Raw genomic sequence first — 91803 nt, 5'->3', positions numbered from 1 at the left:
TTGCTAAAAATGCTTCAGCAATTGAAGCACTAGATGCAACTGAGACAGACAGCGATGTATTTACAATGACTGTAACAGATGGTGATGGTGCATTAGTCACCAAAACATATACAGTGAATGTAACAGGTGCAGATGACAGACCTGTTGCGGTAGATGATGTAGGTGAAGTAGATGATGATGCAACTCTAATAGTTACAAAAGCTAATGGTGTTATAGATAACAATGACTATGATGTAGACGGAGATACTTTAACAGTAACTGCAATAAGAACAGGTTCAGAAACCGGATCTGGAACGTCAGGTACAGTAGGTTTAGCACTTGTAGGAACATACGGTACTTTAACTTTAAATGCAGATGGTTCTTATACTTATGTAGCTGATCAGGCTGCTGCAGATGCATTAGCAGCAGGAGTTACCGGAGATGATATATTTACATATACTATTAGTGATGGTGACATACCTACTGACAGTGCTGAGATAGTTATTACTGTTACAGGTGGAAATGATGCTCCTTCGATTATTGATAATACTATATACACTACAGAAGATGTTTTATATGCATTAAGTATTAGTGACTTCCCAGGATTTAGTGATCCAGATAGTGATAGTATGGTAGATATAAGAATCGATTCACTACCTGCAAATGGTACACTTTATATAGATGGTGTAGCGTTGACATTAGCAGATATTGGAACTGCAACAGCGATTATCTCTGCGACAGATCTTGCAGGAGGTAGTTTGACTTTTGGCTACTTAAATGCAGATGGTGCAGCTGATGATACTTCATTTACATTTAGTGCAAGTGATGGTTCATTATGGAGTGCTACTCAAACCATGAGCATAGATATTACACCGGTAGCCGATCCTTTAGACGTTTCTCCTGGATTAGCTGAGATAGGTGACCCTTTATTTAACTTAGCAGAGTTTAGTTTAGGTGATGACCCAGGATTTATAAACGGAGTATCTACAACATATACTTCAAATGGACTTGTTGTAACAGGTACTTCTCCTCTTAACTTTAACCCTGGACATGGTTTAGGTGTTGATACGGATGATAATATAGATCACACTTCAAGTGAAGCTATCAACATAGATGGTAGATATGGAGAGTCACTAGACATTGAGCTTCCTGCATCTGTATTCTCATTATATATTGATGTAAAAGGTACAGATGGCGATCTAATCGAGATAAAACTATATGATGGAGCTACTGAAATTACATCAGGTTTTAGATTTGAAGACGGTAGCGGTAACGACCTTGTCCTAGTGGGTGGTTTTATAGATGGTGGTGACTTAAGTAACGGTGGTGACACTATTAGAATTATAAGTAATACAGCTTTTGATGGAATGTTCATATCAGATGCTGATGTGTCATCTAGCCAAGATGGCTTTACATTGGCAAATATATATGATCCATCTTCTATCTCAGGTTTTTACAATTATGCTTATAACATGAACTTAGTATTAGGTGATTTAGATGGTAGTGAAGAGATTAGCAGTGTTACACTAAGTGGTTTTGACCCTTCTATTACTACAAAGTTAGTATTTACTTATACTGACGGTATTACTCCAACAGAAGAGATTTCTTCGACATTAGGAGTTATACAAGTTATCGATACTGATCTATTAGCAGATGTAGTTGATGGTCTAGCAACTGTTACTTTGGCATCTGAGACTCAGATTGCTACAGATTTTCAACCTGCTTTTGACGCAGTTACTACTGAAATAGGTGCTGGAGTGTTTGACTCTCATACTATTCTAGGTGGAACAGCAGATGAAACCTTGACGGGTGGAGACGGTAATGACTACATAGACGGTCGTATTGGAATCGATACCGTTGATGGGGGTGCAGGAGATGACACTCTTATCTTTGATGCTGCAGATACATTAATAGACGGCGGTACAGGTAATGATATTCTTGTAGTTAGTAGTACTATTAACTTGTCAAATGTTGATAATATTGAGACAGTTCAGTTAAATGGAGGAGCAACTGTTATAGGCAGTGATCCATTGTTGGGAATTACAGCTGCAGATGTATTAGGTGCTGTAGAGTCTGATACCTTAATCATTCAATCTTCTGATGGAAATGCATATGATCAGGTAGATGTTCATAGTTCATTTGGAACTGCTTCAGCTGTAGTAATTGATGGACAAGATTATGCTCAATATGTTGATTCAGGAGCGACTTTACTAATTGCGATAGAAGATCCATCTGATATCGTATAAACTTTTTTAAAAAAGTCCCCACACATCCCTTGTGTGTGGACTTTTAAGGCACATTTCATTTACCTTTTTTACCTCACTTTATTTACAAATAGTAATAAATAATATTTAAAATCATAATAATTATACGATAACTAATACTAAAGTACTATGCACAAATAAAATTTATGTCAAGTCAATACTAAAGTACTATTTTAATCATAAAAAATGAATGTTACTATATAAATACACTAAATTATGGAGGTGTGAGATGGCTACTGGAAAAGTGATAGGGAGAGTTGAAGTCTCCGTTGGTAATGTTAGGTTTGTTGATACAGAGGGTAATCTTCGTGACTCGGGTTATGAAGGACTCATGTATGAGGGTGAACAGATATATAGCGATGATCCAGACGCGCTATTTCAGATTAAGTATGTAGAACTCCCGGAATCCACCGCATACGATGGCATATTTAGAGTTCTCGCTGATGGTTCAGTGATATCGGGACTTGATGGAAATGAAAACATGTTTGGTGATGACATCGACTTTATGGAAACAGCAGCAGGTGATGCAGGACCTGAAGGGAGTTCTGCTTTCTTAGAAGAAGTTGGAACGGATGAGTTTGACTTACTAGGATTTGGTAGAGGTGCAGATGAGGCCGGACTTCTTGGAGGTGCTACTGGCGCTGGTGAACAAAGTGATGCTGACCCATTTAACGACCAGCCTGATGTAGCTGATATAACTGTCGGTGATGGTGATGATGTTGTATATGAATCCATTGATGCCAATGGAGAAGATGGTACACAAGATGATGTAGAGACAACATTGACTGGTACTTTGAGTGCAATAGACGGTAATGTTGATGACACTCATGTGTTTGATACAAGTTCTTTAATCGTTACTTCGGATGATATAGACCCTGCTGCGATATCAATCACTAGTTTTGTTCTAACTAATAATGAACATGGTGATGATACTCCAAACTCAGCAGATTTTGAAATTGTAGGTAACTTTAATGCATTAGGAGCAGGAGAGACTGCTACTTTGACATTTACATATACTGCAACAGATGATAATCCACTTACTATTCAACCAAATGAATCAGATCCCGGAACTTATACTATAGTAGTTACTGGTACAAATGACCAGCCTGTTATTACAGATATAAATCATAACGGTGAAGCTGAAAACCCATCATGGTTAATTGGAGCTTCTAGCGAACCAAGTGGAGAAGACTCTGGAGGAAAAGATTCAGGAGAACCTGAACCAGGAGCAGACTATTCTGATATAGATGGTGCTTCAAAAGAAGATATCAATGCACTGTTTTATGTTGGTGAAGGTTCTGTAGAGGTTGATGATTTAGATCCTCCAAGTGGTGAAGACTATAATCCAACTGATGGTGCAGCTCTAAAAATTACAATGGATGTAGAAGCTGGTGAAACAGTAACCTTTAACTGGACCTTTAACGATGCAGAAGGCTATAATACAGATGAAGATAGCTCAGCCTTTGACCCAGCTACGAATAGCGGTTATAGAGATTTCTCATTTGTTGTTATAGATGGAGTAGTAATCAATCTTTTAGCAGACACTTTTGATGAGGGAGATACCAATAGCGGTGTCTTTACGTATACGTTTGCAGATGCCGGAGTTCATGAGATTACATTTGGCGTTATGAATGATGATGACGAAGTGGTTGATTCAAGTCTAGAAGTAACTTATGTATCTGGCGGTACTATAGTCAGTACTGAAAGTGTTGGTCATGTTGAAGCACTAAATGGGTCTGTTATAGAAGGACTTGATACCTTTGACATAACAGATAGTCTTTCTCCACCTTTAGGTGAAGACTATGAAGGTGCTACTGAATATGGTCAAGTATTTATTGCTGAACACGGTATACTAAATACGCTTGAGTTAGAAATATTTGCAGGTGAAGACGGACCTCCACCGCCACCTCCTCCTCCAGGTGAAGATGGACCAAGCAATATCCAACCACCTCCAGGTGAAGATGGAGATTCAGTTGTTATTGTTCATATTAGAGAGTTAGTAGCTCAAGATGGAAACGATATAACACTTGGAGAGACTATTTATAGCTCTGGTGAGATTACTTTGGATGAAATCGGCGGTGATATACTATCTATTACAAATATGGGGTTGGAACTTGAAGTAGGTCAAAAATATGTAATTATGATCGAGTCATTGGATGGTACATATCAATGGGAATATAACTTTAATAGTGATGCTCTAGATGGAGCAGGGATGATAGCTACTGGTACTAATGATAGTTCATCAGATGCTGCTCCTAGTCTAGCTGATGATATAGATCTAGATGATGCTTATGTATTCTCAGATGGTGATTTCTCAGTAAGACTTACATATGGAAATGGACAACAAGTTATCTATGAATCTCACGATTCTGAAGATATTCCAGGTGAGATTGATACGCAAGCTGATGAGACTATGGTTTTTACAGGTGTAATAGATACAGTAACAGATGATGATGTTAACGATACACATGCATATGAACTAGTTGATGGAACTGTGAGAATTAACGGTGAACTTGTAGACCAATCAATGGTTACGGTCTCTTTCAATGAAGAGAGCGGAAACTGGGAATACAGAATTGAAGGCGATTTTAACTTTATAGATAAAGGCGAAACTGCAACAATCACATTTGATTATGTCGCTATTGATGACAGTGATGACAATATTGCCGGAGATAGAGAAGATCTTGATATCCCTCATGAGTCAGACACATCAGAAGCAGCAACGGTTACATTGACACTTACTGGTACAAACGATCAGCCTATAGTTACTGATGAGACAAATATAGTATCTGAAGAGTCATTACTTGAAGTAGTGATTGGAAAAGATGAGGGTGGAAAAGAGTCTAAAGATGGTCCTTCACTAGAAGGTAAAGAGCTTGAAGACGCTAGATATGTTGGTAGCGTAGCTGATAATGTAAGTGATGATGATAATAATGACGGTGGAGAGAATACTCATACCTTCGCTATAGATGAAGGAACATTGACACTATCTCTTACAACAGCAAATCAAGCTTTCTTGTCTCTATTTGATGTCAACAATTTAGAGTCGTTTGAACAGTTTGTAGAAGGGTTTACTCAAGGTAACCTTGATATGAGTATCTTAAATATTGACGCAGATGCAGATGTGGCAGACTCTGTTACCCTAGCAACTACAGTTGATATTCCTCAACATTTTATTGAAGTGCTGCAAGAATATGGCATACTAAATATAGCTATGGCTGAAGATGGTACTTACAGTATTCAAAGTCCACTATTTAACTTACTTGGTGCAAGTGACAGTTTAACTATAGGATTTGACTATAGAGCAACTGATAATGCTGGAGTGGGTGAAGACAATGGACTTGATGAGTTATCTGAGAGTGAAGCAGCAACTGTTACTTTAACTATCTTAGGTACAAACGATCAACCTGTAGCTTACGAAGCTGACTATAGTGCGTTAGAATCAGAGTTGACAGATACAGCTGTTGGCGGAATCAATGCAACATTCACAGCTAGCTTGCCTGGTGCGGATAGTGGAAGTGTATTACATGACATTTTATCAAGAAGCGGACTTATCGGTGAAGATATGGACGAAGATCTGCTTGATGCAGCTACTCTTACTTTCCATCTTGCAGATGTAGATGTAACTACAGATGTAGAGGAAAGAGAACCTGGTGATGGTATAGATGTAGTAGATGCAACGCAAACTGTAGTAGTGGTAAATGAAGATGGTACTTTTAGCGTAACAAACCCAACTTTTGACAATCTTGCTACTGGAGAGACAGCTACTATAACTTTTCAATACTATATAGATGATGAGAGTGGTGCTGTCGCAACTACTGATAATGCTCATGAAAGTACACAGAGTGATCCGGTTGAAGTAACCGTTACTATCACAGGTACAAATGACCAACCAGTCATCCAAAATGTTGGCTTTACTGCCAATGAGTCTCATGATGACACATTCTATCAAAATGGAGAAGATGATACTCAAGGTGACAGTCCTGTTTTATTATCTAGATTAGATGGAATACTCAGTGCAGCTGATGATGATGTTAATAATACACATGTATTTGGTGTCAAAGATTACACAGCTAGTCAATACTATGGACATGGAAATGGTGGTCCTGGACAAAATGGAGATGAAGGTGATATCAGATTTGATATGGTTGACTTCTACAAAAAAGGTTCTGGCGGCGGTAGTCAAGATGACTCTGGTCCAATGCCTAGTCCTGGTGAAGACAGTGGTGGGAATGAACCTGTAGGTGTTAAAATGATGATCGCATCAGAAGATGTAGACGTTCATAACCTAGATGTAACTAAACTTACATTCTTTAACAATAACGGTGCAGATAGTCAGATTAACTTCGAGCTAGAAGGTGACTTCAACGCATTAGGTGTTGGCGAAACAGCTACAATCACGTTTAAATATTTTGCTAATGACAAAGAAGGTTTCGGAGGTCATGGCGGTGGCGGTAGCGGTAGTGACGGCAGTGGAAGCGGCAGTGGCGGTGGAGAAGACATTGCTCCTTTAGATTCTCCTGATGGAGGTCGTGACGAAGGCCCGATGACTGATGAAAATTCCCACTCTGAACCAAAACTTGTAACTATCACTATTATGGGTACAAATGATCAGCCTATAATTGAGAATATTGAGACAAGAAATGCCCTTGAAACTGATTTAACAGCGGTAACTTATGGTGCAGATGTTGATGTATTATTGACAGATATAGCTTCAGATACAGCAGAAGGTTCAGCACTTAAAGTTGTTCTTGATACAGCTGCTGGTGAAACGGTATCGTTTGATTGGACATTTGACTTAAGAGACTGGGACTATATGCAAGATGCAGCATTTGTTGTTGTAGATGGTGTGGTTACTACTCTAGCTGATGGCAGTATAGATGCGAATGGTACATTCAGTTATGAATTTGCTACTGCTGGTGAACATACAATAGTAGTAGGTGTTCTTAATAATCATGACAACCAAGGCTATGGGGGTAGTTCACTCTTAGCTATATCTAATACTAATGGCGGAGAATTGATTTCTGAGGAAACATTTGGTGCAGTGATTAGTAATCCTGATGGTAGTTACGGTATGTCTGCAAACTCAGATCTTCCTGTAGAAGATTTAGAAGCATTTATCGATACACAAGCTGTTACTTACGAAAATGCAGTTCTAACTGGAAATATTGATGATATGGTTGATGTAACTGATGACGATGATAATGATGGTTATAACTATATAGCATTCGATGATTTACTTGTAGATGGAATGAATATTTCAGAGTCTCATGATGATCATTCAGATATTGACCTTATTACAACTCCGGTTAGAGTTAGTCTTGATGCAAATGGTAACTACACTCTAGTTAGTTCAAGCTTTGACAAACTTGGTGAAGGCGACAGTGTAGAAGTGACTTTCATTGTTCAAGTTCAAGACGATAGTGGTGTGGGAACTGGTACTGATAATGATGAAAGTTCATTCTCTGAAATCAAAACTGTAACTATTGTGATTAACGGAACAAATGATAGTCCTGTACTTAACTCTATAACTACAGATACTAATATTATGGAAACTGATTTAACTGGTTCACCATGGGGCAATACTGATAAACCAGAAAACTCTTTCCTTACAGGTACTTTGGTAGCTGATATTAGTGATGAAGATGTTAATGATTCACATGAATTTGTAGCATTTGGACCAATGAATGCACTAGTTGTTGATAATAATGGTGTAATTACCGGCAATACAAAAGTTGCTTTAGATTCTGATGGTAACTATTCAGTATTTAATCCATCATTTAATAAACTAGCTGATGGTGAAGAGGTTACAGTCAGCTTTAATGTACAAGTTACAGATGGAACTACGGGTGCAGACAGTGGTGAGAGTGCAATCTCAAATATGCAAACTGTAACACTTACAATAACTGGTACAAATGATCAACCTCATGTTAAAAATGTATGGATGAGAGTAAGTGAAGAATCACTAGATCCTGATATTGGCTCTAATGAAAATGCAGTCTTTGAAGGAACTCTAACTTCAACTGATGAAGACACTAACAATACAAATCCACATTATAAAATTGTTGGAGATGTTGAAGTTTCACAAAATGCGGTTGGCATTACAGCAGCAGATATAAGTGTTGCTTTAGCAAATGCTGGCAACAATGGTTGGAACACAAGCGGAGACTACACAATCTCTAGTGATAAATTTAACAGTTTAAGAGAGGGTGAAGTTTTAACAGTCTCTTTTGATTACAAAGCATCTGACTGGGAAGGTTTTGGAACGACAGGAGATGGAGATAATGAAGCATCTCACAGTAATGTTAAAACAGTAACTCTTACAATTATAGGAACTAATGATGTTGCAATAATTAGTCCTATTATTGCTACTGGAAATGTAGTTGAAGATTTACCTTTTACTGCACAAGGTTTTTTAGCTATAACTGATGAGGATTATGGACAGGCAGCATTTGATACAGAATATGTAGCAAATAGCTCAACTGCTTATGGTACATTTACTATGTTTGAAACTGGACATTGGACTTATGTTCTAGACCCGGTTGCATCTCAAGCAGTTGGAGCAGGAGGGGCGGTTGAAACATTTACTGTTTCTTCAGTAGATGGAAGTGCATCTCAACTTATTACTATCAATATTTATGGTAATAATGATGCTCCGGTAGCAATTGGTGAGACTATTACAGTTCTTTCAGATTCTTATAGTGCAGCTATTGCTCCTAATGGTGTTTATGACGGTATGGGTCCTAATTATCATGTTGTACAAGATTCTAATGGAGACTATGGTATCAATCAAAATGGTCTAGATTGGTTAGTTGTACCTATTGATAGTAGTAGTGAAATTGACAGCTTAGGTCAAAATGAACAAATAATATTTACTTTTGCTCATGATGTTACTTCTGCTAGAATCTCATATACTAACTTTGATTCAGATGATAATGCGTCATATAGATTATACTTAGATGGACAACCAGTTAGTGGAAAAATCTACAATCAACCTAATGGTACTATATTAATCAATCATGGAATCGTGTTTGATGCAATATTTATATATGCAGAGCAGGCAGATGGAGACAACGCTTTCCATTGGACAGATTTCCAAGTATCTAATGTAGTTGGATATTATGGATATGAAACAGTTACTCCATTTGTTATAGAAGAAGAGACACTATTAGCAAACGATACAGATGTTGAAGGTGATACTCTAGAGCTTGGTCTTGTAGATGGTAACTTATACTCTGCAGAGAATGGAAGTGTTGTTGGTAGCGTAACAATTGATGGAAATGGGGATGTATATGTTAATCCAGATTCAGGAGCAGAGTTTGGTAATTCTGTAAATGAGTTTGCCACATTTGATTACACTGTTGATGATGGTAACGGTGGAACTGCAACTGCAACAGCAACAGTAAATGTAAGAATAGGTACTTTAGCAGAAGGTGTTGCATATGAAAATGTTGACAATGCTCTAATTGTTGATAATTATGATACTTTAGATTTATCTAATGTTTCAAATATCAGTGTTATTCAATTAGGTGAAGATTCAACTGTTGTAGGTGAGGATTCTATAAATATTACAGCAGCTGATGTCTTAGACGCTTCTGATGATGGTATGTTAGTAATCAACTCATTAGACGGTGACGCTTCTGATCAAGTTAATGTAGATAGCTCATTAACTCAGGTAGATAATCATGTAGGTGCAGATGGAACTCTATATGCTCAATACACTGGTGAAGGTGCTACGTTATTAATTGAGATTGAAGATACAATCACAACTGATATCTAGTTATATCGTTTTATTCCCACGCTTTACTTGCGTGGGAATCTATCTTAAGTCTTATTCAATGATTGAAAATGTACTATTTATAGATTGGAGATTTTTATGGATAATGATTTGACTAAATGGATAGAGGATAATCGTGGTTTTATTCACCCTGATATATACATAGCTACTAAAAATATTGACGGTGTAAATTATCGCTCCGTATATTGTAAAAACAGTATAGAAATTCCAAAAGACACAAGACTAACCAAGATACCCTATAAGTTAATAATCTCAGATAAATTATTTGATAATATTCCAAATATAGACAAATGCTCAGACTATATAAAAGATGAAAATTCTAACTTTAAACTAATCATGGTCTTGTTGTATGAGACTATTAAAGGTGAAGATAGTTTTTATTATCCATATATTAAGACACTGCCAAAATATAACACATTTAAAAATCATCCTGTATGTATTCATTATAAAGATAGTGAAGCTTTTAAATCATTGGAGCTGCTCTCAGTAAAGTTTACAGAGCTTGTTGAGTCTAAATCTAAAGAGCTAAAAAGGTTTATAGATTTGATTTTATTGTGTCAGAAGAAGCATAAGATATTCTCTAAAAATATCTCTGTGGAAGATTTAAAAAAGATGATAACATGGAGCTACTTAATCAAAATAACCAGAACCTGGGGAAATAAACTTATACCTTTTAACGATTCCTTTAATCATAACAATAATTCAAATATATTTTTAAAAACTATAGAAGATGATGAGAAATATTATGGATTTAAATCTGATAGACAATTTTTAAAAAAGCATGAGTATGAGTATGAGATATTTGTTAACTATGGACATTTTGATATGATGACTACACAGGCAGAGTATGACTTTATAGCGCCAAGTAAAGTAAACTATCTTCGTGTACCTTTGACATTTGCTTCAAAAGATAGTTTTGAGAAGTTAAAAATAGAAGAAATTAATAAATGTGACTTTAACCCAAGAAGAATATTACTCTCAAATGCAGGACCTTCAAAAAATCTCTCGGCTATCATGAGAATCTTATCACTAGAAAAAGAGGAGTATGAAGAAGTCATTAAAAAAGACGATGAAAACAAATATCAAGCTGTTATAAATAATAACAATGAATTGAGAAGTACAACAATGTTGTTAAAAGTAATTTTGGCGTTGAAAAAAAATATGTATACTCTTGATATTATGAATAGATCATATATGCTTTTAAATACTTTCGAAGCTAAAAAATCATTATCTCCATCTGATATTATTATTAAAAATATTTGCCTTGTTAAAGCAAGAGAATACAAACTAGTAGATGATAGTCTAAACTGGCTAAGTAATAGATTATCTAAGCTTATAAAGGAACAGAAGCTGCTTTAATAATATTAATTATCAGTAATACTAAAGTACTATATACAATGGTAGTAACTTTGGCTAATATACGCGAAAATAAGAAGGTGTCAGATGCAGAATGAAGAAGCCATAGGCAGAGTTCAAGTTATGTTGGGTACAACTAGGATAATTGATATAAATGGTAATTCTCGTGAAGTTAGCGATGCTGATTCTATATATCACGGTGAACAACTTTGTAGTGAAGATGAAGATGCTCTACTGCAGATTAAATACGAAGCACTTTCTGACACTACTACATATAATGGTGTTTTTAATATACTTGTTGACGATTCTGTTATCTTAGATCTTAATGGTCATGAAAATATTTTTAGAGCAGATTTTGATCTTACAACTCTTAGCTTTAATGAAGAAGATATTCTATCTTCTAGTACTACATTAGATCTATCAAATGTAGCAGAGATTAGTAGTATGGAAGTTGAAGAAACTTTAGAAGCTATTAACGGGTCAAACCTCCTAAGCAATTCAGAGGAGCTTCAAATAGTATATGAAGGTGATCACAGTGATATTAGTGGTATATATACTTCTGTAGAACAGATTACTCATGTTGAAACTACTACTGATATACAAGTTAGTATTGATTCAACACTACTAGTTGACATACCAACTATTATAGATGATATTATAAGTGAGTCTTGATAATTTTACTATCTAAATTGTAGAGCAAGAGAGATTCTATCTGACACACCGGCTTTTTCAAATATATGGCGTATATGCCCTTTAACAGTTGATAGAGCGATCTTTTGCTTTTTGGCTATCTCTTTGTTAGAGTAACCATCTGCGATCATAAGAGCTATGTCTTTTTCTTTTTGAGTAAGTAGATGCAAAAACTCTGGTTCTCTCTTATCAATGGTCTGAACATACTTATTGATTACAAAGTTAGTTAAGTCCGTAAATAGCCAACGATACCCATTTTCTATACCTTTTAGCATAGTAAGTAGATTCTCTTTTGCTATATAAGAATTTTCGTAACCTTTTATACCTTGTTTTAAAAGTTGAGCAGCATGGTGAACTTCAGGTAGAGAATGAAATATTAAAATGGTAGCGTTATGGTAAGGTTCTAGTTTTAAGAGTGAATCATCAATATCTGATACACTTAATTCATCAAGCATAATGATGATATCTTCCTCTGTAGCTTTTAGATAGTTGGTAAGTGCGTCAAAACTATCTATAGAAACGGTAAGATACTTGCCAAATAAGGCATTTTGCCAATGTTTTTTTATAGAGGTCATGTTAGTAAATAAAATAATTTTCTTCATCTTATCTCTCGCTTAATACATTTTCTCTAGCACGTAGGATAGGTTTTAAGATATAGTCAAGTACTGTTTTTTTACCAGTAATAATATCTACATCTGCAGTCATCCCAACGATAACATGTAACTTCTTTTCCTCACTTCCTAAATAATTTTTGTCTGTTTTTATTCGAACCAGATAGTAACTTTGCTTGTCAATCTCATCGATAATTGTTCCGGCACTAATATGTGTCAAAGTTCCTTGAAGCGAACCATAAATGGCAAAATCATAAGCTGAAAACTTTACAATAGCCCGCTGTCCAGGATATAAAAACGCAATATCTGCAGGTCTGATTTTAGCTTCAACCAACAAGTTGTCTTGAGTTGGTACTATTTCTATTATATCCATCCCAGGCTTAACAACACCACCAACAGTATTTACCAAGAGCTGCTTAATAGTTCCAGTTACTGGGGATCTAACAAAAGTTCTTTGTACTTTATCTTCTCTGGCAATATTTGTTCTTTTTATTCTTGTCATCTCTGCTTTTGCTTCATTATATGCTTCTTTTGCAGCATTATGAAACTCAAGCTCTACTTCTCTAATATTATCTTTTTGCTCTTCAAGAATAGAAATAAGACGAGGAATAGAAAGCTCAATAGCACCCATCTCTCCTTGAATTGTACTTTGCTGTCTTTGAAGTTGTAAATATTCAACTTCTGATACAATTCCTTTTTTAACAAGAGGCTTATTTAATGCAACTTCTCTTGAAATTAGTTCATAATTTTTTGTCAATTGAATCAGTTTTGCCTGAGCTTCTTTTAGCTCATTTCTTTTTTGATTTAAACGACGTTTATAAATCATAATATTGTTGTTTAACTGCTCTTTATTTGTTTTGTACAGAGAAAATTCATGTTTAATAAGTTCTGGAGAGGTTTCTCTGATTTCTTTTGTTGCTGAAAATGCATTGCCTGTTGATTCAGCTAAGAGACGAATAGTTTTTGCCTGAAGTTCATTGTATCTAAGTTGAGATTCTATAAACATACTGGCAAAATTTGTATCATCTATCTTTACAAGAATATCTCCTTTTTTTACCTGATCACCTTCTTTTATGAGAATTTCGCTGACAATACCACCTTCAAGGTTTTGAATGACTTGTATTTTGTTAGATGGAATTATTTTTCCTTGGCCACGTGTAAGGGCATCTATCTTTGCATTATAAGCCCAAGCTATAAGCCAGATGATTACAAACATACCTATCCAAAGCAGAAGCTTTGTTTTTAGGTTGTTTTGCATAAGCATCGCAGAACTTACTGAGCTCATATATTCTAAATCATCTTCATCTTTCACTTTAAATTTTTTGATGTCACTTCTATCGTAGGAATAATCTACAAATTTATCTTTGAGGCTCATGATACAGCCTTTTTAGGTTTGCTTAGTTGATCTATAACATTGGCTCTTGTATCATCTAAAATAACTTTTCCCTGAGCCAATAGTATTAGTCTATCAGTAAGCGGAAGCAGATTATTTTTATGAGATATAAGTATCATTGTTTTATTAAGCTTGTAATGCTTCATAGCTCTTATAAAGTGACCTTCATGTGTGCTGTCCATAGAGTTTGTCGGCTCATCAAGTAAGATAATAGGAGAAGGATGTATAAAAGCTCTAGCTATAGATATAGACTGTTTTTGACCACCAGAGAGACCATCTCCTCTCTCTCCAACAGGCATGTCAAATCCCATAGGGTGTATATTTACAAAGTGATCAAGTCCACTTAGTTTTGCCACACGTAGTATCTCTTGATCGTTAGCATCTGGAGCACGCAGGATAATATTGTCTTTTAGTGTTCCTCTAAATAGAACTACATCTTGTGGAACATAGGATATGTTTTCTCTTAAATCTGCAGGGTCAATCTGCATAATATCTATTCCATCAATTAAAATAGAACCTTCTGTTGGTTCATATAATCCAAGGATGAGTTTTTCAATGCTAGTCTTTCCTGAACCGTTTGTACCAATAATACCGACAGATTCACCAGGATTTATAGTAAAGCTGACATCATCTAATACTTTTTTATCTGTATTTGGATAAATTAAACTTACATGTTGAAACTCAATTTTACCTTTAAAAGATGGACGTTGAACAAACTTTTTAGCATCTTCGCGTTCAACATCAAGATTCATAATTCCATCAATTGCATCATAGGCAGTTTTAGTCTGTTGTAGATTTGCTATTAGTGAAGCTACTTGACCTAAAGGTGCCAGCATTCTAGAAGAGAGCATTACAACAGCAATCAAACCACCCATACTTAGTGATTTATCACCGATTGCATATACCCCGCCTATAATGATTGATACTGTATTCATCTGGACTATAAAGTTTACAAATGTAGAGATAGAGTTAGATAAGATTTTAGATTTTAATCCTTTTTGAGCAACTCCACCTGCAGCTTCTTCCCATTTCCATTGAGATTGTCCACTGATTCCCAATGCCTTAATGGTCTCTAATGCTGATAATGATTCAATAAGAACAGCATTTTTAAGTGCAGAAGCTTCATAAGTACTCTCAACTGAGCGTCTCATAGGTCTTTCGACAATTAGACTATATATAACAATTATAAGTCCACTAACCATAGGGATTACTACAAGCCAACCACCAATAACATAGACTATAAATAAAAATATAATACTAAATGGCAAGTCAATAAGAGCTGCGATAGAAGAGGCTGTAAAAAAACCGCGTATAGAGTCAAAGTCTTTTAGGTTGCTGGCAAATGAACCTACAGAAGCTGGTTTAGAAGCAATTTTAAGATTTAAAACTCTTTCAAATATAATAGATGACATAATAATATCACTCTTTTTAGCGGCATTTTCAAGAAAATAAGAGCGTAAAAATTTAAGAATCATATCAAAAATATAGATTACTATAATCCCTGTGGCAAATACCCACATAGTATCAAGAGCATTATTAGGTACAACTCTGTCGTATATGTTAAGGGTAAATATTGGGCTAGCCATTACAAATATATTAATTAAAAATGATGCGATTATTACATCTGAATAAACGCCTTTAGAATAACCAAGTGTTCCCCAAAACCAATGATGTTTTTCATGTTTTAGTATGCGTTTATGTGCATCTTTATAGCTATGATCTGGTTTAATTAAAAAAGCAAAGTTTATATATTCTTCTTCTAATGCCTCTACTTCAACCCAATTTTCGCCTTCATCAAGCTCAGGAAGTATGATTTTAGCATGTTTTCTATCTGGGCTTATTTCTGTGAGTATACAAGCATTTTCACCTTGTTTATCACCTTTTAAAATTAATATTACGGGAAGAAGAAGTGGGGATATATCTTTAAATGAGTAGTTTACTAACTTAGAGCTAAATCCGGCACGTTTAGCTGCTCGAAAAAAAGCAGATTTGGCCTCTCTTGAATCTAGTGAAAAGAGCTTTGGTATAGACCTCCCTGGTTCAACAGGGAGGTCTGCTACCAAAGCTTCAGCACTAAAAGGCCTATTGTAGAGTTTGGTGAAAATCACCAAACACTCTAGTATAGGATCTTTAAAATCTCTATTTAATGACGACATTCATCTCTTCTAACATTTTACCAGTGTGTGATAAAATCTCATAGTAGGCACTCAAATTGTCATACACTGCATTAACTTTACGGTTTTTTGCATTGTTGTATTCTAACTCGATGTTTAGAAGATCAATGATACTTCTTCTGCCTAATTCATTTTCTTGTTGATAGTCAGAAACTGTTTGAGCACTCGCTTTGATGTTTTTATCAATATAAACTAACTGTTTTTTAGTCATTTCATATGTTACCCAAGCAATTTTTGTGTTTGCTTTGATATAAAGTTTTGCATCTGCAAGTGTAGAATTTTGTTGAAGTAGAATGTGTTGATTCGCTTGTTTGTTCGCTGAATCTGATAGACCGTTGAAGATGTTATAGTTAAGAACTATCATTCCGCTATAACCAGAATCTTCACTTTCTAAATCATTTTCATTTGTAACAGTATTATAACCAACGCCATGTACACTGTCATTCCAATAGCCTCTAATTACAACATCCGCCGATGGATAGTATGGTGCATTTGCACGACTAACCGCAGACTTCGCTGCCTCAATGTCATTTTTTGAAACAGTAATAGTAGGGTTTTCCTTCATCGCAATGTCAACAAGTCCTTCTACTGTATCAGCTGGGATAGCACCAGGAACAGGTTTTTCTAAATCTGCCGGAGCAATACCAGGTAAAATACGCTCAAAGCTGTAAGCAGCAATAAAGTGATTCTGTTCTGCTAAGTACTCAGCAGTTTTTGCATTTTCGTAACGAGATAGTGTTTGCTCATAGTCAGAGCTTCTAGCTATTCCGGCATCCACTTTCTCTTTTATCTGTTTAAGATACTTATCATGTACCTTTACATTTTCTTTAGCTATGTTGTAAAGTTCAAGAGTTTTTAATACATCTAGATAGGCAGTAGTTGCTTCAAGTGCTAAAGAGTTTGCACTTTCAACTACAGTAGAGCTAGCAGATAGTATTAATGACTCTTGTTCTTTCATACCATACATAGTGTTTAGACCGGCAAATACATTTTGTGTTAATGTAGCAGATGCTTCTTGTCTAGTCATCTTAGCTTCTTCTCTTAGGTTCGCTGGTGTTTTAGTTCTCTCAGGACCAACTGAATAAGAAAGATCGACAGATGGCATGTAACCAGCTCTGACTTGTGTCAATCTTTGCTTGTTAACATTAACCGACTCTTTTTTTACCTGAATTTGTGGATGCGTTTGGATCGTATTCTGCACAACTTCAGTGATGGATATTGCACTTAAAAGTGCTGGCAATAGGCTTAGTGTAAGTAATGGAAAGCGTTTCATCTTGTATCCTTTCAGTGTATATACTACAAGTATACTAAGATATTTATATTAGTTTTCTTAAACCAAACAAAAACATAGTTTTTTTGTGTTATGTTTGTTTATGTTATGGACTTTAATTATTGTTGTGATAACTTTTGAATAGTAGTTACGCAGTTTCTACCATTTTCTTTTGAAATATAAAGTGCCTTGTCTGCGCTATCGATAAGTGTTTCAACACTCATTCCTCTCTCAAATGTAGAAACGCCAAAACTTGCTGTTTTGTGTTTTACTGTTGAGAAATTATATTCAAAAATAATTTTTTGTAATTTATTAGAAAGCTGCATCGCTTGATTTAAATTTGTATGAGGTAGAATTATTAAGAATTCTTCACCTCCCCATCTACCAAGAATATCACCTTCTCTAATTGATGATTGAAGAAGCTTAGCAAATTCTATAAGGACACTGTCTCCTACTAAGTGGCCATAATTATCATTTACATTCTTAAAGAAGTCAATGTCAAGTAGAATAATACTGGTAATCTCATTATCTCTATAGAAACGATAGTATTGATTTTGTAGGACATCATCTACATGCATTCTGTTGCACGCTTTAGTCAGTTGATCTGTTCTAGAGAGTTTTTGCAGTTTTAGTTCACTGTTTTTCAGTGCTGATATATCTGTTAGATAACCAACAAAGTTTATAATCTTGGCATCTTCATCTCTAACAATTACTGTAGAATCTAAAATCCACTTTATATCACCACTTTTTGTCACTACGCGATATGGTTTGTGTTTGAAGAAATAAACCTTATCTTGTATGGCTTCTGCTACTTCTTGAATCACCTGCTTTTTATCATCATGGTGTATACAGCTGATATATGTAATCGCACCGGTTAGAAAATCATCTTGAGTATGTCCAAGAAGTTTATTAACACTTAGTGATACAGAATTTACATTCCAATACTCATCATTATTCCACTTAAATAAAACAGCATCACTCAAATCAAAGAGTGATAGAAGAATGTCTTGATCCTTTTTTTGTTCATCGGACTGTTCTTTAAGTCTGGCTGGTGTTATTGAGAAAAAATATGAAAAAGGAACAGAGATTAAAATTATACCAAGCATAATCCAAATTAGTTGATTTAGATTTTTGCTAAGCTCTCTTTGAATATAGTTAGTCTTTGGTTTGATGACCATGTGAAGGTTTTCACTATTATTGAGTGATATTTTATTTGAGTAGAAGTTTTCTCCAAAATACTCTTTATTATATTGAATATGTTTTGCTTCTTTGCCAAAGTAAGAAAATATTGTTTTATCTTTTTCTATATATTTATTCCAACAGTGAGAATGAATAGAATCAACAAGTATATCTCCATCGTTATCAAATAGGAAGATATCATATAAAGGAGTATTTACAAGCTCATACAAAAAGTTCTTCATAAATATATTTATTATTAAAACACCGGCTTGTTTTCCATCTCGATAAACTGGTGTTCCAACACGTAAAACAGGTTTTATAGGAATCTCTATCTTCCCATGTTCCATATTTAAATCAAGTTTAGAATACCAAAAAACATTTTGAGCAGTTTTTAATATATCTTTAAAGTAGTATCTATCGCTTTTATCTTGAAGTTTATCTTGTTCAATAAGATATGTTGGAGAAGCGAAATCATCTCTATCAACACGGATTAACTCCATACCAGTTTTGTCTATATACCTTAGTTGCATTATATTATCTGAAGTACTTGCTATATCTACAAATAGTGAGTTTACAAGCTCTATGCTTTTTGGATTTTTTAAATATTTGTCAAATATGTCTGATGTTATTATTGATGATAGTTTGAGGTTTGTATCTTTTATATATGATTTAAATACTTCATTTCTATCTTGAAATGTTTCAGATGCTTTTTTTATACTTGCAGATTTAAGACTTATTTCTTCAATTTTAAAAACTGCTAGTTGAGTTAGGAGGACTAAAGTTAATCCATAACCTATAAAAGCAAAAAATAATTTCAATTTAAATGAAAATCTCATTTATTAAACCTTCTTAAACACATACATATTGTATTATAACACAGTGAAATTAAAAGGAGTGACATTTGGAAATAAACCAAGAAGAACTAATATATATACTCAATATCTTAGATGCTGAAATAAATCAGTACAAAGAGAGTGACACAAGTGTACACCCTTACGATATCGCAGAACAACTACTTAAACTTAGAGAGTTAAGCAGTGAAGAGTATGAAAAAATCATCAAAAAGATGTCTCATGAACTCTTTGCAGAGGTTTTATCTGAACTACCAGACTATGTTCAAGAAGAGACAGCTGACATCTTCAGTGTTAAGAAACTTGCTAACATCGCTTCTCTTATGGATACAGATGACGCGGCTACGCTTATTCAAAATATTAGTGAAGAGCATGAGGAAATTTCTCAAAACATCTTAGGGCACTTTGATGATGAAGATAAAGAGCTAATGGAACAACTTATCTCTTATGAATGGGATGAAGCTGGTTCTTATATGCAAACTGAACTTTTTAGTGCAAAAATAGATGAAAATATTGGTGTAGCATTAGAGAGACTTAAAGCATTAAAAATAAGTGGTGAAGTTGATAATATCTGGCATGTTCATCTTGTCAACGAAAGAGATAAATATTTAGGTTCAGTAGGGCTTGAAGATTTAATTATCTTTGATCATTCTCTAAACTTTGAAGATATTCCATATGATAAACATAAAAACTACTCTGTAAATCATAAAGAGAATATTAAAGATGTTGTAGAAAAAGTAACTAACTACAACCTGAACGCTATCGCTGTTGTAGATAATAAAAACAGACTTATCGGTAGAATCACGTCTGATGATATTTACGATATCATTGAAGAAACCGCTACGGAGCAAATCTTTAACCTAGCAGGTGTTAATGACGAAGCTGAGCAAGATGAAGATATGTTTCAAATTGGTAAAACTCGGGCTATATGGCTTGGGCTTAATCTTTTAACGGCTATTGCTGCATCTTTGGTAATAGGTATATTTGACGCAACAATTCAATCTTTAGTTGCATTAGCTATTTTAATGCCAATAGTAGCTTCTATGGGTGGAAATGCAGGGACACAAACACTTACGGTAACTGTACGTCAAATGGCACTTGGTGATATTGAGGGCGAAGATGCAAAAAAAACAATTTATAAAGAAGTTGTAATCTCTCTAGTCAATGGAACTATTTTTGCCATTGTCATTGGTATTATCGCTTACTTTTGGTTTAACATGCCGATGCTAGGTGTCGTTATAGGTTTATCAATGATCATCAACCTCCTTGGAGCTGGTTTTTTTGGAAGTGTTATACCATTGGTTCTTCAAAGAGCTGGAGTTGATCCGGCTATAGGAAGTACAGTTTTGCTTACTACAGTAACAGATATAGTAGGTTTTTTTAGCTTTCTAGGCTTAGCCAGTATTATACTTTTATAAGGAGCGTTAGTTGGAAATAGGTATAGAGAAACAAGATAAAAAATTAAAATATTTTATTGAAGATTATTGGGATATATTTTTAGGAATAAGTAGCATTATGGTTGCCTTTTATTTTCATAAGATGGGACAAGGTGGCGCAGCTACCCTTTTTGCAGCTATCGGTATTGGTTCACTTTCATTAAGTGTTTCCGAAGTTGCAGAGATATTATCAGAGAGACTTCAAGAGCCGTATGGTAGTTTTGTACTAACTTTAAGTGCTGTTGTAGTTGAAATTATACTTTTATATATTATTCTACTTCAAGCAGTTACTGATCCTACTGTTGTAGATACGGTTAAGGGTGGTATTATTTCCGCAGTTATTGTTGATATGAATGTTCTTTTAGGGCTTGCAGTATTTCTAGGTGGTCTAAAATTTACAGAACAAGAGCACAATAAAGAGACCTCTAGTGCGTATACAACGATTTTATTTGTAACAGCCGCGGCTTTACTTGTTCCAAGTGTATTAAGCCTAGGTAAGCATTCAGCTGAAGTAATAGAAGATGCTTCAATGTGGATTTCCGTACTGTTGATGGTATTTTATATCATAATCTTAGTCTTTCAAACGAGAACGCATACACACTTCTTTAAAAGTACCACAAGAAGTAGAATTTTTAGACTGAAAAGAAAAATGGCTGAAAAAGATTCAGGAGATGAGGAAGAAGATGATTATATCTTTGAAAAATTTAATATGCTTGGTCTTATTGCTTCTATATTTGTCTTTATAGCAATAATTGCCTTCGGTGCTGAAGTCTTTGCAAATGATGGGATTAAACTTGCTAAAGAGTATGGTATATCTGTTGGTATATCAGGTTTAATTATTGCTATTGTTGCAGTATCTCCTGAAATAGTAACAGCAATTAAAGCTGCAAAAAATGATGAGATACAAAGAGTTGTAAATATCGCGATGGGTGCATCTACTGTTTCTATTTTATTGACAGTTCCTATTTTGATGGGCTTAGCATATCTTAGTGGAATACGTTTTACACTTGATTTCAATCCACTGGAAATTGGTGCTTTAATACTCACAGTAATTTTAGCATGGAAAACAACAGATGAAGGGCAAACTAATTATTTTGAAGGAATGTCACATTTGATGTTCTTCTTTGCGTTCGCAATTATTGCAATTTATTATTAAGAAATAAAGACATACAATGTTTAGTCTGAACTATATAAAAAAAAGGAGAAAAAAGGTGAAAATAAGAGTCTATTATGAAGATACAGATACAGGAGGGGTTGTTTATCATTCTAATTATTTAAATTTTTGTGAGAGAGCCAGAAGTGATTCTTTTTTTAAAAAAGGAATGACACCTGTTTTGGAAAATGGACATTTTGTAGCAAGAAAGCTAGAGGCTGATTACATTACTAGTGCCAAACTTGGAGATGAATTAGAAGTTACTACAGAACTTACTCAGATGAAAACTGCTTCATTTATACTTTCTCAAACAATATTTAAAGATTCAAAAAAGATATTTGGTTTATCCATAACATTAGCCTACATTACCTTTGAGGGAAGACCTCAAAAGATAGATGCACAGACAAAAGAACTTATATTATCACTCTTTGATAGTTGATATATGCTTAATAAACCTGTATCTTGCCGGGTTTAGAAGTTCTATTGGGTAAATCATTTGATTGTCCTCTAGGGCTATGTTGTACTCTCTGTCTTCTCTTGTAGCAAGATTAAAGAAGTAATCAACACCTACAGTAGTTGTGTAGTTAATCCAATCATAAACAATATCATTACCTAAAAGGGAGTTCGTCTCGATAAGTATATTGTTATTTTGAGTAATAGAATTTGCTATGATCATATTTTTTCTATCTTCATATTGAGTCATAGATAGAATAAGTGGATCATAGTTAATCTGAGTAGATAAAACATTTGTAGCATTTGTATCATAAAGTGTAAGCTGAGACATAATCATCCCAGTCTTAACGATAGGTGTATTTATAAAGAAAGAGCCCTCAACAATATCTACATTCTCAAATAGCTGCTTCTCTAGATTTGTAGTTCTTTTAGGGATAGAAAATTTAACTACAGTTTTGTTTGCATCTACTATTTGAGCTTCAATCTCTTGAGTACTAAGATTCTGGTCAATTCCATCATATATAAACTTTTCTTCCTCGTATAGGCTCAGTTTTTTACCTATAGTAGATTTGTCATAAAAGATAACTAGCGGAGATACAGCTTCTTTTAAAAGCATGTCACTTTGTGCATGATAGTCTATCCCACCATAAACTAAATATGATGAAGTCGAAGTAATATCTTTTTTATTAATTGTTGGAAAAAAGATATTCATATCAGGATTTATTTCACCTACAGCATCTGCACCTTTTTGTGTAAGAGGTGCTATGACGTAGTAGAAACCATCTTGAGAGATCTTTTGTAGTGCTTTTTGAATGTCTTCTATACTCTCACTTTCTATCTTATAACTCTTCAACTCAAAAGAGTGGTTTTTAGCTATTAGATATGCAAAAGAAGCATTTGTCGTAGATGAAGCATATCTACCTATAACTTTATAGGGCAGGAGTAGGGCTATTCGTAGTTTTTCAGTTAGTACAGATGAGCCAAGATTTAAGATAGATATACTCATTTTTCTAACTTCATCCTGCTCTTTGTTTTCAAGCTTTGTGTCAGCGTGAGAGAGAAACGAAAATATCATATCATTATCAAGGTACTCTTGTCTACATTTATCATTACATGGGTATGGGTCCAAGTTTTGAATATAAGTTTTTGGAAGTGGAATATTTGATATAAGATAACTCTGTGCAAATATAATTACCGGAAATATCAGTGTTAAAAAATATAGTTTTTTCATAGACAACTCTTTATAGTTTTTTGTAAATATACGATAAAGACCTATGTATAGTACTTTTGAAGTATATTTAATCCCTACTATTTTATAATTATTTAGTTTAGAGTAGGGATTTATTTAGTATACTTATTATATCGGATTGAATTTAATAAAAGTATAAATAGCCTAGACTATTAAAAAGTATTTTAAAATTATCATATTAGGAAGTGTTCAAAACTTTGTGTCAGACCGATAGAATATTAAATTCTAAAGGATTGACTTATGAAACAACAGTTCAATATGGACGAGGCACTTGAACTCGTAAAACAAGGTGCCAGAATTGATGGCAAAGATGGAGTACTTGCTCCACTGATTAAACAACTTACTGAAGCAGTTCTCGAAGCTGAAATTGAATCTCATTTATCTACAGAGATTAATAATCGTAAAAATGGCAAGTCTTCAAAGACTATGAAAAATAGTGTTGGTACATTTGATTTAGATGTACCACGTGAATAGTAAAAAAACATCAGACTCATATATCAGAACAATTAGAGCAGAAGATATTATCATTATATGCTTTAGGCAATAGCTATAGTCAAATATCTGAACATATTGATGAAATGTACAGTGTGGAGTTTTCCAAAGCCACAATCAGCTCTATAACGGATAAAATTATACCACTGCTTAAAGAGTGGTAACAACGTCCACTTGAAAGCATATATCCATTTGTGTGGCTTGATGCCATCCACTATAAAATTAAAGAGAACGGGAAGTATATCTCTAAAGCAGTATATACCATACTTGGTGTTGAACTAAGTGGTAAAAAAGAGATACTTGGATTATACCTATCTGAAAATGAAGGTGCTAACTTTTGGTTACAAGTTTTAACAGACTTAAATAATCGAGGAATACAAGATATACTCATAGCCTCGGTTGATGGCTTAAAAGGCTTTCCTGAAGCCATAAAAGCAATTTTTCCAAAAACAGAAGTTCAACTATGCATTGTACATCAAATTAGAAATTCCATACGATATGTTGCTTCTAAAAACCAAAAAGAGTTTATGAAAGACCTTAAGCTTATCTATCGAGCTATCTCCAAAGAGGCTGCTGAAATTGAATTGGATATTCTTGAAGAAAAATGGGGCTCTAAATATCCTATAGTCATTCAATCATGGCGTAATAAGTGGGATAATCTCTCTGTATATTTTAAATATCCAGAAGATATACGCAGAGTTATTTACACTACAAATATTATAGAATCAGTCCATAGACAGTTTAGAAAACTCACTAAAACAAAAGGTGCTTTTCCTAATGAAAATAGCTTATTAAAATTACTCTATATGGGTATTCAAAATGCATCTAAAAAGTGGACAATGCCTATTTGGAATTGGAGTTTAACACTTTCTCAATTGGTTATATTTTTTGAAGGGAGATTGGATGAAGCATTAAATATATAATTTAAAAGCTCACTTTTCTTGTTCCACAATCCCTTAAGGTTTGTGGAACTTTGCAGTTTTTACTTTTTGAACACTTTGTGGAACACGGAAAACTCATTTGAGTGATTCATGTTCCAAATATAAGAGATTGTTGACTAGAGAAGCTCTAAATGGATAACGTTTAAGGATAGCAATATTTTACCTGCTCTTGGTTAAAATATTGGCTCCTGCGTTTTGTTACATGTTTAATTATTCCATTCTCTTGTGCCACTAATTTCTGACATAACATCATTAAAGACAAATTTGGGATCAGTGTCAGGATCACTTTTCCCTTTCATTGAAGCATATTTATAGCTAGAACATTCACAATTTTGATATTCACCACAATTCATACACTGGGGGTTACAATTATCTATCATTCTATCAATAGCATCCCATGGTTCATATTCATATACAGTATCAAAACTCCCATAACAAAAAGAGCCCTTTCTGTTGCCATTTATAAAATCAACAATATCTTTCGTTGATTTTAAGTTACAATCAAAAATTTTTGCGATGGGTCGTAAGACCACTCGTCCATAATCAAACTTATATGTTGGCATTTCAAAATAAACCTTGCCATTCATACTCTTAAGACTATGAAAAGTCAACTCACCATACTTTTCAATTAAGTCTTTATATCTAGGTTGACTATTATCCAGCTCAACATGTTTAAAGGAATTATTTATAGCATCAAGTAGTCTAAATTTATTGCTAATATGAATGGCACCTGATACATTGTATTTTTTATCAAACTCTTTAATATAACTTGTTCTTGTTGCTGTTCCCATTTTTTTTGCTAAAAAAACCATATAATCAATAGCATGAGTTAGAATTGCATTAAATGAAAATGCATGGTGTAACATAACTTTATTATTTGTTAATAGTTCCATAAATTCTTTTGAAGATGGAAGCAAAACATCATTAATATAGGAAAGAAGATATTTTGCTTCATCATCATTTAAAGTTTCATTCATTGAATAATATCCTTTTCGTCATGTAACGTTTGTCTTCACCGACAGCTTAGCTGTTCGTGTGCTAGTACTTGTTGTCTGTTTTAATTATCTTCAACTGCTTCATCTTCTTCACTATTAATTAAGTTCACATTGTAAATTTCAATTATTTCTTTTATTGTGTTAATAACGAGTAGTAGTTTTTCATCATTAATTTCATCATTAATTTCATCATCAAAAGGTAAATTGATCCTTTTGTCTTCATCAATTTTTTCAGTTAAAATAGTTACTAAATATGTAAAATCAATATCACTTGAATAATCAATTTCTATATTGTTTTCAATTAACTCAGATATGGTTATTTTATAAGCTTCTTCATCAATAGTTAAACTACAGTTTATTTCTTCATCCATGCCTATCCTTCTTCATTTAAAATTCTTTTTATATTATATTTTCTAGAACGATTGTCAAATATATATTCTCCACCATCAAGTATGCTACAGATTTCTTTTTGTGCATCCTTGTCTTCAAGTACTATTTGTTTGTAAGAGATTATATTTTCATTATTTTCAGCAATTATAATACATTCAGCATCACCATATACTGCAACTGCAGGATTATGAGTTACTAAAAATATTTGTTTTTTAAACTTTATTTCTCGTAATATATTAACTAATGTATCTGCAATGAACCTATTACCTAAATTATCCTCAGGCTGGTCGATAAAAATAAACTTATTGTCATCATTCTTTAAAATTATTTCTAAATATTTTTCTGAGTTATATCCAGGACTTTTATCTTTAGATATATTTCCATCTTCATATTCTAAATAATCTTTAGGACTATCCATCATATTTTTTATTGGCTCAAGTTGCTTAATAAACTTTTGTTTCAATCTTTCTGAACTATTTGAAGGTAAATTTTTAATACTATTTTTTTCTAATAGTAAGTAAACAAGGTTTAAATAGACACTCTTACCAAGGTTTGAATTATTAATTCCGTCTAATAAATATTTTTTAATTTCTTCATTGTTTTCAACCTCTAAAACCAACAAAACACCGTCATTAATATTTATTTTTTTTGTCATTCCATAATCAAAGTTTTCTAATATTTTACATTTTTGTTTTAATTCACTCATTTTGACAAATCGTTCTTTTATCTCAGTTTTTAGTTGCCTTAAATTATTTTTTGCATGACTTTTTTCTTGTGCTCCTGATGATAACTCATCATTTTTAGTGGTAATTTTTGTATTGACCAATTTAATAAATTTAGACTTCTTAATATTGTTTTTATCCTTATTACTAATGAGTAAAGACTTTTCTTCAATTAACTTAGAAAAAGTATCAATAACATTTGTTTCATCATCTGTTATATCTAAAATATCACTTTCTTTAAATGTTGTTATATCTTTATTGATATTCTCAATTAATTCTTTACTTTCTTGAATTTCAGTTGATTTGTCAAATTTACTTTCTAGCTCTTCTTTATTAAATAAAATCACATATTCTTCACTAAAAATATTATCAATAGTGTGTCTGTGTAGCTCATATTTTTTTTCTTTTCCAATGGCATGTGTATGTTCGTATGAAGATACTAAATTATCAAGGATTCTAAACATTTCATTTTTATGTTCAGTAAAAGATGATTTGTTTTCTATATAATCTTCTTCTTTACCTGACTTATTAGCTAATTCTTCTAGTTTTTTTTCTTCGAAATAGTGGACAATATCACCTTGATTAATATATATTAAATTTTCTGTGATACTTGCACTTATTTTATAATCAGAATCATGCTTAGCTTTTATCAGAATATTTGTATTATTGATTTTATATTTATCCTCTGCACTAACTTTATCAATTTTGCTACCCAATAGGTTCATTAATAAACTTTTACCACTTGATCTACCGCCAATTATTACATTTAGATGTGGGCTAAATGTAATTTCATTATTTTGTAACTTGGGTTCATTATTAATTTTTAATTTTTCTATACTATTGTTTAAATGAAATATTTCATTATATTGATTCGTAGATTTTATTCTTGATTTTGGGTCAATAAAAGCCAACCTTAGAGTTTCATAGTTCTTACTTCCTTTTATGTAATAAAACTCGTGTATTTTAGAATTTGCTCCACCTTTATGTGTTGATGGGTATTGATTTATATTGTGATTATCTGAAAATTCTATATATGCAATATCATCCTGTGCTTGAAAAGCTTCATGAAGTATTCTATTAAAACCTTCATTGTATCTTTGTCTATTTTTTTCTGGAACTTTTTCAAACGCACTTTGCATTAGCAATACCATTTTTTGTGCATCTTCAACATTTTCTCTGTACCCTGAGATTATACTTTTAGTATTACCAGCATGTGGGATAAAGAAAAAATCATCTTCTGGAAATAAATCTACAATTTCTTCTATTGTTAATTTTCTTTGTTTGTCATCTAGACCTTTGGAAGCATATTTATTTTCAAGTTTCTCACTTAACTCTTTTGCTTTTTCGATGGTGTTATAGTTGAATATTAATAACGAATGATATGTTTTTGGTCCATCACTTGTGCTAACTTCAATATCTAATTCAACACCAACAAGTAGTAATGGGGCTTCATCAGAAGTGTATTTTTCATAATACTCTTCATATGCAGGTATATTTATTATATTATGGTCAGTTAAGGAAAATATTTTTACATCGTTTGTTGTTAATTTTTCATATAAAGTTTCAACAGAAAAATCACCTTGATAATCACCTTCTTTAGTTTTTTTACTTAAGTCAGTATGTAAATGTAAATCAATTTTGAGCCAATCAGAATATTTTTTCATACTTTTCTTTTCCTATTTGCTAGAATGTAACTTTGTCAGACAACGTTGAAAATGAGCAATCAAAAGCCGCCTGATGGTTTTTGATTGGTCTCCTCATACTTGTTAGGTATATACCTTTTAAAAAACACGGTGCATGTAAATTTTACAGTACCTATCTTTAACTAAATCAAGGAACTCTTCAATTGTCGTTAAAGTCCTTAAATCTTCCATACGAATTACAATAATCCTAACTCCATCTCTTGTTAGATGTTCATGTAATCTATATACGGCACCACGGTTTTCATTATTACCATTTACAAAATCACCAGTTACACCATTAGAAGCGATAAATATACCAGTAGTTAAATGTTTTACTCGTATTTTTGTTGCAAAATTATCTATTAAATGTGATCCTGCTGGACGTGACCAATTTTTACATTCAACAGAGATCAAACTGTCCCAAGGAGCAAAGACCTCTTCAATTTTTGCATTCCAAAGAAGTAAGTCTACCTCTTCAGCAGGAGCATTTACATTTGTTTCTCTAACTTCAATTCCATCAATACAATTAAAAAGATATTTAGAAAGATTTTCAAGAGAAGAACCCTTTTCTTGATTAGTGCTAGCATTATCAACTAAGTCAATATGAGTATTAAAAGTAGTTAAATCAAACATTAACTACCTTTATACATGATGTTTAACAGTTGCTTTTTTATTGAAAAGTATAAATCTTTTGGTGTTTCAATATCTATTAAATCATCTCTATCAAGTGCAACTATTAATATCCCGTAATCATGCTTTAGTTTATTAGCAAAATTTGCAGAATTTCTTCTATTTTTAGCAGTGGTTAATAAAATTAAACTTTTAAGCCCTTGCTTTTTTAATTTTTCTGCTATTCTCATTAGTTGACTGGAATTCATAGCATTTAAAGATTTTAATTCAACTGGGATTGGATTACCTAATGCATTAAGTTCTGGATCATTGGCTGAATTCCAAAGCATGAAGTCAAAAGAATCCCTAGAATGATTTTGTTCGGCTTCAATAACTTCCCATTGTGTTACATTCTTCGCTAAACTAGAAAACCATTGTTCAAAAAGTATATGACGTTTTGGACCAGAGAATGCATATAAATCTCGATAGGAAAGCTCAGGAGCATATTCGTTGAAGTATCTTTCGTAAACGTTAGTTTGATTAATATTTAGGTAGTTATTGCGTGAGCTAGAATCTAACTTTTCATCAATGAGTTTAATTAATTCATAGCCAATATCATCAAAGTTTTTACCATTCATTATAATAGATCGCTGATGTGATAAATCAAATGGGATTAGATGGTGTGTTTTACTAACTAATAATACATTTTTTTTATTTCCATGAGCTAATCCAATTTCGTAATAAATATTTGAAGAGCCTTTAGAAATATAAAAAACAATTACATCACACATTTCAATTACCGATTGAATCTTATTGATTGTAGGAAGTTCTGGATTTAATCTATTGATCGTTTCAACTTGTATTTCTCTTCTTGAATTAAATGTTTCTAATATTCTAGAAATCGGTTCATTAATTTCAATTTCATCAGTTATAAAACCAATTCTTTTCACAATTATCCTTTAAAGTTGTAATATTTATATGTTTACCAAACTATTCATTCATTCCCATTATAGAGAATACAGCCTTAAAATCCTGTATTAATAGACACAAATATTATTACTTTAACACAGCAATATCTTTCAAAATTTCATAAATCTATTAAAAATACCCTTTTAAGACTATCATCCTTAAGCAAAAAGTGTCTGTTTACCAAGAAAACCCCTGTTATTTGTACACTTAGTACCCTTAATTGTTGAAAAACCATTAAAAGGACAAAATGTCTCTTAAGCAAGTTCAACAAGCTGTAGGTTTTGGAACTTGCTCTAAGTTTCAAACTAAATTGTTGAACTATGATATAATTTTATGACTATCGGTTACTGACACAGTTGCCACATTAAAATTGACTTAAAATACTCATGCAGCTACATCTTTTTGTGATTCCTTTCTATTATTTTTAAATTGCTCAGGGTTGTAACAAGTTTTATTTTTATACAGTGAGTGTGCCAGTAAAATCAATTTTCTCATAACTGCTATCTGAGCAGTAGTGGTATGCTTCTTTCTATCTTTTAGATGTTCGTAGTAGCTCTTTAGCTCTTCATTGAACCTCACGGTTGATAAAATAGAATAGAAAATTAAACCTCTGTACATTTTCAATCCTCTTTTGGAGATTCTTGTTCTCTTTTTTACAGAAGTACCAGATTCTACAACTATAGGATCTAAGCCTAAAAGTGCCGTTATTTGTTGTCTATTGGCATTAGGATAGTTAAGAAAAAGATGTAATAGTAATATTCCAACTAAGTCACCAACACCCTTAATTGAAGTTATACAATCAAATGATTCTTGGAGAGAGGTATCTTTTCCAATAAGGCTTTTTGCTTTAATAATAAGCTCTTGCTGCTGTTTTTGTATACGTGTAATATTCTTTTTAATATCACCAAGAATATATCTGGAACTACCATTAGCAACTGCAGCCTCATAATGATTTTTGAAAGCTACTTTCTGCTTTTGTAAAAATCTGTAATAGCTAACAAGTTCACGCAATAATTCAACTGTTGGATTAATAACAGGAATAGCTATTTTTTCTTGAGGAATCAGTTTATGCATATCAAAAAGCATTTGTGCATCACTGATATCAGTCTTGTTTCGATTTCCTAATGACTTGGCAAAACTTGAACTAAGATATGGATTGACCACATATGTATGTATAGATTTTTCAGCACAAAACTTAGTTAGTGTTACACCATAGTTTGCTGTAGGTTCGTAAATAAACACTAATGAGTTGACATTCTCATAGCTTTTTTTTAACTCTTTATAAAATTTTCCCAAACTTTTTTTATCATTACCGATCTCTATTGAGGACTTATCTTTAGGTGCATAGATTTGAAGTGTTGATTTTGATACATCTATTCCAATAAAATTATACATGTGAGAACCTCCTTATGGAGAGTTCGTTAGGGCAAGGAATTTTTCTTGCCTGAGCTGCTACACATTACTTCTTCTCTTAAATTCAGTCTAGTTTTACCCGACTCTGTTGCCACTCAAGTTTTACGTGTAGCTATCAAACTGTGTCACAATCTTACCTCAAATGAGATAGACTCAAAATTCTGTCGATATGCTACAAGAACTCTCTGTTTCTTCACATCTTTATTATAAGAAAACTCTGAACGGTCTCCTTCTTTCTTCAAAGGTATCACTAACAAATTTTAAAAAGATAAGTCCTAGAACTATATGTTTATATTCACTTGATTCAACTGTACCTCTAAGTTTATTCGCACTATCCCAAAGAGTCTCTTCCATAGATTTTTGTTTTTTTGTTGCTTTAGCTTTTGCTATTATTTATTGTGACTTTTTATTTAACAGAATTTATTTTTATTAATTATATCTTTAAAATATATGTTTTAGTTAAATATAAAAGCTATTATTAAAATAAGTTAGATATTTAAAACTTTTTGAGTCTGTAGCATTGCAATAAAGTTATCATCACTTTTAACTTTTAAATCTATATTCATAAAGTCTGCCATCTTGTAAACTGAAGAATTTACATCAATATTGCCATCAATAGCATTATCCATGTCTTCTACAATTTTCGTGAATTGAAGTTTTTGTTTTGCAAGTATTTCAAGTGATTCTTTTTTAAAAATATCAGTATTTTTTTTGATATTTTCTATACGAAGTTGGAATATTTCTTTAACTCTAGCTAGTCTTTTTTCATCTTTTACAGAGAATAAGTCTATTTGATCTAACAACCATACGACTAATGTTGTTAATAGTCCTGAAATAATAATAGTTGCGATATCTCCAATAACTGGTATCTTTTCAAGTGCAGTTTCAAAACTAAATGTCAATATTGGTACTATAGCTGAAGCAATTATTTTTGTGATTGCATCAGCTTTTTGAGCCTGACTCATTTTTTCTGATGGAGTTAATATTATTTTAAAAGCTTCTTTTATAGCCATGAAACCTTTAGTAACTATTTCTATAAATTTTTTCCATATACTTAAAAAAGCTTTTAACAATGTTTCTAGTAACATTGGTATAAAATTACTAATTACCTCTTTAACTGCATCACCTAATGTTTTTAGTGCATTATCTTTTATAAATTTACCAGCCCTTCTAAGTCTTAAAATAAAAGCTTCAATTTTATCAGTTATGTCAAACCCATATAAAACTCCATTTTTAAACATATCTTTTATTTCAAACCAAATAGGTTTTAATATTAAAACTATAGCGTCACCCAACCCCTTTAGTCCTATATTTTTTGCCATTATTTTTTTAGATTCTTTATTTTGAGCTTCCGTAACCTCTTTTTCTTTTTCTAATGCTGTATTTTGATTTTCTTTTGTTATTAGAATATTTCCATCTTTATCAATAAGATTTCCATTATCATCCTTTGTAGATGATTCAATATATTCTGACCAAGTCTGATCTCCTTTAGAGCTATTTAATGAAGAGTTTATATAAGTTTCATTTTCTTTTAATCCTATAATCTTATCTAAATCATCTCTATAAATATAAGGATTATTTTGGTATTTCTTTCTTATGGAGTTAATTGGATTAACATGATCCATATCAGCTGCTCTAATTCCTTTTTGTTTAGCACCTTCTCTTGTTAAATCTAATTCTTCTCCAGTCACATCATCAATTACTGTAGCAGTTTTTTTTGTTTTTAATTCTCCATGCTTATTCTCATATGTAATTGTTTCATTACGTTCTATACCTTTTTCTTTTTCTGTTTGTGTTCTTGATTTAGTATCATAATGTCTATTTCTTGTTTCACTACTATAATGACTTTTTTCTGCTTGAGTTAAAAATACATCATCATCCATATCTTTTTTAGTATCTTTTTCGTAAGTAAAATTATTGATTTCATTAACAAGTCTTGATGGAGTAATATTAGTTTTTCTAAATGAGCCATTTAATTTTGGATGCTTAATAAGTCCATCGGCGATACTTAGTAACATTGGATTAACCAAACTATTAATCACATCTTGACCACTTTCAAACTCTTCATAAACTTTATCCATAATTTCTAAAGATGACTTTTGGTCATGAAGCTCTATTTCGATAAGCTTTTTACTCATTTGAAGTGGGGACGTGTTGTTTAAATCATCTCTTAATTCTTCAAAAGATAAAGTTTTACCTAGCAACTCTTTTGTGCTTTCATCTAGTTCTTCAGTAGTCATATTTGTCCTTATGTAGCTAAAAGTTCTAACTCTTCAACTTTGTATTTAATATCATTTACAGCTTCTAAATCATCCTCTTGTAAGACACCAACTTCATTAAGATATCCCATGGTTGCCATTTGTTTTAATACTATAGATAGATTAAATAATGCTCTGAATTCATCAATGTGTACTATAGGAATTAATTTAAAGTCAAGCTTTCCATTCTCAAGGCTAATACCTTTTGAAACTTGTATTTGAGTTTGAGTAGATATACCATATTCAAACCTATCAAGAAGTTTTGAATAGTTTAAAATCAGTTTATTAAAATATAAAGCTACATTTGTAATAGATTCTAATATAACTTTTACTTTAGTTACTTGGGAGTGCATTTTTTCAATCTCTTCATTTATTCTATGTTCTTCTTCTTGTACTTTAATTAGTGTTTGTTTTGCTTTTTTTCTTGTAAAAAAACCAAGAGTAAAAATTCCAAAAAATATTTCTGAAACTTTTAGATTATTAAAATCAATTAGATATAGCTTCTCTTTTGCTTGTACACCTTCAAGTTTTTTAACTTCTGTAATAGAATCTTCAAAATACTCTAAAAAGCTTTTACCATTAATATTTATATTATGAAGTCTATTTCCTAAAGAGGTAAATCTTTGAAAATATTTTTCATATATGTCTACTTTATGATAGTTGATAGTATTGATTTTTTCTTCTAATTTAAGATTGAGTTCTTGCATACTCCGTTCATATTCAAACTTTGTTTTATCATATCTATCTGTAATTTCAGCAAGTAAAGCTTCTGCTTCGTTAAAAGTAGATTTACCTGTTACAGCATTCCAAGCTTTTGCCGTTTTTTCTTTTACATAATCAAATGCTTCACTAACTAATTTTTTAGTATCATCATATAATGCACAAGCCCAATTCCACATATTCAACTCCTTAAAATTATCTAGAAATTAGTTCATATCCCTCTTGAACTATATCATTCATTGCTTCTACCCATCGTTGTATTCTATCTACCTCATACTCTTTAATCCTAAAGCCTTCTGCTAATATATCTACAAATTTAGCTTCTTCTTCACAAACCTCACCATCTGCTAAAAGTATCCCAAAAAGTTCTACTAAGATTATCTTTTTAACTTTTTTTGTTGAACCTTTAAGCGTTAAAATGATTTTTTTAATATCTTCTTGTCTATGTGCTATATATTCTACTAATTGGCATTCATATTTATAATTAGTTAAAATAGCTTCTTCTTCAGCTTTATGTTCTCCATTTAAGCCCATAGAATATCTTGCTAGTTCTAAAAAGTCTTCTTGCTCTTGTTTGTTCAATAAATCTAGATACATATAGTTTCCTTTTAATATTTCATTTCAATTTTGTTTATAATATTACTTTCATTATCATATTCATATTCAGTTTTTTGTGATATTTCACCTGCTTCATCGTATTGATAATCTACTAGTAGTTCTCCATTATTTCCATAATCTTCCCCTTTTTCTAAGACATTCTCCGCTGAATAATATAACTTATGTATGAGTTTATGTTCCAAAAATGTTTCAGTATAACTTTTTAGTCCATCTTTATAATATATGTTAGTTACCTCATTAGTAGTTTTATCAGTCATTCTATATATTTTACATTCATTTACTTCTTTTAAAAAATACTCATCTTCTTCAATACCATTTTTATATTTTGATATTTCATTAGAAAAACTAATAATATTATCTAATCTAGCATGGTTGATTTGTCTTTGAATATTTGTAGTATATGTACCTAAATTAGCTTTAATAGTATCAATACTCTTATTAAATTCTTTATGCTTATTTAATAAAGAACTTTCAATATTTTTAATATCATTTGTAGTGCTATCACTATTTTTTTCAAAAATATTTTTTAATAGAGAAATGTCTTCTTCAAGTTTTACCTGTAAACTATTGTAGGATTGTAATAATTTTTCGTTTTGACTATTAATAGAGTTGTCTATTCTCTTTACGATACTATTATAAGCAAAGTATATTGAAGCTATTACAGTTAAAGTACCAATTATAATTACAATAATAGTTATTGTTAAATCACTCATGTTTCTCCTTATTACATAAAATATATTAAAATAGAACTAATAGTATCATCTTTATATTATTATTAATTAACATACTTAGTTTTTTTCCAATATATCTTAAGAATTATTGGAAAAGTAACTTTTTTATTGTTAAAGATTTTAAATTCACTTAAACTAGCGCTATAAATTTTTTTTATGTACTAGTCTAGTTTTATTTAACATATACTATTTTCCCTTTAGATACAATTCTTTTAGCACCAGTAGAGTTATAAGAGAATGAACCAATACCTTTTATAATACCAATTCTAGTATTTTGTTCCATCCAGCTACCTGTAAAGTCTTCTACGTAAAAATATCTATTTTTAATACCAATAGCTAGACCATTTTGTGTTACTTTTCCGAAAAATGATTTTTCATCTAGTCGTTGCATCATTCTACTTGCAAACATAAAACATTTACCTTCATTTTGAGAAATATCTACATCACTAAACCACTTTTTCCTTGATATGTTATCACATTCATCTTCTATGGTTTCATATGCTTTTCTAAACTTACTTTCATTATCAAAAAATATCTCTTCATTAGCAATTCCACTTGTAATAGACATTGACTCTATAAGGCTATTTGGTTCTATACCCCATTTGTGTAACTTTATAGCATCTTGCATAAATAGTTTATCGTATGGTTTATAATCATCAGGACTTTCAAAACCTCCATTTTTCAGTAAAAGAATATGTTTGATATCTTTAGCCCCATATTTATTCCATAGTTCTATTGAACGTATATCTAAACCGGCTTTTTTAACTTCAGCAATATTATTTGTAGTTACACCTAAAGCTTTATAAGTTTTATATGTTTCTGGACTTGAAAAACCTTTATTCATCATCTTAATAACATCATCTGCATATCCAACTCCTACTTTACGCCAAGCTAGAATTTTTTTACTATCAAGATTTAGTTTTTTAACATTATCAATATTTGATGGGGATATTCCAACAGAGCTCCATTCTGCTGCTTCTTTTGGATTAGTAACTTTTACATCTATCCATTCTTTAGCATACATAGGATCGAAACCAATGTATTGCTTCCAAGCTTTTGCTTGTGTTGGATTATTTATTCCTATCTTTTGCCAATTTTTAATATCGTGTAAATTATCAATACCTGCATTACTCCATCTTTTAAATTCCGCAATAGTTGTAATATTAGCTTCATCTTTTAACTCTTGAATGTTTCGTGGATTAACTATTCCTGCATCTATCCATTCATTAACAATGTGTGGAGATTTGAATCCTGCATCTATCCACCTATTAATCTCACCATTTTGCCAAATTCCAATTTTTTCCCATTTGACTCTTTCATCATTTGTCAAACTCTTGGCTTGAACTGACATACATCCGATAGAGATAACTATTGAACATAGTATTAATATTTTTTTCATTTTATTCCTTTTAAATATCTATTATCATACATTGTATTATGATAGATTGATTAATGATTCTACAGAAGATAAACTTACATTAACATTATCTATCATAGTAGGTTGTACACTTATGCAAAATATCACTCCTAAACGGCTTTACCAAATAGTTGGTAAAGCCGTTGCTAAATATCGCAAAGAAAAAGGACTGTCTCAACTAGACCTCTCTATGCAAATGGGTTACAAGTCTGTTTCCGTAGTTTCTGGGGCTGAGATTTGTTACAAAAATAAACATTTTAACCTTGAACAACTCCTGAAAATATCTCAAATACTAGAAGTAGAGTTCTGTGAGTTTTTTAAAGAGTAAAATCTGTCTTTGTAACTGTTTCGAGAACTTATTATCTTCATCTATTGTTTTGCTGTAACAAAATTCAATAAGTCCGGTAGCTAAAAGATAGACATCTGATATCTGTTCTTTTTCCTCTACAGATAAAGTGTGATAGTCAACTGTTTGTGTGTCATCATCTATTCTAGAATCTAAAAACTCTTCAAGTTTATCAATGCCGTTATTAAGTACTGAAAGATATTTTTCTAAAGCATTTTGTGTATTTTGTTCAAGTGAGCTAAACTTCACATCTTCTTTTTTAAATTTTTGTTGTAGTTTGTAAAACTGTTCCATATCATAATCAGGAAGATCTTTTATATTAGAAAAATATTCTAGTAGTTTGAGGATACTATCATCATAAAACTTCTCTTTAATTTTATCTATCTGCTCCAGCGTATTAAGCTCCGTTGTTACATCAATGTGAGTATCTTCATCATCTAGTGAATCTAACTGTTTAATCAGATAGTTAAAGAAATTATCTGTTTTTTCTGTGGCTACATCTATACCGTCAATTATTTTAAAACCTACGTTTTCCACTTCGTAATGTTTATCATTATCTTCTACATATTTTTTTAGTCCATAAGCCGTGGCTGCAAGTGCAATTCCACCTAATACAACTCTTAACATCTTAACTTCCTTCTAAAGCTTTTTTTGTTTTATAGAAGAAGTATATTGATGGTCTTGGACAGGTTATGACCGTTTTAGATAACTTTGTAAGATATTTTCTAATTTTTCTTGCAGATATCGTGGTGAAGTTATTTTAACATGTGGAAGAGCATGTTTTACTATGCCTAGTATCTCATTCTCATAAGTTACCTTTGTCATCACAGTTAACTTGTCATCGCTTTGTTTTATAACGGTTTGGTTTGGTAAAATATCTCTACGTAGATAATACTCTATCAACGGTTTTTCAATCTCTAAAGTTACTTCGATAGTTTTAGCAGAAAACCAATTGGATTCATTTTTTTCAATATTTTCTGCAAACTCTTTATTTACTATGTATCTTTTTTCTAAAATAGTAAGCTCTTGTATCTTTTGGAGCGTATACATCTTTATTTCACTATCTTCATCACCTGCTAAGTACCATATTCCGTTATTGTTGATAAGCTTATATGGATTAAGCTCTCTTGGTTTATCATTGTATTTAAAAGTTATAGTTTGAGTATAAAGTATAGCGACACTCAACTCCTTGAACTCTTTTGTCTTTTTGCTTAAATCTTCAAAGTCATGATTATTGATTTGGTAAGTATTGTTAATCTTCATATTTAAAAGATCAGAGATGAATTCATTGTTTAAAGTGGGGTATAAAGACTTGATACCACTAATAGCTGCAAAGTTTTTTAAATCATTAAAGCTAAGGTTTCCAAGAGCATATCCTTCTAGTGTATAACGACCATTTTCTTTTTTTATAGGTAAAAATGATAATCTCTCATTCATGTCTCTGCGTATAGTTCTAGTATTAACATTGAATTCTTCTGACAATTCTTGAGCTGTAAATTGCTCTCCACCATTTAGTTTTGTAAGTATTAGCGCTAGTCTTGTCGCTATTTTATCATGGGATGTTGACATCATCTCTCTTTGTATTCAAATATACCAGTAATTGTAACTAAAAATAATAATAAATATTTAAATTTATATTATTGATTTCTAAATATTTTCACTTCTATATTATCAATATGGTCAAGGTATATAGATACTTTGAAAATCTTTTACTAGGAGTATTGATGTTCACATTGCCGCAGATACTTACAATCCTTATTTTAGTTGGAACAGCTATCAAAGAGACAGTCGAATCCAATGAAAAATAGTTTTAGTCTTATGACTTTTAATCCATAACAAAAAATATAAAGGAAATACCATGTCAACAATTCCACTAACAAATGAACAGTTAAAACAACAAGCACCCGCACTATTCACAGAGGAACCACACTACAACACTAGTGATAAATATAATTTTATAAAATCGATAGATGTCGTAAATGAAATCAAGGCTAACAATTGGTACCCAGTAAGTGTATCTGAAGCGTCTGTAAGAGATTTAGATAAAGAAGGATATCAACAGCACTTAGTTCGCTTTCGCCACTTCGACGATCTCTTAGCCCCACTGGATAATGCAGTTGAACTATTATTGTTTAATAGCCATGATAGAAGTAAGAGCTTCAGTATCTCGGCTGGTATCTATAGATTCGTTTGCAGTAACGGCTTAGTAATTGCCGATTCAGTATTTGAGTCTTACAGGATAAAACATCTAGGCGACAGAGAAAATGATGTAGCTCGTGCCGTTGCAAATATAACAGCCATCAAACCTAAGCTGATGAGTAAAATTAACAGACTAGAGTCTATAACGCTAAGCGAAACTGAAAAAATAAGTTTTGCTCGTTCCAGCTTACCTCTAAGATTCGATAAACATCTGCAAGTTGATTACAAAGATGTACTTATCCCACATCGTGATGAAGATACAAAAGATGACCTCTACACTACGCTAAATGTTATCCAAGAGAATCTACTTCGTGGAAACATCTCTGGTGTAAATAATATCACTGGTAGAAGATTTACAAGTAAAGAGATAAAGTCCATTAGTAAAGATGTGGAAGTTAATAAAGGTCTTTGGGAATTAGCAGAGCGTATAGCTTCAATAAAATTGCCTGAAATGGCTCTAGCAGCATAAGAGAGTAGAAACTATGAAGATGACTAACTATAGACTCCAGACAGAAATGGAGAATATTAAAGCAGATAAACAAGAGTGGTTCAAAAACTATATTCGACAAGTTCTGGAATCTAACAAACCATACTATGCTAAAGCTGATTACATAGGCTTAAGTATTCAAGAGATACAAAACAAGATAGATTATTTATCTGAAGATATAAAAGAGATGACAGCTCTTAAAAAGAGTCTCACAACTGCAAAAGCTACAGCACTTGAGGCTACAGCTTCAGTTTTAGCAGAATACGGTATCGATAGATTAGATGGTACTTCTATATCTTCCATAACTATTACGCCTCAAAAAACTAAACTCATAGATACTTTCAAAGTTACAGATGCAGATGCTCTTATCAAGCTAGGCTACTACACAGTAGTCGTAGATGAAGAAGCTGTAAAAGCAGCGATGATTACTATTGAAGGTATGGATGAGATAGATAAGTTTGTAGAGGTAGGTGTTGTAAGCAAGGAAGTACCAGCCAAAATCAAAGTAAATGCTAGAAAGTCTAGTTCAAATAATCAAGCTACAGAACTACTGAACTTAGTAGATTCTCAAGCAGCTTAATAACGAGGTAGAAATTATGTTTTCAGAAAATCAAATTAAGGCTCTATCGTATAACTTAGACGATAGTAGAATCAAGACAATAGATAAGGCAGGCATGAGTTTCAAATATCTTGAGACTTATGATGTAATAAATGTAGCAAATACTATATTTAACTATATGTGGGATTACACAATCACTCGCTTGGAGGAAGTTGCAAGAGAAACTAATCAAAATAGTAATCATGTCATAACCTACAGTGCTATAGTAAAAGTTAAGATATATGATGCTCAAAGAAACTTCATTGAAAGAGAAGACACTGGTGTTGGTACGGGAACAGCAAAAACAATAGGTGATGCTATTGATAATGCTAGTAAGTCAGCAGTAAGTGATGCATTGAAACGAACCCTTCGTTCAGCAGGTGGACAGTTTGGAAATAACCTTTACTCTAAGACACCAAACACATCTCAAAACCAACAGCAAAACTATCAACAACCTGCACAATTACAACAGTCACAACAACAGAATAACCAGACAGCGAACTATCAAGTGCAAAATAATACGCCACAAGACTACTCTTCACTCTATAATATTGGATTAACTGTAATGGAACAAGGTCAAAACTTAGTAGTAATAGGAGAAGACATCTTTTCAAAGAAAGATAGTATCAAGGCATGTGGCTTCAGATGGGACGGTGCCTCTAAGGTATGGTTTAAGTCAATTCAACAGCAACAAGCTGCGTAGGAGGTTGTTAAGATGTGCAAACGACCTTTAAAGACAAATCATCTAATTAGATGCTTGATTGTTGGTGTAGTTATAGGGCTATTAACATGTAAAGAGGATATCAACTATGAGTAAGCTTATCCCGCAGACTTTACTCTCAGACATTCCAGACCTATATGAAACAGAAGGATTTCTAAATCCTATATGTCATGTCAAACTCTTTACTCCTGATAGTAACTGGACTTGGTATATCATAGAGTTCTCAAAAGCTGATACAAATACTTTCTACGGTTATGTACAAGGTTTAGAGAGTGAGCTTGGATACTTTACTCTTGAAGAGCTAGAATCAGTTCGTGGTTCACTTGGGCTTGCTATAGAGAGAGACTTGTCTTATAAACCTATATCATTATCTGAAATTAAAGTGTAGTAAATTACACTCTTTACCCTCTATCTTACTTAGATAGAGGGTAATATATTTGATTTTTTGGATTATTGCTAATATATAAATGAGTGTTTTTGATTAATCTGTTATTAAAATATAAAGTAAATATTTTATTTGTTACGCTATGGCAGGTAAAGTGTTGGCTTCTAGGTAAGCAATTAATACAGTACGTGAGATAAAGTTCTTTTTCCCTAGTTTAACTATTTCTATCTCTCTGTTGTAAATAAGTTTCTTTAACATATCAGACTTTATCAACCCCATATCATCAATCTGACGTATATTAAATAGTACGCCTTCAGGTAGTAAATTATTGTAATCTGAAATCATAATTATATCCTTACATGTTTTTATTTGTCAATATAAAGGATGGTGTAGAATTTTTTTAGAAGTTTTGAAATGGGTTGTAGTATTTGCCTTGCAAAGGTAGCATAGGAATTTTTAAATTACCAAATAAATCTAGATAAGCTGTTTCTATTTGCCATAAAAACTCTTGTAGCACATCTACATTATGAGATAAGCGAAAATGTCCTAGAGTTAGTAGATAGTATAGTTCTCTTTCTCTATTATTAGAGATTTTCTTAAGGTTATTTATTATACCTTGCTTTATATTAATCTCGTTAAAGTACATGATACAGTATTTGTCTAGTGTTTTTTGTATTGATTTAATGGTAAGGGTATTATTTATAAAAAAACGATTTTGCAATTTAATTTCAAAGCGTGTAATAGGGTAGTCTAGTTTTTCTTTAGCAGACTTATCATAAAGATAGGACCTAAGTACTGCATAATTACGAGCTTTTATATTACGATAGTCTTCAATATAAGATGTAGCTCCATCTTGATAGAATTGTATGTCAGCTAAGTTGTTATACCTCACATTAGGAGATTTCTGTATAGAAGCTACTAGCATATTCTCAAATGCTATAAATACATCTAGAGCTATATCTAGTTCACATAATCTAAATCTAAATCCAAATGTATTTGATAGTGCACATATGGTTATAAACGCTTTAAATGAAGCTTTATCCAATGATTCATTATAACTTTTTAGCCCATATACTTTTATGCGAAGATAATATTGTGTTTTATTCTTGTTGATCTTTTTTTGTATAGTCCCTGTTTGTATAGTTAGTATTCTAGTTTGCCCATATAGTAGCTCATGCTCACTTTTATATGCTTTACTGTTAAATATTTTCTTTAAGTATCCTAACTTTTCATCTCTTATATAGTCTTGGAATATATTAAATACTTGGTATTGATCGTCTGTACTATCAAAATCAAATTGTATTGCTACAGTATCTATCTCTGTATTATGTCTTATCATCTTTTTATCCTTTAGATTGTTTATGTTAAATAGAGAATAAATAAGATACTTCATAGTTATGCTATGTTTTATTAAAACAATCAGATAAATATAAGAGTTATTTATCTCACTCTTAATTATATAGATCAAGTTTGTGAAGTAATCATAGGGAGGTAGGTAGAGTGTGTTTTCTAACAATTTACATCTGATTTATTTCTATCAGATGAATGTGTTTTGCAGAATTTTTTAATTATATAAGGTTGAAAAAGTATTGTTTTGACTATATATAATATCCCTTAAATCTTCCTCAGTCATTTCTAATGCATTAGATACTACTTTTATTTTAACCTTATTATGGAGTAATTTTTTTGCAATTTTTATTTTTTCTTTATATAGCATATCATGGTATCTCATAGGTTGTAATTTAACAATAGGTATCTCATACCCTCTAAATGGTTTGTTAACTAAGTTTTTAAAGTAAAAGCCAGCAGTATTATTATTTAAATTGTTAAATTTATATGATTTGCTTTGCACACCTAACTTTTCTTTATAATAATATCCTATAGAAGTTGCTTTAGCATCTAAGTCAAAAAAGAAAAGTCTGTATAAAATAATAGATAACCTGGAGGTTAATATTTTTTTAAATTTAAGCAAGTCTAAATCTTCTTCAATTATGTCATGTAATTTTTTCATACTATCAGTTTTATTATATGATGTTTCTTTTATTAATAATTCTATATTAATAGTAAACTTAGCACCATATCTAAAAAATATTTTCCTTATATGCCTTCCAATATTATCTACATTCTTGAGTTGTAAATTATAAATAACACTGTCCATATCTTCAATGATTTTAAATTCATTATCTTCGTATGAGTTAGAACTAATAAGTTGTATTGGCCTATAAAAATTAGTAAACAAAGACTTATTATTAGTTATATATACGATAGTGTCTGATTTATTATCTATTATTTCTTCTATTATTTCTTTTTCAGTTTTAGTATTTTCCATATATGTTAAATCATATACTGTATAGTTATTGTTTTTAGCAAACTTTTTTAAATTTTCAACATGATCAAAGTCATGTTGAGCTCCTAAACTGAAGCCACTACTACTATGAGTAATATCTCTATAATCTAAATAAATTAAATTTAAATTTTTAAGCATGTAAATACCTTTATCTTTTATTTGTTAATTTATAGCCATAATATTAGCCTACTATAGGCTTTTAAAGAGTTAGATAGAATAATAAATACTAGTATAATATGAATAAAACATAGGTTAAATACTAGTATTATACATTAATAAATAAGAAATACAACTATAACTATAGGAAAACTATAGGTATAAGTTAATATTAAAAATTTAATTGTTGGTTGAAAAGTTGATTAATACAATTATTCTATTGATTTAACGCAGAATTTTAATACTTTCAATCGTATTGATTATTTACTTCATCATCTCAATGATTTTATATATTTTTTCATCTGAAGCATGTGGATATAGCTTTTTTAATATTTCATATTCATCTTCTATAATCTCAACATCTATGGCATCATCTGATGAACTGATAACAGCACTGAAAGTATCTTGTGCTTCTGTAGCTTGCTCAGTATCGTTATTAAGATAATTTGATTGTGTGGTGCTCAACAGCTTATGAGAGAGCATCTTAGAGACAGCATATATATCTGCACCGTTACGTAGTGCAACCACTGCAACCATCGAACGAAGGTCATGCATAACCATATTGGTAACTCCAATACTCTCTATCGCTAGCCTCCAATGGTAATGCACCGATATAGCTTTTAAATCAAATATTTTTCCCTTGGTAGTCTTTTGGATTTTGATAGCATCTAGAAGTAGGGGAGTTAGAGCATAAGTGACTTCTGTATTAGTCTTGGTGTTTTCTTTAGGAAGTGTAAAAGATCCATAGGGATATTGTTCTGTTCTTTTGTAGTTGAGATGAGAATATTCCATCAACATTGTCTCATTGATTCTTCTTCCAGTTAGTAAAAATGTAAATACACCTCGAGCAATTGGATGTTTATACTCCAATAGTGTTTTAGCTATGAGTTTTGCTTTTGCATCATCACCACTAAACTTTTCTTTAGCTTCTATTTTTGGTAGTATGATTTTTTTCCAATTGAGAATGACATCATTTGTATCTAGCAATGGTTTAAGAACGGCTTTTACTATGGTAATTGTTTTTGGCTTTTTCCCTTTACCTATCATTTCATTTATAAGGTTTTGAATATCATCTTCCGTAATCTCATCTATTATTTTATTATCTAACTTTTTAATCCAAACATTGTAGGAACCATTATACATTCTAACTGTACTTACGCTAACTTCAATTTGTTTACGAGCTATCCAAGCGGCATATATAGATTTAAACTTTCTATCTTTAGTATCTATTTTTGAAATTATTTTCTTTTCAACTTTTAATGTACCTTTAGATTTAAGAGTGTTTTTCATATCTTCACGCTTACCAAGTAGTGATCTAACAGCTTTAGCGATACTAGTGCCTTTGCGTATATTAAATGTTTCTTTACCTCTTGCCCTCTTATGATTATACATAACTTCCACAGCTACTTCAATTTTGTAGTTTCTATTTGGTGGTTTGGTTTCATTCTCTTTTGTGTACCTGATTTCATCGTTAGAAATTAAAATATACATGCCAGAAGCTGTTTTATTGTTAAGCTTGACTTTTACTGGTTTATGTTCTGTAGTACCCATAGTTAGGACCTTTGTAGACAATCCCTACTTTTTACTAAAAAAGACAAAAATAGTAGGGATTTTTATAGTTATTTGTAGACTATTGTATCTAGTTGTAGTTAACGACAAGCTTTAAAGATGCTATTATAGGGGTATTTGCAGGTAGTTATAGTTAGATGTAAATATACACTATAGGCAACTCTTTATAGTTTTTAAATCATTCATAGTGATTTTTTTTAGTTCAGGATTTCTCAATAAAAATTGAGGGTGATAAATAGGAACAAGTTTATATTGTTTCAAGTCTATAACATGTCCTCTTACACTTTGGAAATCTCTATCTTCATTCGTAAGTTTACAGTAAGCATCTTCACCAAGTGTAACAATCACTTTTGGTTTTACAAAGTCTATTTGTGTAAAGAGATATGACTTACATGAATCCCACTCAGATGCAGATGGTATGTTGGAGTTTAATGGTTTACATTTTATCGCATGTGTAAAGTACACATCTTGGGTTTTTATACCTATGACTTTTTCTATCATATTTGTTAAACTATCACCACTTCTACCGCTGTAGTACTCATTGTTAGTATCTTCACTCATTGAAACACTAAAATCCACGACCATAAGATCTGCGTTTGGATTTCCGTAACCACTCATACTCTGTTGTCTTGATTTACTAAGATCACAAAGGTGACAAGATGAGATATTACGTGAGAGTTCATTAAGTGTCTTTGGCTCTTCGTGAGTGCTCTTTTCATTTACCTGAAATGGATCAATATAGTTGAATCCAAGGGCTTTTAAGCGGTAGAGATTTTGAAGAAGAACTAGATTTTGAAAAGACTTCACTCTGGCACCTACCACTTATGTTTTTGTGAGTATAGTTAAAGTGTGGTTAAAATCTACTTTAGTATACTTTTATGGTAGAATAGTGACATACAAAGGATGATATATAGCATGATAAAAAGAGATGATATTTTACATATAAACAGTTTTACATTAACATCATCTACGGAGGTCAGTGCTGTTGTTCGTGATATCGTAGAGATACCAAACACAAATTTGCTAATGCATGTTTCTTCTTATATTCATAATACTGTTCTTGTTCAAAACTTGAAATTAGAACTAGAGAAAAAACTTCCTCAATCTAAGATAGTTATGCTCAAACATGATGATAAGTCTCATACATCTGTGGTTGTTTATGCCTTAGATAAAAGAATAGAGAAAAAAGATATAAGTGATGAAGTTCTTAAAGAAATTCAGTTAACTGACAAAGCAAAAACAGATGAACTTAAAAATTGTAAAAAACAACTACTAAATAAATATTTTACAGATCATTTAACAAGTTTTCCAAACCTATACCAACTTCGAAAAGATCTCCATGACAATGAAAAATTTGGACTAATTACCATAGCAATAGATAACTTTGTTACTATAAATAATTTTTATGGATTTATGGTCGGAGATTATATAATCGAACAAATTGGTAATTATCTTGTAGAAAATATGGATGAAAAAATATATCGAGTTTCTGGAACTGAGTTTACTCTTTATTTAGAAGAGAGTCTAGACTTCTACGATCTAAAAGACTATCTAACAAAACTTTATGAAAAAGTAAAAAATGTAACAGTTAAATACCAAGAAAATGAGATAAGTGTTAGCCTGACACTTGCTTCTTGTGTAAATACAAATCAAGATAATCTTTTCTCTAAAGTGTCTATGGCTCTAAAATATGCAAAAGACAATAGATTGCCATTTTGGATATATGAAGATAGAATGGGATTTGAAAATGAATATGAGAAAAATTTAAATATTTCTAATGTCGTCAGACATGCGGTAGAACACTCTAAAATTGTTCCATATTTTCAGCCAATAATAGATAATAAAACATCAAAAATAAATAAATACGAGTGTTTAGCAAGACTTTTGGATGAGAAGAATAATGTAATCTCTCCGTCTCTGTTTATACCTATCTCAAAGAGTATAAAAGTTTATAATTTTGTTACAAAAATAATAATTGACAAATCTTTTGAAGTTTTTGAAAATAATGGTCATGAGTTTTGTATTAATCTATCTATGGAAGATATCATTAATAGTGAGATGTTTAACTTTATACTAAAAAAACTAAAGTCCAGTAGTGCTTCAAATAGAGTTGTATTTGAGATTGTAGAGTCTGAAGCTATACAGGATTTTGAAAAGATTGCACGTTTTATAAATGAGATAAAAAGGTACGGAGCAAAAATAGCTATAGATGACTTTGGTGACGGCTATTCAAACTTTTCTTATTTAATGAAAATGAATGTAGATTTTTTAAAGATAGATGGTTCACTTATAAAAGATATAGATACTGATAAAAATTCTTACTTGGTTGTTGAGACAATAGTTGATTTTGCAAAAAAGTTAGGAATAAAGACGATTGCCGAGTTTGTTCATTCAAGCACAGTAATGGATAAAGTTAAAGAGATGGGGATTGATTATTCTCAAGGTTATCATATAGATAAACCATCAGTGCACATAGAGTAAAGAGGCTAAAGCCTCCTTAAATTACTCAGCTACTTCTACAGTAACCGGAGTACCTTCCCAAATACCGTGTTTAGTACAATATCCATGAGCAACTAGGTTTAGTTTTTTACCAGTTGGGATGATTGTAAAAGTTGTAGTGTTATGAGCTTTAGTGTTTCCTAGAGTCCCTGGAACATAAGAAGCTTGAGCCAATTTAGTCTCACCATTGAAAAGAGTTACAGACTCGATATAGTGATCAAAATCATCTGGATGAGTATATTCATTACCCATTTTTACAGTTACTTCAAATGGCTCACCAGCTTTAGCTGTATCAGCACAGTGAATAAATGGAGAATGACGGTCAATTAAGTCTTTTTTTGCTTCTCTTTCTACAGTATCAATATCTACGTATTTGTTAATCTTTGGCATATGGATTCCTTTTGTTATTTTTAAATTTTATACGGTATTGTAACTTATAATCATTTACCCAAACATAAATAAGAGTTTATTTGTCTTATTTAAGAAAAGTTTTATAAATGACTATAGTGTTTTAGCACCACAGAAAATTCTGTTGTTACCTTTGTCAATAGCATATACAATCTGGTACCTACTATTAGCTAAGTTTTTGTGGATATCGCTATAGAAACTTATTGTTATATGATCACCGTTGATTGATTTATGATTTATGTTTTTATCCATAAAGTAAAATGCCATACCACTGTCATTTGCATCAAACAGATAAGCTTCCTCACTAAAATTACTAGACTTAATAACACACTTCTCAGGTGGAGAAATTATACTTCTGTCTATATCTCTTTTGTTAAGTACAGCTTGAAAACCATCACTAAGTGCTTTTAGTTTTGTACTCTCATTCATAATCTCTATAATTGTCTCATCGAGTATTTTAGAGTTTTTAAGTGAAACATTTGAATACTCACCAATACTATTTAGTCCGTTGAATACAGATTTTAATTGCTCTAGTTGTATGTCAAATTTCTCTTGGAAAATGTTTATTGAGTCAATTGTTGTGTGAAGAGTTCCCTCAATAGAGTTAAAGTTGTTCTCTAAATGCTCAGATTTTTCTCTTAGTTCTGCAAAAATATCTTTTGTAGCTTCTGTATCGCTTGTAACATCACCAATACTTTGTTCTATACTACTGATAACACCCTTGATCTCATTTGCACTGTTTTGTGATTTTTCAGCCAGCTTTCTTACTTCATCAGCAACAACTGCAAATCCGCGTCCATGTTCCCCTGCACGTGCAGCTTCTATGGCAGCATTAAGTGCAAGTAGATTTGTTTGCTCTGCAATATCAGATATGGCCCCAATAGCACTTGACACTTCTTCGGATAGAGTTCTAAGTCCCTCAACAGAATCAACAGTTTTTTCTATTGATTGGTAAACTTTGTCTGTGCTCTCCATATTTGAAGATAAAATCTCTTTTCCGTCATCTACGCTCTTTATAGATTTTTGCGAATCATCTTTTAATGTGCTCATATTTTCTAAAAGTTCTTCATTAGATCGACTAACACTATTGATGAATTCTATGGATTCTTTCACAACATTGTTCTGCTCTTGTACCATCTTCGAGTTGTCATCAACTTTTACTGTAGCATATGAAGCATTGAATGTGATATCTTTTGACTGTTGTACAACATTTTGAATAACCGGTTGAAGACTATCAGCAGTCTTTTTAAGGTGCCTGATTATTCTGTCAAATTCATTTTTTGTTGAATTATTATGAGTAAGTTCTCCTTCAAGTTCTTTATCTAAAACAAAATTTCCATTTTCTATTTTAAAAATAACTTCCAATACTCTTGAAACTCTTTTTGTGATTTCATAATGAAAGAAGAGTTGGATGACTATTAGAACCAGTACGATGTTTAAAAACCAGTTTAATCCCATTAAAAAGATGTTGTTATCTAGAACCGCATTATAATCAATAAGATCTATTTTAACATCTTCAACGGCAATAATATTCCCTGTTGTCCATGTAGGATGGCACATTTTACATCTGTCTTCGGCCTCAATTGGACGAGCAAGAACATAGTAATCTTTTCCATCTTCTACAACAAACTTCTCTTTTTGTTTTACATCTCTATTGTTAGAAAAGTAGTCTATTAGAGTCTCTTCATAGTCTACAGCTTTATTTCTTTCCAACATAGGCTCTTTTGAAGCCTGTTTAAAAAATACTTTTCCTTGAGAAACCTCAGTAAACCTTTTAAATATTTCATTTTGAATTACTTGTGGAACTTCTTGGGAATCTCCTTCGTAAGGTTTATCATGATTTACTCCACCAAAGAATTTTTCATTTCTACTCTCGAGAAGTACACCTGCAAAGTTAAGTATAGATTCTGCTTTTGTTCTTAGATTTTTATCATACTCATTCTTATTTTCAGTATATAGCTTCCAATAAGCTGCCGTTGTAACAATTACTATAGTAAGAAATATGATTAAAGAGAATGCTGTACTAATTTTAAATTTTCTAAGAAACGTTAACATGTACTACCTTTTGTGATGTTTTATATAGTTATAGGTGTGTAATAGTACTTGAATTATGCTTTGAATCTAATAAAGTAATATAGTCATTATTTGACTAAAATGATTTTAATTGCACGTATAAGTAGCTTTAAGTCATTCTAAAATAAGAAAGACTTAAAGAGATATTTGATAAAGTATATTATGAATTTGTATTAAGATTTTTTTTCGTTAATTCTATGAGTTCATCAAAACTCATAATCTTGCCACTATATTTTTTAGAAAATTCATAAGCATCTTTCTTCGATGAAAAAGCATATTTCGCTCCTTTGTTCATTGCTCCTTTTTGTTTGATGGTAAATATATATGTAGCTTCTTTAGCATCTATGAACTTTAAGCTTTTTACATCAACAACCTGGATGTTTTGTAATAGTAGATTGTTTATATATAAATCTTGTGCTAAACAATCAAGAGAACAGTACTGTTTTACTTCTCCATTTAGAGTGGCACTGTGATTAGTTTTGTAAAACATTGCTAAATCCATTCCACAAACTGCACCTTTGTCCTTGTTCTCACCACTTTGTAAAAGTATTGCACTCTTTTTATCAACCGAATTAAATGACTTTGTGCTATGACTACCATGGTTATGTCCAGATTTTTTTGCTCCATAAGTCTTAAATGCATATCCTTTATAAACATTCAGTCCAAGATAAAATATAATCAAACTAGATGCAAAGAAGAAGGCTGCCGTTTTGGCCATTTTTGAAGCAGTGAAAAAGTTTATACGTTTTGCCATAATGATAAATGCCCAGATTACAGCTATATGATTCATTACAGAAAAAATCCTTGTCCAACTGTCTTTTCTAGTTGCAAGTGCTTTTACCTCTTCCGTAGAGATGCCAAAACCTTGAATAAGTCCATTTGCTATATCACTGTAATGATGCAAGAAGAAAAACTCATAAGTGTGTGAAAGACCACCTATAATAAAGATAGGTGTAATGGCATAACCAAGAGTATAAAATACCTTTTTAAAATCCTCTTTTAAAATCTTTGAAGCTATAAACATACCGCCATAAACTAAAGATATTGTAATAACCATTGCTAAGAAAAGAGCACTAATACCTACATAGTCAAGTCCCGGTATGGCAACTTTTTGTTCTAAAAAAGCACCCATTCTTGACCAAACATATTGATCTGATATGGCTACACGACTAAGAGCGTGATGAAATGACATAGTAATAGTTATGGCAGCCGTTATCAGGATCATTGCCCAGATTTCTACTTTGTGTATTTGAAATTTTTTAAATAGAGAATTAGATGGTTTTACTAGTTTAAAACTCACAGCTTCACAAGCATCACTACAGTCCATACATAGAGTACAGTCTGTCATGCTGTCTCTTTTGTCAAAGGTAAAAGGTTTTAGGTTGTATGAACATGCAGATGCACACTCAAATGTTGTACAACTTTTACAAGACTCTTCATAAGTCCCAAGAGTAGTAAATGATATTTTTGAAAACCCTCTCATCATCGTTCCAATAGGACAGATGGATTTACAGTAACTCATATCTTTATATATGTAGAAAAATACAACGGAAAGTAGAGTTAGAACAATGAAAAATATAGCAGTAGCTATAGGAGTTTTGTATGCTTGAGGATATATATAATAAACTAACCAAAATCCAACTATAAGAAGTGTAACACCTATAAAAGGATTTGCAAGTGCTTTTGGCATCTTCTTTTTCAAGCCAAATTTTGTAATATATTTACCCATAAAGCCGTGTGGACAGATGCCACAAAAAACTCTACCGAATGTTGATAAGGTTACAACTATAAACAGCGGCCAAAACAGAGACCAGAATACTGCAGATGTAAATATATTTTCTTCTTTGCTAGGATAGATTATCCCAAAGGCGATAGCATATATAAATAGAACTAGCACAGCTGTCTGTAAGACTCTAATAAACAATTTGTTTTTAAATATAAATCCCAAAAGAGGGATGTTATAGATATCATTTTTATCTCTTTTTTGATAATCAACCATGATACGTCCTAAAATTTATAGATATAAGTTAGCATCCCGTTTACAGGAGCAGCCGCTTTATATGACTCATTGCCATAGACATCTTTTAGAGCTTCCATTGCGTAGTATTGGTTTGTAATGTTGTTGATATTAAGCTGAATATTGTGTGCATCTTTTTCATAACCAAGCATAATGTCTGTTACAAATTTATATCCATCATACTCTTGGGTATTTGCATTATCCATAAAGTATTTTCCCCAAGTCTTTGTTGTTATTCTTGATTTAAAGCCGTTTTTCATATTGTATGTAGCAAATAGAGAGTACTGATTTTTTGGAATATACGGTAAATAGTTGCCATCTCTTGAAACTAAAGAAGCTCCTACTTTTTCGTTAAACTTAACAAATTTAAATTCACTTAGAGCGTAGTTAGCACCAAGTTGTACACTCTCTATTGGTTTATATACTGCAGTAACTTCTAAGCCTCTTTTCTGAGTTTTACCTGCATTGTCATAAATAGAATTTCCACCTGCATCTTTGATCTGAATGATTTCATCATCTACATCATTTTGATAGATAGCTATATCAGCAGAAAGGTTTTTTGCTCTAGTCTTTAAACCAACCTCGTAGTTTACACTTGTCGATTTATCTAATGATTCATTTTCACCTAGTTCACTTGTTGTCGGAGCTTGATTCGCTGTTGCAACTGAAGCGTAAATATTTGTAGTTTTGCTTATTTTATAAACAGCACCAAGCTTTGCAGAAATTAGTGTGTAGTCTTTATTTATAGAATAAAGACCTTTACCAGTTGCATAATTTTTTGTACTATAGTTATATTCTGTAATCTCATTACCGCTAATGTCAAAATTAAGTTTATCTACTCTTGTACTAACATCTAAGATAAAATCATCTGATGGAGAAAATGTTTCCATCATATATCCACCATAAAGAAAAGTTGTACTATCTTCTGTCTGTGCTAAATCACCTTTATTATCAGATAGGGTTTTACTAATATATGGAGCAAAGGGCCAAACTGTAGCAACTTTAGTCTCATAATCTGCATATTTATATTTCTTAGCTCCATTAGTTATATCAGCCTTTATGGTCGCACCCGCAACAAATGTAGCTTTTTGCCCAAATAGTTTATGTATATTATTTAACTCTAAATCAGTTCCATAAACACTATTGTCATTACTGTCATTAATAAGTCCAGTTACCGGATGAAAGTGCTCCCAGGTATTGAAGTAAACTCTAGGTTTAAACGTCGTATTTCCAACTTCTTTTTCATACTTTGCATTTATAGAAAAGATCTTTGAATCCCTTCCGCTGTTTTGCCATTGTGAACTTGTATTGTGCTGTTGACCTGTACTTTTAAAGGTTTCATATTCACTTGCAGTCATTGAAGCTGGCAGTTGCATATTTGATTCAGTATATGAGAACTCTGTTTCAAATGTTGAATCATCTTCAAACATATGACCATATTTGAGTGTTGCCTGAGTAGAATCAAACTTATTGTGATCTCTCCAAGAGTTGTCTATTTTTCTTTTACTAAAGGTAAAAGTTACAAAATCATCTTCGCTAAGTGCTCCTCTTAATTTTAAATTTACATTTCTTTGGTTGTCATTACCTACACCGACTTTGATTCTGTTTTTGTCATCTTTAAACACAGACTTAGTTACTAGCTGGATAACACCACCAGTAGCATTTACGGCATTGATAGAACCTGGACCTTTTTGTACTTCTACACTAGATACATCTTGCATATCTATAAAGTCAAATCTAGTAAACGAGTCTGGGTCAGTCATAGGAACACCATCTTTCATGATCATGATCTCTCTAACCCCGTATCTAGCTTTAAGTCCTGCACCCCTGATAATAAGTCTAGGACTTGGAGAGTTAGTTGACGATTCTGCAATTACACCCGGTATATCACCTATAGCATCTTGAATATTTAATACATTCTTGTCTTCAATTGTTTTTTCATCAACAACAGCTATTGATTGAGATATATCTTTTGTCTTTGTAGATATTTTAGTTGCCGTTACACTGATAGAATCTAGTGTTACTTCCTGCGCACTAAGCGAGGATAATGCAATTAAGGTAAATATTGATAGTTTTATTTTCATTCTTCTTCCCTTGTTGTTATTCTTCGTTGAGAACTTTAACTCACATGTGTTAATTATGTGTTAAGTAATAAAAGAACTCTTTAACCAAAAAGTAGATAAAATCGCGCTAATTTAATTAAAGAGTACAAATATGTTAAAACCGTTATTGATCGAGATAGGTGTTGAAGAATTACCAGCTGTTCCGCTTTTAAAAGAGTTAAGTAATATTGAGAAAAAATATGTTGATATTTTGGAGAAAAACTCACTTTTAGGTGAGTTTGAATTTTACTATACTCCTCGTCGTTTGGTTATTTGGCATAGAGAGTTCAAGACCGTGCAAGCTGACAGTGTAGAAGAGTTCTTTGGTGCACCAATTGCTGTTGCATATAAAGATGGAGAGCCTACACCTGCGGCAAACGGTTTTGCTAAGAAGTGTGGAGTTTCTATAGATGAGATCTCTACAGCTACCAAGGGTGGCAAAGAAGTGCTTTATTACAAAAAAAATGTAAAGGGCAAAGAGTCGACTGAGCTTCTTAGTGACATTATCAACACTTGGATCAACTCACTTGATTTTGGCAAGTCTATGAGGTGGGGAAGTGCATCTGATAGCTTCATCAGACCTATCCGTTGGGTAAATGTACTTTTAGGTGATGAGCTTGTAAACGTTGAACTTTTTGGAGTTGTGTCTAAAAAAGAGACTTTTGTTCACCGCATCTCTAACTTCGACTCGGTTGGCATCTCTGGCGCTAAAGAGTATTTTGATGTTTTAAAAAGCGGCGGTGTTACCCTGTTTCAAGAACAAAGAAGAGAAGACATACTTTCTGACTTTGCATCTTTAGAGAAAGAGAACGGAATCAACATCGAAATAGATGCTGATCTTCTTGATGAAGTCGTAGCTATTACAGAGCATCCTACAGCACTTCTGGGCTCATTTGATGAAGAGTTCTTAAGACTTCCTCCTGAAGTTATAATCACTTCCATGAAAGAGCATCAGAGATATTTTCCTGTGTTTAAAGATGGGAAACTTCTAAACAAATTTGTTGTGGTCTCAAACGCACTTACAGATGACTTTTCTAAAGTAATAGAAGGTAATGAAAGAGTTCTTCGTCCCCGTCTGGCTGATGGACTTTTCTTCTACGACAATGACATTAAAAATGGACTAAGTACGGATGCTCTTGCAAAAGTTGCATTCTTTAAAGGTCTTGGAAGCGTAAAAGACAAAATTGTAAGAGAAGCAAAAATAGCTAACATACTTTTTGATATTTATCAGCCGGATGCTCAAAAAGCTGACTTGGACAGAGCTATCAACTTGGCTAAAGCTGACTTAACAAGTGAGATGGTCTATGAGTTTACGGAGCTTCAAGGTCTAATGGGTGCTTACTATGCGATAGAGCAGGGTGAGACAGAAGCGGTCGCAACTGCTATAAGAGAGCAGTATCTGCCAGACGGTGAAGAGAGTGACTTACCATCGACTCCGATGAGTGCAATAGTCGCTATGAGTATAAAACTAGATACTCTTTTAGCACTCTTTAGTGTTAATCAGATACCGACAGGTTCACGTGACCCGTTTGCTCTTCGTCGTGCTGTAAACGGTCTTATCAGAATCACTTCAGAGTATAACATGGCATTTGACATAGTAGAGACTATGAAAGAGTTGGCATCTGAATATGCTGAGATAGATATGCAAAAACTAGAGAGCTTCTTTTTGGAGCGTGTTAAACAGTACTATAAAGTGAATCCTTCTATCGTTGAAGCGGTCCTTGCATCCGGTGAAAGAGAAATAGTTGCTATGGGTAAGAAGATAGAAGCTCTTGAATCAATAGCAAATGCAGAGGGATTTAGTGAGTCTTTTTCAACATTTAAACGTGTTGCAAACATCACTAAGGATATCGACCTTTCTCAGGATATGAGTGTAGATGCAAAACTGTTTGAAGACAAATCGGAAGAGACCCTTTTTGAAGCATATAAGAGTGTTGCAGTAAAAGTGTATGACTCTTATGAAGAAGAACTGGACGCACTTCTAGGTCTTAAACCTGAACTTGATAAGTTCTTTGAAGATGTAATGGTAAACGCAGAAGACGAAGCTGTTAAAAACAACAGAAAAGCTTTGGTCGCATCTATATACAAAAGCATTTTAAATATTGCAGACATCAAAGAAGTCAGTGTTTAATCTAGTAGACTTTAACTACGTCAACGAAAAAGACAGGAGACTCACAGAGCTTTTCCTGTCTCCAAAGACCACTACAAAAAAATATATCCTCGGTATAAACAAATTTACCAAATCTATCCTAAGACATGTAGAAGTAGATGGCATCATAGACGATTTTACAAGAGTTCAGAAATCTCGTAAAAAATCAGTTCTTAGTATAGATGAAGTTTCAAAAGACTCTATAATCCTCTCAGTCTCAACAGGAAGTCCGTTGGAAGTGAAAAGCACTCTGGATGCCAAAGGTTTTACTAACTTTAACTACTTGTCATTATATAGATATTCGAAGCTTGATTTGGCTGCACCTCCTTTTATGCTTGACTTTGAAGATGACTTTAAAGAGAACCGTGATGAGTATGCTTATCTTTATGACTTACTAGAAGACGAGAAGTCTAAAGAAGTTTTTACAAAAGTAATTAACTTTAAAATATCGTTTGACTTAGACTTTATGCAAGGCTTTACAAACAACCATGATGGACAGTATTTTGACAAGACAATAGTCCCTGAGATGAAAAATGTATGTTTTTTAGATGGTGGTGCATATGTCGGTGATACTATTCCTCAAATCGTAAAAAACTTCCCTGACTATAAAAAAATATATGCTATTGAGCCAAATGACCTGCATATAAATATTGCAAAAAGAGATTTTGCAAATGTTAAAAATATAGAGTTTATAAACTGTGGTCTGGGAGCAAGAGAAGAACTAAACCCTGCAAACAGAGATGAGAATCAAAATAATTGTGACCATAACTACCAAGCAACTGATATAAACAGCATAGACAATATAGTAAAAGAAAAAATTGATTTTATAAAACTGGACATCGAAGGTGCCGAACAAGATGCAATTGACGGTGCTAAAGAGACCATAAAGAAATATAAACCTGTCTTAGCTATCTGCATCTACCATAAAGCACAAGACTGGTACAGAATTCCTCAAAAAGTTTTGGATATAGAGAGTGCGTATAAGGTTTACTTACGGCACTATATGGAAGGGATATTTGAGAGTGTTCTTTATTTTATCCCAAAAAAAAGATAGAATAGAATACAAACTAAAAAGGTATAGAATGAAAAAAATATTATATATACTGCTCACTACGCTATTAAGCACAAATATACTTGCAAATACTAAAGTCGAAGAGTCCATAGTTAAAATATATACAGTGTCAAAGACTCCAAACTATATGACACCTTGGAACTCTAATATAAAAAGATCTCATGGGTCTGGAAGTATTATAAATGGAAACGGAAAAAGAATACTTACAAATGCTCATATAGTCGCAAACCAAACTTTTATAGAGGTGAAGCGTTATGGATCATCTAAACGTTATGAAGCAAAAGTAGACTATATATCTCATCAAGCTGACTTGGCAATACTCACAGTTGAGGATGAGTCATTTTTTAAAGGTGCTAAATGTTTGACGTTCGGAGAACTACCGACTATAAGACAAGAAGTTACAGTATACGGTTTTCCAATGGGTGGAGACAGCTTGAGTGCCAGTACAGGAATAGTATCAAGAATAGAGCATAATATGTATGCACACTCTAAAGAGATATTTTTATCTATTCAGATAGATGCAGCAGTAAATCCTGGAAGTAGTGGAGGACCTGCTATTAGTAATGGAAAGATAGTCGGTGTTGTCATGCAACAGATATCACGCTCTCAAAATCTTGGTTACTTAGTTCCTTCAGAGATAGTTAAACATTTTTTAGATGATATAAAAGATAAAAAATATGATGGTTTTCCTCACATTGGAGTAGGTTCTCAAAAGCTGGAAAATGAGGCACTTAGAAGTGTTAACAAGATGGACAAAGACACAACAGGTGTTTTGATTATAGATGTGGCTGAGAAATCACCTGCTCATGAGAAGATAAAACCTGGTGATGTACTTCTAAGTGTAGACAATAACAAAATAGAGAATGACGGAACGGTAGAATTTAGACATCATCAGTTTACGTCATATAAATACTATATAGACAAAAAGCAGCTTGGTGAGACTATCTCTATGAGTGTACTAAGAGACGGAAAGAAAAAAGAACTCTCAATAAAACTTGATAATATAGCAAATGACAACCTCTTGGTTGATACTGTCATTTATGATGTCATGCCCAAGTATTATATATATGGCGGTTATGTTTTTTCTCCGCTAAGCAGGAACTTACTTCTTAACAGCCGCTCAACGCTTCTTAGTCTAAGGGAAGCAGCTTCTAAGTGGGCGACATATGATAAAGAAGAAGTTGTCCTACTTCTAAAAGTTCTGGCATCTGACCTAAGTAGAGGAGATCATAGTTTTTCTCTTTGGATAGTGGATAAAGTAAACTCTCAAAAGTTCAAAAATTTTAAAGAGTTTGTGAAGATAGTCAAAGACTTCAAAGGTGAGTATCTAATCTTAGAAAATGAAGACGGTGTTAAAATAGCTATTGACACAGATAAAGCTCTAAAGATTGAAAATACAATCTTAAAGAGATATAGCATTAAGAATAGTGAGAGACTATAGGTGTATGACTTAGCCATTATCGGTGCTGGTATAAACGGTGCAAGTGTAGCCCATGAATTTGCAAATGCTTCTAAAAGAGTCATAATCTTTGATATGGATGGGATTGCGAGTGGCGGCAGTGGAGCAGCCGGTGCATTTATAGCTCCCAAGTTTTCTAAAGGCGGAGAGCTAAAAGAGCTTCTTCATGATGCTTTTGTTTACAGTATGGAGTTTTATGAGAAAAACTTTCCAAAACTATTTACTAAAACACAACTCCTGCACATCGCAAAAGATGAAGAATCCTCAGAGATACTAAAGCAGTATAAACAAAACACTTCATTAGAGCTAAAAGAAGCACCCGCAGAGTATTTAGAGAGCCTGAGTGAACATGCAAAGGCATTCGAGCATATATCCATAGATGCAGGAGTAGTAGACGCTCAGTCTATGTGCAGAGCTATGAGTAAGAGTGCCAAGTATGTAGAGCAAAAAGTAGATAGTCTTGTGTATGATGATGGATTGTGGATTATTAATGATACATATAGCGCTAAGAGTGTTTTACTAGCTACAGGTGCATATGAATCAGTTATAAAAGAACCATATATAAAACTGCGCGGTGTATGGGGTCATCGTATAGATATAAAGACTTCCACAAAAAACCCTTATAGTCTTCATCAAAATGTATCTATATCTCCAAGCAGTGACAATAAACTTGCAATCGGGGCTACTCATAATGTTCACTACCATCCACAAAGTGCAACAGAACCTTATGATGTAGAAGAGGGTAGAGCAGAACTACTTGAAAAAGCCGGCAGAACTATGAAGCTAGAAGATGTTGAGGTTATCAGAGATTTTACAGGTCTACGCTCTGGCTCATTTGACTATATGCCGCTTATTGGGAATGTAGTTTTGTCTAAAGAGACTCTTTGCTCTAAGGAGATTAGATTTAAAACAAAAAAACCGAACTTTGATGAGTATACATACTATCCAAATCTTTATATGATAAACGGAAATGGCGGTTATGGTTTTGTTCTCGCTCCATACTTGGCAAAGATACTGAGTGAGCATATACTAAGTGGTAAAAAAATAAGTGAGAGACTGAGCCCGGCAAGATTTTTTGCCAGATGGGCTAAGAAATTAGATTAAGATAGTTTTTGGATTATAGGAGGGTTTGTCCTAAAAGCATTTTTGAAAGCGTTTATACGTTTTTCTTTTATTTTTCCAACTGCTAATGGAGAAAGAAAGTACGCTACATCTATACACTCATCTGCGTCATAATTATTATCATGTGTAAAATACACTTCTTTGCCTAGCTTAATAGCTTGAGCAGCAATATTTCTAGCATATGCAATAATCTCTTTATGATGTCTGTCATGCTTGTGTCCACTACCAAAATAGACGAACTTTCCATTTAGACTCATGTTTATATAATCTTGATAATTTAGTTGCTTATCATAGCGAGTTAGTTGGTTTGAATTGTATTTGTCTAAGTCCGCATCAAGCTCTTCTAATATAGGAGTAGGCTCAATGTTAGCTTTGTTTAGATTAAATAGGTACTTGACCTCTAAAAGTTTTCCTCTGTAACCATCTCTGATTGATTTTGAAAAAAGATTCATCATATCGTTAAAGTTCAGCTCATGAAATTCATCATCAAACTCGAACCCTTGATCTGCAAGTAGTGAGTTGTTATTAAACCCAACAGGGCTAATTGTCGGGTTATATAAAAAAATAGTCCCGGCTACTGTTTTACGCTTTTTTTTGAGCAAATTTTCTAAGTCATTTACATCTATAAGTATATCTTCTCTATTTTCATCTTTTTCATTGATGTATATGTAATGTTTTGTTAAGTATTCATGATCGAAGTTTGTTGAAAATTGTCCGAATGTTTGCATATTTAGTAGTCCTATAAAACTTTTGCGAATTATACTATAATTCTCGACATGATTTATATTGCTTTTTTACTTTTTACATTTTTAATAATGGTATTCGCTTTTTATCAGTGGCAATACTTTGTAGTATTCTCTCCAACATATTTTCGTGAGAGAGAGTTGAACAGTAGTTGTGAGATACTGAGCATAACAACTGATGATGGAGTTGAGCTTGAAGGTGTTGTCTATGAACCATCAGATGCAAAAAATACTATCCTATTTTTTGGCGGCAGAGAGCATGATAGTGTTGGACTCATTGACAGGCTTGCATCTGAGTTTGAAAACAGCAGAATAATTACTTTTAACTACCGCTCTTATGGAAGAAGCGGTGGCGTAGCCAGTGAAAAAAATATTTTACAAGATGCTTTAAAAATAGCCGAGATAGTTCAAAAGCACTACGGTGACTTTTATATACTTGGCTTTTCCATTGGTGCTAGTGTAGCTGAATCTGTTGCGAAAAGACATAAAACTCTTGGGGTATTTCTGATAGGTGCTTTTGATTCAATCCTTTCTATTGCAAAAGAGAAATATGGTATAGCTCCATCTTGGATGCTTAGATATAAATTTGATAATTTGGAGTTACTTGAAAATATAGAAGTACCTACTTATGTATTTTCAAGTAAGAGTGATGAAGTAGTAGATATAAAAAATGCTAGAAATTTAAAAAACAGTGTTAAAGAGTTGGTTTTTTATAAAGAGTTTGACGATTTATCACATAAAGAACTGCTTTGGAATGATGAAGTAATAAAAAAGATTAATGGGGTGTTGTCATAATGGAATTAGGATTTATGTTAAAGAAGTTTATAACTTTTTTTATTGAACCGTATGGGATGGTGTTTTCTCTTTTTGTAATCTGGTTTGTACTATCCAAGCTTAAAAGAGTTAAATTGGCAAAAGTTTCTCTATCTCTTGCTTTTGGACTTCTATTTATGTTTTCATATCCACCATTTGCAAATTTTTTAATTTCTAATTTAGAAAATCAGTATCAAAAATATGATTATAATCATGATATTAAATATATACATGTTTTAGGAAATGGTCATAATGGTGATGAAACTCAACCTCTCTCGTCTATAATTACAGATGCCGGAATGAAAAGAGCTTTAGAGGGTATAATAATACATAACCAAATTAAAGATTCAAAGTTAATTTTTACAGGTTTTGGTGGTAATGAAAAAATTTCTGTTGCCAAAATGAATAAAAGGTTAGCATTGGCATTAGGTGTAAAAGAGGAAGATATTATTCTTGGAGAAAAAGCAAAAGATACACAAGAAGAGGCATATTTTACAAAAGAGTTAGTAGGTGATAAGCCTTTTGTTTTGGTTACTAGCGCAAGCCATATACCAAGATCTATGATGCTCTTTGAATCTTTAGGTCTGAAACCGATAGCTGCACCAACAGCCTTTTATAAGGGTAAATTTAATGGGTTTTTTAAGCTTCCAGATACTGGTTCATTTTATGTGTCTCAAATTGCTATGCACGAATACTGGGGAATCTTATGGAGTAAGTTAAGAAGTTTTATGAGAAGCTAAAGAAGCTTTCTCATCAACTCTATATGGTAACTCTCCTGATAGTTTATGAAGTCAAAGAACTTAGATAGTTCCTCATCTTTTATAGCTTCACTAAGTTCTTTACACATTACTTTTGCAGCTTCCTCTTCAGCTATTCCATCCGTTACGAATTGTTTTAGATCCTTTACGACATAAGTCATCTCATGTAGTTCTCTTGGAAGTGCTAAGATGCCAAGTTTTGCCATCATATCTCCAAAAGATTTGAAATGAAAGTGTGACTCATCTATTAGGTCGCTAAAAACATTGTACTGAGTTACGTTCTCCGTTCTTGCCTGCATGTATGCATAGACCAAGATAAGCTCATACTCTTTGTATGACTCTTCAAACAGAAATAGAGTAAGAGCATCTATCTGGTCTTGTGCTAGATTCTTGTCTAACCACTCTCTCTTCATATTAAAAGCAGTAACAGGTTTATTGTTTGATTCTCTTCTCAAAATCTGTGCAAGATATTCTAGAAGGTAAGTGTCGTCTGTTTTAATCCTATCTGCTAAGACACTACTTCCATAAACACTCTGGATGCTCTCAACCTCATTTACCAATGCTTCTAATATCTCAAAAACACTCTCTCTTTTGTAAAGAGTCATATCTCTGTCGTAGTTGTAGTCATCTCCGTTTGCAAGGGTGTCAGTTCCTATCCACTTCATATGTCTGAATGCTATTTGAGCAAAGTCATAGAGTCTTGATTTTATCTCCTCATCACTAATCGCAAAAGAAGCGAATGTTATACTTAACCACAGTTCGTGTTTTTTTTGATAAATTTTATTCATCTATTTCTCCTTGCATATTTTCAGCTTCACAGCTATCTTTCATCTTAAGTATGTGTAACTCTTCTTTTACTCCGTTTTGGAGGTTCTCAAAGTTTTTCATAGATGCTATAAAAGCTGTAAAAACTATATCTGCACACACTTTTTGCTGTGCGGTCATACTGCCAAGTTTTTCATTCATCTTTAGTATCGCAGTATTTGTATACTCTAAGTCATGGCCTTTAATCATCTGAGTAAACATTGAGCCTATTACAACAGTATCTTGGCATCCATTAGTCGCAAACTTAATATCTTCTATTATTTGGTCATTTAAAAGAGTGTAGAAAATCACATACTCTTTTGTTTTCTCATCAAGTCCAACTCCGACGCAGTTCGCATTATCAAGTTTACCATAATTCTTTGGATCCATTAGATGTTCGAGTGTCTCCGGGTTCATTCCCTCCGGAAGTTTTACGTCTTTTAGCATTTCATTCATAGTTTTTATCTTTAGTTTTTTTGTTAATGTAATGGTAACTAAAATAATAGTAAAATTCCATAATATTTTTCCACACAAAGAGAGTCCGCCTATATGTTTTTAAAACTTCCAAAACTTTTAAGATTTTTACTAATTTTTATTCCATCTTTAACGCTTCTGTATGTTCTTTTGAGAGTTGCTTTTTATGTAGCTTTCAGCGACCCGACATCTCCTCTAATTATAAGTGATTTAATTAAGTCTATGTGGCTTGGACTCAGGTTTGATCTTAGAATGGTTGTGCTTATGGTATTACCACTATTCTTTCTTGGTGGTATTAAGTGGATTAGTCCTTTTAAACAGAGTTTTTTTCGCTACTTCTGGTTAGTTTATCTTAGTGCTGTATTTGCTTTTTACTTTTTCTTTTATGTTTTTGATTTTGGACATTATTCTTATTTAAATACAAGACTTGATTTTACTGCGGTTAGATTTTTAGAAAATCTTGATATTTCTACACAAATGGTTTGGGAAAGTTACCCTGTTGTATGGATCTCTATAGCGATAGCTTTAGTAAATGCTCTTTTTATATATCTTACATATAAACTCTTACTTCTGATATCAAAGCAAGAAGAAGCGGATATAACTATAAAAAAAGGCATTATATTTGGACTTGGAGCATTTTTAATTCTTCTGGTTGCAGGTTATAGTAAGTTTTCTCAGTATCCTCTTCGTTGGAGTGAGGCTGCTTTTTCAAAACATCCATTTGCAACTCAGCTTACTTACAATCCAGTTCATTATTTTTTTGATACTTGGAAAAATGGACGGGTATCTTATGATAAAAATCAAGTAATAAAGTACTATCCTGTTATAGCTGATTTTATGGGTGTAAAAGATAAGGATGAAGTCAATCTAAACTACCATAGAGCTATTACTCCTAAGCATCCAATAGGAAATAAGCCAAACATTGTTATAGTTATTTTAGAGTCTTTTGCATCACATAAGTCAAGTGTATCAGGTAATCCTTTAGATCCATCTCCTTATCTAGGTGATCTAGCTAAAAACGGATACCTGTTTAAAAACTTTTTTACTCCATCAACCGGAACGGCACGCTCTATTTACACTACCGTTACAAGCCTGCCTGATGTAGAGCTGAAAGGGACATCTAGTCGTAATCCTCTTATTGTAAATCAACATAGTATTGCACAGGACTTTGATGGTTATGAAAAATCTTATTTTATCGGTGGTTCAGCTTCATGGGGAAATATCCGTGGAATGTTGACTCAGTCAATGGATAATCTAAAACTTTATGAAGAAGGTGATTATTCATCTCCTCGTACAGATGTTTGGGGTATTTCAGATATTGACCTTTTCCGTGAAGCGAATAAAGGTCTTTTAACCATGAAAGAACCATTTTTTTCAGTTATACAGACTTCTGGAAATCATAGACCATACACTATTCCTGATAATAGTTATGGTTATGAGTCAAGAAGTGATATAAGTGAAGAAGAGGTCGTTAAGTATGGTTTTCACTCTGTAAAGGAGTATAACTCTTTTAGGTTTATGGACTACTCTGTGGGTCACTTTATGGAACTGGCTCGTAAAAGTGATTACTATAAAAACACTATCTTTATATTTTGGGGTGATCACGGTATTGACGGTAGAACAGGTCAGCATACCTATGTTGGTGAAAGCAGTTCTCATCTTAGTTTAGGTTCTCATAGAGTTCCTTTTGTTATCTACTCGCCACTTATAACAGAGTCAAAGGTTTTTGAAAAAGTTTTAAGTGAGGTAGACGCTCTTCCAACTATAGCATCTATGGCTAATATTTCATATACAGCAACAACTTTAGGTAGAGATGCCTTTGATGAGTCATATGACGATAGCAGGTATGCTTTTACAATTCAACATAATGCAAATCCAATGATTGGTCTTGTTGGAGAGAAGTACTACTTTAAAACTAAAGCAGACGGTACAGCTTCAGGACTATACGAAATACAAAGTGATACACCACTAAAAGATCATTCTAGTGAAAACAAAGAACTTACTCAGAAGATGAAAGATCTTACTTTTGGTATCTATGAGACAGCTAAATATATTCCGTACTTTAACAAGCAAGAAGATGCTAAATAGTTAGTATTTAATGCGGGCTAGATATAGTCCGTTGCTTGGTGCTGGTTTTATTTTATAGTTGCTTTCGCATTTTAATTGTTCTTCTAACTCTTTTTTCTCTAGCTTTAGAAGTGCACTTACCATTAAACGAATCTGACTTCTTAAAAATCCATTTGCTTCAAAATTCAAAACTATGTATCCATTGTGCTTATATGCAAATGCTTTAAAAACTTCTCTGACGCTACTTTTTGTATCACTACCAGTTTTCATAAAGTTTGCAAAGTCATGTTCACCAATATATAGCTTGATATTTTTCTCTAGTTTCTCAAAATCTACAGAGTCTAAAAAAGTTATAAAGTTATCTTCAAAAGGGTTGCTTTTAGACTCTTTTATAATGTAACGATAAACTCTTTTTTTAGCACTATATCTTGCATGAAACTCAGCATCTACTTCTTTAGCATATTTTATCCTGATGCTAGGTGGTAGCATCTCATTTAAAACACGTTTTAGTTTCTCTAAATCATCCCAAAAAGGAGGTAGGTCAATATGGCAAACCTGACCTGTTGCATGAACACCTTTATCTGTTCGTCCCGAAGCGATAATTTTAGAGTCTATACTTAGCTGTAATAAAACTTTCTCAAGGTTACCTAAAATGGTGTTCGATGAACTTTTTTGTGCTTGAGAACCTAAAAAATCAGTGCCATTGTAAGCAATAGTCAGAGCACAACGCATTAAGGAGTCAAAACCTAGCTACAATAGTTTTTTTGTATATATAGTAAGTCACAATTAGCCAAGAAATAGCTACAATTGGGATAGTGTAGTATACAAATGATTTTTGAAGTCCTAAAGTGGCACCGTAAAATAGTAAAACACCTAAAAATAGATATAGATAAATTCTTCCTTTTTGATGTCTAACATGTACAACACCAATACTTGCAACCAAAAATAGACTAATCAGAGGAAAGAGACTCAAAAGAGTGTCTGTAATCAACATATGAGTCTTACTCTCTTTTCTATCGTTTGATAGCCAGTACTCTAGAGGTGTTCTATATGTAGTCAGGTCAGTTTTCATTGTGTCATTTATAAACATAGTCTCAAAGTCTATTTGCGAAAACTCTTCTTTTGAGTAACTGTAACCTTCACCATTTATTAGTTTTAATCTTAGTATTCCGCCATCATTAATGATCTCAGCACGTTTTGCACTAATGATGATTTCTTCTTTTTTATTCTTGTTAAAAAGAATAACATCTGAATAGCTTTCGTTTTCGTTGTCTTTACCGATGTAGAGAAGCCAGTTACCAAAACTATGTCCAAACTCAGATGCACTGAGATTAAACTTGGCTTCACTCTTTTTATAAGAGACAAAGTTGCTAGAAAGTGTAGTGGAGTGAGGGAAAAGAACCAAAAAGTTAAAACTTAACAAAAGTGTCAGAAGTAATGCAGGTTTAAAAAGCGTTCGTATTATAAATCTTGGATGGATACCAAGAGCAAAAAGAACGACCATCTCATTATCTGTAGATAGTTTAAACAGTGATAGGGTAGCTGCAATAAAAAAAGTAATAGGCAGTGTATAAAATAATATCTCAGGAAGAACAAATAGGTAAAGCTTCGTCATATCCCATATACTTAGTTGAATTACAGCTGTATATGTGGCAAGTTTGATCATAAAAATGACAGATGCTATTGCAAATAGAGGCATAAACATAGATAAAAATATCATGTACAAGTTGTTGATTATATATTTTCTAAGTCTGTCCATGATTAATAATTTGCCTCAATATATGCGAGTATTGGAGAGTCGTAAAGATATACCATAAAAGTAGCAAGTGCTAAAAACGGTACAAATGGTACTCTTTGTTGTTCTGCTGATTTATTTAGTAGTAAAAGCATAACAGGAAGAGCCAAAAGAGCAGATAAAAAGATAGCAACTAGAGTTAATTTAACACCAAGTAGTGCTCCCATGGTAGCAGCAACCATTATATCTCCCTCTCCCATAGCCTCTATAAACGGCGTTCTGTCATAAAATCTATTCCAAGAAGTTTTAGTTTTTAGACCAGCTCTGTATATTGATGAAGTAAGATAGTAGGATAAAGCAAATCTAAGCAGTGTAAATCCACCTGCAAAGAGTAGGGCATTTTGAAAGTTAGTAAAAACTCCAGCGGTGTTCCATGCTCCAAATATTGCAAAAAACATAGCTAAAAGGTTTAGAGAATCTGGAACCATTTTGTATCTAAAGTCTATTACAGAAAGAGCTAAAAGCATTAAAAAACTAAGTCCTATTAAAAGAGTAGGAAGAGTCAGGGAATACTTACTAGCAAGTGTTAAAAAGATCAGACCGGAGATTATCTCAATAATTGGGTATTGAGCAGATATACTTGTTTTACAAAATGAACATTTACCTCTTAGAAAAATCCAAGAAAAAATTGGAATATTGTGCCAAGGTTTTAGTGGAGAATCGCAAGATGTACAGTGTGAGGATACAAATACTATGCTTTGATCTTTTGGTATTCTAAGTATCACAACATTTAAAAATGAACCGATAACAGCTCCTAGAATAAAAGCGATTAGCATTTCCACTATTTTAGCCCTCCAAAACGGCGCTCAATCTTTGTAAAATTTTTGATTATTTTTTCTAATTCTGCAGTCGTAAAGTCAGGCCAAAGAGTATCAACAAAGAAAAGCTCTGCATAAGCCGCTTGCCAAAGTAAAAAGTTTGAGAGTCTATGATCTCCGCCAGTTCTTATAAGCAGATCAACACTATGCTTACAATCAAGTGCATTCCCAAGCATCTCTTGTGTTATGTCATCTTCACAGTTTTTTATTTTATTTATTGCACGAAGCATCTCATCTTGTGAACCGTAGTTCAAGGCTAGGGATTGAACTAGCCCATCACAGTGGGCAGTTTTGTCTTTAACATCTTTGATCGTTTTTTGAAGTGATTTCGAAAATGCTCTTATGTCGCCAATAGGTTCAAAGCGAACATTATTCTCAAGATAAACAGGAAGTTCATTTTTAAGATATTTTTCTAACAGTTTCATTAAAAATTCAACTTCCAACCTAGGTCTTTTCCAGTTTTCAGTTGAAAATGCATATAGAGTCAGGCGTTCAATATCTTTGTTGTTGGAGCAGTATGTTGTTATTTCTTTTACAACTTTAGCTCCAGCTTCATGACCCTTGACTCTTTTTTTACCGCTAAGTTCAGCCCAGCGACCATTGCCATCCATGATAATGGCAATATGATTAGCTCTGTTCATGGTTACAGACTCTTCGCATGATTTAAGATATCAAAAGACAGATTCAGTTTATCCGCATCTGCTAGTGATTCGATCTTATCAGGTGTTATAAACTCTATCTTATTTCTGTCACTTCCAAAACTAGAAGAATCTTTTAAGATGTTCAGGCACACTGCATCTACCTCTTTGGAATCTATCATCTTTGAAGCATTTTTCATTGCGACTTCCTCGGCCATTTCAGCTTTAAAGCCTACTGTAGTGATTCCATTTTTGTCTATAGAGTTTAAGATATCTACATTTTGTTTTAAACTGAGCTCAAATTTCTCACCAAGCATCTCTTTTTTCAGTTTTCCATCTTGTACATACTCAGGAACATAGTCACTAACGGCAGCAGCCATAAAAAGATATGGCTGTTTTTGAATCAGGTGTATTTGCTCATCTCTCATTAGAGAGGCTTTTGATAATTTACCTTTTTTAGCGATACGAATAGAGTCAGTTAAATATTCCAGCATCTCATCAGTAGTCTCAACATCAATAGTATGCATTTCTTGTGGAATGTTGTCTTCAAATCTGGTAGCGATTAGATTTACATCAGCACCTTTACAATAAAGTGCCGTAGCAAGGGATGAAGCCATTTTTCCGCTAGAAAAGTTTGAAAGGTAACGAACATCATCGATTTTCTCGATTGTTCCTCCTCCTGTGACTATAACTCTTCTGTCCGTCCAAAATTCTTCTTTTAAAAGTGTTCTCGCAGATTGCCAAAATATATCTATCGGCTCTGCCATAGCACCATCACCGGTAGTTTTACATGCAAGTTCTTTAGTTTGAGTGGCTACAGTCTCATAGTTGGCGATAGCAAGCATTTTTAGGTTACCCTTAGTTATTGGGTTCTCTATCATGTTTGTGTTTGCAGAAGGTGCTATAATCTTCGCTCCAGGAAATGCAAGTGCGCATTGAAGCAGCATATTGTCAGCTATAGCGTTTGCAAGCTTTGCAACAGTGTTTGCAGTTGCAGGAGCTATAACAAAAAGATCTGCCCACTCAGTAGTTTTTATATGGTTGTGATCATTAACCCAAGATTCATTGGTGTCATCTAGTACTTTATTTGAAGTAAGTGCCTCAAAGCTAAGAGGAGTAACAAACTTTTTAGCTGCTTCACTCATTACTACTTTCACATCAGCTCCTGCTTTAACAAAGAGTCTGACAAGTTCAAGAGATTTATAAACAGCAATAGAACCAGTAACTCCTAAAAGTATCTTTTTGTCTTTAAGTAAGTCTGATGGAATAAGCATAAAATCACCTTGGTTAAATATTGAGTGGATTATACCAAATTAATGCTTATTGACGTAAATCAAGTTAACTTTTTCAAACTTAGATAAAATTTCAACTTATAATAATTAAAAGGATTGTTTATATGAAGACTTTACTCTACATCTTAGCTCTTAGTTCAATACTCTTTGCATCTGCCGATTCGGCTGATACTGCAACTTGTAAAAAGTGTCATCCGACTATTGCTGCTGAATTTCAAAGTTCAATGCATAAAAAATCATCTATATATGATGATAAAATTCATAAAGCTGTATGGGATAAACACCCTGCAAAAGCAAAAGGTGACTATAAGTGTGCGAAGTGTCATACACCAAACGCTACTACTGAGAAAGAACAGCATGAAGGAATAACTTGTATTAGTTGTCATACCATTAAAAGTGTTGACAAACATGCAAAGGCAAACAAGAATGTATATTCTAAAAAAGATAAGACTTTTTACTCTGCTGAAGCGGGTAGAGAAGGCGAAAAAGTTGAATATAAAAAAACAACATCATGGTGGGGAAATAAGACTACAGTCGGTTCAGCATATCACGATATAGACTATACAAATGAGAACTATTACAACGGTCAGATGTGTATGGGATGTCACTCTCACAAACAAAATTCACATGAATTCTCCGTTTGTACAACAGATGAAGCAGGTGCTAAAGAGAAAGACTCAAACTGTATCACTTGTCATATGCCAAAAGTAGATGGCACGGCCACAACAGTTAGGCTAAGTAAACAACATGCTTTTCATGGTTTTGCGGGTGCAAGAGTTAAACCTGAGATGCTAAGTAAGTATATTGAATTTTATTTTAAAAATGCAAACAGAGGTTTTGAAATTACTGTAGAGAATAAAGCACCTCATAATCTTATGACTCATCCTCTAAGAGTAGTGCAATTAAGAGCTACTCTGATAAGAGAAGCAAAACAAACTGATCTAAAAACTCATACTTTTGTAAAAATAATCGGCAAAGACGGTAAACCGGCTATGCCTTGGTTAGCAACAGAAGTTGTAAAAGACACTATGATCAAAGCTAATGAAAAAAGAGTTGTTAAGTTTGATGAAGCGCTACAGAGTGGTGATAAAGTAGAAGTAGTTCTTGGTTATTTTATAGTAAACCCTAAAGCTCTTGAAAAATTGAATCTTCAAGATGAAAAAGAGATTACTAAGTTTACGGTACTAAAAAGTAAACACTTTAGCGTAGAATAATAAGGAAGTAAGTAAAGCTAGAAGTTACGCTGAGTAACTTCTACGTTGAGTGTCTCTCTCAACACGCTCTTTTACTTTTTTCAAAAGAGGCATTTGCTCAACAGAAGTATCTTTCATGAGACACTTTTCTTTAAAATCTGTCTCAACACAGACAGTTTTTGAGAAGCCACAGTACTCATCGTGTTGACAAGAATCATTATTTTTAAAAGTTGACATTATTTGCCCTTATCTTAAGTTCTAAGTATTATATAATTATTTAAGTAAATATACAGCTACTATTCACAAAACTTAACAAATTTATCAATTTCTGTGTTTATATCTTCATGATTTTTAAGACCTATTTTTAAATATTGTGGTATTTCTTTTGTTGAAGCACCGGCTAGAAGACCAATTATCATACCTCTATGTACATTATCTCCTCCGGCATTTGCATTATCAAGAAGAGAAGATGTAAAATCAAATTTATTTTTATATAAAAAATAATATATCAAAGGCACACCGTGCTCTGGATAGCAGGCAGTTGCAAATCTATTTGTAATCATACTCTCATCAGTTGCATCTGAGAGTATTTCACTTAAGAACTCATCTGAATACTCTGTATGAATTTTCCACATCTCATCTTTTGGAATATTTCCCGGTCCATGAGCTTCAAAATATTTTTTTGAGAGATCTTTACCGTGTATTTTAATAAGTGGAATCTCTTTTATCGACTCATCTAGAAGCTTTAGTGGGTCATTACCATTTAGAAGATTATGAAGTAGTGGAACTAAAGTGCCGAGTGCTGAAGATACATTTTGTGAACTATGAGTTAGTTGTTGGTGACTTACAGCTATACCTAAACCTTCGTAAGAACTCTTGGCAGTAAGAGCTAAAACAAGTGGACGGATTATTCCGCCATGAGAACCTATTGACCATCTGTTTCTTTGGCTAGGTGCGCACAATTCCGGTGCTACTCCTTTTGAATAGTTTTCAAACCAATCTCGTATATATATCTCTAAATATGGATCGTTGTTAGCATCTACGTCTGTCATATACTCTATAAAATCACTTAAAAACTCACTCTGTTCGTAACCTTCATTTTTTATGATTGAGCGCATTAGGACTCTTACTAGATTTGCTCCGAGTGTATTTTCTCCAGCTTTTAGACCATGATGGTAGTGGTACCTTTCATCAAGGGAAGGCATCAGATTTGCATGTTCACCTGAGTGTACTTTTGTGTGTATATCTAGGTGGCTGTATGTTGTGTTGTAAAATCTTGAATGTTTGTGAAGTATATCGTATGGGCGATGAAGTCTATTTGCACTTTCTATATCTGGAGAGTAAGTGTTTCCAACCATAAAAGATTCATGATGTGGATGCAGAGCGTCGTTGTAACCGGTGATTTTGCCAAAGTCTTTTTTTATGTATTCACGTTTATAGTACCAATGTACCGGCATACTAAGGGCATCTGAGATAAAGAGTCCCCAAAGTGCATTTTTGACTTGGGTTACATCTTTCATAGAACATCCTTTAAAACTAAAGTTTACTATCGTCTATATCAACTCCACCGTACTCTAATGTGTAAATCAGATCAGTAGTATGTAATTTTTCAAAATTAGCCAACATAATCTTTTTTAAATATTCTTTCTCTGCATCTTCTGCTCTAAGCAGACTACCTGCAAAAATACCTTTTTTTTCTAATACCAAAGAAGTGATATCGTGGTCCATATTTATATGATTCATCAACTCTTTAATATCTGTCTCAAAAATAGAACTTAGCATCGAAAACATCCCCGCCAAATAGGCCTTGTCTTTTTGTTTAGGTTGAGCTTCTGCTTCCATTCTTTCTGCTCTTTTTATAGCAAGTGAAAGTATTGTCTTAGAAGCAGGATTTTGTGAAGCTTCAGAGTATAGATAAACCATCAACCACCTTAATAGTTTTTCTCTACCCATAAGAGTGATTACTTGCGTTATAGATTCTACTTGTACATCAAACTTTTTAGAGTTATTGAAAAATTGGACAAGCTTGAAAGAGAGGTCAGGTTGTTTTTTTATAAATGATTCTATTTGTTCAGTAGTGTCGTTATCTTTAATAATTTTAATAAGTTGGAGAATAATGACTTGAGCAGGTTCTTTTGAGGCTATTATTTCCATTATCTCAGGTTTATCTAGATAGTAACCTTGAAAATAATCAAACCCCATCTGTGAGTATTTTGTAAAGTCTTCTTTAGTCTCAATATTTTGAGCTAAAAGTTTAATCCTAGTTCCTTTAAACTTCTCTTTTACTTTTTCTAGGTTTGGAAGTTCTGATAGGACAACATCCATTTTGATAATATCTATAAAGTTAAAGAGTCTGCTAAACTTTTTAATCATCTCAGCGCTTGAATCAAAATGCTCAAGAGAAAATTTAAAACCTCTTTTTTTGTACTGAATGATTTTGGCGATTATATTTTCATCTAATTCAATGTCTTCTAGTATATTCAAAATAAATCGTTTATTATCTAAAACATCCAGAATACCTTTTGTTAATGTTTGAGCATCTACATTAATAAAGGCTAAGGTTCTTTGACCCAGTAACTTATCAAGTTCAGTACTGCTGATAGAACTAAGGATTAGTTTAGCAGTTCCTTTAACGCTGCAAGAAAGACTTGCTGCATGGTTCTCACTATCTCGAAAAATAAGCTCGTAAGCAAATAATTGGTTTTGATTATTAAATATTTTTTGTTTAGATATATTAATTATATTCATTTTCTATATCCTTGATTTTCAATATTATATCATCTTATAAAGACTACCTTATTAAAAAAAGTAATTATTTTGTTTTCCTGATAATCATTACTTTAAGATAGTTTCCATCTTTATACTTATCATTTACTCTAAAATCTTTTGGCAGGGAGAAGCTCTTTTCTACTTTATATTTCCCGTTTAACTCTTTAAAAGCTTTAAATACAAAGTCACTGAATGTCATCATACTAAAGTTTGAAGCATTTGTTGAAGCAACAATAACGCCATTTTTATTGGTTATTTGGATAGCTTCTTTTAAAAGTTTTACATAATCTTTTGAAGCACTGAATGTATGTTTTTTAGACCTTGCAAAACTAGGAGGATCAAGAACTACCAAGTCAAATAAAAACTTTTTTCTTACAGCATATTTGAAGTAGTTGAAAACATCTTCAACTATAATATCTTGAGCAGACGAATTTATATTGTTCACTCTAAATTGTTCTTGTGTTTTACTAAGGCTTCTTTTTGCCAGATCGACACTTGTGGTCTTTTTTGCACCACCAAGGGCTGCAAAAACAGAGAAAGCTCCCGTGTAAGAAAAAGTATTGAGTACTGTTTTGCCCTTTGCGTAGGTGTCACGTATTGTTTTTCGTACATCTTTTTGATCTAAAAAAACTCCGACCATAGCTCCATCATCCAAGTATATGGCGAAGTTAGCTCCATTTTCTTTTACGATTATAGGAGAGTCGGCTTTTTGTCCACAAATGAAATCATCAGCATCATCGAGATATCTTCCTTTAGCATCAAATCTCTTTTTTTGATAGATTCCTTTATACTCAACTAATGATTTAAGAGCTTCTAAAATTTCTTCTTTAAGCTCATATATCCCAATTGAGTACCAAGTCAGCATATAAAATCCGTCAAAATAATCAATTGTTAAGCCGCCGATTCCGTCACCTTCACCATTGAAGACTCTAAAGGCTGTAGTGTTTTCATCTTTAAAGAAACATTCTCTGTACTCTATCGCAGACTTTATTTTCTTTGAAAAGTAAGTAGCATCTATAGATTCATCTGCATCGCAAGATAATACCCAACCATAACCTTTGTTCTGGATGCCGTAATAACCTTTGACAATGAACTTTCCTTTGGCATCTACAAGGTTTAATACAGTGCCTTCATCTGTAGCTCTGCTCCAGTCAACGACAGACTCTTTTGAAATTAGCGGGTAACCATCTTTATAATCAGTTATAAATTCCGGCTTTACCGTTAAGTCTATTTCGTTTTTCATGCTTTTTTACTCTCTAGGCGGTCATACATAGCCAGCATATTATGATAGTCACTATGAAGTGTTGTATCTATAAGAGAATCATCACCGTCTAATATTCGCAAGGCTTTTTGAACTTTTTGCTGCGTGAAAATATTATACATAGCATTTTCATATTCTTGGAAGTCTAACTCTAACTCTTCCATACGAGCAAGTTCTACAATAATATGTCCAAGTCTGTTATCTGAATATTCAAGCAGCTCAAGAGCTTCATCATACTCACTTAGTAAGAGAAGTATTTGTGCTTTAAACTCTCTCATTGTGAAATTGTTTTCAAATATAACACCAATATATTTTTCCATATTTAGTGAATCTTCAAGCGATTCAATACTTATCATAATATCTTGAGGGTCATAATCAGTGAAGTTTAGAACCATATCGCGAATCTCTTTGCCATTGTTCTTGTTGTTGTATACCAAGTCTTCTATCGGATATACTTCAGATACACCAGGGACTATCATTTGACAAGAGTAAAAACCAAGATAGTTATATTCTCTTAAGTAACTCTCTTTTTTCATCTTGTTTAAAATATTCATTAGATAGTCGTACTCCTGCTCGCTTGTTTTACCGGCATAATCAAAAGCACAATACTCAAAGCTTTTTTTAGTACTTAAAAATCCAAATCCAAGTTTCCCGTTTGAATCTATAAAATGAGACTCTAGGTTAAAACTATCTGCAACTATACTCATATCAAAAGTCGGTATTTCAAATGCATCTAGGTTTTCTAAAGAACGTCCTTGCATAAGCTCTGTCATAGTTCTCTCTAACGATACTTCTAAAATCGGATGTGCTCCAAAAGATACAAAGAGAGTGGAGTTCTCTGAGTTTATTAGTGAAATAGCAGTAACAGGAAACTTTCCGCCAAGTGATGCATCTAGTACTTCGACAATGTAGCCTAGTTCTCTAAGTGCAACTACATCTTTATAAACCCTTGGAAATAACTCTACAACTTCTTGCGGAAATTTTGGAAGAGAGTATCCATTTTTAATGATCTCTATTTTTGCGTAACGTTCAAAGATCTCACTTAAAGCTTGAACTTGAGCTTCCATCGGTGTATTTCCAGTTGCCAAGCCATTGCTGACATAGAGATTACTTAATATGTTTAGTGGGATATATACTTTTTCTTTAGTTGAGTGTTTTATAAAGGGAAGAGCGACAACCTTATCTTCATAATCACTGTTAAAGTCAACTAAGTCATCGTCACTTAGTTGTTTGTCTGGATTGTAAACTTCACGTAATTCATCATTTAAGTAGTCTTCGCCAAACTCAAAAGCAACTTCATCAGGATAGTATTTTCTATTTGGAAGATAAAAGTCAATAAAAAAGTTGTTTGTCTGAAGTCTCTCAATATACTCACCCAAAGCACTGGCTATAGAAGCATCTGAGACTATTCCTTTTCCGTTTGAGTATATATGTCTTGGTGATTCAACTGAAGTAAGGTTTACAGAGTAGCAGTTTTCTAGAGGATGTTTTTGTTGTGAAAAAGTTGTCTCACATCCTACATCTGAGAGTACTTTTCTCATCTTTTTTATTGACTCTTCTAGCGGTGCATTTTTAGATAGTAGATTCATTAATTATTATCTTGTTCTGATTTCTTTTTTGCTTTTTGTTTACGATGGCGTGGTTTCTTTTTTTTGTCTTTAGCAGGTTTTATATCTTCATTAGGATTTGATGGTATAAAGTTTTTAACGTCTTTTTGAGGAATATCCATCTTCATCATTATCTCAATATTGTTAAGTGTTGATTCTTCTTCAGGAGTTACAAAAGAGATAGATTCTCCTATCTCATCAACATAACGAAGACGCATGAAATAATCATCTTCCATTGTTGGGAGTTCGTAATTTACCATAACTTGTATATTTGTTAATTCAAGTGATTTGAAAATCATATCAGTAGTAATAAGTATATTTATTTTAGAGCTATTAAAAGCTTGAGCTGCTTCATGCAATTGTGCTAGTTTATGGTTTCCATGAACAATCATAGCTTTTATATCATGAGCCTCAAGGTATGTACTCAAATCATTAGCTGAGCGCTTGCTTCTTGCAATTACAACAGTTTGCTTAGTTTCACTGTTTTTAATAAATTGCTCAAACATAGAAGCTTTGTCTTGTTTTGTTACTAGATGAACTATTTGTTTAGTTCTTGCACCTACGCTGATATTGTCATAGTATTTTTTTTTGTTAGTTTTTTTAAGTTGCTCAGACATATAATTGATTCCTTGAAGATTTGAGGAAATTATAGCTGAGTCCACATAAAAAGACGGTTTATGATACGAGGTTATTTAAGTAGTGGAAGAGTACCTAGCATATCTTCACAATAATCCCACTGATCAAGTGTCTCTTTCCATTCTTTTGGAATAGCATCTATACCTTTGTATGCACCAAGGACCATACCGATTGCTATAGCTCTTGAAGCGTTGTCCCCACCAACCATAGCGTTAGATTGAAGTGCTTTTTTAAGCCCATCTTCTTCGTTCGCATACTTAAGTATGAAGTACACAGCCCCAGGAAGTGTTCCCTCAGTCGGACTTGCTTTTCCTACTTTTATAGGCTCTGAGCGACCTACATCCCATAATCTAGCCATACTAGTAATTGCCAAATCATCAGCAAACTGTTCCTTGTAAAGTGCTGAGTTTTCATTTGTAGCTTCTTTTACCTTTGCAATAGCCTGAGAGACTTTTTCACTAAAAAATCCACCCATGTCTACAGCTACCATTTGTATGGCATCTGATGGGCTTATACCGTTTATTACCCTATGAGTAACACGAGCAAAAAATTCTCCACCGCCAAGAGCATGAACATCCTTATGGGTAAACATGCTCTTTCTTGCCACATCTATTATCTCGCTCTCACTGTCATAGTAAGCGTGTGCTGCAACATGACGAATAGCCATAGCGTTTGAGATTCCACCTAGACGTTCAACAGGTACACCTTGTTTTACTTGTGCATAAGTCTCTTTTGTCATAGTGCATATCCAAGAGCCCCAGTTGTTTTCAAGTCTCTTCATCCAGTGTGGAATCATGTTAGCAACATTAAAAGGTCTTGGAGTATCGGCAATTGCCGCCAGATGCTCTAAGACTAAGATATTGTAATCACCATAGTCAGTAGTTCCACCGGCTTTTTTACCCGGATGGTAGTTCCTCTCGCCCCAGCCGATACCATGAGTCTGTCCACCCATCATCTCTCCTGGTGACATAAACTTCTCTATAGGTTTTTCACCATAAGCTTCATATATTTTTTTGGCATCATATTCATAATGACTACCCAAGCAGAGTGCATCAGCAACTATAGCACCGAAAAAAGTACCTTTGATTTTTTCTTCTTTTGTAATATTACTCATAATCTATTCCTATTATTTTTAGCAATTGTATCTAGACAATATTTAATGTTACTTGTCAGTTTTTAAAATGTCTTTTTGTTTAGGAATATTTAAGAAGTGCTTATTTAGACATCAAAATCCATAATTTTAACTATGGAACCTTTCTTTGTCTCTTTCTCAACCCTGGCTAGCATCTCTTCAGTTACAAATGGTTTGAGATATAGTCAGATGCTCCAAGGTTAAATATCTTTTTTATAACATTAGGTTTTGTAGGAGATGTAAGAAAGATTACCGGAATATTTTGAGTTTTTTTGCTTTCTTTGAGTTTAGTTATCGTCTCGTAACCATTCATAATTGGCATCTCTATATCTAAGATTATAAGATCAGGTTTGTTGTTAATGGCTTCAAGAGCTTCTTTGCCATTTGTAGAAGAGTTGATTATGTAGTTTTTTGGTTTTAAAACATTTTATAGCCCAAGATTCTGTAAAACTAAAATATTACAAAAGTATACTTTCAGTTCAAAGTAAGGAAAAATAAACTATATTTATAAACAAGTTTTTAAAGACTAACCTCCAATTATTATTCATATTTTTTCATATACTTCTGTAAAAAAAGTTAAATATATGATATAATTTGTTAAATATTTATGTCATATATTTAAATATAAGTGGAGATTGTTTTGCCCAAAAGAAAATCTAATAGTAAAGAAAAAAATACTCAGCTAAATTTCCCTATAGTTGGAATAGGTGCTTCAGCTGGTGGCATCTCAGCGTTTGGAGCTTTTTTTTCTGCTATACCTACAGGGATAGACCCAAACATGGCTTTTGTGCTGGTTCAACATCTTGCACCTGATCATAAAAGTATCCTTACAGAGATTATCCAACGACATACAAAAATGAAAGTTTATGAGGTTGAAGACGGAATGGAAGTTCGTCCAAACTGTACCTATATTATCAAACCAAACTACGACATGGCATTTATAAACGGAAGACTTCAACTGCTTGAGCCTCCGACTCCTAGAGGTCACCGTCTTCCTATTGACTTCTTTTTTCGCTCTTTAGCTCAAGACCAGCATGAAAAAGCTATAGGTATTATACTTTCAGGAACAGGAAGCGATGGCACGCAAGGTGTTAAAGCCATCAAAGAAGAAGGCGGAATGGTGATTGCCCAAAAGCCAATTTCAGCAGAATATGACGGTATGCCAAGCAGTGCAATTTCTACCGGTTTGGTAGATTTTGAATTGCTACCTAATGAAATGCCAACTCAGCTAGTCTCTTATGCTACACATGCCTTTCACTTTAGAAGTAAGGATGAATTAACTATTGATCAAAAGCATGAAAACGAACTTAATAAAATATTTATAATACTCCGTTCAAACACGAGGCATGATTTTTCACAGTATAAGTTAAACACTATAAACCGTCGTATTGCAAGGCGCATGGCGTTACATCAGATTGAGAAGATAGGGGAATATGTAACATACATTCAACAAACACCCTCGGAGATAGATGCTCTCTTTCAAGAGCTTCTTATAGGTGTGACAAATTTTTTCAGAGACACAGATGCATTTAAGTCTTTAGAGAAAATCATTCCTAAACTCTTTATTAATAAATCCATAAACGACACTATTAGAGTATGGACGGCGGGTTGCTCAACGGGTGAAGAAGCGTATTCTATTGCTATTCTTATCAAAGAACACATGTTAAAGATTCAAAAAAATTATACTGTTCAGATTTTCGCTACTGATATTGATCCAATAGCAATAGCCAAAGCACGTGCAGGCGTATATCCTACAGATATTGCTTCAGATGTTTCCACTGACAGATTATCACACTTTTTTAAATCAGAGTCAAATGAGAACACTTATCAAATTAATAAAAATATTAGAGACATGTTGATTTTTTCTGAGCAAGATCTCATAAAAGACCCACCTTTTTCAAAAATGGATCTTATTAGTTGCCGAAATTTACTTATATATATGAATGCAAATCTGCAAAAAAAGGTCATCCCTTTATTTCACTATGCTCTCAATCCTGGTGGGATTTTATTTTTAGGAAGTTCTGAAACAATAGGTGATAATGAGAACCTTTTTTCTTTGATAGATAGTAAATCAAATATTTATGAGCGTAAAGAGCATTTTAACCATAGGCATAACATCAATATGGGTAAAATCTTCCCTAATACTGATACCTTGCGCTCAATAGAACCGCAGGTAATTAAAAAAGAAATTTCTTCATTGAGGTTACCATTCAAAGAGTTAACAGAACATGCACTGCTTGAGTATGTTGTAAACGCTGCTACACTTGTAAATGATAAAGGAGATATTTTTTATCTTCACGGTCATACAGGAACATATTTTGAACTGCCTTCTGGGGAACCGAGTGTAAATAACATTATTAAAATGGCGCGAAAAGGGTTAAAACGCGGAATTAGTGTTGCCCTTCACAAAGCAGTTCAAACAAAAGAAACCGTACATAGTTTGGGATTAAAAGTAAAAGTAAACAAGAACTTTGTAAAAGTAAATATAGCAGTTGTTCCAATTAATGAAGATAGTGTAAGAACACAAGAATCTCAACTTTATTTGGTGATTTTTGAAGAAGTTTTTATCTCCGAAGAGGAGCAAATAAAGTTTGCTTCAAAGGAAGGAAGCCTTTCAGAATCAGAATCAGAAAGTAAGATAGATATACTCACTAAAGAGCTTCAAGAGCAAGAGGATTTTCTAAAAACTGCCAATGAGCAATTAGAAAATTCCAACGAAGAACTAAAATCTTTCAGTGAAGAGTTGCAATCTATGAATGAAGAATTACAGTCTAGCAATGAAGAACTTGAAACTTCAAAAGAGGAACTCCAATCTGTAAATGAAGAACTTTCAACCGTAAATACTGAGTTGCAGATAAAAGTTTCGGATTTATCACGCTCCAATAATGATATGAACAACCTTTTAGCAGGTACAGATATCGGAACAGTGTTTGTTGACGAACAACTATGTATACTTCGATTTACCCCGGCACTTACAAAAGTCATAAACTTACTTCCAGGAGATATAGGACGACCACTCAACCACATAGCCTCAAACTTAGTTGATTATGACAAACTAAAAGATGACATTCAAAATACTCTGGACACTTTAATTCCAAAAGAGATAGAGGTCCAGACAACAGATGGCAATTGGTTTATGATGCGAATCCAACCATATCGTACATTAGAAAATATCATAGAAGGCGTCGTCATCACCTTTGTGGATATTACACAAATCACAGAGATGAAAAAGACTTTAAATAAAAAAAATAATGAATTGATGAGAATGGCAACTATCATCATAGATTCAAATGATGCTATTACATTACAAGACTTAGAAGGAAACACTCTGGCATGGAATCCAATGGCTCAAAAAATGTATGGATGGAACGAAGCCGAAGCACTTAAGATAAATATCAAAGATAGAATACCAAATGACATGACAGATGAAGAGTTGGAAAATATTAAAAAGCTGAGCAAACATGAAATTATAAAACCATATATGACCAAGAGAAAAACAAAATCTGGCTCTATAGTTGATATTCTGCTCATATCCACAGCCCTAATCAATGAAGATGGAGAGTTGTATGCAATTGCTACAACAGAGCGTGAAATAAAAAAAGAGTCTACATGATTAAGAAAAAAACTTCTGAACTGTCTCTTCGAGAAAAAGCTGAAGAGATATTTTCTGAAAATGTTGACAATTCCATAGACTTCTCGACCAAAGATGAAAAAACTATAATACATGAACTTCAAGTGCATCAAATTGAGCTTCAGATGCAAAATGAAGAACTTTTATCAACTCAGAATGAGTTAGAAAAAACTAAACAACGATATCTAGATTTATACAATAAAGCACCAGTAGGATATTTTGAATTAAATCATAATTCTATAATTCAAGAAGTTAATGATACAGCTTTAAAATTATTTGATGTCAAATATAGTGATATTGTAAATGACGTTATCACAAAATTTATTTTTATAGATGATCAGGATGATTATTATCTGTTTAGAAGAAAATTTAAAATTTTAAATAAGCAGCACTCTATTGAGCTGAGAATGTCAAAGAGTGATGGTACTACTTTTTGGGCATTATTGGAAACAAGTTTGAATGAAGATGATTTTACAAATGATGTTTTTAGACTTGTTATTCATGATATTAGTGATAGAAAAGAATATGAATCTGAGTTAAAACAAAAAGATGAGATGCTTATAGTGCAAGCTCGTCAAGCAGCTATGGGTGACATGATCGCTATGATTGCTCATCAGTGGAGACAGCCGATATCGATTATTGGAATGATATGTAATAATCTAAAACTTGATTTAGGACTAGGTAATAAGGTAACACCAAAAGAACTAGAAATATATTCTGATGATGTTCAAGCTCAGGTAAAATATTTATCTCAAACGATTGATGATTTTAGAAATTTTTTAAAAAGTGACTTTCAAAAAGAGAATATTTCAGTGTGCGATATAATGAATAGCACTATGAATATGATTAAAAAAAGTATAGAAAATAATAATATAAAAGTTGAAATAGATTGTGACTGTATAAATAATTTAGAAATAATACAAAGTCAACTAAATCAAGTTTTTATAAACATTATAAACAACGCTAAAGATTCTTTGCTTGAAAGCAATACAAAAGATCCAGTAATATCAATAACAATTTATGAAGATGAAGAATTTATAAATACTGAAATATGTGACAATGGCAAAGGAATTGCTGCACATATATTGCCAAAGCTTGGTGAACCTTATGTCTCATCAAAATCTAAAAATGGTACTGGTCTTGGTCTTTATATGTCTAAAATAATTGTTGAAGAACATATGAATGGTACTTTAAAATGGAAAAATCTTGACAAAGGTGCTTGTTTTACAATAATGCTCAGAAAAGAGAAGCATTAAATTAAAGAAAAGCTTATTAATGTCTTTTTATTTAGGATATTTAAAAAAGTTGGATTAGAAACTTACTCGCTTTGAGTAGTCTCTTCTTGTTCATCTTCTTTTAAAGTGTCTGTTTTTTTCTTTTTATTACGGTGACGAGGTTTTTTCTTTTTATCTTTTTTTGTCTGAGTGTTTTTTGCGTCAAATTCCGTAGCTACAAAGCCTTCAACTTCTTCTTCTGGAATCTCCATTTTCATTCTCATTTCTATGATTTGCAGAGTAGATTTATCATCAGGACCTACTAATAATATAGACTCACCAACTTCATCAACATGATCTAAACGTACAAAGTACTCTGGATATTCAATAGGTAAGTCGTAATTAACTATGAGTTGAATGTTGGTAAGCTCAAGAGACTTTAAAATCATATCAGTAGTGATTATGATATTTAGCTCAGATGAGTTAAAAGCTTTTGTGGCTTCTTCTAACTGCACAGCTCTATGGTTTCCATGTACAGTAAGAGCTTGGATGCCCTGAGTTTTAAGGTGTGAGTGTAGAGCATCTGCATTGCGCTTACTCTTAGTTACAACTACAGTCTGCTTATTTGGAATGTTTTTTATTATCTGCTCAAACATAGCAGCTTTGTCGTGTTGTTCTACGAAATGGACTACTTGTTTAGTTCTTTTACCAACACTAACATTGTCGAAATACTTTTTTTTACTAGGTTTTTTTATTTGCTCAGACATCTAATTCCTTGGAAGTTTGAGCGAATTATAGCCTATTTTTAACGCTCCCTTAAATGAGTCTATGTTAAAAACTAACTAAAGGTTATAAATTGTATAAAACAGATATAACTATCCATCATATATTTACGTCACCGAAGCATCGCTACTTAGAACTTTTTACACAAGAGAAGCTTGATGAAGATATATTAAGACCACTATCTCAACCTAGAATCCCACAAATGATATCAAATATTTAATGATTTATATTTCTTTGATAAAATCCGCTTCAAATATTATATTTAAGGATTTTAATGCAAGAAAACATTAAAAATTTTGTTGAAAATAGTAAATTCCAAAACTTCATAATAGCTCTAATTATTATCAATGGTATCACTATGGGCTTTGAGACATCAAAAGATTTTATGATGAGTTATGGTTCTGTTATTCATATCTTTGACAAGCTGGTTATTACTGTATTTACTATAGAGATCATGCTTCGCATCTACGCTCACAGAATGTCATTTTTTAAAGATACATGGAGTCTGTTTGACTTTGCTATAGTAGCTGTTTCTCTGATGCCTTCAACTGGAGGATTTGAGATATTTAGAATACTTAGAGTATTTAGACTCTTTAGGCTTATAACGGTAGTTCCTCAGATGAGAAAGATAGTTATGGCTCTTGTGAGTGTAATTCCTGGAATGCTCTCTATCGCGGCACTATTGATGTTGTTCTTTTACATCTTTGCCATCATGGCAACTCAGCTTTACAGCGAGAGTTTTCCTCTTTGGTTTGGTACACTCGGAGAGTCTTTTTACACACTTTTTCAGATTATGACTTTAGAGTCTTGGTCTATGGGAATAGTAAGACCTATCATGGAAGTGCATCCCTATGCTTGGACGTTCTTTATACCGTTTATATTTATGGTAACATTTATCATGATAAACCTAATCGTAGCTGTGGTAGTAGATGCTATGGCTGAGATAAATAAAGATGAGACTAGCAGTGTTGTAGATGAACTTCATGTTCATGAGGACAGTACTACTCTACAGCTAAGAGAGTTGCACTTAGAGATTAAAGAGTTAAAAGAGTTAGTGAGAGAGAAGCTTTAGCTTCTTCTCTGAATACCACCACAGATATATGGCTGAACTAAAGATAATCAAGTCCAATCCCACCCACATAGAAAATATTCCAAAATCAAAATAGCTTAAAGCACTAAACACGATAATAGGAGCGATTAGTTGTCTGTAGACACTTACTGGAAAGATAACGGCCGGTTTTGCTATACCTTGAAGCATCCCTATATAGACAAAGATAATTACAAACCCATAGGAAGCAAGTCCGGCAATACGAAGATATAATGCAGCTTGTTTTATAACTAAAGGATCAGATGTCATAAGTGAAGCTAAAAACTCTCCAAATATAAAAAACGATGCCACTCCTAAAGTAGATATCATCCATCCATAACCAATTGCAAGTTTTACGGTCTCAGGAATACGACTAAAAGTTTTAGCTCCATTGTTTTGAGAAATTATGGAAAGAACAGCGATATTTATCCCAACTACAGGCATAAGAAAGATTTGCTCTATTCTCATTCCTATACCAAATGCTCCAACTGCTTCTTTACCAAAAGGTGCTACAAAGTAAGTGATGATATACATACCAAATGCCATCATAAACATATTTATACTTGGTGGAAAACCTTGTTTTAGAAGCTCTTTCATTATGTCTATATTTAGCTTTAATTTACTACAGCCACACCAGATTTTTGTTCTTCTAACTTTGTAAAAGAGATATATAACCGTAATTCCCTCAGATATAAGTGTCGCATAAGCTATAGCACTAACACCTAATTGAAACTCTATTATGAAGATGTAGTCTAAAAATACATTCAAAATAGCAGTGAAGATCAAGATATTTCTAAATGATATGGTGTCACCGGTCGCATTTAATATAGCATTTAAAAAGAAAGCTACTATGAAGAGAAAAGATCCATACAAGATTGGATTGATGTACTCGTAAGTTTCAGACACATAAGAAGGATCACCAAGTGCATCTACCAAGTAAGGAACACCTAAAATACCAATTGTAATTAGAAATATAGAAAGAATAACTGCAAATACTAATGAGTTTAGAACAGTCTGTTCGGCTTTTGCTATGTCTTTTTTCCCAAAAGCATTTCCCACTAGAGAAGTTACTGCCTCACTCATACCAATACCTATAGCCAAAACCATAAAAAATATAGATCCTGACAAGGAGAGTGCAGCTAGAGCTTGAGTAGATATCATCCCCGCAAAGATAGTATCTGTTACATTAAACATTGTGTGAAAGAAGTAGCCTATGACAGCAGGTACTGCAAGTTTTATAATATGCTCTTTGATGACACCTTGTGTCAAGTCTATATGCATTGAGATTATCCTTGGCTAATAAACTTTGTTTAAAATCAGCATATATTCGCCTGCCAATTCATGATTTTTAGGTTCTACCGGCGGTTTTTTATATGGATGTATCCATTTCTTTCCATTGTACAGATTTTTGAAAAAGACTAGGTTGTTATCTAGATAAAGATTCATGTCACTGCTCATACGTATGCATCCGTGTGACTGAGGAGTTCCCAGTGGAGCCGTACTGATATGTGCATGCATGGCAAACTTTAGTTTGTCAGTTATCAGTCTCCATTTTTTAGGGTCTTTTATCTTTGTGTTGTTCGCATCAAAAGAGTTGTAGCGAATACTTTTTTGCTCGCCAAAGTAAAAGACAAAGCTGTCTTTTTTACCGTATGGCATCGTTATGTTGTCTTTGTAAGTCTCACCGTCGGAACGCCAACCGCTCTTTATGTTAAAAAAGCCGGCAGGTGTCTTGAAGTAATGGTCATCTCCATTTGTGACTTCTTTTTCTCTTTTTATGTTTCCACTGGATATAAAGTCAAAGCCTATAGGGTAGAAGTCTTTAGCCTCATTGTCCCATAAAACAACTATGAGTACTTGCTTGGAGAGATCCACTAAAGTCAAAAACTGCGAAGAGGAGAGATACTTACGTTTTTTTGAGAGTTGTATTTTAGCTTTTTTCCAGTAGTAGTTATAGACACGAAACTTTTTAGCTCTTTTTTTGACGGCTTTGTCTACTAAAGATTTTTCATTATATTTTTCATATAGTGGTTTTAAAACTACCGTATCGTGAAAATCTTTTTGCATTTTTTTTATGTCAAATGATGAAGCTTGTAAAAGTGATGATAAAAATATAAAGAAGATAAAAGACTTTAAAAATATTCTCATCTAATTAAAATCACCTTCTAAGTCTATGGACTTTGTTACACTAAGCTGCTGGTCTTTGTACCATTGTGTAGTCTCAATACGGGGAAATACTTCACTAATTATTTTAAGTGGTGTGTCATCCCAATCGTTTGTATTTTTAGAGATATTCCAGTTGAGTTCACTCATAATATATGAAAATATTTGGTTTAAGATGTTGTAAGAAGGTTTTAAAGCTTCCTTATCGTTATCTTTTTCATTTTTTAGTACGGATTTAACAACTTGTTTTCGTAGGTCTCTTGAGTAGTGCTCTTTTAGTGCATCTATGATTTGTTCGTGCATAACATGTAACCTTGTAGATATTTTGCGTATTGTACACTATCCAAATAAAACTTTTAATGAGTCCTGATTTTACCTCTTGGATAGTCTTGATTGTTGGTTGGTATTTCTCTAGTCCAGTCTGCTTTTTGGTAAGCTTTAGGTGAAAACCTAGAGTCAACAGACTTTTTGGATTCATCTTTTGTAGTCTCTTGCTTAGCTTTTGGAACTTTCATGGAACTTCCACATTTTCCAGGAACATTCTGCATCTCTTGCGCACTAAGAATTATTGCTCCAAATAAAAGCATCAATAGTTGTATAGTTTTCATAAATAGCCTTTTAATGTTTATTGAGACTATTGTACTTAAAGCATTTTTATTAAAGTTTAAAAAAAAAGAGCACCCTGAATCTAGGGCGTTATTATAAAGGTCTGTAAACCCTGACATTTTTACTTTTTTTGGCATCTCTTAAGTATTGTGCGTGTAGCTGGCTCATGATGCCTTTTTCACAGTAGAGAAGATACTCTTTGTCTTTTGGAAGTTTGTCAAACTCTGTTTTTAGTTTATGAAATGGTATTTTGATAGATTCACATGATGTCTGTATACACTCATCTTCAGCGCGAATATCTATAACCACATAATCACCTGAGTCTAAGTCACTTACGACTTCGATAGCAGCTAGGTTACTAACGTCATCTACAACTTCATCTACATAGATGGATTTAGCATCTTCTACAGCTTTATCAAGTACTCTATAGTCGAACTTTTTAGCCTCTTTTTCCATGCGCTTAAAAGAGCCGTGAATGATAGGGTTTTGTGAAATAACACCACAATACTCAGGCATACTCTCTGCAAAGTGTCGTGTTCCTATGTCGTCTGCAATAGACATGATGTCTGGTTTATTCATAGTTGAGAGTGGACGCAGTATCAGTTTGTTGCTTACTTGGTCAATTATTGCAAGATTTCTAAGCGTCTGAGAAGATACTTGTGCAACACTCTCCCCAGTTAGAAGTGCGTCTATCTCAAGTTCATCAGCTATCTTCTGGGATGCCATAATCATTAGACGTTTAAGTGTCACTCCCATATATGTTGGTGCAGTAGAGCGAAAAATCTCAGTAAGAACATCATCAAAAGGTACAGATATAAATTTAACCCTATGAGATGAACCAAACTTAGACCATAGATACAATGCTACTTGCTTGACTCCTATCTCATGTGCCATACCGCCAAGGTTAAAAAATACAAAATGCGTTTTTATTCCTCTTTTCATAGTCAGGTAAGATGCAACAGTCGAGTCAAATCCTCCGGACATCAAAGATAAAATATCGCCTTGTGTCCCGATAGGAAAACCGCTTAGACCTTTGTACTTTGTAGTGATAATATTTAGCTGACTCTCTATCAGTTCCATCTTTACAGTTACTTCCGGATTGTGAAGATCAACACCCTTGGCATCTGTATGTGCTAGTAAATAACCACCTACAGTTCTCTCAAGTTCAGTGGACTTAAAACTATGTGTACCGGTGCGTTTTGCTCTAACTGAAAAAGTTTTATTCTTCAGGCTGTCACCTACGATTTCACCAACTTTGTTTTTTATCTTGCTTAGGCTGTCCATATCATCAAACTGTAGCACTTCAAGTACTTGCTCGATTCCCGGAGTGTTTATAAGAACTATTCTTACTTCTGAAAGCATGTCGACAGGTGTTAAGACTTCTATTTTGTCAGAAAACTTTCTTACTTTGATGTCAGCGTGAATGCGCTCTAGTAAAGTGATAAGGTTTGTGTAGAGTTGTCCTACCATTTGTCGTTTTGCCGAAGAACCTTTAATCATGATCTCAGGGAAAAATTTTAGGATGAACTTTTGTGTTTTACTTGATGAATTTTGCACGATATAGCCTTGTTTTATATAGATGAAAGTATATCATATGAGATGTTTGCAGTTTTACTAGTTTGTCTTTTTCGCAACTACTACCTGTTTTTTCATCTTGTATATCTCATAGTCTTCATTTTCAAACTCATCATAGTAGAGAATATCCCATGAGTCATCTAGAATCTCTCTCAGTTCTTGGCTCTTTAGCAAGTTGTTTTGGTCTGATTGTTTTTCATTTCCATCACTTACCATGTATGTCTCAACAAAAAGTATTCCCTCTTTTTTTAGTGCTTCCATGGCAGATGCCAAAACTGCTCTGTCAAGAAAGTTAGCCATAACGATAAGGTCATAGTAGTTTTCTTTGATTTTATGAGTATCTAAATCAACTTGAGAAGCGTTAATTTTAGAGATAAGGTTCTTTTTCTGCGCATCAGATTCCAGTGCTTTTATGGCAATTT

The 91803-nt window shown here is 32.9% G+C and carries 76 protein-coding genes and 2 pseudogenes; 26 read left to right on the top strand and 52 right to left on the bottom strand.

Features of this window, described 5'->3' with window-relative positions:
- From ABZC13_RS07855 to ABZC13_RS07840, 4 genes are all read left to right on the top strand, one after another.
- Window positions 1–2225 (top strand): beta strand repeat-containing protein (locus ABZC13_RS07855; protein WP_373002076.1); only part of this gene is annotated, 2225 nt, incomplete at its 5' end.
- Between the two features lie 247 nt (window positions 2226–2472).
- Complete coding sequence (locus ABZC13_RS07850; protein WP_373002074.1) at window positions 2473–10023, top strand: VCBS domain-containing protein; 7551 nt, start codon at window positions 2473–2475, stop codon at window positions 10021–10023.
- A gap of 96 nt (window positions 10024–10119) precedes the next feature.
- Entirely contained in the window at window positions 10120–11400 is a 1281-nt protein-coding gene (locus tag ABZC13_RS07845; protein WP_373002072.1) for an SET domain-containing protein, read from the top strand.
- An 84-nt stretch (window positions 11401–11484) separates the two neighbouring features.
- Window positions 11485–12069 (top strand): hypothetical protein, encoded by a 585-nt coding sequence (locus ABZC13_RS07840; protein ID WP_373002070.1) that lies wholly within the window; start codon window positions 11485–11487, stop codon window positions 12067–12069.
- 8 nt (window positions 12070–12077) lie between these two features.
- On the opposite strand, the gene ABZC13_RS07835 is transcribed toward ABZC13_RS07840, so the two are convergent.
- From ABZC13_RS07835 to ABZC13_RS07815, 5 genes are all read right to left on the bottom strand, one after another.
- A complete protein-coding gene (locus ABZC13_RS07835; RefSeq protein WP_373002068.1) occupies window positions 12078–12689 on the bottom strand; it encodes a response regulator transcription factor in 612 nt (203 codons plus the stop codon).
- Window position 12690: 1 nt separating this feature from the next.
- Complete coding sequence (locus ABZC13_RS07830) at window positions 12691–14073, bottom strand: HlyD family type I secretion periplasmic adaptor subunit (protein WP_373002066.1); 1383 nt, start codon at window positions 14071–14073, stop codon at window positions 12691–12693.
- Window positions 14070–16247 (bottom strand): type I secretion system permease/ATPase, encoded by a 2178-nt coding sequence (locus ABZC13_RS07825; RefSeq protein WP_373002064.1) that lies wholly within the window; start codon window positions 16245–16247, stop codon window positions 14070–14072. The genes ABZC13_RS07830 and ABZC13_RS07825 overlap by 4 nt, the downstream gene beginning before the upstream one ends.
- Entirely contained in the window at window positions 16231–17538 is a 1308-nt protein-coding gene (locus ABZC13_RS07820) for a TolC family outer membrane protein (protein WP_373002062.1), read from the bottom strand. The genes ABZC13_RS07825 and ABZC13_RS07820 overlap by 17 nt, the downstream gene beginning before the upstream one ends.
- A 116-nt stretch (window positions 17539–17654) precedes the next feature.
- Complete coding sequence (locus ABZC13_RS07815; protein WP_373002060.1) at window positions 17655–19550, bottom strand: diguanylate cyclase; 1896 nt, start codon at window positions 19548–19550, stop codon at window positions 17655–17657.
- A 65-nt stretch (window positions 19551–19615) separates the two neighbouring features.
- Here ABZC13_RS07815 and mgtE point away from each other — a divergent pair, with 65 nt between their 5' ends.
- From mgtE to ABZC13_RS07800, 3 genes are read left to right on the top strand one after another with little or no spacing between them, the layout of a single operon-like run.
- On the top strand, window positions 19616–20983 hold the full coding sequence (mgtE, locus tag ABZC13_RS07810) for a magnesium transporter (protein ID WP_373002058.1): 1368 nt from the start codon (window positions 19616–19618) through the stop codon (window positions 20981–20983).
- Between the two features lie 10 nt (window positions 20984–20993).
- Window positions 20994–22157, top strand: coding sequence for a calcium:proton antiporter (locus ABZC13_RS07805; RefSeq protein WP_373002056.1), 1164 nt, complete (start codon window positions 20994–20996; stop codon window positions 22155–22157).
- 55 nt (window positions 22158–22212) lie between these two features.
- The gene (locus ABZC13_RS07800) at window positions 22213–22593 is read left to right on the top strand and encodes a YbgC/FadM family acyl-CoA thioesterase (protein ID WP_373002054.1); all 381 of its coding nucleotides are present in this window, start codon (window positions 22213–22215) and stop codon (window positions 22591–22593) included.
- Here the strand turns inward: ABZC13_RS07800 and ABZC13_RS07795 are convergent.
- Window positions 22576–23838: a hypothetical protein gene (locus ABZC13_RS07795; RefSeq protein ID WP_373002052.1), complete on the bottom strand. Its 1263-nt coding sequence runs from the start codon at window positions 23836–23838 to the stop codon at window positions 22576–22578. The genes ABZC13_RS07800 and ABZC13_RS07795 overlap by 18 nt on opposite strands.
- 258 nt (window positions 23839–24096) lie before the next feature.
- Here ABZC13_RS07795 and ABZC13_RS07790 point away from each other — a divergent pair.
- A pseudogene (locus tag ABZC13_RS07790) lies at window positions 24097–25271 on the top strand (IS256 family transposase).
- A gap of 224 nt (window positions 25272–25495) precedes the next feature.
- Here ABZC13_RS07790 and ABZC13_RS07785 read toward each other — a convergent pair.
- From ABZC13_RS07785 to ABZC13_RS07730, 12 genes are all read right to left on the bottom strand, one after another.
- The gene (locus ABZC13_RS07785; RefSeq protein WP_373002050.1) at window positions 25496–26266 is read right to left on the bottom strand and encodes a hypothetical protein; all 771 of its coding nucleotides are present in this window, start codon (window positions 26264–26266) and stop codon (window positions 25496–25498) included.
- Between the two features lie 80 nt (window positions 26267–26346).
- A complete protein-coding gene (locus ABZC13_RS07780) occupies window positions 26347–26655 on the bottom strand; it encodes a hypothetical protein (RefSeq protein WP_373002048.1) in 309 nt (102 codons plus the stop codon).
- 2 nt (window positions 26656–26657) lie between these two features.
- On the bottom strand, window positions 26658–29060 hold the full coding sequence (locus tag ABZC13_RS07775) for a hypothetical protein (protein ID WP_373002046.1): 2403 nt from the start codon (window positions 29058–29060) through the stop codon (window positions 26658–26660).
- A 117-nt stretch (window positions 29061–29177) separates the two neighbouring features.
- A complete protein-coding gene (locus ABZC13_RS07770; RefSeq protein ID WP_373002044.1) occupies window positions 29178–29711 on the bottom strand; it encodes a restriction endonuclease in 534 nt (177 codons plus the stop codon).
- A complete protein-coding gene (locus tag ABZC13_RS07765; protein WP_373002042.1) occupies window positions 29711–30637 on the bottom strand; it encodes a hypothetical protein in 927 nt (308 codons plus the stop codon). The genes ABZC13_RS07770 and ABZC13_RS07765 overlap by 1 nt, the downstream gene beginning before the upstream one ends.
- A 403-nt stretch (window positions 30638–31040) precedes the next feature.
- A complete protein-coding gene (locus tag ABZC13_RS07760; RefSeq protein WP_373002040.1) occupies window positions 31041–32051 on the bottom strand; it encodes an IS110 family transposase in 1011 nt (336 codons plus the stop codon).
- 222 nt (window positions 32052–32273) lie between these two features.
- Window positions 32274–32423 (bottom strand): type I restriction-modification system subunit M N-terminal domain-containing protein, encoded by a 150-nt coding sequence (locus ABZC13_RS07755; protein ID WP_373002038.1) that lies wholly within the window; start codon window positions 32421–32423, stop codon window positions 32274–32276.
- A gap of 134 nt (window positions 32424–32557) precedes the next feature.
- Entirely contained in the window at window positions 32558–34309 is a 1752-nt protein-coding gene (locus ABZC13_RS07750) for a hypothetical protein (RefSeq protein WP_373002036.1), read from the bottom strand.
- A gap of 8 nt (window positions 34310–34317) precedes the next feature.
- The gene (locus tag ABZC13_RS07745) at window positions 34318–35226 is read right to left on the bottom strand and encodes a hypothetical protein (protein WP_373002034.1); all 909 of its coding nucleotides are present in this window, start codon (window positions 35224–35226) and stop codon (window positions 34318–34320) included.
- Window positions 35227–35242: 16 nt separating this feature from the next.
- Window positions 35243–35644 carry a TerB family tellurite resistance protein gene (locus ABZC13_RS07740; RefSeq protein WP_373002032.1) on the bottom strand — a complete coding sequence of 134 codons (402 nt, stop codon included), beginning with the start codon at window positions 35642–35644 and terminating at the stop codon, window positions 35243–35245.
- 11 nt (window positions 35645–35655) lie between these two features.
- Complete coding sequence (locus tag ABZC13_RS07735) at window positions 35656–36378, bottom strand: hypothetical protein (protein ID WP_373002030.1); 723 nt, start codon at window positions 36376–36378, stop codon at window positions 35656–35658.
- Between the two features lie 190 nt (window positions 36379–36568).
- On the bottom strand, window positions 36569–37795 hold the full coding sequence (locus tag ABZC13_RS07730) for a hypothetical protein (protein WP_373002028.1): 1227 nt from the start codon (window positions 37793–37795) through the stop codon (window positions 36569–36571).
- 112 nt (window positions 37796–37907) lie between these two features.
- On the opposite strand from ABZC13_RS07730, the gene ABZC13_RS07725 reads away from it, so the two are divergent.
- Window positions 37908–38141 (top strand): helix-turn-helix domain-containing protein, encoded by a 234-nt coding sequence (locus ABZC13_RS07725; protein WP_373002026.1) that lies wholly within the window; start codon window positions 37908–37910, stop codon window positions 38139–38141.
- On the opposite strand, the gene ABZC13_RS07720 is transcribed toward ABZC13_RS07725, so the two are convergent.
- Both ABZC13_RS07720 and ABZC13_RS07715 read right to left on the bottom strand, forming a co-directional pair.
- Window positions 38106–38786, bottom strand: a complete 681-nt coding sequence (locus tag ABZC13_RS07720) for a hypothetical protein (RefSeq protein WP_373002024.1) — start codon at window positions 38784–38786, stop codon at window positions 38106–38108. The two genes, ABZC13_RS07725 and ABZC13_RS07720, sit on opposite strands and share 36 nt — an antisense overlap.
- 63 nt (window positions 38787–38849) lie before the next feature.
- Window positions 38850–39728 carry a helix-turn-helix transcriptional regulator gene (locus ABZC13_RS07715; protein ID WP_373002022.1) on the bottom strand — a complete coding sequence of 293 codons (879 nt, stop codon included), beginning with the start codon at window positions 39726–39728 and terminating at the stop codon, window positions 38850–38852.
- Between the two features lie 289 nt (window positions 39729–40017).
- Between ABZC13_RS07715 and ABZC13_RS07710 the strand changes: the two genes are divergently transcribed.
- From ABZC13_RS07710 to ABZC13_RS07695, 4 genes are all read left to right on the top strand, one after another.
- Complete coding sequence (locus tag ABZC13_RS07710) at window positions 40018–40827, top strand: DUF932 domain-containing protein (RefSeq protein ID WP_373002020.1); 810 nt, start codon at window positions 40018–40020, stop codon at window positions 40825–40827.
- Between the two features lie 13 nt (window positions 40828–40840).
- The gene (locus ABZC13_RS07705; protein WP_373002018.1) at window positions 40841–41425 is read left to right on the top strand and encodes a hypothetical protein; all 585 of its coding nucleotides are present in this window, start codon (window positions 40841–40843) and stop codon (window positions 41423–41425) included.
- Window positions 41426–41441: 16 nt separating this feature from the next.
- Window positions 41442–42146: a Rad52/Rad22 family DNA repair protein gene (locus tag ABZC13_RS07700; protein ID WP_373002016.1), complete on the top strand. Its 705-nt coding sequence runs from the start codon at window positions 41442–41444 to the stop codon at window positions 42144–42146.
- Window positions 42147–42252: 106 nt separating this feature from the next.
- Window positions 42253–42552 (top strand): DUF2958 domain-containing protein, encoded by a 300-nt coding sequence (locus tag ABZC13_RS07695; protein WP_373002014.1) that lies wholly within the window; start codon window positions 42253–42255, stop codon window positions 42550–42552.
- 132 nt (window positions 42553–42684) lie between these two features.
- Here ABZC13_RS07695 and ABZC13_RS07690 read toward each other — a convergent pair whose 3' ends face one another.
- The 5 genes from ABZC13_RS07690 to ABZC13_RS07670 all read right to left on the bottom strand — a co-directional run bounded on the left by ABZC13_RS07690 (window position 42685) and on the right by ABZC13_RS07670 (window position 47428).
- Entirely contained in the window at window positions 42685–42894 is a 210-nt protein-coding gene (locus tag ABZC13_RS07690; protein WP_373002012.1) for a DNA-binding protein, read from the bottom strand.
- A gap of 55 nt (window positions 42895–42949) precedes the next feature.
- Window positions 42950–43888 (bottom strand): hypothetical protein, encoded by a 939-nt coding sequence (locus ABZC13_RS07685; protein ID WP_373002010.1) that lies wholly within the window; start codon window positions 43886–43888, stop codon window positions 42950–42952.
- 225 nt (window positions 43889–44113) lie between these two features.
- On the bottom strand, window positions 44114–45034 hold the full coding sequence (locus ABZC13_RS07680) for a hypothetical protein (protein WP_373002008.1): 921 nt from the start codon (window positions 45032–45034) through the stop codon (window positions 44114–44116).
- 282 nt (window positions 45035–45316) lie between these two features.
- Window positions 45317–46603: a tyrosine-type recombinase/integrase gene (locus ABZC13_RS07675; RefSeq protein ID WP_373002006.1), complete on the bottom strand. Its 1287-nt coding sequence runs from the start codon at window positions 46601–46603 to the stop codon at window positions 45317–45319.
- 168 nt (window positions 46604–46771) lie between these two features.
- Complete coding sequence (locus ABZC13_RS07670) at window positions 46772–47428, bottom strand: uracil-DNA glycosylase (protein WP_373002004.1); 657 nt, start codon at window positions 47426–47428, stop codon at window positions 46772–46774.
- A gap of 108 nt (window positions 47429–47536) precedes the next feature.
- Here ABZC13_RS07670 and ABZC13_RS07665 point away from each other — a divergent pair, with 108 nt between their 5' ends.
- Entirely contained in the window at window positions 47537–49102 is a 1566-nt protein-coding gene (locus tag ABZC13_RS07665) for an EAL domain-containing protein (protein WP_373002002.1), read from the top strand.
- A 21-nt stretch (window positions 49103–49123) separates the two neighbouring features.
- Here the strand turns inward: ABZC13_RS07665 and ABZC13_RS07660 are convergent, their stop codons facing one another.
- The 4 genes from ABZC13_RS07660 to ABZC13_RS07645 all read right to left on the bottom strand — a co-directional run bounded on the left by ABZC13_RS07660 (window position 49124) and on the right by ABZC13_RS07645 (window position 55702).
- Complete coding sequence (locus ABZC13_RS07660; RefSeq protein ID WP_373002001.1) at window positions 49124–49510, bottom strand: class II SORL domain-containing protein; 387 nt, start codon at window positions 49508–49510, stop codon at window positions 49124–49126.
- A 111-nt stretch (window positions 49511–49621) separates the two neighbouring features.
- The gene (locus ABZC13_RS07655) at window positions 49622–51583 is read right to left on the bottom strand and encodes a methyl-accepting chemotaxis protein (RefSeq protein ID WP_373001999.1); all 1962 of its coding nucleotides are present in this window, start codon (window positions 51581–51583) and stop codon (window positions 49622–49624) included.
- A 178-nt stretch (window positions 51584–51761) separates the two neighbouring features.
- A complete protein-coding gene (locus tag ABZC13_RS07650; protein ID WP_373001996.1) occupies window positions 51762–53600 on the bottom strand; it encodes a nitrous oxide reductase accessory protein NosL in 1839 nt (612 codons plus the stop codon).
- 8 nt (window positions 53601–53608) lie between these two features.
- Window positions 53609–55702 (bottom strand): TonB-dependent receptor, encoded by a 2094-nt coding sequence (locus tag ABZC13_RS07645; RefSeq protein ID WP_373001994.1) that lies wholly within the window; start codon window positions 55700–55702, stop codon window positions 53609–53611.
- Window positions 55703–55832: 130 nt separating this feature from the next.
- Here ABZC13_RS07645 and glyS point away from each other — a divergent pair, with 130 nt between their 5' ends.
- The 4 genes from glyS to ABZC13_RS07625 are packed head-to-tail and all read left to right on the top strand — an operon-like array spanning window position 55833 to window position 61504.
- The gene (gene glyS / locus ABZC13_RS07640; protein ID WP_373001992.1) at window positions 55833–57851 is read left to right on the top strand and encodes a glycine--tRNA ligase subunit beta; all 2019 of its coding nucleotides are present in this window, start codon (window positions 55833–55835) and stop codon (window positions 57849–57851) included.
- Complete coding sequence (locus ABZC13_RS07635; RefSeq protein ID WP_373001990.1) at window positions 57844–58923, top strand: FkbM family methyltransferase; 1080 nt, start codon at window positions 57844–57846, stop codon at window positions 58921–58923. The genes glyS and ABZC13_RS07635 overlap by 8 nt, the downstream gene beginning before the upstream one ends.
- A 28-nt stretch (window positions 58924–58951) precedes the next feature.
- Complete coding sequence (locus ABZC13_RS07630; protein WP_373001988.1) at window positions 58952–60382, top strand: PDZ domain-containing protein; 1431 nt, start codon at window positions 58952–58954, stop codon at window positions 60380–60382.
- Complete coding sequence (locus ABZC13_RS07625) at window positions 60383–61504, top strand: NAD(P)/FAD-dependent oxidoreductase (RefSeq protein ID WP_373001986.1); 1122 nt, start codon at window positions 60383–60385, stop codon at window positions 61502–61504.
- Here the strand turns inward: ABZC13_RS07625 and ABZC13_RS07620 are convergent.
- Window positions 61501–62250 carry a hypothetical protein gene (locus ABZC13_RS07620; RefSeq protein ID WP_373001984.1) on the bottom strand — a complete coding sequence of 250 codons (750 nt, stop codon included), beginning with the start codon at window positions 62248–62250 and terminating at the stop codon, window positions 61501–61503. The genes ABZC13_RS07625 and ABZC13_RS07620 overlap by 4 nt on opposite strands.
- 87 nt (window positions 62251–62337) lie before the next feature.
- On the opposite strand from ABZC13_RS07620, the gene ABZC13_RS07615 reads away from it, so the two are divergent.
- Both ABZC13_RS07615 and ABZC13_RS07610 read left to right on the top strand, forming a co-directional pair.
- A complete protein-coding gene (locus ABZC13_RS07615) occupies window positions 62338–63060 on the top strand; it encodes an alpha/beta hydrolase (RefSeq protein WP_373001982.1) in 723 nt (240 codons plus the stop codon).
- Window positions 63060–63818 carry a YdcF family protein gene (locus ABZC13_RS07610; protein ID WP_373001980.1) on the top strand — a complete coding sequence of 253 codons (759 nt, stop codon included), beginning with the start codon at window positions 63060–63062 and terminating at the stop codon, window positions 63816–63818. Before ABZC13_RS07615 ends, ABZC13_RS07610 begins: the two co-directional genes overlap by 1 nt.
- Here the strand turns inward: ABZC13_RS07610 and ABZC13_RS07605 are convergent.
- Window positions 63815–64624, bottom strand: coding sequence for an iron-binding protein (locus ABZC13_RS07605; protein ID WP_373001978.1), 810 nt, complete (start codon window positions 64622–64624; stop codon window positions 63815–63817). The genes ABZC13_RS07610 and ABZC13_RS07605 overlap by 4 nt on opposite strands.
- Window positions 64617–65096, bottom strand: a complete 480-nt coding sequence (locus ABZC13_RS07600; protein ID WP_373001976.1) for an iron-sulfur cluster assembly scaffold protein — start codon at window positions 65094–65096, stop codon at window positions 64617–64619. The genes ABZC13_RS07605 and ABZC13_RS07600 overlap by 8 nt, the downstream gene beginning before the upstream one ends.
- 93 nt (window positions 65097–65189) lie before the next feature.
- Here ABZC13_RS07600 and ABZC13_RS07595 point away from each other — a divergent pair, with 93 nt between their 5' ends.
- Window positions 65190–67202 (top strand): LTA synthase family protein, encoded by a 2013-nt coding sequence (locus ABZC13_RS07595; protein ID WP_373001974.1) that lies wholly within the window; start codon window positions 65190–65192, stop codon window positions 67200–67202.
- On the opposite strand, the gene truA is transcribed toward ABZC13_RS07595, so the two are convergent.
- The 5 genes from truA to coaBC are packed head-to-tail and all read right to left on the bottom strand — an operon-like array spanning window position 67203 to window position 71706.
- Entirely contained in the window at window positions 67203–67913 is a 711-nt protein-coding gene (gene truA / locus ABZC13_RS07590) for a tRNA pseudouridine(38-40) synthase TruA (protein ID WP_373001972.1), read from the bottom strand.
- Window positions 67914–67920: 7 nt separating this feature from the next.
- The gene (locus ABZC13_RS07585) at window positions 67921–68940 is read right to left on the bottom strand and encodes an LptF/LptG family permease (protein ID WP_373001970.1); all 1020 of its coding nucleotides are present in this window, start codon (window positions 68938–68940) and stop codon (window positions 67921–67923) included.
- Window positions 68941–68942: 2 nt separating this feature from the next.
- Window positions 68943–69758, bottom strand: a complete 816-nt coding sequence (locus ABZC13_RS07580) for an A24 family peptidase (protein ID WP_373001968.1) — start codon at window positions 69756–69758, stop codon at window positions 68943–68945.
- Complete coding sequence (locus tag ABZC13_RS07575) at window positions 69758–70435, bottom strand: di-trans,poly-cis-decaprenylcistransferase (RefSeq protein WP_373001966.1); 678 nt, start codon at window positions 70433–70435, stop codon at window positions 69758–69760. The genes ABZC13_RS07580 and ABZC13_RS07575 overlap by 1 nt, the downstream gene beginning before the upstream one ends.
- A 2-nt stretch (window positions 70436–70437) precedes the next feature.
- Window positions 70438–71706, bottom strand: coding sequence for a bifunctional phosphopantothenoylcysteine decarboxylase/phosphopantothenate--cysteine ligase CoaBC (coaBC, locus tag ABZC13_RS07570; protein WP_373001964.1), 1269 nt, complete (start codon window positions 71704–71706; stop codon window positions 70438–70440).
- Window positions 71707–71828: 122 nt separating this feature from the next.
- On the opposite strand from coaBC, the gene ABZC13_RS07565 reads away from it, so the two are divergent.
- Complete coding sequence (locus ABZC13_RS07565) at window positions 71829–72938, top strand: multiheme c-type cytochrome (protein ID WP_373001962.1); 1110 nt, start codon at window positions 71829–71831, stop codon at window positions 72936–72938.
- 24 nt (window positions 72939–72962) lie between these two features.
- Here ABZC13_RS07565 and ABZC13_RS07560 read toward each other — a convergent pair whose 3' ends face one another.
- From ABZC13_RS07560 to ABZC13_RS07525, 8 genes are all read right to left on the bottom strand, one after another.
- Window positions 72963–73154: a hypothetical protein gene (locus tag ABZC13_RS07560; RefSeq protein WP_373001960.1), complete on the bottom strand. Its 192-nt coding sequence runs from the start codon at window positions 73152–73154 to the stop codon at window positions 72963–72965.
- A gap of 59 nt (window positions 73155–73213) precedes the next feature.
- Window positions 73214–74437, bottom strand: a complete 1224-nt coding sequence (locus ABZC13_RS07555) for an ADP-ribosylglycohydrolase family protein (protein WP_373001958.1) — start codon at window positions 74435–74437, stop codon at window positions 73214–73216.
- Between the two features lie 16 nt (window positions 74438–74453).
- On the bottom strand, window positions 74454–75665 hold the full coding sequence (locus ABZC13_RS07550) for an EAL and HDOD domain-containing protein (RefSeq protein WP_373001955.1): 1212 nt from the start codon (window positions 75663–75665) through the stop codon (window positions 74454–74456).
- A 64-nt stretch (window positions 75666–75729) separates the two neighbouring features.
- The gene (locus tag ABZC13_RS07545; protein ID WP_373001953.1) at window positions 75730–76929 is read right to left on the bottom strand and encodes a class I SAM-dependent rRNA methyltransferase; all 1200 of its coding nucleotides are present in this window, start codon (window positions 76927–76929) and stop codon (window positions 75730–75732) included.
- A complete protein-coding gene (locus ABZC13_RS07540) occupies window positions 76926–78536 on the bottom strand; it encodes a YcaO-like family protein (RefSeq protein WP_373001951.1) in 1611 nt (536 codons plus the stop codon). The genes ABZC13_RS07545 and ABZC13_RS07540 overlap by 4 nt, the downstream gene beginning before the upstream one ends.
- Complete coding sequence (locus tag ABZC13_RS07535) at window positions 78536–79171, bottom strand: helicase-related protein (RefSeq protein WP_373001949.1); 636 nt, start codon at window positions 79169–79171, stop codon at window positions 78536–78538. The genes ABZC13_RS07540 and ABZC13_RS07535 overlap by 1 nt, the downstream gene beginning before the upstream one ends.
- Before the next feature lie 71 nt (window positions 79172–79242).
- Entirely contained in the window at window positions 79243–80304 is a 1062-nt protein-coding gene (locus ABZC13_RS07530; RefSeq protein WP_373001947.1) for an ADP-ribosylglycohydrolase family protein, read from the bottom strand.
- Between the two features lie 181 nt (window positions 80305–80485).
- Window positions 80486–80722, bottom strand: a complete 237-nt coding sequence (locus ABZC13_RS07525) for a PleD family two-component system response regulator (RefSeq protein ID WP_373002078.1) — start codon at window positions 80720–80722, stop codon at window positions 80486–80488.
- 240 nt (window positions 80723–80962) lie between these two features.
- On the opposite strand from ABZC13_RS07525, the gene ABZC13_RS07520 reads away from it, so the two are divergent.
- Together ABZC13_RS07520 and ABZC13_RS07515 are read left to right on the top strand one after the other, a co-directional pair.
- On the top strand, window positions 80963–83935 hold the full coding sequence (locus ABZC13_RS07520) for a CheR family methyltransferase (protein ID WP_373001945.1): 2973 nt from the start codon (window positions 80963–80965) through the stop codon (window positions 83933–83935).
- Window positions 83932–85209 carry an ATP-binding protein gene (locus ABZC13_RS07515; protein WP_373001943.1) on the top strand — a complete coding sequence of 426 codons (1278 nt, stop codon included), beginning with the start codon at window positions 83932–83934 and terminating at the stop codon, window positions 85207–85209. Before ABZC13_RS07520 ends, ABZC13_RS07515 begins: the two co-directional genes overlap by 4 nt.
- A gap of 62 nt (window positions 85210–85271) precedes the next feature.
- Here the strand turns inward: ABZC13_RS07515 and ABZC13_RS07510 are convergent, their stop codons facing one another.
- On the bottom strand, window positions 85272–85934 hold the full coding sequence (locus tag ABZC13_RS07510) for a helicase-related protein (RefSeq protein WP_373001941.1): 663 nt from the start codon (window positions 85932–85934) through the stop codon (window positions 85272–85274).
- A gap of 89 nt (window positions 85935–86023) precedes the next feature.
- Here ABZC13_RS07510 and ABZC13_RS07505 point away from each other — a divergent pair, with 89 nt between their 5' ends.
- Window positions 86024–86170 carry a hypothetical protein gene (locus ABZC13_RS07505; protein WP_373001939.1) on the top strand — a complete coding sequence of 49 codons (147 nt, stop codon included), beginning with the start codon at window positions 86024–86026 and terminating at the stop codon, window positions 86168–86170.
- Between the two features lie 54 nt (window positions 86171–86224).
- Window positions 86225–87022, top strand: a complete 798-nt coding sequence (locus ABZC13_RS07500) for an ion transporter (protein WP_373001937.1) — start codon at window positions 86225–86227, stop codon at window positions 87020–87022.
- On the opposite strand, the gene ABZC13_RS07495 is transcribed toward ABZC13_RS07500, so the two are convergent.
- The 6 genes and pseudogenes from ABZC13_RS07495 to ABZC13_RS07470 all read right to left on the bottom strand — a co-directional run.
- Window positions 87002–88318, bottom strand: a complete 1317-nt coding sequence (locus tag ABZC13_RS07495) for an MATE family efflux transporter (protein WP_373001935.1) — start codon at window positions 88316–88318, stop codon at window positions 87002–87004. The two genes, ABZC13_RS07500 and ABZC13_RS07495, sit on opposite strands and share 21 nt — an antisense overlap.
- A gap of 15 nt (window positions 88319–88333) precedes the next feature.
- Window positions 88334–89185, bottom strand: coding sequence for a L,D-transpeptidase (locus ABZC13_RS07490; RefSeq protein ID WP_373001933.1), 852 nt, complete (start codon window positions 89183–89185; stop codon window positions 88334–88336).
- Window positions 89186–89503 carry a hypothetical protein gene (locus ABZC13_RS07485; protein ID WP_373001931.1) on the bottom strand — a complete coding sequence of 106 codons (318 nt, stop codon included), beginning with the start codon at window positions 89501–89503 and terminating at the stop codon, window positions 89186–89188.
- Between the two features lie 53 nt (window positions 89504–89556).
- Window positions 89557–89808: a hypothetical protein gene (locus ABZC13_RS07480; protein ID WP_373001929.1), complete on the bottom strand. Its 252-nt coding sequence runs from the start codon at window positions 89806–89808 to the stop codon at window positions 89557–89559.
- A 91-nt stretch (window positions 89809–89899) separates the two neighbouring features.
- Complete coding sequence (thiI, locus tag ABZC13_RS07475) at window positions 89900–91363, bottom strand: tRNA uracil 4-sulfurtransferase ThiI (protein ID WP_373001927.1); 1464 nt, start codon at window positions 91361–91363, stop codon at window positions 89900–89902.
- A 57-nt stretch (window positions 91364–91420) separates the two neighbouring features.
- Window positions 91421–91803 (bottom strand): annotated as a pseudogene (locus ABZC13_RS07470) (tellurium resistance protein TehB); the annotation flags it as partial.

Source organism: Sulfurimonas sp., assembly GCF_041563035.1.
Lineage (GTDB): Bacteria > Campylobacterota > Campylobacteria > Campylobacterales > Sulfurimonadaceae > Sulfurimonas.
The sequence above is the reverse complement of the archived record's forward strand: the minus strand, read 5'-3'. Positions and strand labels throughout refer to the sequence as shown.

Bases quoted from the DNA above. Each gene is read 5' to 3' on its own strand.
- ABZC13_RS07780 (WP_373002048.1), bottom strand. From the start codon at position 26,655: ATGGATGAAGAAATAAACTGTAGTTTAACTATTGATGAAGAAGCTTAT.
- truA (WP_373001972.1), bottom strand. From the start codon at position 67,913: ATGCGTTGTGCTCTGACTATTGCTTACAATGGCACTGATTTTTTAGGT.
- ABZC13_RS07850 (WP_373002074.1), top strand. From the start codon at position 2,473: ATGGCTACTGGAAAAGTGATAGGGAGAGTTGAAGTCTCCGTTGGTAAT.
- ABZC13_RS07560 (WP_373001960.1), bottom strand. From the start codon at position 73,154: ATGTCAACTTTTAAAAATAATGATTCTTGTCAACACGATGAGTACTGT.
- ABZC13_RS07500 (WP_373001937.1), top strand. From the start codon at position 86,225: ATGCAAGAAAACATTAAAAATTTTGTTGAAAATAGTAAATTCCAAAAC.
- ABZC13_RS07600 (WP_373001976.1), bottom strand. From the start codon at position 65,096: ATGAATGAAATGCTAAAAGACGTAAAACTTCCGGAGGGAATGAACCCG.
- ABZC13_RS07605 (WP_373001978.1), bottom strand. From the start codon at position 64,624: ATGAATAAAATTTATCAAAAAAAACACGAACTGTGGTTAAGTATAACA.
- ABZC13_RS07495 (WP_373001935.1), bottom strand. From the start codon at position 88,318: ATGCATATAGACTTGACACAAGGTGTCATCAAAGAGCATATTATAAAA.
- ABZC13_RS07720 (WP_373002024.1), bottom strand. From the start codon at position 38,786: ATGTTAAGAGTTGTATTAGGTGGAATTGCACTTGCAGCCACGGCTTAT.
- ABZC13_RS07655 (WP_373001999.1), bottom strand. From the start codon at position 51,583: ATGTTAACGTTTCTTAGAAAATTTAAAATTAGTACAGCATTCTCTTTA.
- ABZC13_RS07685 (WP_373002010.1), bottom strand. From the start codon at position 43,888: ATGATAAGACATAATACAGAGATAGATACTGTAGCAATACAATTTGAT.
- ABZC13_RS07770 (WP_373002044.1), bottom strand. From the start codon at position 29,711: ATGTTTGATTTAACTACTTTTAATACTCATATTGACTTAGTTGATAAT.
- ABZC13_RS07575 (WP_373001966.1), bottom strand. From the start codon at position 70,435: ATGAACAGAGCTAATCATATTGCCATTATCATGGATGGCAATGGTCGC.
- ABZC13_RS07745 (WP_373002034.1), bottom strand. From the start codon at position 35,226: ATGTGGAATTGGGCTTGTGCATTATATGATGATACTAAAAAATTAGTT.
- ABZC13_RS07555 (WP_373001958.1), bottom strand. From the start codon at position 74,437: ATGAAAGATGTAACCCAAGTCAAAAATGCACTTTGGGGACTCTTTATC.
- ABZC13_RS07725 (WP_373002026.1), top strand. From the start codon at position 37,908: ATGCAAAATATCACTCCTAAACGGCTTTACCAAATAGTTGGTAAAGCC.
- ABZC13_RS07650 (WP_373001996.1), bottom strand. From the start codon at position 53,600: ATGGTTGATTATCAAAAAAGAGATAAAAATGATATCTATAACATCCCT.
- ABZC13_RS07595 (WP_373001974.1), top strand. From the start codon at position 65,190: ATGTTTTTAAAACTTCCAAAACTTTTAAGATTTTTACTAATTTTTATT.
- ABZC13_RS07550 (WP_373001955.1), bottom strand. From the start codon at position 75,665: ATGAATATAATTAATATATCTAAACAAAAAATATTTAATAATCAAAAC.
- ABZC13_RS07700 (WP_373002016.1), top strand. From the start codon at position 41,442: ATGTTTTCAGAAAATCAAATTAAGGCTCTATCGTATAACTTAGACGAT.
- ABZC13_RS07660 (WP_373002001.1), bottom strand. From the start codon at position 49,510: ATGCCAAAGATTAACAAATACGTAGATATTGATACTGTAGAAAGAGAA.
- ABZC13_RS07480 (WP_373001929.1), bottom strand. From the start codon at position 89,808: ATGAAAACTATACAACTATTGATGCTTTTATTTGGAGCAATAATTCTT.
- ABZC13_RS07705 (WP_373002018.1), top strand. From the start codon at position 40,841: ATGAAGATGACTAACTATAGACTCCAGACAGAAATGGAGAATATTAAA.
- ABZC13_RS07825 (WP_373002064.1), bottom strand. From the start codon at position 16,247: ATGTCGTCATTAAATAGAGATTTTAAAGATCCTATACTAGAGTGTTTG.
- ABZC13_RS07760 (WP_373002040.1), bottom strand. From the start codon at position 32,051: ATGTATAATTTTATTGGAATAGATGTATCAAAATCAACACTTCAAATC.
- ABZC13_RS07680 (WP_373002008.1), bottom strand. From the start codon at position 45,034: ATGCTTAAAAATTTAAATTTAATTTATTTAGATTATAGAGATATTACT.
- ABZC13_RS07795 (WP_373002052.1), bottom strand. From the start codon at position 23,838: ATGAAAAAACTATATTTTTTAACACTGATATTTCCGGTAATTATATTT.
- ABZC13_RS07610 (WP_373001980.1), top strand. From the start codon at position 63,060: ATGGAATTAGGATTTATGTTAAAGAAGTTTATAACTTTTTTTATTGAA.
- ABZC13_RS07775 (WP_373002046.1), bottom strand. From the start codon at position 29,060: ATGAAAAAATATTCTGATTGGCTCAAAATTGATTTACATTTACATACT.
- ABZC13_RS07755 (WP_373002038.1), bottom strand. From the start codon at position 32,423: ATGGAAGAGACTCTTTGGGATAGTGCGAATAAACTTAGAGGTACAGTT.
- ABZC13_RS07740 (WP_373002032.1), bottom strand. From the start codon at position 35,644: ATGTATCTAGATTTATTGAACAAACAAGAGCAAGAAGACTTTTTAGAA.
- ABZC13_RS07840 (WP_373002070.1), top strand. From the start codon at position 11,485: ATGCAGAATGAAGAAGCCATAGGCAGAGTTCAAGTTATGTTGGGTACA.
- ABZC13_RS07675 (WP_373002006.1), bottom strand. From the start codon at position 46,603: ATGGGTACTACAGAACATAAACCAGTAAAAGTCAAGCTTAACAATAAA.
- ABZC13_RS07730 (WP_373002028.1), bottom strand. From the start codon at position 37,795: ATGAAAAAAATATTAATACTATGTTCAATAGTTATCTCTATCGGATGT.
- coaBC (WP_373001964.1), bottom strand. From the start codon at position 71,706: ATGCTTATTCCATCAGACTTACTTAAAGACAAAAAGATACTTTTAGGA.
- ABZC13_RS07690 (WP_373002012.1), bottom strand. From the start codon at position 42,894: ATGATTTCAGATTACAATAATTTACTACCTGAAGGCGTACTATTTAAT.
- ABZC13_RS07565 (WP_373001962.1), top strand. From the start codon at position 71,829: ATGAAGACTTTACTCTACATCTTAGCTCTTAGTTCAATACTCTTTGCA.
- ABZC13_RS07735 (WP_373002030.1), bottom strand. From the start codon at position 36,378: ATGAGTGATTTAACAATAACTATTATTGTAATTATAATTGGTACTTTA.
- ABZC13_RS07830 (WP_373002066.1), bottom strand. From the start codon at position 14,073: ATGAGCCTCAAAGATAAATTTGTAGATTATTCCTACGATAGAAGTGAC.
- ABZC13_RS07540 (WP_373001951.1), bottom strand. From the start codon at position 78,536: ATGAATCTACTATCTAAAAATGCACCGCTAGAAGAGTCAATAAAAAAG.
- ABZC13_RS07715 (WP_373002022.1), bottom strand. From the start codon at position 39,728: ATGTCAACATCCCATGATAAAATAGCGACAAGACTAGCGCTAATACTT.
- ABZC13_RS07630 (WP_373001988.1), top strand. From the start codon at position 58,952: ATGAAAAAAATATTATATATACTGCTCACTACGCTATTAAGCACAAAT.
- ABZC13_RS07750 (WP_373002036.1), bottom strand. From the start codon at position 34,309: ATGACTACTGAAGAACTAGATGAAAGCACAAAAGAGTTGCTAGGTAAA.
- ABZC13_RS07835 (WP_373002068.1), bottom strand. From the start codon at position 12,689: ATGAAGAAAATTATTTTATTTACTAACATGACCTCTATAAAAAAACAT.
- ABZC13_RS07620 (WP_373001984.1), bottom strand. From the start codon at position 62,250: ATGCAAACATTCGGACAATTTTCAACAAACTTCGATCATGAATACTTA.
- ABZC13_RS07785 (WP_373002050.1), bottom strand. From the start codon at position 26,266: ATGAATGAAACTTTAAATGATGATGAAGCAAAATATCTTCTTTCCTAT.
- ABZC13_RS07545 (WP_373001953.1), bottom strand. From the start codon at position 76,929: ATGAAAAACGAAATAGACTTAACGGTAAAGCCGGAATTTATAACTGAT.
- ABZC13_RS07845 (WP_373002072.1), top strand. From the start codon at position 10,120: ATGGATAATGATTTGACTAAATGGATAGAGGATAATCGTGGTTTTATT.
- ABZC13_RS07535 (WP_373001949.1), bottom strand. From the start codon at position 79,171: ATGTCTGAGCAACTTAAAAAAACTAACAAAAAAAAATACTATGACAAT.
- ABZC13_RS07510 (WP_373001941.1), bottom strand. From the start codon at position 85,934: ATGTCTGAGCAAATAAAAAAACCTAGTAAAAAAAAGTATTTCGACAAT.
- ABZC13_RS07515 (WP_373001943.1), top strand. From the start codon at position 83,932: ATGATTAAGAAAAAAACTTCTGAACTGTCTCTTCGAGAAAAAGCTGAA.
- ABZC13_RS07665 (WP_373002002.1), top strand. From the start codon at position 47,537: ATGATAAAAAGAGATGATATTTTACATATAAACAGTTTTACATTAACA.
- ABZC13_RS07820 (WP_373002062.1), bottom strand. From the start codon at position 17,538: ATGAAACGCTTTCCATTACTTACACTAAGCCTATTGCCAGCACTTTTA.
- ABZC13_RS07490 (WP_373001933.1), bottom strand. From the start codon at position 89,185: ATGAGAATATTTTTAAAGTCTTTTATCTTCTTTATATTTTTATCATCA.
- ABZC13_RS07645 (WP_373001994.1), bottom strand. From the start codon at position 55,702: ATGAAAATAAAACTATCAATATTTACCTTAATTGCATTATCCTCGCTT.
- ABZC13_RS07485 (WP_373001931.1), bottom strand. From the start codon at position 89,503: ATGCACGAACAAATCATAGATGCACTAAAAGAGCACTACTCAAGAGAC.
- ABZC13_RS07815 (WP_373002060.1), bottom strand. From the start codon at position 19,550: ATGAGATTTTCATTTAAATTGAAATTATTTTTTGCTTTTATAGGTTAT.
- ABZC13_RS07695 (WP_373002014.1), top strand. From the start codon at position 42,253: ATGAGTAAGCTTATCCCGCAGACTTTACTCTCAGACATTCCAGACCTA.
- ABZC13_RS07710 (WP_373002020.1), top strand. From the start codon at position 40,018: ATGTCAACAATTCCACTAACAAATGAACAGTTAAAACAACAAGCACCC.
- ABZC13_RS07530 (WP_373001947.1), bottom strand. From the start codon at position 80,304: ATGAGTAATATTACAAAAGAAGAAAAAATCAAAGGTACTTTTTTCGGT.
- ABZC13_RS07585 (WP_373001970.1), bottom strand. From the start codon at position 68,940: ATGGACAGACTTAGAAAATATATAATCAACAACTTGTACATGATATTT.
- glyS (WP_373001992.1), top strand. From the start codon at position 55,833: ATGTTAAAACCGTTATTGATCGAGATAGGTGTTGAAGAATTACCAGCT.
- ABZC13_RS07615 (WP_373001982.1), top strand. From the start codon at position 62,338: ATGGTATTCGCTTTTTATCAGTGGCAATACTTTGTAGTATTCTCTCCA.